The 115,343-nt window shown below is 72.4% G+C and carries 86 protein-coding genes, 1 tRNA gene, 2 rRNA genes and 2 pseudogenes (1 of these 91 running past the window's edge); 62 read left to right on the forward strand and 29 right to left on the reverse strand.

All coding sequences use genetic code 11. The features are described from left to right. The 3 genes from QMF80_RS13665 to QMF80_RS13675 all read left to right on the forward strand — a co-directional run. Positions 1–95, forward strand: a 23S ribosomal RNA gene (locus QMF80_RS13665); the annotation flags it as partial. Positions 96–170: 75 nt separating this feature from the next. Next, a 5S ribosomal RNA gene (gene rrf / locus QMF80_RS13670) occupies positions 171–287 on the forward strand. Positions 288–292: 5 nt separating this feature from the next. Continuing rightward, positions 293–368 (forward strand) — tRNA-Thr (locus QMF80_RS13675). Here the strand turns inward: QMF80_RS13675 and QMF80_RS38300 are convergent. Together QMF80_RS38300 and QMF80_RS13685 are read right to left on the reverse strand one after the other, a co-directional pair. After that, the gene (locus tag QMF80_RS38300) at positions 339–692 is read right to left on the reverse strand and encodes a mycothiol transferase (protein WP_502962837.1); all 354 of its coding nucleotides are present in this window, start codon (positions 690–692) and stop codon (positions 339–341) included. The genes QMF80_RS13675 and QMF80_RS38300 overlap by 30 nt on opposite strands. Positions 693–758: 66 nt before the next feature. Beyond that, complete coding sequence (locus QMF80_RS13685) at positions 759–3,317, reverse strand: SpoIIE family protein phosphatase (RefSeq protein ID WP_502962842.1); 2,559 nt, start codon at positions 3,315–3,317, stop codon at positions 759–761. Between the two features lie 188 nt (positions 3,318–3,505). Here QMF80_RS13685 and QMF80_RS13690 point away from each other — a divergent pair, with 188 nt between their 5' ends. The 9 genes from QMF80_RS13690 to QMF80_RS13730 all read left to right on the forward strand — a co-directional run bounded on the left by QMF80_RS13690 (position 3,506) and on the right by QMF80_RS13730 (position 17,962). Next, positions 3,506–9,070 (forward strand): HAMP domain-containing protein, encoded by a 5,565-nt coding sequence (locus QMF80_RS13690; RefSeq protein ID WP_283452925.1) that lies wholly within the window; start codon positions 3,506–3,508, stop codon positions 9,068–9,070. Between the two features lie 274 nt (positions 9,071–9,344). Further along, positions 9,345–10,025, forward strand: a complete 681-nt coding sequence (locus tag QMF80_RS13695) for a response regulator (protein WP_283452927.1) — start codon at positions 9,345–9,347, stop codon at positions 10,023–10,025. Between the two features lie 215 nt (positions 10,026–10,240). Further along, positions 10,241–13,057, forward strand: coding sequence for an FtsK/SpoIIIE family DNA translocase (locus QMF80_RS13700; protein ID WP_283452928.1), 2,817 nt, complete (start codon positions 10,241–10,243; stop codon positions 13,055–13,057). 239 nt (positions 13,058–13,296) lie between these two features. After that, positions 13,297–14,187 carry a helix-turn-helix domain-containing protein gene (locus QMF80_RS13705; RefSeq protein ID WP_283452929.1) on the forward strand — a complete coding sequence of 297 codons (891 nt, stop codon included), beginning with the start codon at positions 13,297–13,299 and terminating at the stop codon, positions 14,185–14,187. A 136-nt stretch (positions 14,188–14,323) separates the two neighbouring features. Next, positions 14,324–15,835 carry a 30S ribosomal protein S12 methylthiotransferase RimO gene (rimO, locus tag QMF80_RS13710; RefSeq protein ID WP_283452931.1) on the forward strand — a complete coding sequence of 504 codons (1,512 nt, stop codon included), beginning with the start codon at positions 14,324–14,326 and terminating at the stop codon, positions 15,833–15,835. After that, on the forward strand, positions 15,832–16,488 hold the full coding sequence (pgsA, locus tag QMF80_RS13715) for a CDP-diacylglycerol--glycerol-3-phosphate 3-phosphatidyltransferase (RefSeq protein WP_283452933.1): 657 nt from the start codon (positions 15,832–15,834) through the stop codon (positions 16,486–16,488). The genes rimO and pgsA overlap by 4 nt, the downstream gene beginning before the upstream one ends. Next, a complete protein-coding gene (locus QMF80_RS13720; protein ID WP_502962838.1) occupies positions 16,485–17,042 on the forward strand; it encodes a CinA family protein in 558 nt (185 codons plus the stop codon). The genes pgsA and QMF80_RS13720 overlap by 4 nt, the downstream gene beginning before the upstream one ends. 109 nt (positions 17,043–17,151) lie before the next feature. Next, positions 17,152–17,535, forward strand: coding sequence for a helix-turn-helix domain-containing protein (locus QMF80_RS13725; protein ID WP_283452935.1), 384 nt, complete (start codon positions 17,152–17,154; stop codon positions 17,533–17,535). A gap of 190 nt (positions 17,536–17,725) precedes the next feature. Continuing rightward, positions 17,726–17,962: a hypothetical protein gene (locus tag QMF80_RS13730; RefSeq protein WP_502962839.1), complete on the forward strand. Its 237-nt coding sequence runs from the start codon at positions 17,726–17,728 to the stop codon at positions 17,960–17,962. Here QMF80_RS13730 and QMF80_RS13735 read toward each other — a convergent pair. From QMF80_RS13735 to QMF80_RS13750, 4 genes are all read right to left on the reverse strand, one after another. Beyond that, complete coding sequence (locus QMF80_RS13735) at positions 17,910–18,770, reverse strand: SDR family NAD(P)-dependent oxidoreductase (RefSeq protein ID WP_283452937.1); 861 nt, start codon at positions 18,768–18,770, stop codon at positions 17,910–17,912. The two genes, QMF80_RS13730 and QMF80_RS13735, sit on opposite strands and share 53 nt — an antisense overlap. Then, entirely contained in the window at positions 18,771–19,562 is a 792-nt protein-coding gene (locus QMF80_RS13740; protein WP_283452939.1) for an Fpg/Nei family DNA glycosylase, read from the reverse strand. A gap of 99 nt (positions 19,563–19,661) precedes the next feature. Then, positions 19,662–20,342 (reverse strand): hypothetical protein, encoded by a 681-nt coding sequence (locus QMF80_RS13745; protein ID WP_283452941.1) that lies wholly within the window; start codon positions 20,340–20,342, stop codon positions 19,662–19,664. Between the two features lie 127 nt (positions 20,343–20,469). Next, positions 20,470–25,077 carry an ATP-dependent helicase gene (locus QMF80_RS13750; RefSeq protein ID WP_283452943.1) on the reverse strand — a complete coding sequence of 1,536 codons (4,608 nt, stop codon included), beginning with the start codon at positions 25,075–25,077 and terminating at the stop codon, positions 20,470–20,472. Positions 25,078–25,157: 80 nt separating this feature from the next. Between QMF80_RS13750 and QMF80_RS13755 the strand changes: the two genes are divergently transcribed. The 3 genes from QMF80_RS13755 (at position 25,158) to QMF80_RS13765 (ending at position 27,230) form a co-directional block, all read left to right on the forward strand. Further along, a complete protein-coding gene (locus tag QMF80_RS13755) occupies positions 25,158–26,024 on the forward strand; it encodes an AraC family transcriptional regulator (protein WP_283452945.1) in 867 nt (288 codons plus the stop codon). Positions 26,025–26,181: 157 nt separating this feature from the next. Further along, positions 26,182–26,925 (forward strand): AzlC family ABC transporter permease, encoded by a 744-nt coding sequence (locus QMF80_RS13760; RefSeq protein WP_502962840.1) that lies wholly within the window; start codon positions 26,182–26,184, stop codon positions 26,923–26,925. Further along, positions 26,922–27,230 carry an AzlD domain-containing protein gene (locus QMF80_RS13765; protein ID WP_283452946.1) on the forward strand — a complete coding sequence of 103 codons (309 nt, stop codon included), beginning with the start codon at positions 26,922–26,924 and terminating at the stop codon, positions 27,228–27,230. Before QMF80_RS13760 ends, QMF80_RS13765 begins: the two co-directional genes overlap by 4 nt. Positions 27,231–27,265: 35 nt before the next feature. Here QMF80_RS13765 and QMF80_RS13770 read toward each other — a convergent pair whose 3' ends face one another. Continuing rightward, positions 27,266–28,192 (reverse strand): hypothetical protein, encoded by a 927-nt coding sequence (locus QMF80_RS13770; protein WP_283453092.1) that lies wholly within the window; start codon positions 28,190–28,192, stop codon positions 27,266–27,268. Positions 28,193–28,277: 85 nt separating this feature from the next. Here QMF80_RS13770 and QMF80_RS13775 point away from each other — a divergent pair, with 85 nt between their 5' ends. Both QMF80_RS13775 and QMF80_RS13780 read left to right on the forward strand, forming a co-directional pair. Further along, a complete protein-coding gene (locus tag QMF80_RS13775; RefSeq protein ID WP_283452948.1) occupies positions 28,278–28,472 on the forward strand; it encodes a DUF3046 domain-containing protein in 195 nt (64 codons plus the stop codon). A 248-nt stretch (positions 28,473–28,720) separates the two neighbouring features. Then, a complete protein-coding gene (locus QMF80_RS13780) occupies positions 28,721–29,890 on the forward strand; it encodes an AI-2E family transporter (protein WP_283453093.1) in 1,170 nt (389 codons plus the stop codon). Here the strand turns inward: QMF80_RS13780 and QMF80_RS13785 are convergent. Further along, the gene (locus QMF80_RS13785; protein ID WP_283452950.1) at positions 29,823–30,629 is read right to left on the reverse strand and encodes a Clp protease N-terminal domain-containing protein; all 807 of its coding nucleotides are present in this window, start codon (positions 30,627–30,629) and stop codon (positions 29,823–29,825) included. The two genes, QMF80_RS13780 and QMF80_RS13785, sit on opposite strands and share 68 nt — an antisense overlap. Before the next feature lie 125 nt (positions 30,630–30,754). On the opposite strand from QMF80_RS13785, the gene QMF80_RS13790 reads away from it, so the two are divergent. The 5 genes and pseudogenes from QMF80_RS13790 to recX all read left to right on the forward strand — a co-directional run. Further along, positions 30,755–31,681, forward strand: coding sequence for a TIGR04222 domain-containing membrane protein (locus tag QMF80_RS13790; RefSeq protein ID WP_283452951.1), 927 nt, complete (start codon positions 30,755–30,757; stop codon positions 31,679–31,681). A gap of 72 nt (positions 31,682–31,753) precedes the next feature. Further along, on the forward strand, positions 31,754–33,199 hold the full coding sequence (locus QMF80_RS13795; RefSeq protein ID WP_283452952.1) for a glyceraldehyde-3-phosphate dehydrogenase: 1,446 nt from the start codon (positions 31,754–31,756) through the stop codon (positions 33,197–33,199). Between the two features lie 342 nt (positions 33,200–33,541). Continuing rightward, complete coding sequence (locus tag QMF80_RS13800) at positions 33,542–34,387, forward strand: S1 family peptidase (RefSeq protein WP_283452953.1); 846 nt, start codon at positions 33,542–33,544, stop codon at positions 34,385–34,387. 230 nt (positions 34,388–34,617) lie between these two features. After that, on the forward strand, positions 34,618–35,745 hold the full coding sequence (recA, locus tag QMF80_RS13805; protein WP_283452955.1) for a recombinase RecA: 1,128 nt from the start codon (positions 34,618–34,620) through the stop codon (positions 35,743–35,745). Then, positions 35,700–36,338, forward strand: a pseudogene (gene recX / locus QMF80_RS13810) (recombination regulator RecX); the annotation flags it as partial. The gene recA and the pseudogene recX, both read left to right, overlap by 46 nt. Before the next feature lie 127 nt (positions 36,339–36,465). On the opposite strand, the gene QMF80_RS13815 reads toward recX, so the two are convergent. The 8 genes from QMF80_RS13815 to QMF80_RS13845 form a co-directional block, all read right to left on the reverse strand. Next, positions 36,466–36,864 carry a rhodanese-like domain-containing protein gene (locus tag QMF80_RS13815; RefSeq protein WP_283452957.1) on the reverse strand — a complete coding sequence of 133 codons (399 nt, stop codon included), beginning with the start codon at positions 36,862–36,864 and terminating at the stop codon, positions 36,466–36,468. Beyond that, the gene (locus tag QMF80_RS13820) at positions 36,861–37,409 is read right to left on the reverse strand and encodes a cupin domain-containing protein (protein ID WP_283452959.1); all 549 of its coding nucleotides are present in this window, start codon (positions 37,407–37,409) and stop codon (positions 36,861–36,863) included. Before QMF80_RS13820 ends, QMF80_RS13815 begins: the two co-directional genes overlap by 4 nt. A 60-nt stretch (positions 37,410–37,469) precedes the next feature. After that, positions 37,470–37,556: a putative leader peptide gene (locus QMF80_RS38050; RefSeq protein WP_311318651.1), complete on the reverse strand. Its 87-nt coding sequence runs from the start codon at positions 37,554–37,556 to the stop codon at positions 37,470–37,472. Between the two features lie 40 nt (positions 37,557–37,596). Then, positions 37,597–39,195 carry an FAD-dependent monooxygenase gene (locus QMF80_RS13825; RefSeq protein WP_283452961.1) on the reverse strand — a complete coding sequence of 533 codons (1,599 nt, stop codon included), beginning with the start codon at positions 39,193–39,195 and terminating at the stop codon, positions 37,597–37,599. 164 nt (positions 39,196–39,359) lie between these two features. Then, positions 39,360–40,253 carry an amino acid ABC transporter permease gene (locus tag QMF80_RS13830; RefSeq protein ID WP_283452963.1) on the reverse strand — a complete coding sequence of 298 codons (894 nt, stop codon included), beginning with the start codon at positions 40,251–40,253 and terminating at the stop codon, positions 39,360–39,362. Then, positions 40,250–40,924, reverse strand: a complete 675-nt coding sequence (locus tag QMF80_RS13835) for an amino acid ABC transporter permease (protein ID WP_283452965.1) — start codon at positions 40,922–40,924, stop codon at positions 40,250–40,252. The genes QMF80_RS13830 and QMF80_RS13835 overlap by 4 nt, the downstream gene beginning before the upstream one ends. Positions 40,925–41,007: 83 nt before the next feature. Further along, positions 41,008–41,865 (reverse strand): glutamate ABC transporter substrate-binding protein, encoded by an 858-nt coding sequence (locus tag QMF80_RS13840; RefSeq protein WP_283452967.1) that lies wholly within the window; start codon positions 41,863–41,865, stop codon positions 41,008–41,010. Positions 41,866–41,948: 83 nt separating this feature from the next. Continuing rightward, a complete protein-coding gene (locus tag QMF80_RS13845) occupies positions 41,949–42,734 on the reverse strand; it encodes an amino acid ABC transporter ATP-binding protein (RefSeq protein ID WP_283452969.1) in 786 nt (261 codons plus the stop codon). A gap of 256 nt (positions 42,735–42,990) precedes the next feature. On the opposite strand from QMF80_RS13845, the gene QMF80_RS13850 reads away from it, so the two are divergent. Beyond that, entirely contained in the window at positions 42,991–43,707 is a 717-nt protein-coding gene (locus tag QMF80_RS13850; protein WP_283452971.1) for a response regulator transcription factor, read from the forward strand. 12 nt (positions 43,708–43,719) lie between these two features. Continuing rightward, on the forward strand, positions 43,720–45,132 hold the full coding sequence (locus tag QMF80_RS13855; protein ID WP_283452972.1) for a sensor histidine kinase: 1,413 nt from the start codon (positions 43,720–43,722) through the stop codon (positions 45,130–45,132). Positions 45,133–45,161: 29 nt separating this feature from the next. Here the strand turns inward: QMF80_RS13855 and QMF80_RS13860 are convergent, their stop codons facing one another. Next, positions 45,162–47,324, reverse strand: coding sequence for an endo-beta-N-acetylglucosaminidase (locus QMF80_RS13860; protein ID WP_283452974.1), 2,163 nt, complete (start codon positions 47,322–47,324; stop codon positions 45,162–45,164). A 26-nt stretch (positions 47,325–47,350) separates the two neighbouring features. After that, the gene (locus QMF80_RS13865) at positions 47,351–48,628 is read right to left on the reverse strand and encodes a glycoside hydrolase 5 family protein (protein ID WP_283452976.1); all 1,278 of its coding nucleotides are present in this window, start codon (positions 48,626–48,628) and stop codon (positions 47,351–47,353) included. A 274-nt stretch (positions 48,629–48,902) separates the two neighbouring features. Between QMF80_RS13865 and QMF80_RS13870 the strand changes: the two genes are divergently transcribed. From QMF80_RS13870 to QMF80_RS13880, 3 genes are all read left to right on the forward strand, one after another. Beyond that, a complete protein-coding gene (locus QMF80_RS13870; protein WP_283452978.1) occupies positions 48,903–53,348 on the forward strand; it encodes a glycoside hydrolase family 38 N-terminal domain-containing protein in 4,446 nt (1,481 codons plus the stop codon). A gap of 11 nt (positions 53,349–53,359) precedes the next feature. Then, positions 53,360–54,397 carry a LacI family DNA-binding transcriptional regulator gene (locus QMF80_RS13875; RefSeq protein WP_283452980.1) on the forward strand — a complete coding sequence of 346 codons (1,038 nt, stop codon included), beginning with the start codon at positions 53,360–53,362 and terminating at the stop codon, positions 54,395–54,397. A gap of 92 nt (positions 54,398–54,489) precedes the next feature. Then, complete coding sequence (locus QMF80_RS13880) at positions 54,490–55,431, forward strand: ROK family protein (RefSeq protein WP_283453097.1); 942 nt, start codon at positions 54,490–54,492, stop codon at positions 55,429–55,431. A gap of 42 nt (positions 55,432–55,473) precedes the next feature. On the opposite strand, the gene QMF80_RS13885 is transcribed toward QMF80_RS13880, so the two are convergent. Next, entirely contained in the window at positions 55,474–56,469 is a 996-nt protein-coding gene (locus QMF80_RS13885; RefSeq protein ID WP_283452982.1) for a TAXI family TRAP transporter solute-binding subunit, read from the reverse strand. 99 nt (positions 56,470–56,568) lie between these two features. On the opposite strand from QMF80_RS13885, the gene miaB reads away from it, so the two are divergent. Together miaB and QMF80_RS13895 are read left to right on the forward strand one after the other, a co-directional pair. Then, positions 56,569–58,062, forward strand: coding sequence for a tRNA (N6-isopentenyl adenosine(37)-C2)-methylthiotransferase MiaB (gene miaB, locus QMF80_RS13890; protein WP_283453099.1), 1,494 nt, complete (start codon positions 56,569–56,571; stop codon positions 58,060–58,062). 430 nt (positions 58,063–58,492) lie between these two features. Continuing rightward, complete coding sequence (locus QMF80_RS13895) at positions 58,493–59,245, forward strand: class III extradiol dioxygenase subunit B-like domain-containing protein (RefSeq protein ID WP_283452983.1); 753 nt, start codon at positions 58,493–58,495, stop codon at positions 59,243–59,245. Positions 59,246–59,349: 104 nt separating this feature from the next. Here the strand turns inward: QMF80_RS13895 and QMF80_RS13900 are convergent, their stop codons facing one another. Together QMF80_RS13900 and QMF80_RS13905 are read right to left on the reverse strand one after the other, a co-directional pair. Beyond that, positions 59,350–59,595: an antitoxin gene (locus QMF80_RS13900; RefSeq protein WP_283452985.1), complete on the reverse strand. Its 246-nt coding sequence runs from the start codon at positions 59,593–59,595 to the stop codon at positions 59,350–59,352. Between the two features lie 26 nt (positions 59,596–59,621). Then, a complete protein-coding gene (locus tag QMF80_RS13905; RefSeq protein ID WP_283452987.1) occupies positions 59,622–59,852 on the reverse strand; it encodes a hypothetical protein in 231 nt (76 codons plus the stop codon). A gap of 164 nt (positions 59,853–60,016) precedes the next feature. Between QMF80_RS13905 and miaA the strand changes: the two genes are divergently transcribed. From miaA to hflX, 6 genes are all read left to right on the forward strand, one after another. Beyond that, positions 60,017–60,955, forward strand: a complete 939-nt coding sequence (gene miaA, locus QMF80_RS13910; RefSeq protein ID WP_283452988.1) for a tRNA (adenosine(37)-N6)-dimethylallyltransferase MiaA — start codon at positions 60,017–60,019, stop codon at positions 60,953–60,955. A gap of 132 nt (positions 60,956–61,087) precedes the next feature. After that, the gene (locus QMF80_RS13915; protein ID WP_283453101.1) at positions 61,088–61,633 is read left to right on the forward strand and encodes a hypothetical protein; all 546 of its coding nucleotides are present in this window, start codon (positions 61,088–61,090) and stop codon (positions 61,631–61,633) included. A 34-nt stretch (positions 61,634–61,667) separates the two neighbouring features. After that, positions 61,668–62,546 (forward strand): diaminopimelate epimerase, encoded by an 879-nt coding sequence (gene dapF / locus QMF80_RS13920; protein ID WP_283452989.1) that lies wholly within the window; start codon positions 61,668–61,670, stop codon positions 62,544–62,546. 141 nt (positions 62,547–62,687) lie between these two features. Continuing rightward, positions 62,688–64,769 (forward strand): RelA/SpoT family protein, encoded by a 2,082-nt coding sequence (locus tag QMF80_RS13925; RefSeq protein ID WP_283452990.1) that lies wholly within the window; start codon positions 62,688–62,690, stop codon positions 64,767–64,769. A gap of 159 nt (positions 64,770–64,928) precedes the next feature. Continuing rightward, positions 64,929–66,371 (forward strand): M1 family metallopeptidase, encoded by a 1,443-nt coding sequence (locus QMF80_RS13930; RefSeq protein ID WP_283452992.1) that lies wholly within the window; start codon positions 64,929–64,931, stop codon positions 66,369–66,371. Positions 66,372–66,559: 188 nt separating this feature from the next. Continuing rightward, entirely contained in the window at positions 66,560–68,071 is a 1,512-nt protein-coding gene (hflX, locus tag QMF80_RS13935) for a GTPase HflX (RefSeq protein ID WP_283452993.1), read from the forward strand. Positions 68,072–68,133: 62 nt separating this feature from the next. On the opposite strand, the pseudogene QMF80_RS13940 reads toward hflX, so the two are convergent. Then, positions 68,134–69,605: pseudogene (locus QMF80_RS13940) on the reverse strand (transposase). A gap of 136 nt (positions 69,606–69,741) precedes the next feature. Next, positions 69,742–70,920 carry a trypsin-like serine peptidase gene (locus QMF80_RS13945; protein WP_283452995.1) on the reverse strand — a complete coding sequence of 393 codons (1,179 nt, stop codon included), beginning with the start codon at positions 70,918–70,920 and terminating at the stop codon, positions 69,742–69,744. Positions 70,921–71,342: 422 nt separating this feature from the next. Here QMF80_RS13945 and QMF80_RS13950 point away from each other — a divergent pair, with 422 nt between their 5' ends. The 5 genes from QMF80_RS13950 to QMF80_RS13970 are packed head-to-tail and all read left to right on the forward strand — an operon-like array spanning position 71,343 to position 79,356. Next, positions 71,343–72,776 carry a diaminobutyrate--2-oxoglutarate transaminase family protein gene (locus QMF80_RS13950; RefSeq protein WP_502962843.1) on the forward strand — a complete coding sequence of 478 codons (1,434 nt, stop codon included), beginning with the start codon at positions 71,343–71,345 and terminating at the stop codon, positions 72,774–72,776. Between the two features lie 24 nt (positions 72,777–72,800). Then, on the forward strand, positions 72,801–74,753 hold the full coding sequence (locus QMF80_RS13955; RefSeq protein ID WP_283452997.1) for an IucA/IucC family protein: 1,953 nt from the start codon (positions 72,801–72,803) through the stop codon (positions 74,751–74,753). 17 nt (positions 74,754–74,770) lie between these two features. Beyond that, positions 74,771–75,427, forward strand: coding sequence for a GNAT family N-acetyltransferase (locus QMF80_RS13960; protein ID WP_283452999.1), 657 nt, complete (start codon positions 74,771–74,773; stop codon positions 75,425–75,427). Positions 75,428–75,477: 50 nt separating this feature from the next. Then, the gene (locus tag QMF80_RS13965; RefSeq protein ID WP_283453001.1) at positions 75,478–77,334 is read left to right on the forward strand and encodes an IucA/IucC family protein; all 1,857 of its coding nucleotides are present in this window, start codon (positions 75,478–75,480) and stop codon (positions 77,332–77,334) included. Between the two features lie 51 nt (positions 77,335–77,385). Further along, positions 77,386–79,356, forward strand: coding sequence for an ATP-dependent DNA helicase (locus QMF80_RS13970; protein ID WP_283453002.1), 1,971 nt, complete (start codon positions 77,386–77,388; stop codon positions 79,354–79,356). Positions 79,357–79,480: 124 nt separating this feature from the next. On the opposite strand, the gene lexA is transcribed toward QMF80_RS13970, so the two are convergent. Beyond that, positions 79,481–80,272, reverse strand: a complete 792-nt coding sequence (gene lexA / locus QMF80_RS13975; protein ID WP_283453005.1) for a transcriptional repressor LexA — start codon at positions 80,270–80,272, stop codon at positions 79,481–79,483. Between the two features lie 485 nt (positions 80,273–80,757). Here lexA and nrdR point away from each other — a divergent pair, with 485 nt between their 5' ends. From nrdR to QMF80_RS14015, 8 genes are all read left to right on the forward strand, one after another. Further along, entirely contained in the window at positions 80,758–81,270 is a 513-nt protein-coding gene (gene nrdR, locus QMF80_RS13980; protein WP_283453103.1) for a transcriptional regulator NrdR, read from the forward strand. A gap of 118 nt (positions 81,271–81,388) precedes the next feature. Continuing rightward, a complete protein-coding gene (locus QMF80_RS13985) occupies positions 81,389–84,274 on the forward strand; it encodes a vitamin B12-dependent ribonucleotide reductase (protein WP_283453007.1) in 2,886 nt (961 codons plus the stop codon). Positions 84,275–84,451: 177 nt separating this feature from the next. Further along, positions 84,452–85,144: a DUF6215 domain-containing protein gene (locus QMF80_RS13990; protein WP_283453009.1), complete on the forward strand. Its 693-nt coding sequence runs from the start codon at positions 84,452–84,454 to the stop codon at positions 85,142–85,144. Positions 85,145–85,234: 90 nt separating this feature from the next. Further along, the gene (locus QMF80_RS13995; protein WP_283453011.1) at positions 85,235–86,065 is read left to right on the forward strand and encodes an arylamine N-acetyltransferase family protein; all 831 of its coding nucleotides are present in this window, start codon (positions 85,235–85,237) and stop codon (positions 86,063–86,065) included. Positions 86,066–86,098: 33 nt separating this feature from the next. Further along, positions 86,099–86,704: a YdbC family protein gene (locus QMF80_RS14000; protein WP_283453013.1), complete on the forward strand. Its 606-nt coding sequence runs from the start codon at positions 86,099–86,101 to the stop codon at positions 86,702–86,704. Between the two features lie 165 nt (positions 86,705–86,869). Then, positions 86,870–87,529, forward strand: coding sequence for a histidine phosphatase family protein (locus QMF80_RS14005; protein ID WP_283453015.1), 660 nt, complete (start codon positions 86,870–86,872; stop codon positions 87,527–87,529). Between the two features lie 11 nt (positions 87,530–87,540). Beyond that, positions 87,541–88,452, forward strand: coding sequence for an ADP-ribosylglycohydrolase family protein (locus QMF80_RS14010; RefSeq protein WP_283453016.1), 912 nt, complete (start codon positions 87,541–87,543; stop codon positions 88,450–88,452). A 188-nt stretch (positions 88,453–88,640) separates the two neighbouring features. Beyond that, positions 88,641–90,356, forward strand: a complete 1,716-nt coding sequence (locus tag QMF80_RS14015) for a DUF4153 domain-containing protein (RefSeq protein ID WP_283453017.1) — start codon at positions 88,641–88,643, stop codon at positions 90,354–90,356. Between the two features lie 102 nt (positions 90,357–90,458). Here the strand turns inward: QMF80_RS14015 and QMF80_RS14020 are convergent, their stop codons facing one another. Next, positions 90,459–92,012 (reverse strand): MFS transporter, encoded by a 1,554-nt coding sequence (locus QMF80_RS14020; RefSeq protein WP_283453018.1) that lies wholly within the window; start codon positions 92,010–92,012, stop codon positions 90,459–90,461. Between the two features lie 141 nt (positions 92,013–92,153). On the opposite strand from QMF80_RS14020, the gene QMF80_RS14025 reads away from it, so the two are divergent. Genes QMF80_RS14025 through QMF80_RS14035 form a run of 3 tightly spaced genes read left to right on the forward strand, consistent with a single transcriptional unit; the run spans position 92,154 to position 94,230 of the window. Next, the gene (locus QMF80_RS14025) at positions 92,154–92,756 is read left to right on the forward strand and encodes a TetR/AcrR family transcriptional regulator (RefSeq protein ID WP_283453019.1); all 603 of its coding nucleotides are present in this window, start codon (positions 92,154–92,156) and stop codon (positions 92,754–92,756) included. Between the two features lie 57 nt (positions 92,757–92,813). Further along, entirely contained in the window at positions 92,814–93,524 is a 711-nt protein-coding gene (gene rnhB / locus QMF80_RS14030; RefSeq protein WP_283453021.1) for a ribonuclease HII, read from the forward strand. A gap of 58 nt (positions 93,525–93,582) precedes the next feature. After that, the gene (locus QMF80_RS14035) at positions 93,583–94,230 is read left to right on the forward strand and encodes a hypothetical protein (protein WP_283453023.1); all 648 of its coding nucleotides are present in this window, start codon (positions 93,583–93,585) and stop codon (positions 94,228–94,230) included. Between the two features lie 106 nt (positions 94,231–94,336). Here QMF80_RS14035 and QMF80_RS14040 read toward each other — a convergent pair whose 3' ends face one another. After that, positions 94,337–94,966: a hypothetical protein gene (locus tag QMF80_RS14040; RefSeq protein WP_283453025.1), complete on the reverse strand. Its 630-nt coding sequence runs from the start codon at positions 94,964–94,966 to the stop codon at positions 94,337–94,339. A 715-nt stretch (positions 94,967–95,681) separates the two neighbouring features. Between QMF80_RS14040 and QMF80_RS14045 the strand changes: the two genes are divergently transcribed. From QMF80_RS14045 to QMF80_RS14080, 8 genes are all read left to right on the forward strand, one after another. Beyond that, entirely contained in the window at positions 95,682–97,841 is a 2,160-nt protein-coding gene (locus QMF80_RS14045) for a RecQ family ATP-dependent DNA helicase (protein WP_283453027.1), read from the forward strand. 122 nt (positions 97,842–97,963) lie between these two features. Then, the gene (locus QMF80_RS14050) at positions 97,964–99,301 is read left to right on the forward strand and encodes a DUF4192 domain-containing protein (protein WP_283453029.1); all 1,338 of its coding nucleotides are present in this window, start codon (positions 97,964–97,966) and stop codon (positions 99,299–99,301) included. A 239-nt stretch (positions 99,302–99,540) separates the two neighbouring features. Further along, positions 99,541–101,508, forward strand: coding sequence for a glycogen debranching N-terminal domain-containing protein (locus tag QMF80_RS14055; RefSeq protein WP_283453031.1), 1,968 nt, complete (start codon positions 99,541–99,543; stop codon positions 101,506–101,508). Positions 101,509–101,586: 78 nt separating this feature from the next. Further along, positions 101,587–102,354, forward strand: coding sequence for an NUDIX hydrolase (locus QMF80_RS14060; protein ID WP_283453032.1), 768 nt, complete (start codon positions 101,587–101,589; stop codon positions 102,352–102,354). 122 nt (positions 102,355–102,476) lie between these two features. Continuing rightward, a complete protein-coding gene (locus QMF80_RS14065) occupies positions 102,477–104,306 on the forward strand; it encodes an ATP-binding cassette domain-containing protein (protein ID WP_283453034.1) in 1,830 nt (609 codons plus the stop codon). Between the two features lie 212 nt (positions 104,307–104,518). After that, the gene (locus QMF80_RS14070) at positions 104,519–105,385 is read left to right on the forward strand and encodes a FadR/GntR family transcriptional regulator (RefSeq protein WP_283453105.1); all 867 of its coding nucleotides are present in this window, start codon (positions 104,519–104,521) and stop codon (positions 105,383–105,385) included. Between the two features lie 361 nt (positions 105,386–105,746). After that, a complete protein-coding gene (locus tag QMF80_RS14075; protein WP_283453036.1) occupies positions 105,747–107,405 on the forward strand; it encodes an RNA polymerase sigma factor in 1,659 nt (552 codons plus the stop codon). A gap of 97 nt (positions 107,406–107,502) precedes the next feature. After that, positions 107,503–108,342, forward strand: a complete 840-nt coding sequence (locus tag QMF80_RS14080; protein WP_283453038.1) for a S1 family peptidase — start codon at positions 107,503–107,505, stop codon at positions 108,340–108,342. Between the two features lie 114 nt (positions 108,343–108,456). On the opposite strand, the gene QMF80_RS14085 is transcribed toward QMF80_RS14080, so the two are convergent. Further along, positions 108,457–108,690: a DUF7455 domain-containing protein gene (locus QMF80_RS14085; protein ID WP_283453040.1), complete on the reverse strand. Its 234-nt coding sequence runs from the start codon at positions 108,688–108,690 to the stop codon at positions 108,457–108,459. A gap of 443 nt (positions 108,691–109,133) precedes the next feature. Between QMF80_RS14085 and QMF80_RS14090 the strand changes: the two genes are divergently transcribed. From QMF80_RS14090 to QMF80_RS14100, 3 genes are all read left to right on the forward strand, one after another. Continuing rightward, positions 109,134–111,254: a DNA gyrase/topoisomerase IV subunit B gene (locus QMF80_RS14090; RefSeq protein ID WP_283453042.1), complete on the forward strand. Its 2,121-nt coding sequence runs from the start codon at positions 109,134–109,136 to the stop codon at positions 111,252–111,254. A gap of 166 nt (positions 111,255–111,420) precedes the next feature. Beyond that, entirely contained in the window at positions 111,421–111,933 is a 513-nt protein-coding gene (locus QMF80_RS14095) for a DUF485 domain-containing protein (RefSeq protein WP_283453043.1), read from the forward strand. Continuing rightward, positions 111,930–113,522 (forward strand): monocarboxylic acid transporter, encoded by a 1,593-nt coding sequence (locus QMF80_RS14100; RefSeq protein ID WP_283453044.1) that lies wholly within the window; start codon positions 111,930–111,932, stop codon positions 113,520–113,522. Before QMF80_RS14095 ends, QMF80_RS14100 begins: the two co-directional genes overlap by 4 nt. Positions 113,523–113,544: 22 nt before the next feature. Here the strand turns inward: QMF80_RS14100 and QMF80_RS14105 are convergent, their stop codons facing one another. Next, on the reverse strand, positions 113,545–114,255 hold the full coding sequence (locus QMF80_RS14105; RefSeq protein WP_283453045.1) for a response regulator: 711 nt from the start codon (positions 114,253–114,255) through the stop codon (positions 113,545–113,547). Then, positions 114,252–115,343 carry the 3' portion of an ATP-binding protein gene (locus tag QMF80_RS14110; RefSeq protein WP_283453046.1) on the reverse strand. It continues 522 nt past the right edge of the window, so 1,092 of the gene's 1,614 nt are visible here — the last part of the coding sequence; the start codon falls outside the window, past its right edge — the gene reads right to left on this strand; the stop codon is at positions 114,252–114,254. Before QMF80_RS14110 ends, QMF80_RS14105 begins: the two co-directional genes overlap by 4 nt.

Genomic DNA, 115,343 nt, shown 5'->3' on the forward strand with positions numbered 1-115,343 from the left:
AAGGCTCCCAGTAGACGACTGGGTTGATAGGCCAGATGTGGAAGCCCGGCAACGGGTGGAGCTGACTGGTACTAATAGGCCGAGGGCTTGTCCTCAGTTGCTCGCGTCCACTGTGTTAGTTCTGAAGTAACGAACTGTGCCTATATCCGGTTTGGTTAACTTCATAGAGTTTCGGTGGTCATAGCGTTAGGGAAACGCCCGGTTACATTTCGAACCCGGAAGCTAAGCCTTTCAGCGCCGATGGTACTGCAGGGGGGACCCTGTGGGAGAGTAGGACGCCGCCGAACAACCCGCCCTTTTAGCTCAGTCGGTAGAGCGTCTCCATGGTAAGGAGAAGGTCAACGGTTCGATTCCGTTAAAGGGCTCCAAAGAAAAAGGCCCCCACCAATTGGTGGGGGCCTTTCTTGCGTTCCCCGGCAGGTTCGCCGGAGGAACGACCAGTAGTAGCCGACGCGGCCGTCGAGGAGTTCACGGCTCGTGTCCAGCTGATCGGCGTGCCGGGCCGTTTCCTCGATCATGTGGATCAGCATCCAGCGCAGCGAGGCAGCGCCGGACGTGAATGCCGTGCCGCGGCCGACGGACGGCCCGCGGCGCACCCGGCACAGGGGCTGCCCCAAGGGGCCAGGGTGTCGAGCGGGAGCGCGAGGGCGCGGGTGGAGCGGACCTCGGGAGACGGCAAGCGGTGTTCGCACGCGCCGGCCTCCGCGATACGGGCGGCTTCCGGGGCCCCGGGGGCTCCTGGGGCCCCGGAAGGACGGTCAGTCTCCCGGGCGCGGCTGGGGGACGCGGAAGGCGAGGATGGCCATGTCGTCCGAGGCGGGTTCGGCGGCGAAGCGTTCCACCGCGCGCAGGACGCGCGCGGCCACCGCGCCCGCGGTCAGGCCCGTACAGGTGGTCAGGACCTCGGCGAGGCCGTCGTCGCCGAGCATCCGGGTGCCCTCGCGGCGTTCGGTCACGCCGTCCGTGACGCAGAGCAGGACATCGCCCGGGTCCAGGGTCAGGGTCTGCTCGTAGAGGTCGAGGTCCTCGATCACGCCGAGCAGGGGCTGGGGTTCCGCGGCCGGGACGACCTCGCCGTCGGGGCGCAGGCGCAGCGGGAGCGGGTGGCCCGCGCAGACCACCTTCATCAGGGCGCTGCCGTCGGGCTGCGGGTGGAGCTCTCCGTAGAGGAGGGTGAGGAAGCGGCTGCGGGCGCCCTCGTCGAGGATGGCCGCGTTGAGGCGCTCCAGGACCGCCGGGCCGCCGAGGCCCTCACGGGCGAGCAGGCGCAGCGCGTGCCGGGCGAGGCCGGTGACCGCCGCGGCTTCTGGGCCCGTACCGCAGACGTCGCCGATGGCGAAGCCGTACACACCGGTGCGGATCGGGAAGACGTCGTAGAAGTCGCCGCCCACCTCGTTGCCCTCGCCCGCCGCGCGGTAGATGACCTCGACCTCGATGCCGGGGATGGCGGGGGAGCCGGGCGGGAGGAGGCTGCGCTGGAGCGAGCGGCTGATCGCGGTGCGCTCGGAGTAGAGGCGGGCGTTGTCGAGGGCGAGGGCGGCCCGGCGCGAGAGGTCCTCGGCGAGTTCGAGGATCTCCTGGCGGAAGTGGTCCTCGCTGGGCTTGCCGAGGGTGAGCAGGCCGATGACGCGGTTGCGGGCCATCAGGGGCAGGACGACGGTCTCGCCGCCGACGGCCTCGGCGGCCTCGGGCCAGGGGCGGGCGCCCGCCTCGCGGAGGGCTTCCGGCGGGAGGACCCGGGACAGCAGGACCTTGAGGTCGTCGATGCGTTCCTCGTCCTCGTGCAGGACGAAGGAGAGGAAGGGGTCCGAGGACTGGTCGGCGATCGTGTAGACGGCACACCAGGTGGCCAGGGTCGGCACCGTCATCTGTGCCATCAGCGCGAGGGTCTGATCGCGGTCGAGGGTGCCCGCGAGCAGGTCGGAGGCCTCGACGAGGAAGGAGAGGGAGCCGCGGCGCAGGCGTTCCAGCTCGCCGAGGCGGGCGGACTCGACGGCGAGGGCGATCCGGTCGGCCGCGAACTGCAGGCGCACGGCGTCCTCGTTGGAGTAGCGGCCCGGGCCCTCGGCGGCGATGCCGAGGGAGCCGGTGAGGCGGCCCTCGACCTTGAGGGGGACGGTGACCGCGGAGCGCATGCCGGTGGATTCCAGCAGCGGGACGGCCCCGGGGACGGCGGCGAGGTCGTCGTGGACCGCGGGCATCCGGGCGGAGCCGTACCGGTTGGTGCCCGCCTCGACGGGGACGCGGGCGAAGCGCTGGCGGGTGGAGGGCAGGCCGGTGGTGGCCCGTACCTCCAGTTCGGTCTCGTCGTCGGTGGCCAGCAGGAGGAAGGCGGAGTCGGCGTCGAGGAGGTCGCGGGCGCGTTCCACGGTGCGCTGGAGCAGGCCGTCGAGGTCGTCGGGGGCGGGGGAGCCGATGAAGATCTCGAAGGGGTCCACGGCGCGCTGCTCGGTCAGCTGGCTCCCGTCGACGGGAACCCTGACCGGGGTCTGCAGGAGGGCGCGCTCGTCGTCGTGGACGAGCAGGCAGACGATGGAGGGCTCGCCGTGGGCGTCGCGAACGCGCAGGTGGGAGGCGTAGACGGGGATGACCCGGCCGTCGGCGCCGCGGAGGCCGTAGCTGCCCTCCCAGCGGGACAGGCGCAGGGCCTCGGCGATGCCGGTGCCGGTGCCGGGGGTCTGGGGCCAGGCGGCGAGTTCGGCGAGGGGACGCCCCACGGTCTTCTCGCCGGGGTGGCCGAACATCTGCTCGGCGTCATCGTTCCAGGCGCTGATCCGGTCCGTGCCGTCGATCTGGACGACGGCGACCCGTACGCGGCTCTCGGCGAGGGGCAGCAGCTGGTCGGGGACCACGGGCCCGGCGGAGCGGGTACCGACCGGACGGTCCGGGAGGTCGAGGCGGAACCACACGTGTTTGTGGGTGGAGGTGTACTCCACGCCCCAGCGGGTGGCGAGGGCGGCGCAGAGCATCAGGCCGCGGCCGCTCTCGCGGTCCGGGTCGGCGTACGGCCGGTCTCCCGGGTACTGGAGCGGGAGGGCGCGTTCCGGATAGCGGTCGGCGACCTCCACGCGTACGCCGTCCTCGGCGCGCAGGCACAGGACCTCGGCCCGGGTTCCGGCGTGCACCACCGCGTTGGTGACCAGCTCGCTGGTGAGGACCACGGCGTCGTCGACGATGTCCGCGAAGCCCCAGCCGTGCAGGGTGTCGCGGACGAAAGCGCGGGCGGCGGCGACCGAGCGCCCGAGTGGATCGAAGTTGGCAGCCGCCCGTGCCGTGATCACAAGTCTCCTTCGCCGCGGTTGGACATCGGGTGCCAGGTTACTTACCTTCGCGGGCGGTGCGGTGCGGTCGTCCGGTATTCCCTCCACAGGGTGCGGACAGTGTGCGAAGGTGCCGAAGTGTTATGGCCTGGTTCGGCCGGGGTGAAACACTGGGCAGGCTTGGAGAACCGGGTCGCACGAAGTCAGAGGCCTGGTGGGCGGTCGACCCTTTCGGGAGGGACACGGTGGAGTCTGGCGTAGCAGCGCGCAGGACAGGTGCGCGTGCGAAGGGCGGACGGTCCCGGCGGGGCAGCACGACGGAAGTCGATACGGCCGCGCTGAACCGGCTGCTCACTGCTTTGGTGTCGATGCGGGACGGGAACTTCCGCAAGCGGCTGACGGTGTCCGGCGACGGTGTGATGGCGGAGATCGCCGCCGTCTACAACGAGGTTGCCGACCGCAACCTGCACCTGACCGGCGAGCTGTCCCGGGTCCGGCGGATGGTGGGGCGCGAGGGCAAGCTGAGCGAGCGGCTGGAGACGGGGGCCTGCGAGGGCTCCTGGGCGGCCGCGATCGACGCCTCGAACCAGCTGGTGGACGATCTGGCCCGGCCGGTGTCCGAGGTGGGCCGGGTGCTCTCCGCGGTCGCCGAGGGCGATCTGGACCAGCGGATGGACCTGCGGACGCAGGCCGCCGAAGGGGTCGGGCACCCGCTGCGCGGGGAGTTCCTCAAGATCGGCCGGACGGTCAACAACCTGGTCGACCAGCTGTCGGCGTTCACCGACGAGGTGACCCGGGTGGCGCTGGAGGTCGGTACCGAGGGCAAGCTCGGCGGCCAGGCCCAGGTGCGCGGAATGTCCGGTTCTTGGAAGGACCTGACCGATTCCGTCAACACCATGGCGTACCGGCTCACCGCGCAGGTACGTGACATTGCTCTCGTCACGACGGCGGTGGCCAAGGGCGATCTGTCGCGCAAGGTCACCGTGCACGTGGCCGGCGAGATGCTCCAGCTGAAGAACACCGTGAACACCATGGTGGACCAGCTGTCCTCCTTCTCCTCCGAGGTGACCCGGGTCGCCCGCGAGGTGGGTACGGAGGGCGAGCTGGGCGGCCAGGCGAAGGTGCCCGGGGTCGCGGGCGTGTGGAAGGACCTGACGGACTCCGTCAACACCATGGCGGGCAACCTGACCGCCCAGGTGCGCGGGATCGCCCAGGTGACGACGGCCGTGGCCAGCGGTGACCTGTCGCAGAAGGTGACGGTGAGCGCGCGGGGCGAGGTGGCCCAGCTCGCCGAAACGATCAACCAGATGACCGAGACCCTGCGGACCTTCGCGGACGAGGTCACCCGGGTGGCGAGCGAGGTCGGTGCGAAGGGTCTGCTCGGCGGCCAGGCGCAGGTGCCGGGCGCCGCGGGTACCTGGAAGGACCTCACCGATTCGGTGAACACGGTCTTCCGGAATCTCACCACGCAGGTCCGGGACATCGCGCAGGTGACGACCGCGGTGGCCAACGGCGACCTCTCGCAGAAGGTCACCGTCAATGTGGCCGGCGAGATGCTGGAGCTGAAGAACACCGTCAACACGATGGTCGACCAGCTCCAGTCCTTCGGCTCCGAGGTGACGCGGGTGGCCCGCGAGGTCGGTGTCGAGGGCGAGCTGGGCGGTCAGGCGCAGGTGCCGGGGGCCGCCGGTACGTGGAAGGACCTCACCGACTCGGTGAACACCGCCTTCCGCAACCTCACCGGTCAGGTCCGCAACATCGCGCAGGTGACGACGGCGGTGGCCAACGGCGACCTGTCGCAGAAGGTCACGGTCGACGTCTCCGGCGAGATGCTCCAGCTGAAGAACACCGTGAACACGATGGTGGACCAGCTGTCGTCCTTCGCCGACCAGGTCACGCGGATGGCGCGGGACGTGGGTACGGAGGGCAGGCTGGGCGGTCAGGCCCGGGTCGAGGGGGTGTCCGGTACCTGGAAGGAGCTGACCGACTCGGTCAACTTCATGGCCGGGAACCTGACCTCGCAGGTGCGCCAGATCGCCCAGGTGACGACGGCGGTGGCGCGCGGTGACCTGTCGCAGAAGATCGACGTGGACGCGCGGGGCGAGATCCTGGAGCTGAAGAACACCATCAACACGATGGTGGACCAGCTTTCGGCCTTCGCCGAGCAGGTGACCCGGGTGGCCCGGGACGTGGGGACGGAGGGCCGCCTCGGCGGTCAGGCCCAGGTGCCCGGCGTGGCCGGGGTGTGGCGCGATCTGACCGACTCGGTGAACGGCATGGCCGGGAACCTCACCTCGCAGGTCCGCAACATCGCGCAGGTCGCGACGGCGGTGGCGCGCGGTGACCTGTCGCAGAAGATCGACGTGGACGCGCGCGGCGAGATCCTGGAGCTGAAGAACACCCTCAACACCATGGTCGACCAGCTCTCGAACTTCGCGGAGCAGGTCACCCGGGTGGCCCGCGAGGTGGGCACCGAGGGCATCCTGGGCGGCCAGGCGGAGGTGAAGGGGGTCTCCGGCACCTGGAAGGACCTCACCCAGTCGGTCAACTTCATGGCGAACAACCTGACCTCGCAGGTCCGCAACATCGCCGAGGTGACCACGGCGGTCGCGATGGGCGACCTGTCGAAGAAGATCACGGTCGACGCCAAGGGCGAGATCCTGGAGCTGGTCACGACCGTCAACACGATGGTCGACCAGCTGTCCTCCTTCGCGGAGCAGGTGACCCGGGTGGCGCGCGAGGTGGGCTCCGAGGGCATCCTCGGCGGTCAGGCCCGGGTGCGCGGGGTGACCGGCATCTGGAAGGACCTGACGGACAACGTCAACCTGATGGCCAACAACCTGACGTCGCAGGTGCGCAACATCTCGCAGGTCTCGGCGGCGGTCGCCAACGGCGACCTGACGAAGAAGGTCACCGTCGAGGCGCGCGGCGAGGTCGCGCAGCTCGCCGACACCGTGAACACGATGGTCAAGACCCTGTCGTCCTTCGCCGACGAGGTCACGCGCGTGGCCCGCGAGGTGGGTACGGAGGGCCGTCTGGGCGGTCAGGCGCACGTGCCCGGGGTGTCCGGGACCTGGAAGGACCTCACCGACTCGGTGAACTTCATGGCCTCCAACCTCACCGGTCAGGTCCGCCAGATCGCCATGGTCACGACGGCCATCGCCAAGGGCGACATGACCAAGAAGATCGACATTGATGCCCGGGGCGAGATCCTGGAGCTGAAGACCACCATCAACACGATGGTCGACCAGCTGTCCTCCTTCGCCGACCAGGTCACCCGGGTCGCGCGCGAGGTGGGCACCGAGGGCATCCTCGGCGGTCAGGCCCGGGTCCGGGACGTCGACGGCACCTGGCGCGACCTGACCGAGTCCGTGAACGAGATGGCGGGGAACCTCACCCGGCAGGTGCGCGCCATCGCGGCCGTGGCCACCGCGGTGACCCGCGGCGATCTCAACCTCAAGATCGACGTGGACGCGGCGGGCGAGATCCAGGTCCTCCAGGACAACATCAACACGATGATCGCCAACCTGCGCGACACCACCCTGGCCAACAAGGAGCAGGACTGGCTCAAGGGCAACCTGGCCCGGATCTCGGCGCTCATGCAGGGCCGCCGGGAGCTGGACGACGTGGCCTCGCTGATCATGAGCGAGCTGACCCCGGTGGTCTCGGCGCAGCACGGGGCGTTCTTCCTGGCGCTGCCGTCCGGCGGCGCCACCGAGATCGGTACCGACGGGGGCCATGGCGGCGCGTACGAGCTGCGGATGCGCGGCAGTTACGCGTACGCGGGCGCTCAGATGCCGACCTCCTTCCGGCCGGGGGAGGGGCTGATCGGTACGGTCGCCGAGGAGAAGCGGACCATCCTCGTCGAGAACACCCCGCCCGGCTACCTCAAGATCTCCTCGGGGCTCGGCGAGGCGCCGCCCGCACACGTGATCGTGCTGCCGGTGCTCTTCGAGGGGACCCTGCTCGGCGTGATCGAGCTGGCCTCCTTCCAGCCCTTCACACAGATCCAGAAGGACTTCCTCAGCCAGATCGCCGAGATGATCGGTACGAGCGTCAACACGATCAGCGTCAACTCCAAGACGGAGATGCTGCTCAAGCAGTCGCAGGAGATGACCGAGCAGCTGCGCGAGCGCTCCGACGAGCTGGAGAACCGGCAGAAGGCCCTCCAGGCCGCCAACGCCGAACTGGAGGAGAAGGCCGAACTGCTGGCCCAGCAGAACCGGGACATCGAGGTGAAGAACACCGAGATCGAGGAGGCCCGGCAGGTCCTGGAGGAGCGCGCCGAGCAGCTCGCGGTCTCGATGCGCTACAAGTCCGAGTTCCTGGCGAACATGTCGCACGAGCTGCGCACCCCGCTCAACTCGCTGCTGATCCTGGCCAAGTTGCTCGCCGACAACGCGGACGAGAACCTCTCGCCCAAGCAGGTGGAGTTCGCCGAGACCATCCACGGGGCGGGTTCCGACCTGCTCCAGCTGATCAACGACATCCTGGACCTGTCGAAGGTCGAGGCGGGCAAGATGGACGTCTCGCCGACGCGGATCGCGCTGGTGCAGCTGGTCGACTACGTGGAGGCCACCTTCCGGCCGCTGACCGCGGAGAAGGGGCTGGACTTCTCGGTGCGGGTCTCGCCGGAACTCCCGGCCACCCTGCACACCGACGAGCAGCGGCTGTTGCAGGTGCTGCGCAACCTGCTGTCCAACGCGGTGAAGTTCACCGACGGGGGAGCGGTGGAGCTGGTGATCCGGCCCGCCGGGGCGGACGTACCGCAGGCGATCCGGGAGCAGTTGCTGGAGGCCGGGTCGCTGCGGGAGGCGGACGCGGACCTGATCGCCTTCTCCGTGACCGACACCGGGATCGGGATCGCGGCCAGCAAGATGCTGGTGATCTTCGAGGCGTTCAAGCAGGCGGACGGTACGACGAGCCGAAAGTACGGCGGCACCGGGCTCGGGCTGTCCATCAGCCGGGAGATCGCGCGGCTGCTGGGCGGTGAGATCCACGCGGCCAGTGAGCCGGGGCGCGGGTCCACCTTCACCCTGTACCTCCCGCTGCACCCGAGCGAACTGCCGCCGCAGGGGTACGCGCAGCCCGCGCCCGGGGGCCGCGGGGACCTGTACCGCAGGGCCGCCGAAGTGGCCTCCGCGCTGCCCGTGATGCCCGAGCTGCCCGCGGCTCCGGTAGCTCCCGCCGGGCCCGCGGTGCCCGTACAGCCCGTGGCGGCGCTGCCCGCCGGGCAGGGGGGTGCGGCGTCGGCCGGGTCCGCCGGGGGCCAGGGGCACAGTGGTGCGGCGCTGTTCCGGCGGCGCCGCAAGGCGATGGGCGAGCCGGGCACGCGGCCCGGGGCGCCGGGCGCGCAGAGCGGGGAGCAGCGGATCGAGGACGTGTGGGGCAGTTCGGAGGATGAACTTCCGGTTGTGCCCAGGACGTACGACTTCCATGGCGAGAAGGTGCTGATCGTCGATGACGACGTGCGCAACGTCTTCGCGCTGACCAGTGTGCTGGAGCAGCACGGACTGGTGGTGCTCTACGCCGAGAACGGGCGCGAGGGCATCGAGGTGCTGGAACAGCACGACGACGTCACGCTCGTCCTGATGGACATCATGATGCCGGAAATGGACGGGTACGCCACGACCTCGGCGATCCGGCGGATGCCGCAGTTCGCGGGGCTGCCGATCATCGCGCTGACGGCGAAGGCGATGAAGGGGGACCGGGAGAAGGCGATCGACTCCGGAGCTTCCGACTATGTCACCAAGCCCGTCGATCCCGACTTCCTGCTGTCGGTGATGGAGCAGTGGATGCGCGGCAAGTGATCGACTGGAGAGCGAAGAGATATCAATTGCTGACGCAGTGTGTCCGCACCGGTGTGGGAGAGCGGTATACGGGGAACCTTCTGCTCCCCCACACCGTTTCTGCTTCGTGCACAGTGACATCCTGGTGACAGGGTGTGGCGATCTCGGGACTGGGGCTACGATGACCGGCACAAGGACGGACGGCGCACGGAAGCCGCCCGCTGGGGCGGGACCCGGGCTGAGCGCTGGCGCCAGGATCCGGGGAGGCCCCATGCCGGGGCGAGGAGGACAGGGCATGGTGCAGAAGGCCAAGATCCTCCTGGTCGACGACCGGCCGGAGAATCTGCTGGCGCTGGAGGCCATCCTCTCCGCGCTCGATCAGACACTGGTCAGGGCGTCGTCGGGGGAGGAAGCGCTCAAGGCGCTGCTGACAGACGATTTCGCGGTCATCCTGCTGGATGTGCAGATGCCCGGGATGGACGGGTTCGAGACGGCCGCGCACATCAAGCGGCGGGAGCGGACCCGGGACATCCCGATCATCTTCCTCACCGCGATCAACCACGGTCCGCACCACACGTTCCGGGGCTATGCCGCCGGGGCGGTGGACTACATCTCCAAGCCCTTCGACCCGTGGGTGCTGCGGGCCAAGGTCTCGGTCTTCGTCGAGCTGTACACGAAGAACTGCCAGCTGCGGGAGCAGGCGTCGCTGCTGCGCCTCCAGCTGGAGGGCGGCGGCTCGGGCGACGTCGAGGGCAAGGAGACGGCGGGGCTGCTGGCCGAGCTGTCCGCCCGGCTCGCGGCCGTCGAGGAGCAGGCGGAAGCGCTCACCAAGCAGCTCGGTGAGGAAGCGGCCGATCCGGCCGTGGTCGCCACCGCCGCGCACCTGGAACGGAAGCTGACCGGACTGCGGCGGGCGCTGGACGCGCTGGAGCCCGGCACGGGCGGCGGGCCGTCGATCCTGCCCGCGCAGCTCTGAGGGAACGGGCTGAGCGGGCGGGCCGGGCGGACGGGTTGAGCGGACGGGTTGAGCGGACGAGCCCGTCGGCCCGGCCGTCCGGCCCGCCCCGGCCCGCTCGGTGAGTCCGCGTCAGGTCTGGCCGTACGTCAGATGACGCACGGGGACTCCGACACGAACGGGTGAAGGGGTGGGCACGCGTGTCCACCGGCGTGCGCACCGGTAACCTCGGGGCCATGGCCTCACGTACGTCCGGCAAGGGTTCCCAGAGCGCCGCGGGTGCCGCGAAAGCCCGCACCGGCCGTACGACGGCGCCGGCGAAGAAGGGTGCCGCGCCCTCGGGAAAGCCGCCCGCGAAGAGGGCCGCGGCCGCCAAGCGCGGCCCGGTCAGGAAAACCGCGCCCAAGCCCGCACCGTCCCCCACCGGGGGCGTGGTGCGGCTGGTGCGCGCGATGTGGCTCGGCCTCGCGCACGCCATCGGCGCCGTCTTCCGCGGCATGGGCCGCGGGGCGAAGAACCTCGACCCGGCCCACCGCAAGGACGGGGTGGGGCTGCTCCTGCTAGCCCTCGCGCTGATCGTCGCCGCCGGAACCTGGTCGAATCTGAGCGGTCCCGTCGGGGATCTGGTCACGATGCTGATCACCGGTGCCTTCGGACGCCTCGATCTGCTCGTCCCGGTCCTGCTCGGCGTCATGGCGGTCCGCTTCATCCGCCACCCCGAGCAGAGCGACGCCAACGGCCGGATCGGCGTCGGGCTGACCGCCCTGGTGATCGGGGTCCTCGGCCTGGTCCACATCGCCTGCGGCGCGCCCGGCCGGGACGAGGGCACCACCGCCATGCAGAACGCGGGCGGACTGATCGGGTGGGGCGCCTCCAAACCCCTCATCTTCACCATGGGCGCGCCGCTGGCCGTGCCCATGCTGGTGCTGCTCACCGTCTTCGGACTGCTCGTGGTCACCGCCACCCCCGTCAACGCGATCCCGCACCGGCTCCGCAGGCTGGGCATCCGGCTCGGCGTGATCGCGCCGAACGCCTACGACGAGGCCTACGCGCGCCAGGAGGGCGAGCGGCACGATCCCGAGCGGTGGAGGGCCTCCGGGCAGGGCCCCGCGGGACCTGCGGACCCGGCCGACCCGGAGGGCTCCGCCGAGGAGGAGGCGCTGGCCGCCCGGCGGCGCAGGCCCCGGCGCGCGCCGGGGCGCCCCGCCATGGACCGGGAGATGGACGCGGTGGACGTGGCCGCCGCGGCGGCGGCCGCCCTGGACGGGGCGGTGTACGGCGGAATGCCACCCTCCCCCCTGGTCGCCGACCTCACGCACGGGCTCACCCCGGGGCGCGAGGGAGCGGAGATCACCACACCGGTGCCGCTGCCGCCCGCCCGTGAGGAACGCGGCGAGCGCGGGCGGACGGGCGCCCCGGTGATCCCGCCCGTCCCCGCGACCCCGCCGACCGCGGCTCCGCCCGCCGCCGTCCCGGCCGCGGCGTCGGCCGCGCCCGTCGGCGTTCCCGACCTCACCAAGACCCCGCCGCAGACCCAGCAGCTGCCGCCGCGCGCCGAGCAGCTCCAGCTGCGCGGGGACATCACCTACTCGCTGCCCTCCCTCGACCTGCTGGAGCGCGGCGGCCCGGGCAAGACCCGCAGCGCCGCCAACGACGCGGTCGTCGCCTCGCTGAGCAACGTCTTCATGGAGTTCAAGGTCGACGCGAAGGTCACCGGCTTCACCCGGGGCCCGACGGTCACCCGCTACGAGGTGGAGCTGGGCCCCGCGGTGAAGGTCGAGCGGATCACCGCCCTGGCCAAGAACATCGCCTACGCCGTGGCCTCGCCGGACGTCCGGATCATCAGCCCGATCCCCGGCAAGTCGGCGGTCGGCATCGAGATCCCGAACACCGACCGCGAGATGGTGAACCTGGGCGACGTACTGCGCCTCGCGGACGCCGCCGAGGACGACCACCCGATGCTCGTCGCGCTCGGCAAGGACGTCGAGGGCGGCTACGTCATGGCCAACCTCGCGAAGATGCCGCACGTGCTGGTCGCCGGAGCCACCGGCTCCGGAAAGTCCTCCTGCATCAACTGCCTGATCACCTCGGTGATGGTGCGGGCCACCCCGGAGGACGTCCGGATGGTGCTGGTCGACCCCAAGCGCGTCGAGCTCACGGCGTACGAGGGCATCCCGCACCTGATCACGCCGATCATCACCAACCCCAAGCGGGCCGCCGAGGCCCTCCAGTGGGTCGTGCGCGAGATGGACCTGCGCTACGACGACCTGGCGGCCTTCGGGTACCGGCACATCGACGACTTCAACAAGGCCATCCGCGACGGCAAGATCAAACTGCCGCCGGGCAGCGAGCGGGAGCTGAGCCCCTACCCGTACCTGCTGGTGATCGTCGACGAGCTGGCCGACCTGATGATGGTCGCGCCGCGCGACGTCGAGGACTCGATCGTCCGCATCACCCAGCTGGCCCGCGCGGCGGGCATCCACCTGGTGCTCGCCACCCAGCGCCCCTCGGTGGACGTGGTCACCGGACTGATCAAGGCGAACGTGCCCTCGCGGCTGGCCTTCGCCACCTCCTCGCTCGCCGACAGCCGGGTCATCCTCGACCAGCCCGGCGCCGAGAAGCTCATCGGCAAGGGCGACGGGCTGTTCCTGCCGATGGGGGCGAACAAGCCCACCCGGCTCCAGGGCGCCTTCGTCACCGAAGAGGAGATCCAAGGGATCGTCCAGCACTGCAAGGACCAGATGGCTCCCGTCTTCCGGGAGGACGTCACCGTCGGGCAGAAGCAGAAGAAGGAGATCGACGAGGAGATCGGCGACGACCTCGACCTGCTGTGCCAGGCGGCGGAGCTGGTGGTCACCACCCAGTTCGGCTCCACCTCGATGCTCCAGCGCAAGCTGCGGGTCGGCTTCGCCAAGGCCGGACGGCTGATGGACCTGATGGAGTCGCGGGGCATCGTGGGGCCGAGCGAGGGCTCCAAGGCACGCGACGTGATGGTCAAGGCGGACGAGCTGGACGGGGTGCTCGCGGTGATCCGGGGGGAGACCGGATCGTGACCCGGTCGTAAAGAATCCGAGGGCAACCGTTTCCCCTGGCGGCTCGTCAAGTTGAGGGAAGGGGACGGCGCCGTGCGCGCCGCCCTCTCGGATCCCGTAGAGATCCGGTACGGATCCGCCGTGGGAGTCCCGGCGCCATACGGATGGCGTACGGAGGCTTCCCTCCGGTTGCTCCACCCTTTCGTCACCCCCCTAGACTGGACATCCAGCAGGTGGCTACACGCTCGAAAGGCGCCCTCGTGTCCATCGGCAACTCCAAATCCCCCGAAGATGACCGGCCTTCGACCGACACCGACGACGTGATCGTCGAGCGGCCCGCGGCCGGTCCGTCCATCGGGACGGCCCTCCAGCAGGCCCGGATCGCCGCCGGGCTCACCGTCGACGAGGTCAGTTCCACCACCCGCGTGCGCATCCCGATCGTGCACGCGATCGAGCAGGACGACTTCACGCGCTGCGGCGGCGACGTCTACGCCCGCGGCCACATCCGTACGCTCGCCCGCGCCGTGCACCTTGATCCGGAACCCCTGGTCGAGAGCTACGACGCGGCTCACGGCGGCCGTCCGGCCCCCACCCCCGCCGCCCCCATGTTCGAAGCGGAACGCATCCGCCCCGAGCGGCAGCGGCCCAACTGGACCGCGGCCATGGTCGCGGCGATCGTCGCCGTGATCGGCTTCGTGGGCTTCACCGCCCTCAAGGGCGGCGGCGACGACACCAAGCGGCCGGTGGCGGAAGGTTCCGCCTCCCCGCAGGCCGCACCCAAGCAGCCCGGCGTGAAACCGGCGGTCCCGCCCCAGAAGCTCCCCCAGGCACCCAAGCCGGAGCCCTCGGACAGCGCCCTCGCGGCCGCTCCCAAGGACATGGTCACGGTCGTCCTGACGGCCAGTACCGGCGAGAGCTGGATCTCCGCGAAGGACCACAGTGGTCGCCTGCTCTTCGACGGAACCCTCCTGCCCGGTGACTCCAAGACCTTCACCGACAAGCAGTCCATCGATCTCGTACTCGGCGACGCCGGGGCCGTCCAGCTCTTCGTGAACGGCAAGGAGATCAAGGGCGGGTTCCAGTCGGGGCAGGTGGAACGCCTCACCTACACCAAGGACGATCCGCGTCAGGGCACCGCCCAGGCGGGCTGACCGGCCGTTCCACCCGTTTTCACCTGCGGTTTCCACAGACCCCGGGGTGCGGCGCCGCGCCCCGGGGCACCCGCCGGCGGGACCCGGCCCCGGACGGGGGCGGGGGCCGGTGCCGGGACGAAGTAGTCTTGAGTCCATGCCCGAACGCCGTACCGTCGCCCTTGTCACTCTTGGCTGCGCCCGTAACGAGGTGGACTCGGAGGAGCTCGCAGGCCGCTTGGCGGCGGATGGCTGGGAGCTCGTCGAGGACGCCGCGGACGCGGACGTAGCCGTCGTCAACACCTGTGGCTTCGTCGAAGCCGCCAAGAAGGACTCCGTAGACGCCCTGCTGGAAGCCAATGATCTCAAGGATCACGGGCGGACCCAGGCCGTCGTAGCCGTCGGCTGTATGGCCGAGCGCTACGGCAAGGAACTCGCCGAAGCGCTCCCCGAAGCCGACGGAGTCCTCGGTTTCGACGACTACGCCGACATCTCCGACCGCCTCCAGACCATCCTCAACGGTGGCGTCCACGCCTCCCACACCCCGCGTGACCGGCGCAAGCTGCTGCCGATCAGCCCGGCCGCCCGCCAGGACGCGGAGGTCGCACTGCCGGGCCACGCCCAGGAGCCGGTGGCCGAGGAGGCCCCCGCGGACCTGCCGGACGGGCTCGCGCCCGCCTCCGGGCCGCGCGCGCCCCTGCGCCGCCGCCTCGGCAACAGCCCCGTCGCCTCCGTCAAGCTCGCCTCCGGCTGCGACCGCCGCTGCTCCTTCTGTGCCATCCCCTCCTTCCGCGGCTCCTTCATCTCGCGCCGCCCCAGCGACGTGCTGGGCGAGACGCGCTGGCTCGCGGAGCAGGGCGTCAAGGAGATCATGCTGGTCTCCGAGAACAACACCTCGTACGGCAAGGATCTCGGCGACATCCGCCTGCTGGAGACCCTGCTGCCCGAGCTGGCCGAGGTGGACGGCATCGAGCGCGTCCGCGTCAGCTACCTCCAGCCCGCCGAGATGCGGCCCGGCCTGATCGACGTACTCACCTCGACCCCCAAGGTCGTCCCGTACTTCGACCTGTCCTTCCAGCACTCCGCCCCGGACGTGCTGCGCGCCATGCGCCGCTTCGGTGACACCGACCGGTTCCTGGAACTGCTCGACACCATCCGTTCCAAGGCCCCCACGGCCGGCGTGCGGTCCAACTTCATCGTCGGCTTCCCCGGCGAGAAGGAATCGGACTTCGCCGAGCTGGAGCGTTTCCTCACCCACGCCCGCCTCGACGCCATCGGTGTCTTCGGCTACTCCGACGAGGACGGCACCGAGGCCGTCACCTACGAGAACAAGCTGGACGCCGACACCATCGCCGAGCGCCTCGCGCACATGCAGCGCCTCGCCGAGGAGCTGACCTCCCAGCGCGCCGAGGAGCGGATCGGGGAGACCCTGGAGGTACTCGTCGAGACCGTCGTCGGGATCGACGACGAGGCCGAGGACGCCGCGGGTGCCTACGGGCGCGCCGCGCACCAGGCGCCCGAGACCGACGGCCAGGTCGTCTTCACGGACGGCGCGGGCCTGGTCCCCGGGCGTATCGTCACGGCAAAGGTGGTCGGCACCCTCGGTGTGGACCTGGTGGCGGAGCCCCTGGGCACCGAGTTCGGAGATCTTGAGGAGGCGGCCGGATGACCGGAGTCCCGGCGCCCGCGGCGGGCGGGACCGGCAGTCGGCCCGCGCCCGGCGCGAAGCTGGGGGCCGCGGCCGTCAACCAGGCCAGCCTGTGGAACATCGCCAACATCCTGACGATGATCCGCCTCGTGCTCGTGCCGGGCTTCGTCCTGCTGCTGCTCGCCGACGGGGGCTACGACCCCGTCTGGCGGGCGCTGGCGTGGGGGGCCTTCGCCGTCGCCATGATCACGGACATCTTCGACGGACACCTCGCCCGGACCTACGACCTGGTCACGGACTTCGGCAAGATCGCCGACCCCATCGCCGACAAGGCGATCATGGGGTCGGCTCTGGTGTGTCTGTCCTGGCTCGGCGACCTGCCGTGGTGGGTGACCGGCGTGATCCTGGGCCGCGAGCTGGGGATCACGCTGCTGCGGTTCTGGGTCATCCGGTACGGGGTGATCCCGGCCAGTCGGGGCGGGAAGCTCAAGACCCTCGCCCAGGGCACGGCGGTGGGCATGTACGTGCTCGCGCTGACCGGACCGCTGGCGACCTTCCGGTTCTGGGTCATGGCGGTGGCCGTACTTCTTACAGTCGTCACCGGTTTGGATTACATTCGCCAGGCCGTCGTACTGCGCAGGCAGGGGATCGCGGCGGAGCGGGCCGCGCTGTGACGGACGGGGCGAGGGCGTCCGGGGGGTCCCCGGAGAGCCGTGAGGCGGCGGGGGTCGCCGCCCATGTCCTGGAGCTGCTCGCGGAGAGTGACCAGACGGTCGCCGTCGCGGAGTCCCTCACCGGCGGACTCGTCGCCGCCGAGCTGACATCCGTTCCCGGCGCCTCGCGGTCCTTCCGCGGCTCGGTCACGGCCTACGCGACGGACCTCAAGCACCGGGTGCTCGGTGTGGACGCCGAGCTGCTCGCGGCGCACGGCGCGGTGAACGCGCAGGTCGCGGAGGGTATGGCGGCGGGAGTACGCCGCGAGCTGGACGCCACGTGGGGCATCGCGACCACCGGCGTGGCCGGTCCGGAGCCCCAGGACGGGCAGCCGGTGGGGACGGTTTTCATCGCCGTCGCGGGTCCTGCGGGCAGGAAATCAGCCCGGCTGAGGTTGAACGGCTCCCGGGCGGAAATCCGTAGAGAGAGTGTACGGACAGTGCTCGAACTTCTCTCGAGCGAACTCGGCGAGAATCGGCGAAGGCAGGACAGGGAACGGAACGGGGGGATTTGATGTTTGCAGCCCTGAGTGAACACGACATCGCTCCCCGCACGGCCGCCGCGCAAGGCGGTACGGTGGGGCGTGAAGGTTACGGCTACACGGTCAGAGGAGGGAGCCACCGATGATTCTGCTCCGTCGCCTGCTGGGTGACGTGCTGCGTCGGCAGCGCCAGCGCCAGGGCCGTACTCTGCGCGAAGTCTCCTCGTCCGCCCGAGTTTCGCTCGGTTATCTCTCCGAGGTGGAGCGGGGGCAGAAGGAGGCATCCTCCGAGCTGCTCTCCGCGATCTGCGACGCGTTGGACGTACGGATGTCCGAGCTGATGCGCGAAGTGAGCGACGAACTGTCGCTCGCCGAGCTCGCGCGGTCGGCCTCGGCAAGCGAACCGGTCCCGGCACCGGTCCGCCCGATGCTCAATTCGGTCTCCGTGGCCTCGGTCACGGGTGGGCCGCCGGAGCGGGTGACCATCAAGTCGCCCGTGGAAGCGGTGGACGTCGTCGCCGCTTGATTTTCTGAACGTGAGCGTGGCCGGAGCCCCGGTAGGCCTGTGAATCGCCGACCGGGGCTCCCGGCTGTCGGGGGTCCGTCGGGCCCGGGGCGCGGCGTGCCCACCGCTTCCGGGCGGGCGGCTTCTGGGTGCGGGCTCGCGGGGGGTGCGCGAGGATGGGGCGAATCCATCCCGGCCCTGAGAGGCTGCCGTGCGGCGGTTACGGACACTGCGGATACCCCTGGCCCTGGTACTGGGCGCGCTGTGGTGGTGGGCGGTGCTCCGGCTCGCGCTGGCGCCCGCCGCCGCCGGGCCGGTCGAGGGGGCGGTGGCCGTGGGCGGCTGGGGGCTGGGCCTGCTGCCGGTGCACTGCGCCCGCCACGTGGGCGCCTCCGCTACCAGGGCATCGCGACTCCGCCGTTCGGCCGCAGGATCTGACCGGTCATGAACGAGGAGGCCGCCGAGGCGAGGAAGAGCACCGCCTGGGCGATGTCCTCGGGCTCGCCCACCCGGCGCAGCGGGGACATCCGGACCATCGCCGCCTCCGTCTGCTCCTGGGCCTCGGGGCTGTGCCTGCCGGTCATCGGGGTCCGGATCCAGCCCGGGGCGACCGCGTTGACCCTGATGCCGTACGGGCCCACCTCGGTGGCGAGGGTCTTGGTGAGCTGGACCACGGCGGCCTTGGCCGCGCTATAGCAGAGCAGGCCCGGCTGGGCCGCGTCCATGGCGCCCGAGGCCATGGTGATCAGCGAGCCGGGGCGGCCGGACGCGATCAGGGCGCGGGCCGCCTCCTGGCAGGTGTACAGGATCCCCTTGAAGTTGACGTTCATGACCCGGTCGAGGTCCTCGTCCAGGGTCTCCAGCACGCTGCTGGTGTGCATGATCCCGGCGACCGCCGCGGTGATGTCCGGCGGACCCGAGGCCTCGACCACGGCCCTGAGGGCGGCGCGGTCGGTGACGTCGAGGGGATGGACGGTGGCGGCGCCGCCCGCCTTGGCGATCAGGGCGGCCGTCTCGGCCAGCCCGCGCTCGTCGCGGTCCGCGCAGCGCACGGCCGCGCCCGCCTCGGCGAGGAGCAGGGCGCTGGCGCGGCCTATGCCGCTGGCGGCGCCGGTGACCAGGGCGGTGCGCCCGGTGAGGTCGTACGCCGCCAGGGTCGCGGGGGTGGGAACGGGCGCGGGGGAGGCCGTGGGCGCGGGAGTGGCGCTGGGTAGGGGCATGCCGGGACCGTACGACCGGATCTGACGGAGCGTCAACTATCGGGTGGGGCCCGATTGGCAGCGCGGGCACCAGTAGGTGGGGCGGCCGTCCTGCGGGGCCTCGCGGATCGGGGTGCCGCACCGCAGGCAGGGGCGGCGGACGCGCCCGTACACGAAGAGGTCCTGGCCGCGCCGGGGGCTGCCGGTGGTGTTGCGGTGCCGGTCCTTGTTGGCGTCCAGCAGTCGGTGGGCGGCGGCGGCCAGACGCGGGAACGTCCGCTCGGGGTCGGGCAGGTCGCCTACGGGGGTCCAGGGGGTCACCTGGGCCAGGAAGCACAGCTCGGCCTTGAAGATGTTGCCGATCCCGGCGAGGTTGCGCTGGTCGAGCAGGGCCTCGCCGAGCGGGCGGGCCGGGTCGGCGAGCAGATTGCGGGCCGCCCGCGCCGGATCCCAGTCGGGGCCCAGCAGGTCGGGGCCGAGGTGGCCCACCACGTGCTCCTCCTCCGCGGTGCGCAGCAGCTCCAGCACCGGCAGGCGGTATCCGACGGCGGTGAGGTCGGCGGTGGCGAGGACGGCCCGGATCTCGTAGTCGGGACCGCCCCGCCACCGCTCCCCGGGGGCGAAGACCCGCCAGGAGCCGTCCATCCGGAGGTGGCTGTGCAGGGTGAGGCCGCCCTCGATGCGGTGCAGGAGGTGCTTGCCGCGCGGGACGACCGCGAGGGTGGCGCGGCCGGTCAGGTCGGCGGTGGCCAGGCGCGGGACGCGCAGATCGCTGCGGACCAGCTCCCGGCCCGCCAGGGCGGCGTGCAGGCGGGTGGCCGCGCGCCAGATGCTGTCACCTTCGGGCATGGGGACATTGTGGCCCCCGGCCCGAAGGCGCGCCGCGCGCGGCGGCGGGCCACCGGCGGCGGGCCGCAGGGCGCGCCGCCGCCGCGCGCGGGTCCGGTGCTACTTCCAGGTGAGGCCCTTGCCCAGAGTGAAGGGGTCGCCCCAGTACTCGGCGGAGGTGACCTTGGTGTCGGCCGACGGGGCCAGCGCGATCACGCATCCCGTCTGGACCTTGCCGTTGGTGAACCCCTTGGGCAGGGAATCGCTGGGGCACTTCTCGAACGTACCGATGACCGTGAGCTCCTGGGCCTCGCTGCCGTCCCCGAGGTGGCCCTTGACGTGGCCGACCGAGGCGAAGGACAGGTCCGAGGTGCCGACGTTCTTGACCTGGTAGCGGACGTAGTACGGAACCATCCCCTTCACCTTGTCACCGAGCTTGAAGGGGGCGAGGTCGGCGGGCTCGCCCTTCTCGATGGCCGTGACGGCGAGGGAGATGGTGCCCTTGGTGGTGGTGCCGTAGGTGAACGGGAACTGCGCCTGCTCGCCCATCTTGAACTGCTGGCCGGCCTTCGCCGTGCCCGCGCCGCCGCCGGTGGCGGGGGTGCTCGCGGAGTCGGAGGCGTAGGGCGAGGCGCTGTCGCCGGGCTGCGTCGCGGACTCGGACGGCTGGGCGGTGGGCGAGGACGGCTTCGCCGGGGCGGCCTCTTCGTTGCCGCCCTTGCAGCCGCTCAGGGCCAGTACGGCGGCCACCGCGACTCCGGTGGCGGCCAGGGCGGTATTGCGCGTGCTGAACGTACTCACTGTGTTCCCCCATGACTGTACATCGTCAACGTTGCTGATCGGCGGACAGCCTAATCGGCCGGACGGGCGGGATCGCACCGGGTACGTCCCAAGATCGTCCCAGCCTCGTACCAGCCGTGCGGAACGGTCACGGGCGCAGGCGCAGCCCCCTCGGGGTGGCGTGGAAGCCCGCGGCTTCGAGCCCCGGGCCCAGCGGGGACGTCAGCGCCGCCGCCGCGTTGATCCGCTCCACCGTCAGCGGCGCCACGGTCCCCGACCGGCAGGCGGCGGCCAGTACCGCCACCGCCGCCGTCAGCCGGGGGTCGTCCACCGGGGGCCAGGCCAGCAGGGTCTTGCCGCCCCGCTCCAGATACAGGGTCAGCTCGCCGTCCACCAGCACCACCAGCGAGCCCGCCTTGCGGCCCGGCTTGTGGGTGGCCCCGGACGGGGGCTCCGGCCACGGCAGCGCGGCGCCGTACGCGGAGGCCGGATCGGCCGCCGCCAGCACCACCGCCGCCAGCGGGGGAGGGTTCCGCTCGGCCGCCCGCAGCCGGTCCACCGCCCCGTCCATCGCGAACTGGGCCGCGCCCAGGCCCTCCACCACATAGCCGCGCCGGGCCTGCCCGCTGTCCTCGAACGCCGACAGGATCCGGTAGACCGCGCTGAAACCGCCCTGCACCCCCTCGGCCTGGACCGCGCCCCGGGTGACCACCCCGTGCCGGTCCAGCAGGGTCCGGGCCAGCGCGTGCGCCCGGTGGGTGGGGTCCGCCGCCCGGGCGGGCAGCAGGGACCAGCGCCCCGAGACGGTGGGCGGCCCGGGCCGGGATACCTGCGCGCCGAGCGTGCCGTACCGCCCGCGGGGCACGGTCCGCCGGGCCCGGTGGGCGGTCGCGCCCGCCGTGCGGCCCGAACCGAGCAGGGCGCGCAGCGGGGCCAGGGTGTCGTTCGTGAGCCGCCCCGACCAGGCCAGGTCCCACAGGGCCTCCGACAGCTGTACGTCGCTCACCTCGGGCCGAGCGCTCCGCACGGACTCCGCGATCTGGCGGAAGAACAGTCCGTACCCACCGGAGAGCACGTCCAGGACGGCCTGGTGCAGGGGGGACAACTCCAGCGGGTGCGGCGGAGGAAGGAGCAGGGGGGCCGCGTCCGCGAGGTACAGCGAGACCCAGCCGTCCTTGCCGGGCAGCGCTCCGGCGCCCGCCCACACCACTTCGCCGGTGGTGGTCAGCTCGTCCAGCATCCCCGGGGAGAATCCGGCGACCCGCGACGGCAGGATCAGCCGCTCAAGGGCCGACGCCGGGACCGGGGCGCCCTGGAGCTGCTCCACCGCCCGGGCCAGACCGTCGATGCCCCGCAGCGCGCCGCCCAGGTGCTGCCACTGGGGCAGGAAGGTGGCCAGGGCGGTCGGCGGGACGGGTTCCAGCTCCTGGCGCAGCGCAGCCAGGGAGCGGCGGCGCAGTCTGCGCAGTACGGTCGCGTCGCACCACTCCTGGCCGATGCCCGCCGGATGGAACTCGCCCTGCACCACCCGGCCCGCCGCCGCGAGCTGCTGCAGCCCGCCCTCGGCGGTGGCGGCGCCCAGCCCGAAGCGGGTGGCGACGGCCGCCGTGGTGAACGGGCCGTGCGTACGGGCGTAGCGGCCCAGCAGATCGCCCAGCGGGTTCTTCACCGGCTCGGTGAACGCTTCGGGCACGCCGACCGGCAGCGCGGTGCCCAGCGCGTCCCGCAGCCGCCCCGCGTCCTCGATCGAGGCCCAGTGCTCCGCGCCGCCGATCCGCACCCCGATCACCCGGCGTGCCCGCTCCAGGGACCGCGCCCACCGCGGGTCGGCGCCCCGCTCGCCCAGCTCCGCCTCCGTGAGGGGGCCCAGCAGCCGCAGCAGGTCGGCCACCGACTCGGCGTCCCTGGCCCGCCGCTCCTCGGTCAGCCACTGGAGCTCCCGCTCCAGCTCGGCCAGTACCTCCGGGTCCAGCAGTTCGCGCAGCTCCGCCTGGCCCAGCAGCTCCGCCAGCAGCCGGGAGTCCAGGGACAGCGCGGCCGCCCGGCGCTCGGCCAGCGGCGAGTCCCCCTCGTAGAGGAACTGGGCGACGTAACCGAACAGCAGCGAGCGGGCGAAGGGCGAGGGCTCCGCGGTGGTGACCTCCACCAGCCGGACCCGGCGGGCTTCGATGTCGCCCATCAGCTCGGCCAGGCCCGGTACGTCGAAGACGTCCTGGAGGCATTCGCGCACGGCCTCCAGCACGATCGGGAACGAACCGAACTCGGAGGCGACCTGGAGCAGTTGGGAGGCACGCTGGCGCTGCTGCCACAGCGGGGTGCGCTTGCCCGGACTGCGGCGCGGCAGCAGCAGGGCGCGCGCCGCGCACTCGCGGAACCGGGACGCGAACAGCGCGGAGCCGCCGACCTGTTCGGTGACGATGCCCTGGACCTCGGCCCGGTCGAAGGCGACGTCGGCCGCGCCCAGCGGGGCCTTCTCGTCGTCGAACTCGAAGGCGGCGGCGACGGGCGCCGGGTCGTGGTCCAGCAGGTCGAGCGGCTCCCCGCCCAGCCCCAGCAGGTCGGCGTCCGGCAGCCGCAGCACGATCCCGTCGTCGGCGTGCATGACCTGCGCGTCCATGCCGTACCGCTCGGCGAGCCGGGCGCCGAGCGCGAGCGCCCACGGCGCGTGCACCTGGGCACCGAACGGGGAGTGGACCACCACCCGCCAGTCGCCCAGCTCGTCGCGGAACCGCTCGACCACGATGGTCCGGTCGTCCGGCACGTGCCCGCAGGCCTCGCGCTGCTCCGCCAGGTACGCCAGCACGTTCTCCGCGGCCCAGGCGTCCAGCCCGGCCGCCAGCAGCCGCAGCCGCCCGTCCTCCTCGGTCAGGGCGCCGACCTCGCGGACGAACGCGCCCACGGCGCGGCCCAGTTCCAGCGGGCGGCCCAGCTGGTCGCCCTTCCAGAACGGCAGCCGCCCCGGCACCCCGGGCGCCGGGGTGACCAGCACCCGGTCCCGGGTGATGTCCTCGATCCGCCAGGAGGTGGTGCCCAGGGTGAACACGTCACCCACCCGGGACTCGTAGACCATCTCCTCGTCCAGCTCGCCGACCCGGCCGCCGCCCTTCTTCGGGTCCGTGCCCACCAGGAAGACGCCGAACAGCCCGCGGTCCGGGATGGTCCCCCCGGAGGTCACCGCGAGGCGCTGGGCTCCCGGCCGGCCCGTGACCGTACCCGCCACGCGGTCCCATACCACGCGCGGGCGCAGCTCCGCGAACGCGTCCGACGGATAGCGCCCGGCCAGCATGTCCAGCACCGCCGTGAACGCCGACTCGGGCAGCGCCGCGAAGGGCGCCGCCCGCCGCGTCAGGGCCAGCAGGTCGTCCACCTGCCAGGTGTCCATCGAGGTCATCGCGACCAACTGCTGGGCCAGCACGTCCAGCGGATTGGCGGGGATCCGCAGGGACTCGATGGACCCGCTGCGCATCCGCTCGGTGACCACGGCCGCCTGCACCAGGTCGCCGCGGTACTTGGGGAACACCACTCCGGTGGAGACCGCGCCGACCTGGTGCCCGGCCCGGCCCACGCGCTGGAGCCCGGACGCCACCGACGGCGGGGACTCCACCTGGATCACCAGGTCCACCGTGCCCATGTCGATGCCCAGCTCCAGGCTGGAGGTGGCGACGACGGCGGGCAGTCTGCCGGCCTTGAGGTCCTCCTCGACCAGCGCCCGCTGCTCCTTGGACACCGAGCCGTGGTGGGCGCGGGCCATCAGCGGCGGGGCGCCCTGCGCGGCCCCCGACTGGGCCATGATCTCGGCGGGTGGAGCGCCCGAGGGCATGGCCTCGCCCGTGGCCCGTTCGTAGGCGATCTCGTTGAGCCGGTTGCACAGCCGCTCCGCGAGCCGCCGGGAGTTGGCGAACACGATGGTGGAGCGGTGGGCCTGCACCAGGTCCGCGATCCGCTCCTCCACATGCGGCCAGATCGACGGCTTGTCCCCGCCCTCCTTGCCCTCGGTCGCCGGTGAGCCGCCCAACTCGCCCATGTCCTGGACGGGGACGACCACCGACAGGTCGAACTCCTTGGTCGAGGGCGGCTGGACGATCTCCACCTTGCCGCGCGGCGCCAGATAGCGGGCCACCTCGTCCACCGGACGGACCGTCGCCGACAGCCCGATCCGGCGCGCCGGACGCGGCAGCAGCTCGTCGAGCCGCTCCAGCGACAGCGCCAGGTGCGCGCCGCGCTTGGTCGCGGCCACCGCGTGCACCTCGTCGAGGATCACCGTCTCCACCCCGGTCAGCGCCTCGCGGGCGGCCGAGGTCAGCATCAGGAACAGGGACTCGGGGGTGGTGATGAGGATGTCCGGCGGCCGGGTCGCCAGCGCCCGGCGCTCGGCGGGCGGGGTGTCGCCGGAGCGGATCCCGACCCGGATGTCGGGCTCGGGCAGCCCCAGCCGCAGCGATTCCTGCCGGATACCGGTCAGCGGGCTGCGCAGATTGCGCTCCACGTCGACCGCGAGGGCCTTGAGGGGCGATACGTACAGCACCCGGCAGCGCTTCCTCGGCTCGGCGGGCGGCGGTACGGCCGCCAGCCGGTCCAGGGCGGCCAGGAACGCGGCCAGGGTCTTGCCCGAGCCGGTGGGCGCCACCACCAGCACGTCCGCCCCCTCCCCGATCGCGCGCCACGCCCCTTCCTGGGCGGCGGTGGGCGCCCGGAAGGCCCCCGTGAACCAGGAGCGGGTGGCCGGGGAGAACGAATCGAGCGCGGAGCCTGCCATGCCCCCATCGTGCACCCCGCCACTGACACCGGCCCGGACCTGCGTAAACACGCCCGGCGCGCGGGGCGCAGAATGGGGGAATGGCGGCGGTGGAGGGTGCGGGACGCGGACGCGGGGTGCGCGGTGCGGGCGAGTGGGCCCGGCACTGGCGGTACGCCGAGCTGCCCGGCCTCGATCTGCTGCGCGCCCACTACGTGCGCCACACCTTCCCGCGCCACGCCCACGACGGCTACGTCATCGCGGCCGTCACCGGCGGCATCGAGGAGATAGGGCTGCCCGGCTCGGTGGTCCGGGCGGGACCCGGCAGCGTGGTCCTGATCAACCCCGAGGTCCCGCACAGCGCCCGCGCCGGGGTCCCCGAGGGCTGGGCGTACGCCACCCTCTACCCCTCGCGGGAGCTGATCGCGCAGGTGGCCGCCGAGACCGGGGCCCCGCGCGGCACCCCCGGCTTCACCGCGGACATGGTGATGGACCCGCGGGCCGCCCGGATGATCACCGAGGTGCACCGGGCGGCGGAGGAGGGCAATCCGCTGGCCGCCGACACCCTGCTGCGGGGCGTGGTGGCGCGGATGCTGCAGCGGCACGCGGGCCCGCTGCCCGCCCGTACCTTCGCCGCCGGGGGTGTCTGCGACGCCGAGCGGGCCAGGGACCTACTGGAACGGCGGATGACGGATCCGCCCTCGCTGGACCAGCTCGCGGCCTCGCTGGGGACCAGCCCGTTCGCGCTGCTCAGGGCCTTCCGGGAGCGGTACGGGATGCCGCCGCACACCTGGCTCACCGATGCCCGGGTGCGCCGGGCCCGGCTGCTCCTGGAGGCGGGGACCCCGCCCGCCGAGGCGGCGGTCGCCGTCGGCTTCACCGACCAGCCGCACCTCAACCGGCACTTCACCCGGATCGTCGGAGTGCCGCCGGGGGCGTACCGGCGGGGGCGGACCGGCGCTTCCTGAGCGCGGGCGGCGGCGGTGGGGCGGCGGCGGGTGTGCGAGGCGCGGGTCGCCGGTCGTGGGTCGCGGTTCGCGCCGTTCGCGCGGGCCGGGTGCAGGAACGTACAAGACCGGAGGGGCATCGCCCGTCTAGTTTCGCGGGGTGAGAGAGCAGCGGACAGTGGAAGCGGAACCGGACGGGACGACAGCGGCGGCGGACCGGGACGACGGCGGCGCCGGGGAACGGGCCGGGCGCCGGGCCGTGGTGCGCGACGCGCTCGGCGTCGGAGTGGCCGTCGGGCTGTCCGGCTTCGCCTTCGGGGTGACCGCCGCCGGAGCCGGGATCAGCACCGCCCAGGCCTGCGTGCTCAGCCTGCTGGTCTTCACCGGAGCCTCCCAGTTCGCGTTGGTCGGGGCGCTCGCGGCGGGCGGGAACCCGTTCACGGCCGCGGCCGGTGCCTTCTTCCTCGGCACCCGCAACGCCTTCTACGGGCTGCGGCTGTCGCAGCTGCTCGCCCTGCCCCGCGCCGTACGGCCGCTCGCCGCGCACTGGGTCATCGACGAGACCACCGCCGTCGCCCTCGCGCAGAAGGGGCGCGACCACGCCCGGCTCGGGTTCACCGTCACCGGGCTCACCCTGTACCTCCTGTGGAACCTCACGACCCTCCTCGGCGCGCTCGGCGCCGAGGCCATCGGGGACACCGCCGCCTGGGGGCTGGACGCGGCCGGACCCGCCGTCTTCCTGGCGCTGCTCGCCCCGATGCTGCGCACCACCACCGAGCGGGCCGTGGCCCTGCTCGCGCTGGTGCTCGGACTCGGCTTCCTGCCGGTGCTGCCCGCCGGGGTGCCGGTGCTGGTGGCCGCGCTCGCCGCGCCCGCCGTGCTCTTCCTCACCGGCCGCCGCGCGAAGGGACCCCGCTCGTGAACGTCTGGATCGCCATCGGCCTCACCGTGCTCGGGTGCTACGCCGTCAAACTCGCCGGGCTGCTCGTGCCCGCCGGAGCCCTGGAGCGCCCGCTGGTGCGGCGGCTGTCCGCGCTGCTGCCGGTCGCGCTGCTGGCCGCGCTCACCGCGCAGCAGACCTTCAGCACCGGCTCCGCGCTGGTGCTGGACGCGCGGGCCGCCGGACTGGTGGCCGCCGGGGTCGCGCTGCTGCTGCGGGCCCCGTTCCTGGTGGTCGTCGCGGCCGCCGTGGCCGTCACCGCCGGGGTACGGGCCCTGGGCGGCTGAGCGCCGGGCCCGTACCCCGGCGACCGTTGGGAGCCTCAGCGGGCGGCCGCGCCGAGGGGGCGGCCGTACGCCCGCAGGGTCAGCAGTGCCTCCAGGGTCGCGATCGGGCGGCGCTCCAGCGCGCTGCCCGGAGCCCAGGCGCGGCGGCGGACCGGCCAGCCGCCGTCCTCCTCCTGCTGCGCCGCCAGGAAGTCCAGCGAGCGCGCGGTCTCCTCGTCGGTGAACCAGCTCCGCGCCAGGGACTCGGGGCGGCGGGCGAAATCGTGCGGGAAGAGGTGCTCGCCGGGGGCGTAGCCCGGGCCGACCGGGAACTCGGCCCGGCGCGCCGGATCGAGCACGGCCAGCCCCTGCTCCCGGACCAGCCGCCCCAGCCGGTCGGCGGCGGCCGCGGCCCTGGGCCGGTCCGGGCTGCCGTCCAGGAACGTCACCGCGCCCTGGATCTCGTACGGATGCGACCTGCGCAGGGTCTCCACCCGCTCCCAGCAGAAGTCCGTGGCGCGGAACAGCCAGGCGTGCCAGATCCGGTTGCGGTGCAGCAGCCCCACCACCTGCCCGGTGACCTCCAGCTCGCCCGGCGGGTCGTCCTGCATCGGGTGGTAGGGCGCGGCGGGGTAGCCGCGCGGGCCGGGGAAGACCACCGGAAGGGCGCCGTCCGGGGTGGAGACCCCGGTGAGGTGGCGGCACAGCTGCTCGATGCGCCGGCCCGAGCAGCGGCCGAGGGCGTCCAGGACGCGCAGGGCGTGCGCGGTGTGCAGCGGCTGGCTGTGCGGGCCGCGCAGGTCCGGGTCGAGAGCGTGGCCGTAGCCGCCGTCGCCGTTGAGGTAGGAGCCGAGTGCGGTGTCCACCGGGTCGGCGTCCCCGCCGAGGAAGTGGAACGCGAACCGCCGCTGCTCCAGCACCCGCGCCGTGAGCCAGATGAACCGCTCGGCGCGGGCGAGCGGTGCTGCTCCGTCTGCTGCCATGGCCATGGGGGAACCGTAGGGCGGGCCGGGGCGCGGGGCGGCGGGATCGGCCCGGGTGCACTCTCCGGGGCGGGATAATGGACTCATGCGGTTGACGATTTTCTGGGAACGGATGGCGGAGCACTTCGGGCAGGGCTACGCGGAGTCCTTCGCGCGCGATCACGTGATGGCGGAGCTGGGCGGGCGCACGGTGCGCGAGGCGCTGGACGCGGGCTGGGAGACCAGGGACGTGTGGCGGGCGGTCTGCGCGGCGATGGACGTGCCGGCCACGCTGCGCTGAGCCGGGCCGTACCGGACCCGCGCCGCGTCCTGCCTCCCCGAGCCGGGTCGGGCCCCCTCCCGCCGACCCGGGGCGCGGCGTGTTCCGCTGGGCCGTGCGGGTGGCCGTCGTGTCGCTGCCGGTACGGGAGACTTGTCCGTGTGGCAGCCACTGACCAGATCGACGCCGACCCGACCGCCCACCCCTCGTTCCCCCCGTCCGCGGGGGAGCGCCCACCGCCCGGGGGTGGTGCGGGCGTGCGGGAGCGGATGCCGCGCTGGCTGCCGCGCGCGGTGGTCCTCGTACTCGCTCTCGTGGCCTGTTTCCAGCTCGGCAGCTGGGCCTTCCACCAGCTCATCGGGCTGCTCGTCAACATCCTGATCGCGTTCTTCCTCGCCCTCGCGATCGAACCCGCCGTGGCCGGTATGGCGGCCCGCGGGATGCGCCGCGGGCTGGCCACCTTCCTGATGTTCCTCGGGGTGTTCGCGGCGACCGCCGGGTTCGTCGCCCTGCTCGGCTCGATGCTCGCCGGGCAGATCGTCGACATGGTGGAGGGCTTCCCCCGCTACCTCGACTCGGTGATCGGGTCGATCAACAGCACCTTCCACACCGAGCTGTCCCGGCTGGAGATCCAGGACAGCGTGCTGCACTCCGACTGGCTGCAGAAGTACGTGCAGAACAGCGCGAGCGGGGTGCTGGACGTCTCGGCGACCGTGCTCGGCGGGCTCTTCCGGCTGCTGACGGTCGGGCTGTTCTCCTTCTACTTCGCCGCCGACGGGCCCCGGCTGCGGCGCGCGCTGTGCTCGGTGCTGCCGCCCGCCAAGCAGTCGGAGGTGCTGCGGGCGTGGGATATCGCGGTCGCCAAGACCGGCGGCTACCTGTACTCGCGCGGGCTGATGGCGCTGGTCTCGGGGGTCGCGCACTACATCGTCTTCGTGGTGCTGGACGTGCCGTACGCGCCCGTGCTCGCGGTGTGGGTGGGGCTGGTCTCCCAGTTCATCCCCACCATCGGCACCTATCTGGCGGGCGCGCTGCCGATGCTGATCGCCTTCACCATCAATCCCTGGTACGCGCTGTACGTCCTCGGGTTCGTCGTGGTCTACCAGCAGTTCGAGAACTACGTGCTCCAGCCGAAGCTCACCGCCAAGACCGTCGACATCCACCCGGCGGTGGCCTTCGGCTCGGTCATCGCGGGGACGGCCCTGCTCGGGGCGGTCGGGGCGCTCATCGCGATCCCGGCGGTCGCGACGCTGCAGGCCTTCCTGGGCGCGTACGTACGGCGGTACGCGGTGGTCGGCGACGAGGACGGCGAAGACGGCGAGGGCGGTGACGGCGCGAGCGGCGGTCCGGGCCGGGAGCCGGGCTCCGTCGTCAGGAGGCCGGGGCTGCGGGCTGCTGCTGCCTGGTCGCGGCGAGTACAGCGTCCACGGCCTCGGTGACGTTCGCCTCGGCGGCGGCTTTGCTGACGCCGAGGCCGGTGAGCACGCCCTCGCCGTCCTCGAGTTCGAGGAGGGCGAGCAGGATGTGCTCGGTGCCGACGTAGTTGTGGCCCAGCCGCAGGGCCTCCCGGAAGGTGAGTTCCAGGGCCTTCTTCGCGTGCGCGTCGAAGGGGATGAGACGGGCCGGGTCGGGGACCTCACCGTCGGCGGCGCGCGGCGGCAGCGCGGCGGTGGCGGCGGCCCGTACGGCGGCCGGGTCGATCCCCTGGGCGCCCAGGGCGAGAGCGGCGAGGCCCTCGGGCTCGGCGAGCAGACCGAGGACGAGGTGCTCGGGGCGGATCTCGGCGCCCCCGGCCGCCAGGGCTTCGCTCTGGGAGCTGACCACGACGTTGCGGGCGCGCGGGGTGAAGCGGGAGAAGCCCTGGCTGGGGTCGAGGTCATTGTCGCTCTTGGGGACGAAGCGCTTCTGGACGGCCTGGCGGGTGACGCCCATGCTCCGGCCGATGTCGGTCCAGGAGGCGCCCGAGCGGCGGGCCTGGTCGACGAAGTGGCCGATGAGGTGGTCGGCGACGTCTCCGAGGTGCTCGGCGACGACGACGGCTCCGCTGAGCTGTTCCAGGGCGTCGGGGTGGGTCTGCCTGATGCCCGCGATGAGGTCGTCGAGGCGGACCGGGTTGGTCATGCGGACGGGTTCGGTGGCGGCGGCGTCGCCCGCGGCGGGGTTCGTCGGGTTCATCATGAGTGCAACCGTAGGTTGACAGCCGGACGGGTGTCAACCCTGGGTTGTCAGTTGGGTGGAATGGTGGCCAGCGCGTGGACATGGCCGCACACTCGTCCCCAAGGAGCCTGATTCTGGGGGTAGTTGTGTGGATCTTTCTCTTCGTCGCGGCGGCCCTGCCGTTGCTGGGGGCGGCCGTGTGGCGGGTCCGGGCCTACCGGGCGCTGTCCCCGCCCGCCGATCACGGGTCGCTCACGGTGTACGAGGCGGCGTACCTGCGCGGTGGCCGGGCCGCCGTCGCCGACGTGGCGCTGGTCGCCCTCTACCTGGCCGGGCGGCTGGAGGTGCGCGGGGAGCGGAGGGTCGCCCCGGTGGGCGGGGCGCCCGTGCAGGACCCCGTCCAGGCGGCGGCGTACGCGAGCGCGGGGGGTGCCGCGGGCCTGGGTGAGCCCGCCCGTGAGGTCAGGCGGCGGGTCGCGGTCTGTGCGCCGGTGCGGCGGATCGAGCAGGTGCTGGCCGGGCGGGGCCTGGCGGTGGACCGGGGGCGGGCGGGGACGCTCGGGCGGGCGAACGGGGCCGTGGGAGTGCTCGCGGTGGTCGCGGCCCTGCTGGCGATCGCGGCTCTGGTCACCGACTCGCTCACGGGGGAGGGCGACGGGACCGGGCCGCTGGCCGCCTTCGGGGCGCTGGGGCTGGCGACCGGGGGCGTCTGGCTGCTCCCGCGGCGCTTCGGGCGCGCCCCCGCCGGTCACGCGACGCGGGCGGGGCTGCGGCGGCTGCGGGAGGTCAGGGGGGACCGGACCTGGGAGCCGCGGCTGGCGGCCGGGGTGCCGGTCGCGGGCGCGGAGGCGGGCGTACTGGCCGACGTCGCCCGGTACGGCCCCGAGCGGGCCCCGGCGGCGTTCGTCCCGCTGCTGACCCTGCCGTGGCCGCTCGTCCCGGTGGTCGCGTCCTCGTCGTCGGACTCCTCCGGCTCCGGCGGGGGCAAGGGGGAGGTCGGCTGCGGCGGAGGGTGCGGGAGTGGCTGCGGAGGCGGTTGTGGCGGGGGTTGCGGGGGGTGCGGGTGCGGATAGGGGGCACCGTTTGAACGATCAAAAAGGTGGGGGGATAGCATATGAGCGCCCCCTAGCTCGAAAGATAAACCTGTGACTGTCAATGACGACGCGTTCACCAACTGGAAGAACCGCGAGGAGATCGCGGAGTCGATGATTCCGATCATCGGGAAGCTGCACCGGGAGCGGGACGTCACCGTCCTGCTCCACAGCCGCTCCTTGGTCAACAAGTCGGTGGTCAGCATCCTCAAGCTGCACCGATTCGCCCGGCAGATAGCCGGTGAGGAACTCTCGGTCACCGAGACGCTTCCGTTCCTGCAGGCTCTCACCACCCTCGACCTCGGTCCGTCGCAGATCGACATCGGCATGCTCGCCGCGACCTACAAGGCCGACAGCCGCGGCCTCTCGGTGGCGGAGTTCACCGCCGGCGCCGTCGCCGGCGCCACGGGCGACGACAAGATCGAGCGCCGCGAGGCGAAGGACGTGGTCCTCTACGGCTTCGGCCGCATCGGCCGCCTCGTCGCCCGCCTGCTGATCGAGAAGGCCGGATCCGGCAACGGCCTGCGGCTGCGCGCCATCGTCGTCCGCCGGGGCGGTGACCAGGACATCGTCAAGCGCGCCTCGCTGCTGCGCCGCGACTCGATCCACGGTCAGTTCCAGGGCACGATCACCGTCGACGAGGCGAACAACAAGATCATCGCCAACGGCAACGAGATCAAGGTGATCTACGCCAACGACCCGTCGGAGATCGACTACACGGCGTACGGCATCAAGGACGCCATCCTCATCGACAACACGGGCAAGTGGCGTGACCGCGAGGGCCTGTCGAAGCACCTGCGCCCCGGCATCGACAAGGTCGTGCTCACGGCTCCGGGCAAGGGCGACGTCCCCAACATCGTCCACGGCGTCAACCACGACACGATCAAGCCGGACGAGCAGATCCTGTCCTGTGCCTCCTGCACCACCAACGCGATCGTCCCGCCGCTGAAGGCGATGGCGGACGAGTACGGCGTCCTGCGCGGCCACGTGGAGACCGTCCACTCGTTCACCAACGACCAGAACCTGCTGGACAATTACCACAGCGCCGACCGCCGGGGCCGTTCCGCGCCGCTCAACATGGTCATGACAGAGACCGGTGCCGCCTCGGCCGTCGCCAAGGCGCTGCCCGATCTCAAGGCGCCGATCAGCGGCAGCTCGATCCGCGTCCCCGTGCCGGACGTCTCGATCGCGATCCTCAGCCTGCGGCTCGGGCGCGAGACCACCCGCGAGGAGGTCCTCGAATACCTGCGGGGCGTCTCGCTGACCTCGCCGCTGAAGCGTCAGATCGACTTCACCACCGCCCCCGACGCGGTCTCCAGCGACTTCATCGGGTCGCGGCACGCCTCGATCGTCGACGCGGGCGCCACCAAGGTCGACGGCGACAACGCGATCCTCTACCTCTGGTACGACAACGAGTTCGGCTACTCGTGCCAGGTCATCCGGGTCGTCCAGCACGTCTCCGGCGTGGAGTACCCGACGTACCCGGCTCCGGCGGTCTGATCCGCCCCGTCCGGTCCCGCTGCCCGTCCGGCCCCTTGCCCGCACCACGGGCTCGGGATCGGGCGGGCCGCGGTTTTTCCGGAGCCTTCCCGGGGCGCCGGCGGCCCGAATCCGGCCGAGAGGTGACTTGCGCCCGGCCGTGATCCCGTACGCCCGCCCCTGATCGCGCCCGGCGGCCCCGCACCGCCAGCCGCCGCCCCGCACCGACCGCGCCGATCATGGCCGGATCGGGGGGTTCCGCAACGCACCCCGCCCTCTTGCCAGTTGAAGCGGGGGTCCCAACAATGCGCATGACAACCGGAGGATCTTCGGTTGCATCGTCATTCAGAGGGGAACCCCCACATGAAGAAGCCTCTCGCCGGCGCGCTGCTCTCCCTGCTCCTGATGGGAGCGGCAGCAGCCCCGGCCGTGGCCTCCGTCCCCCAGTCGAAGGCGGAGAAGGCCGCGCAGGCCGTCACGGTCAACTACGCGGGAACGGTCGCGCTCAGCAACTGTTCCGGCTCGGTCGTCCGGACGCCCAACTCCCTCGCGAGCGACCCCGCGCTCGTGCTCTCCAACGGCCACTGCCTGGAAACCGGCTTCCCGGCCGCCGGTGAGGTCATCAAGGACCAGCCGTCCAGCCGTTCGTTCTCGCTGCTCAACGGGTCCGGCTCGAAGGTCGCGACGCTGCGGGCCAGCAAGGTCTCGTACGCGACGATGACCGACACGGACATCTCGATCTACCAGCTGACCAAGACGTACGCGCAGATCCAGAGCCAGTACGGGATCAGCGCGCTCACCCTCAACGACACGCACCCGACGCAGGGCGCGTCGATCAAGGTCGTCTCGGGCTACTGGAAGCGGATCTACTCCTGCAGCGTCGACGGGTTCGTCTACCGCCTCAAGGAGGGCGACTGGACCTGGAAGGACTCGATCCGTTACACCTCGTCCTGCGACACCATCGGTGGCACCTCGGGCTCGCCGGTGATCGACACGGCCACCGGCCGGGTCGTCGCCGTCAACAACACGGGTAACGAGGACGGCCAGCGCTGCACGGAGAACAACCCGTGCGAGGTGGACCAGAACGGCAACGTCACGGTCCGCCAGGGCATCAACTACGCGGAGGAGACGTACATCATCGTCCCCTGCATAGGCGCGGGCAGCAAGATCGACCTGACCCGCCCCGGCTGCACCCTGCCGCGGCCGTAGTACTTGCGCCCGCCCGGCCCGTCCGGCCCTCTCGGGGCCGGGCGGGCCGGTTCCGTCTCGGGGTCTTCGCCGAGGTCCGGGGGCTCTGGCGTGGTGCGCTTGACATGGAAATCGAACATCCATTCTGATGGGTTATCCACAGGCGGCGCGGGGGTGGAGGCGCATTGTCAGTGGCAGGCGTTAGCGTCAATGGCGTGAAGCGATCGACTCAAGCAAATCGGGTGGAACCCATGGCAGGCACCGACCGCGAGAAGGCCCTCGACGCCGCTCTCGCACAGATTGAACGGCAATTCGGCAAGGGTGCGGTCATGCGCCTCGGCGACAAGCCGAACGAGCCCATCGAGGTCATCCCCACCGGATCGACCGCGCTGGACATCGCCCTGGGCGTCGGCGGGCTGCCGCGCGGCCGTGTCGTGGAGGTGTACGGGCCGGAGTCCTCCGGCAAGACGACCCTGACCCTGCACGCCGTGGCCAACGCGCAGAAGGCCGGCGGCACCGTCGCCTTCGTGGACGCCGAGCACGCCCTCGACCCCGAGTACGCCAAGGCCCTCGGCGTCGACACCGACAACCTCATCCTGTCCCAGCCGGACACCGGCGAACAGGCGCTGGAGATCGTGGACATGCTGGTCCGCTCCGGCGCCATCGACCTCATCGTGATCGACTCCGTCGCGGCGCTCGTGCCGCGCGCGGAGATCGAGGGCGAGATGGGTGACTCCCACGTGGGTCTGCAGGCCCGTCTGATGAGCCAGGCCCTCCGCAAGATCACCGGTGCGCTCAGCCAGTCCAAGACCACCGCGATCTTCATCAACCAGCTCCGCGAGAAGATCGGTGTGATGTTCGGCTCGCCGGAGACCACCACCGGTGGCCGCGCGCTGAAGTTCTACGCCTCGGTGCGTCTGGACATCCGCCGCATCGAGACCCTCAAGGACGGCACGGACGCGGTCGGCAACCGCACCCGCGTCAAGGTGGTCAAGAACAAGGTCGCGCCGCCCTTCAAGCAGGCCGAGTTCGACATCCTCTACGGCCACGGCATCAGCCGCGAGGGCGGTCTGATCGACATGGGCGTGGAGCACGGCTTCGTCCGCAAGGCCGGTGCCTGGTACACGTACGAGGGCGACCAGCTCGGTCAGGGCAAGGAGAACGCGCGCAAGTTCCTGTGCGACAACCCCGACCTCTCCGACGAGATCGAGAGGAAGATCAAGGAGAAGCTGGGCGTGGGCGTCCGCAAGGCCGCTGTCGTCGAGCCGGCCGCGGACGCGGCGGGCGGTGCGGCCGCGACGGCCGATGACGCCGCCAAGACCGTTCCCGCCCCGGCGGCGAAGGCCAAGACGGCCAAGGCCGCCGTAACCAAGAGCTGACCGTGTGGGAGCAGAAGGGGGCAGGCGGTCCGGACCGGCCGCGCGGGTCCGGCGGGGCCGGATCCGAGCGGGGGCTGCCGCCCCAGAGCCCCGAGGAGCAGGCGCGGGCGATCTGTCTGCGCCTGCTCACCGGGACCCCGCGCACCCGGCGCCAGCTCGCGGACGCCCTGGACAAGCGGGGCATCCCCGAGGAGGTGTCCGATCAGGTCCTCTCCCGCTTCGAGGAGGTGGGCCTGATCGACGACGCCGCCTTCGCCGGGGCCTGGGTCGAGTCACGGCACCACAGCCGCGGCCTCGCCCGCCGGGCGCTCGCCCGTGAGCTGCGGACCAAGGGGGTGCACGCGGCCCTGGTCGACGAGGCCCTCGGGCAGCTCGACTCCGAGCAGGAGGAGCGCACCGCCCGGGAGTTGGTGGACCGCAAGCTCCGCACGACCCGGGGCCTGGAGCGGGACAAGCGGATCCGGCGCCTCGCCGGGATGCTGGCCCGCAAGGGCTACGGGGAGGGCATGGCCCTGCGGGTGGTGCGGCGGGCCCTCGAGGAGGAGGGCGAGTACGACGCCGACGCCGACGGGCTGGAGTACCGGGCGTTCTGAGCGGAGCGAGCCCCGGGGCACTGACCCCGCGGCACCGCCCCGGCCTCGCCCCTGTCCGGCTTCACCCCGTCCCCCGGCCCCGGCTTTCGTAGCCCCGGCCCCCGGCCCTCGGCCCGCCGTGGCGAGGTCAGACGCTGGGCGCGGTGACCGGGAGGGCGGCGGACTTCCAGGCCTGGAACCCGCCGATCAGGTCCGTGGCCCGGCGCAGGCCCAGGGCCCGCAGGGAGGCCACCGCCAGGGAGGACGCGTAACCCTCGTTGCAGATCACCACGATCCGCAGGTCGTGGGAGGTCGCCTCCGGGGCGCGGTGGCTGCCCAGGGGGTCCAGTCGCCATTCCAGTTCGTTGCGCTCGATCACCAGCGCGCCCGGGATCAGCCCGTCCCGCTCGCGCAGCGCCTGGTAGCGGATGTCCACCAGCAGGGCTCCGTCCAGGGAGGCCGCGTGGGCCTCGGCCGCCCCGATCCGCTCGTAGGTGGCACGGACCCGCTCCAGCAGTTCGTCGATGCCGACGGGGGCGGCGCTCACTGCCAGTCCGCCGGACGCTCGACCTGCTCCAGCGTGAGGACCGGACCGCTGCGGCTGTAGCGGCGGATCAGCGGGAGCGGCGGGTAGTACGCGTGGACCGACACGGCGTGCTCGGTGGGGGACTCGTTCAGTACCTCGTGCACGTGGTGCTCGCCGAAGGCGCGCCCGGCGCCCGCGACCAGGGCCCGGCTGCGGTCCAGCCCGTTGGCCAGGTGCAGGGACTGCCAGCCCTCCGAGGGCAGCCGGACCGACAAGGAGTGCTCGGTGAGCCTGCCGCGCGCGGTGGCGAAGGCCCCGCGCGACTCGGCGTGGTCGTGCCAGCCGGTTCCGGTGCCCGGCGGCCAGCCGATCAGCCAGGCCTCACTGCCGCCCGGACCGTCGAGCCGGACCCAGGTGCGGCCCTCGGGGTCGAGGGGGAGGGAGGCGATCAGCTCGGGATCGGCGGCGCTGCGCAGCGCGAAATCGAGGAGTTCGGCGGCGCCCGGACCGGAAGGGCGCGGGGCGGCGGAGGGCGCGGGGGCAGCGCTGAGCAAGGAGGAAGACATCGGGGAACGACCGTCCTGGGAGTTCGCGAGAGCGCGCCGGGGCGCGCGGGAGGTAGCGAGTCAGCAGGAAGGGCGACAGACGCAGCCCGCATAGCGGAGGAGGTCCATGTGGACCCTCCGCCACAGGCGAACGTCGTTGCCGGTCATGTCCGCGAGTGAACCACGGGCGGCCTGGGGGGTCAATCGATCATTGGTGGGGTGTGGCGGACGCCTCGGGCAGCGCCAGCGGCGCCCGGCCGGTCGCGGCGGATTCCGGGGCGCCCGCCCGTACCGCGTCGGCGGCCTGGTACAGCTCCTCCGGCCGGACCCCCGCGAAGGTGGCGGCGAGGTGCCCGTCGGGGCGCAGCAGCAGCACGGTGTGCGCGGCGGCCCCCGGGTAGCCGTCGGCGACCAGCAGTTCGGCGCGCACCGGCAGGGCGTCGACCGCCGCCGCGAGCCGGGGCATCAGCCCGGCGCCCATCCAGTGGCGCCGCTCCCACACGCCGGTGCCGGGGGCGACCAGGAGGACCAGGAGCCTGCCCCGGCCGAGCAGGTCGCGCAGCGGGACGGTCGACCCGTCCGGCGCGGTCACCGGTACGTTCGCGGCCTGGCCGCCCGGTTCGGTGTCGGTCGGTACCTCGCGTACGGCCACCGGCGGGGCGTACGCCGGGGGCGCGCCCAACGGCCCGCGCCCCAAGTGGCCGTCCGTGAGCAGGGTTTCGTGACTGCGACCGGCCCCCGGCACGTACGTCCGCAGGCCGCCTGTGCCGCGCAGGACGGGCATCACCTGGTCGGCGGCGCGCAGCCGGGCGGCGACCGCGGTGCGGCGTTCGCCCTCGTACCCGTCGAGCAGGGCCTCGGACGCGCCGTGGTGCCAGGCGAGGGCGAGCCGCCAGGCCAGGTTCTCGGCGTCCCGCAGCCCTTCCTCGACCCCCTGGGTGCCCAGCGCGCCCAGCAGGTGGGCGGCGTCCCCGGCGAGGAAGGCGCGGCCGTCGCGCCAGCGCCGGGCGAGCCGGTGGTGCAGGGTGTGGACGCCGGTGTCGATCAGGTCGTACGGGGGCGTGCTCCCCTCGCACCAGCCCGCGAGGGTGTCGCGGATCAGCCCGATCAGCGCGTCGGGCGTGACCAGGTCCCCGCGCGGCGGCAGCAGCCAGTCCAGGCGCCACACCCCGTCGGGCAGCGGCCGCGCCGTGACCTCGGCGCTCTTCGGGGAGCGGCCGCGGTGCAGCAGGGCCTCGCCGGGCCAGGGGAGTTCGGTGCGCAGCGCGGCAACGGCGTACCGTTCCACGGCGGTGCGCCCGGGGAAGCGGATGCCCAGCAGCTTGCGCACGGTGGAGCGGGCGCCGTCGCAGCCGACCAGGTGGCTGCCGCGCCACCAGGTGGTCGCGACGCCTCCGGTGTGCGCGGTGACCCCGTGCGGGTCCTGTTCCAGGGCGTCGAGGTGGGTGTCGGTGACCAGTTGGACGAGGGGGTGCGCGGCGGCGGCGTCGCGCAGCCCGCGGGTCAGGGCGTGCTGCGGCAAGTGCAGCGGCGCGGTGGTGTCCTCGAAGGTGGTCCGCCGGGTGTCCCGGCCGCGCCGCGTCGTGCGCCAGGCGGCGAAGTGGGCGCCCTCGTCGCGCAGGGTCGTACAGCCGAGGCGGTGGACCATCGCGGCGGTATCGGCGTGCAGGACCACGGTGCGCGCGGGCCGGGGTTCCTCCTTGCCCGGACCTTCGTCGAGGACCACGGAGGGTACGCCCGCGCCGGCCAGGGCGAGGGCGAGAGCGAGTCCGACGGGCCCCGCGCCCACGACGATCACCGGGTCCACGGTGCGGCTCCCGATGTCCGGTATGTGATCACAGAACGTATGCAACCCACTGAATGCGCATGCGTCAAGTGACAGTGGTAGGTGTGACGCCTTGTGGTGCGACGGAAGACTTCCGCCGCACCACAGGGATCACGCCATCATACTGACCGGGTGTCAGGGGGATGTCAGACCGCGCCGCCGCCCGCGCCGCCGCCGACGCCCGCGTCCGCGACCTTGGTGAGGTCGACCGTCGCTCCGGTGCTCTTCTTCGACTTGCGCAGGCGTGCCTCCAGCTGGGAGGCGGCCGTGGTGAGCGCGAAGTTCATGGCGATGTAGAGCAGGGCGACCACGACGAGGGTCGCGATGGTGTTGCTGTAGTTGGCCGAGATCTGCCGGTTCATCGACAGCAGTTCGGGCAGGGCCAGCAGGGTGCCGCCGAGCGCGGTGTCCTTGAGGATCACCACGAGCTGGCTGACCAGGGCCGGGAGCATCGCCGTCACGGCCTGCGGAACCAGGACGTAGACCATGGTCTGGCCCTTGCGCATGCCGATCGCCTTGGCCGCGTCGGTCTGGCCGGAAGGCAGCGACAGCACACCGGCCCGGACGATCTCCGCGATGACCGCGGCGTTGTACAGGACCAGTCCGGTCACCACCGCGTAGAGCGGCCGCGCTTCGGAGCTGACGTCGCTGAACCGCACGTACAGGGCGGAGCCGAACAGCATCAGCATCAGCACCGGGATGGCGCGGAAGAACTCGACGACCGCGCCGACCGGGACCCGGACCCAGGCGTGGTCGGAGAGCCGCCCGATGCCGAGCAGCGCCCCCAGCGGCAGGGCGATGACCATGGCGATCACGCCGGCCTTGAGGGTCTCCAGCAGACCCGGAATCAGCCAGGTCGACCAGATGTCCCCCTCGGTGACGAAAGGGGTCCACTTGTCGGCGTCGAGCTGGTGCTTGTCCGCCATGGTGGCGAGAACCCACCACAGGGCGAGCCCGACCACCACGACGAAGACCGCGGAGTAGATCCAGTTGCGCGCCTTGGCCTTGGGGCCCGGCGCGTCGTACAGCACGGAGGTCATCGCTTCACCGCCACTCGCTTGGCCACCCAGCCCAGCAGCAGACCCGTGGGCAGGGTCAGCAGGCAGAAGCCGAGGGCGAAGATCCCGAAGACCGCGAAGAGCGCCTGCGCCTCGTTCTCGATCATTTCCTTCATCAGCAGGGCCGCTTCGGCCACGCCGATGGCCGCCGCCACCGTGGTGTTCTTGGTGAGGGCGATCAGCACGTTGGCGAGCGGTGCCACGACCGCCCGGAAGGCCTGGGGGAGCACGATCACGGTGAGCACCTGGTAGAAGCTCAGCCCCAGGGCGCGGGCCGCCTCGGCCTGGCCGACGGGCACGGTGTTGATGCCCGAGCGCAGCGCCTCGCAGACGAAGGTGCCGGTGTAGGCGGTCAGCGCGAGGACGGCCAGCCGGAAGCCGATGTCCTTGAAGGTGCCGCCGCCGAGCGTGATGCCGAGGGTCTGGTTCAGGCCCAGGGAGCAGCCGATGATGAGCACGGTCAGCGGGGTGTTGCGCACCACGTTGACGTAGGTGGTGCCGAAGCCCCGCATGAGGGGGACGGGACTGACCCGCATACCGGCCAGGACGGTGCCCCAGACCAGGGATCCGACCGCCGAGTAGAGGGTGAGCTGAACCGTCACCCAGAAGGCTCCGAGCAGGTCGTACTGACCGGAATCAAGAAAATCGAACACGATGCCCTGCGCTCTCCCCAGGATGGCCGGTGAGGTGCGGCGCCGCCCGCGGCAGGCGGGCGGCGACGCGCCTCACCGAGGAATCAGCTGCCTTCGGTGATCTGCGGGGCAGGCTCGTTCTTGTAGTTGGCGGGGCCGAAGTTCTTCTTCACGGCCGCCTCCCAGGCGCCGTCCGCTTCCATCTTCTTGATGGCGGCGTTGATCTTGGTCTGAAGGTCCTTGTCGCCCTTCTTCAGACCGATGCCGTAGTTCTCGTTGCTCAGGCTCAGCCCGACCAGCTTGAACTTGCCCTTGTTCTTGTCCTGCGCGGCGTAACCGGCGAGGATCGAGTTGTCCGTGGTCAGGGCGTCGACGGCCTTGTTCTCCAGGCCGGTCAGGCACTCGGAGTAACCCGGGAACTCCTGGAGGTCGGCCTTGGGGGCCAGCTTCGTCTTGACGTTCTGCGCCGAGGTGGAGCCGGTGACCGAGCACAGCTTCTTGCTGTTGAGGTCCTCGGGCTTCGTGATGGAGCTGTCGTCGGCGCGGACCAGCAGGTCCTGGTGCGCGAGGAAGTACGGGCCGGCGAAGTCGACCTTCTCCTTGCGCTTGTCGTTGATCGAGTAGCTCGCGACGATGAACTTGACGTCACCGTTGGAGATCAGGTTCTCTCGCTCGGCGCTGATGGCCTGCTTGAACTGGATCTGGTCCGGCGCGTAGCCCAGTTCCTTGGCCACGTAGGTGGCCACGTCGACGTCGAAACCGGCGTACTTGCCGTCGGGGGTCTTCAGACCCACGCCCGGCTGGTCGAACTTGATGCCGATGACGATCTTGTCCTTCTTGGCGGCGCCCGAGCTGCCCGCGTCGCTCCCGGTGTCGGCCTTCTTGTCGCTGCCGCAGGCGGTCGCGGTGAACGCCAGGGCGACGGCAACGGCCACGGCCGCGCCGGCCTTGAGAACCTTCATGTGAACTTCCCTCGGATGAGACGTTGTTGTTCGACGGGCGACGATGTTTGCCCCGTCGACCGGATCACTACCAGACGAAGTCGTCAGTGGTGCAGGATCTTCGACAGGAAGTCCTTGGCGCGGTCACTGCGGGGATTGCTGAAGAACTGGTCCGGCGCGGCCTCTTCGACGATCTTTCCGTCCGCCATGAAGACCACCCGGTTGGCCGCAGAACGGGCGAAGCCCATCTCGTGCGTGACGACGATCATCGTCATGCCCTCCCGGGCGAGCTGCTGCATGACTTCCAGCACCTCGTTGATCATCTCCGGGTCGAGCGCCGACGTCGGCTCGTCGAAGAGCATCACCTTGGGGTCCATGGCCAGGGCGCGAGCGATCGCCACGCGCTGCTGCTGGCCACCGGACAGCTGCGCCGGGTACTTGTCGGCCTGCGTGCCGACGCCCACCCGGTCCAGCAGGGCGCGCGCCTTCTCCTCGGCCGCGGGCCGGTCCGTCTTGCGGACCTTGAGCTGGCCCAGCATGACGTTCTCCAGCACCGTCTTGTGCGCGAAGAGGTTGAACGACTGGAACACCATGCCGACATCGGCGCGCAGCCGGGCCAGCTCCTTGCCCTCGGCGGGCAGCGGGAGGCCGTCGAGCGTGATGGTGCCCGAATCGATGGTCTCCAGCCGGTTGATCGTCCGGCACAGCGTGGACTTGCCCGACCCCGAGGGGCCGATCACCACGACGACCTCGCCGCGGGCAATGCTCAGATCGATGTCCTGAAGCACGTGCAGCGCGCCGAAGTGCTTGTTGACGTTGCTCAGTGCGACCAGGCTGTCCGCGGCGGGCACCGCGTCCTGCGTGCCTTCGGTCACTGATACTCCGCTCATCGGCCTTTGCTCCGTCCACCTCGGTTGGGAGGACAGTAGTGAGGTGATCAGCACACCGTCATCACATCTGAGGGAGAATTGAGGATAACGATCCGGCCTCGCCCCGCCACGCTGCGTGTACGGTCGCCTGGTGCTCGTACCGGCTGCGTAACGGACGGCATGCCGGACCGGAACCCCCTTGACGTGGGCCCCGGCATCGGCGTGGATGCATGGTGGCCATGTTTGCCCACATACCGGGATGAGGAAAGGGGGACGCATGAGACTGCTGCTCGTCGAGGACGACGACCACGTCGCCGCGGCCCTGTCCGCGATCCTCGCCCGACACGGCTTCAAAGTGACCCACGCCCGCAACGGCGAGGAGGCGCTCCAGGCCCTGCTGCCCGCGGGCGCCCTGCCCAGCGCCGTCCCCTACGGGGTGATCCTGCTCGACCTCGGCCTGCCCGACCAGGACGGCTACGAGGTCTGCGGCAAGATCCGCAAGCGGACCAGCACCCCCGTGATCATGGTGACCGCGCGGGCCGACGTGCGCTCCCGCATCCACGGCCTCAACATGGGCGCCGACGACTACGTCACCAAGCCCTACGACACCGGTGAGCTGCTCGCCCGGATCCACGCCGTGGCCCGGCGCACCGGAGTCTCCGACGACGGCGCCACGCCCCCGGGCGGCACCCCCGCCGTCGTCCGCTTCGGCCGCGTCAGCATCGAACTCCCCACCCGGCGGGTCTGCGTGGACGGGACGGACATCCCGCTCACCCGCAAGGAGTTCGACCTGCTCGCCCTCCTCGCGCAGCGCCCCGGCGTGGTCTTCCGGCGCGAACAGATCATCAGCGAGGTCTGGCGCACCAGCTGGGAAGGCACCGGACGCACCCTCGAAGTGCACGTCGCCTCGCTGCGCTCCAAGCTCGGGATGCCCGCGCTCATCGAAACCGTCCGCGGGGTGGGCTACCGGCTCGTCGCCCCGGCCGCCCCGTAGCGGGCCCCGGCCGTGCGCACCCGGCTGCTCCCCCTGCTCGTCGTCCTGATGGCGGGCACCCTGCTCGCCCTCGGGTTCCCGCTCGCGGTGAGCCTGGCCGCCGGACAGCAGCAGCGGGTGGTCGTCGACCGGATCGACGACAGCGCCCGCTTCGCCGCCCTCGCTCAGTTCGTCATCGACTCCGAGGGCTCGGGCGACAAGGGCGCCGACGAGCGCCGCGATACCCTCCAGCTCGAACTCGCCCGCTACCAGGAGCTGTACGGGATCCGCGTCGGCATCTTCTACCGCGACGACAACGCCATGGCCCGCGCTCCCGGCTGGTGGCAGCTCCCGGAGACCGGCGAGGGCAGGCGCGCCTTCGAGGAGGCCCTCGCGGGGCGGCGCAGCCACGACCCCGCCCAGGTCTGGCCCTGGCAGACCGGCGGCAAACTCCTCGTGGCCTCCCCGGTGGTCCTCGACGGTGACGTCGTCGCCGTCGTCGTCACCGAATCGCCCACCGACCAGATGCGCGCCGGCACCCTGCGCGGCTGGTTGCTCATCGCCGGGGGCCTGGCCGCCGCGATGCTGGTGGCCTTCGGAGCGGCCCTGCGGCTCACCAGCTGGGTGCTCAAGCCCGTACGGACCCTGGACGCGGCCGCCCACGGCATCGCCACCGGCCGGATGAACTCCCGGGTCGCGGCCAGTGGCGGCCCGCCGGAACTCCGGCGCCTGGCCCGTTCGTTCAACGAGATGGCCGACAACGTCGAAGAGGTACTGGAGCAGCAGCGGGCGTTCGTCGCGGACGCCTCCCACCAGCTGCGCAATCCGCTCGCCGCGCTGCTCCTGCGCATCGAACTCCTCGCCCTCGAACTCCCCGAGGGAAATGCGGAGATCGCCTCGGTGCGTACCGAGGGCAAGCGCCTGACCCAGGTCCTGGACGATCTGCTGGATCTGGCGCTGGCCGAGCACACCTCCGCCGAGATCAGCCTCACCGACATCGGTGAGCTGACCTCCGAGCGGGTCGCCTCCTGGCGCCCGCTCGCCGAGGAGAAGGGGGTCCGGCTCACCGAGAGCGGGCGCAGCGCCGTCACCGGCTGGGCCGATCCCATCGCGCTGTCCAGCGCCCTCGACGCCGTCATCGACAACGCCCTCAAGTTCACCCCGGAGGGTGAGGAGGTCCAGGTCTCCGTGACCGCCGAGGGGCGCTCGGTCGTCGTGGTCGTCGCCGACCGGGGACCGGGGCTCACCGAGGACGAACTGGCCCGCGTCGGCGACCGGTTCTGGCGCAGCGGCAGGCACCAGAACGTCAAGGGCTCCGGCCTGGGCCTGTCGATCTCCCGGGCCCTGCTGGCCGCGGGCGGCGGATCCCTCGCGTACGAGACGAACCCGCCGCACGGCCTGCGCGTGACGGTCACGGTGCCGCGCACCGGACCGCACGCCTCCTGAACCCGGTCTCCGGCTCTGGCCCCCGCCCGCTACCAGGTGTAGCTGACGCGGGCGGGCTCCGACGCCGTGTACAGCTCGCCCACCGCCCGGACCTCGACCGTGGTGCTCGCCTCCGTCCCGGACCGCTCCAGCCCGGGAACGTACAGGGCCGTACCGCAGGCGCCGCCGAGGAAGCGCCGCGTGCCGTCGGGCAGGACCCGGTACGCCTCGTAGTGCCGTACCGCGCCCGGCGCGCGCCGCCACGACAGCCGCAGCGACACCTTCGCCCCGTCCCGGGCCGCCGCGTCCACGGCCACCGGGCCCGGCGCGGACGGCGGCCGCTCCCCGTCGGCGACCGAGAGGGCGCCGAGCCGCCAGCGCACCGGCTCCCCGCCGGGGCCGGTCAGCCGGACCGCGAGGGCGTACGCCGTTTTGCCGGCCAGCGAGGCCAGCGCCACCCGGGAGGTCCGCCAGCCAGGTCCGGTGTCCCCGGCGGCGGCCTTGAACCAGGTGTACGGGACGGGCGCGCCCGCCTTCGCGGGCTCGCGCACCGCCACCCCGACCTCCACCTCCACCGGGCCGGACTCGGTGCGGTGCACCAGCTCCAGGACGGTCGCCCGGGTCAGCGGCAGCCGGGTCGCGTGCAGCCCGACGGCCGCCGGAGCGGTCAGCGCGCCCGCGACCAGCAGGCTGGAGCCGCCGCGCCAGGCGTCCGCGAAGTCCAGGGTCACGGCGGGCCGCACGCCGCCGCACTCCACGACCCAGCGCCGGCCCGGCAGCCGGTCCTGGAGGCCCAACTGGTTCCACGGGGCCGGGGAGGCGACCTCGCCGCCCTCGTACCAGCGCAGCCCGTGACCGGTGTTGAAGGTACTGGCGAAGGGCAGCGCGGTGACCGTGGACCGGTCCGCGACGACCGTGGCCGGAGCCCGCCACGCACTGCCAGCCGCCGGTCGGGCCGGATCCAGGGACTCCCCGGTCCAGAATCTGTCGTCGGCCGCGTGGAAGGCCCCGGGGGAGCGGTCGGTGAGGTGGTTGCGGGTCCACTCGGGCCGGTAGAAGCCGTAGCTGACGATGTGATCGCGCCCGCGCGGCACGATCGCGTCCCACCCGGGATCCGTGTTCCAGCCGCCCGACTCCACGTCCACGCCCGCCCACAGCTCGTAGCGCCCGCGCCCCAGCTTCGTGGCGAGGGTGCCCGAGGCGGCCAGCGACCGCGCGCTCCAGCGGAAGTCGATGAACATCGTGTCGGCGACCGTGCCCCGGCGGTCCTCGAAGAACTCCTGGTTCAGGCTGTTGAGGGCGCCCTGCCAGCCGACCCCGCCGGTCGTGTTCATCGCGTCGTACCAGGTGATCCGCAGCCCCTTCGGTTCCCCGGCCGCGCGCAGCGCGCGCAGGAACCCCCGCATCCGGGTGGCGAGCGCGCTGTCACCGCCGCCGGTCTCGGCGTTGACGAACCAGCCGTCGAACCCGTAGGCCGCCGCCACCTCCACCAGCTTCTCGGCGATCGGGTAGCGGCCGAGCGCGTCCTGCTGGACCAGATCGCGGGTCCACTGGAGGTCGCCGCCGTAGGCCACCGGAGGGAGGAACACGTTGCCCAGCACCCGCACCCCGTTGCGGTGCGCCGCGTCGACGACCGGCGCGTTGGGCGCGAGCACGATGCCCTCGCCGGAGGAGCCGCCCCAGAAGACCAGCTCGTCGAGGTACGCCCAGTGAGTGAGCGCGTAGTAGTCGGCGCTCGCGGAGCCCTGGGAGGGGTTCCCTGCCGTGGGCCCGAAGGAGACGAGCGAGGCGATCCGGGCCTGCCCGGCGCGGGCCGTCGTATTGGGCGCCACCGGGGTGAACCGCGCGGCGAGCGGCACGGTCGCGCGGTTGTGCGCGAGGTCGGGGTCGGTCTCGGCCCGCCACTGCTTCAGCGAGCGCCACACGATCCCGGCGCCGGGGGCGCCCGCCGGGAGGGAGTCCGGGAACCAGTACGAGGCGTACGGCGCCGGGTCGGCCGCGGTGGCCGCCCGGGCCGCGGGGGCCCCGGGCGCCGCTGTGGGGGAGGGGGCCGCCGCGGCGCGGCCGCCGCCGAGCAGCGCGCCCGCCCCGGCCCCGGCGCCCGCGGTCAGCAGCCCGCGCCGGGTGGGACGCGGGGCGCCGGCGCGAGCGTCCACGCCGTTGTCGGTCGCGGTCGCGGTCGCGGTCTCGGTCTCGGTCTCGGTCTCGGACATCAGGTCTCCGTATGTCGTGGGACGGGTCAGTGGACGTCGCCGACGCGGACCAGTTCGGTGATCCCGCGCGCGGCCAGATGGGCCGGGTCCCCGGCGTGGTCGGCCAGCACCACCGCCGGGCGTACGCCCTGGGCGGCCAGGGCGGCCCAGGCCTCGAAGAACGGGCCGCCGGGCGCGCACCGCGAGCGCCGGGGCGCGTCCTCGGCCCCGCCGACATCGGCAACCAGGGCGGTGGACCGTACCGGCGGGCGGTGGGCGCGGTCCTGCCATTCCTTGGCGATCCGGGCGACGGACTCGCCCGCCGGTTTGGCGGACCGGTCGTTGGCGATCAGGCCGAGGCCGTACTCCAGCTCCGGGAAGTCGGCCAGCTCACGGCCGACGTCGTGCGAGCACCACCAGGTCACGCCCCAGAGGTCCGCGCAGTCCAGGGCGTTGGCCAAGGTGGCCTCGGTGAAGGAGGCCGCGTGCTCGGGCGGGACCAGCGGGGCCGGCGCGCCGACCTCCTGGAGCCACACGGGGCGGTGCGGGTCCGTGGCCCAGGCCTTGGACATCTCGATCATGTAGGCGGCGTGGTGCTCGGTGGCCGCCCCGGTGCGGCCGTGGCGCTGGGCGGTGCCGTTGAACACCCAGGAGTGCACGGCGGTGGCCGCGCCGAGGCGCGCGGCCTGCGCCACGGTGAAGGGGTGCCCGTCCTGGTACCAGGCGGCGTCGTACTCGGCGTGGAGGTGGAACCTGCCCGGCGCCCCGCGCTCGCAGGCCGCCAGCATCCGCTCCAGCCAGCGGTCCGCCTGCTCCCGGGTGATCCGGTCCGGGTCGGGGTGCGGGCCGTCCGAGAACTGGTTGATCTCGTTGCCGACCGTCATCCCGAGGAAGTGCGGCCGGTCCGCGAGGGCGGCGGCGAGGGTGCGCAGGTACTCCTCCTGGCCCGCGACCACCTCGGGGTCGGTGAAGATGTTGCGCCGGTGCCAGGTCCGGGTCCACGCGGGCAGGAAGTCGAAGCTCGAGAGATGGCCCTGGAGGCCGTCCACGGCGACGTCGAGGCCGCGTTCGCCCGCCGCGTCGGCCAGCTCGACCAGCTGCTCGACCGCGCGCGGCCGGATCAGGGTCCGGTTCGGCTGGAAGAGCGGCCAGAGCGGGAAGACCCGGACGTGGTCCAGGCCGAGGGCGGCGATGGAGTCCAGGTCGGCTCTCACCTCGTCGAGGTCGAAGTCCAGCCAGTGGTGGAACCATCCGCGCGTCGGGGTGTAGTTCGCCCCGAACCGAAGGCCGCGCGGACGGGTGGCGGGGACGGCAGCGTGGTGCATGAGTGTCCTGGGGTCGGAGGAGGCGGGCGTCACGGGGACCGGGAATCGAGAATTCGCCGGGCCCCACGCTGCCGCCCCTTCCGGGGGAAAGTCAACAGGGCCTTAATCTCCGTACGTCCCGAACCGGAGGGATGAAAGTCCCGTCCCGAGCGGACTCCGGTACTTATGCGCTTCAGTCCTGTTGACAGACGGGCTCCGCGCACTCGAAGCTGAGCGCACTAATGCGCTTTAGTTTTGCCTGGTCAATGGCGCCACGCGAGGAAGTGTGCGGAAAATGGACAGCGGTATCTCGGTCGTGTCCGTCACCACCCCGGCCCTCTTCGCCGGCCCGCCGGACGACCCCCTCCAAGTGGTCCGGATCCGGATCCGCCGGACCCGGTCGGCCGGTCCGCTGTACGTCGCCGTGAGCGGCCCCGGCCTCCTCACCCCGCACCCGCGCATCCTGCGTGCCGACTCGCCCGAGCCCGGTGCCGCCGCCGAGCCCGGTGCCGACGACGACGCCGCCGCCGGTTCCGGCGACGCCGCGGACTCCGGCGCTTCCGTCGACCCCGTCGAGGTGGCCGTCCGTACGCCCGGGGCCGCGCCCGGCGACCGGCTGGCCGCCACCGTCACGGTCAGCACTCCCGGCGGGCACCCGCTGGCCGCGTACCCCTTCGAGCTGACCGTCGCCGAACCCGGCTGGACCGTCCGGCTCGTCCCGCACTTCCACTACGACCCCATGTGGTGGAACACCCAGGCCGCCTACACCGCCCTGTGGGACGCCCCCCGCCCGCCCGGCGCCCCCGAACCCGGCTGGGAGTACACGGGCGTACCCGCCTTCACCCTGATCCCGCTCCACCTCCAGCAGGCCCGCGAGGACCCCGCGTACGCCTTCGTGCTCTCCGAGGTCGACTACCTCAAGCCCTGGTGGGACAGCCACCCCGGGGAGCGGGCCGAACTCCTCGCGCTGATCGCCGCGGGCCGGGTCGAAATCGTCGGCGGCACCTACAACGAGCCCAGCACCAACCTCACCTCCGCCGAAGCCACCATCCGCAGCGCCGTCCACGGGCTGGCCCTGCACCGCGGGACCCTGGGGGCCGACCCCCGTACCGCCTGGCACCTCGACGTCTTCGGCCACGACCCGTCCTTCCCGGCCCTGATGGCGGGAGCGGGCCTGGACTCGGCCGTCCTCGCCCGCGGTCCCCACCACCAGTGGGGGCCGATGATGGACACCTGGGGCGAGGCGCTGCGCGCGCCGGACGCGATGCAACTGCCCGCCGAGTACGAGTGGATCGCGCCCAGCGGTGAAGGGCTGCTCCTGCACTACCTGCCCGCGCACTACTCGGCGGGCTGGTTCTCCGAGCGGGCCCCCGACGCCGAGAGCGCCGCCGAGCAGCTGCTGGCGCTGTACGAGCTGCTGCGCCGGGGCGCGGCGACACGCAACGTCCTCATTCCGATGGGCACCGACTTCTCCTGGCCGCACCGCTGGGGCCTGGAGGTCCAGCACACCTGGAACCGCCGCTACTGCTGGCCGCGCATGGAACACTCCGGCCCGCGCGCACACTTCGCCGCCGTGCGCGCCGAACTGGCCGCGCGAGGGGAGCGACCACTTCCCGTGACCCGGGAGATGGGACCCGTCTACACCGGCAAGGACGTCTCCTACGCCGATGTGAAACAGGCTCACCGGGCTGCCGAGAACCTCGTCGAGGAGGCCGAGACCTTCGCCGCGCTGGCCTGCGCCGAAGGCCTCACCGACTACCCGCGCCGGACCCTCGACAAGGCCTGGCGTCACATCCTCCACGCCGCCCATCACGACGCCGTCACCGGCACGTTCTCCGACCAGGTGTACCTGGACCTGCTGCCCGCCTGGCGCGAGGCGCAGGACCTGGCCGAAGGAGTACGGGCGGACGCGCTGCGGGCCCTGACGGCGGCGGCCGACACCCGCGTGCCCGACCAGGACCGCGTGCCCGACCGCGACCGGGGGGCTTCCCCGGCCGTTCCGGCGCCCGCCCGGCTCGCCGTCACCGTGCACAACCCGCTGTCCTGGGCCCGGACCGACCTCGTCCGCACCACCGTGGACCTGGCGGCGCTGGGCCTCGACGAACCGGGCGCGGCCCCGGGCGCCCGCGGCGGCGATCCGCGCCGGATCGTGCTGTACGACGCCGAGGGGCGCGGCTCCGCCGTGCACCTCGAAGCCGTCGCCGACACAACGGCCGAGGTGGTCTTCCTGGCCGAGGACGTGCCCCCGCTCGGCCACCGCACCTGGTGGCTGGCGGCCTCGCAGCTCGCCGTCTCCGGCGGCTGGGCCCGCGGCCCGGGGTTCGTCATCGAGAACGAGGCGTTCCGCGCCGAGGCCGACCCGGAGCGCGGCGGCGGCCTGGCCCGGCTCCGCGACCGGCGCACCGGCCGCGAACTCCTCACCCCCGGCGAGGTCGACGAGCTCGTCGTGCAGGACGAGTACGACCACCACCCCTACTTCGGAGAAGGCCCCTGGCACCTGCTTCCCAAGGGCCCCGGCACGGGTTCGGGCGCCGCGCCCGCCACCGAGTGCCACATCGAGCGCGGGCCGCTGGGCGCGCGGATCGTGGCCCGGGGCCGCACCGGACCCGTCCGCTGGACCCGGACCACCACCCTGTGGGACGGCCTCGACCGGATCGAACTCACCACCCGCGTGGACGAGTTCGACGGCTCCGACCAGCTGCTGCGGCTGCGCGTCCCCGCCGACGTGCCCGGCGCGCTCCCCGTCGCTGAGACCGCCGCCTCGGCCGTCGGACGCGGCTTCGCCTTCCCCGGGGCGGACGCCGGAGCCGACCACACCCGGGCGCCCTGGACCCTCGACAGCCCCTGCCTGAACTGGTTCGCCCTGTCCTCGACCCTGCGCGCCGTACTGACCGGGCCCGACGGGGCTCCGGCCGGGCAGCGCGCGCTGGGCGCGGCCGAGATCGTACTGCTGGACGCGGGCGCCCCCGACGGGCTGCGCGAGCTGGTCACCGCCCTCGGGCGGCGCGGGGTCACGGCCACTCCGACCCGGCCCGGGGGTCCGCGCTGGGGGGACCTGGCGTCCGACAGCAGCCTCCCCGACGTCCGGATCGCCCTCGGCGGGCCCGGCCGCAACGCCTTCACGGCGCGGGTCCTGGCCGCCTGCGACCCTCTGTACGCCGAAGCCGTGGCCCACCACCCGCTGGTGTGGATCCCGGCCCGGGCCGCGCTGCGCGAGGCGTGGCAGCCCGGCTGCGACCTGACGGGCCCGCGGGACCTGCCCGTCCTGGTGGTCACCGACGGCGCGGCCGGGCTCGCCGGGGCCCTCGAAGGAACCGGCCGGATCGAGGCCCGCCACCCGCTGCCCGCCGAAGGCGCCGCCGAGCACCACGCCTTCGAGGACCGCACGGTCGCCCTGCTCACCCGGGGCACGCCCGGCTTCGCCGTCGACACGTCCGGCCGCCTGCACGGCTCCCTCATGCGCTCCTGCACCGGCCGCCCCAGCGGAGCCTGGATGGACCCGCCCCGGCGCACCGCCCCCGACGGCAGCTCCTTCCAGCTCCAGCACTGGACCCACGTCTTCGAGCACGCGCTGATCGCGGCCGACGGGGACTGGCGCGCGGCCGATCTGGTGCGCAGGGGACGCGAGTTCAACAAGCCGCTCACCGCCGTCACCACCGCCCCCGGCCCGGGCCCCCGTCCCAGCGCCCGGTCCCTGCTCCGCGTGGAGCCCGCCGACCGGGTCCTCGTCGAGACCGTGAAGCGGGCCTCCGGCACGGACGGCCTGGCCGTGCGGCTGCGCGAGACCCACGGCCGCCCGGCCCGCGCCCGGCTCCTCCGGCCCGCCGGACCGGCCCCCGCAGCCGACCCCGAAGCGGGTCTAGCCCCCGTATCCGCTCAGGAAGCCGACCTGCTCGACCGGCCCCTCGGCCCCTTCGGCGGGCGGATCGGCGCCGCCGCGACCACCACCGCCTTGCTCGCGGCCCCGTCCGGGATGCCCGAGCGCACCGGGGAACGAGAGCCCCACCAGCCGGTGTTCAGCCGGTACTGGCTCCACAACACCGGCACCGCCCCGCTCGGTGACGCCCCGTACACCGTCACCGTCGACGGCCCCCCGCGCGCGGCCCGGGTCACCGTCGCCGCCCACGGCGCGGGCGGCGACGTCCGGCTGGAGGTCCACGCGCCCCACGGCTGGCGGACCTCCTGGGCGGTCCACGACACCGTGCTGGCCCGAGCGGGGCACGAACGGCTGCCGCTGACCGTGACCCCCGGCCCGGCGGCCGAGCCCGGGGAACACCTGGTCCGGGTCCTCGCCCGCACCCCCGCGGGGGACTTCGAGGACGCGCTCACGGTGACCGTGCCCGAACCGGGATCCGGGGGAGCGGTTCCGGCCGGGCTCTGGGTGGACGCGCCCGGCCCCGAGGTACGCGTCACGGCGGGCGGGCTGGGCGTCGTACGGGCCGTCATCGGCAGTACTGGAATCCGCTCGACGCTGACCGGACTGGCCCACCTGGTGTCCCCGCACGGCACCCGGCAGCTGATCGGGCCCGCCGTGCTGCCCCTGCGCGTGCCCGACGGGGCTCCGGCCGAGCTGGAGTTCGAGGTCCACCCGCCGCTCGGCACCGCCCCGGGGACGTACTGGGCCGTGGTCAAGGCGGTGTGCCAGGGCAGGATCGCGTACGGTCCGGCCATTGCCCTGCGCGTGGCCGGTTCACCCCGCGTCCCGCCCGTACCGCCCGCGCCGCACGTACCCGAAGGATGATGAGGCAGGCCATGGCCCGCAGACCCACCATCAAGGACATCGCCCGCCAGGCCGGGGTGTCCGAAAGCGCCGTGTCCTTCGCGCTCAACGACCGTCCCGGCGTCTCGCAGGACACCCGCGCCCGGATCCGGGGCGTCGCCGAGGAACTGGGCTGGCAGCCCAACATCGCCGCCCGCGCCCTGTCCGGCGAGCGCTCCGGCGCCGTCGGCCTGGTCCTCGCCCGCCCCGCCCACACCCTCGGCGTCGAATCCTTCTTCCTCCAGCTGGTCGCCGGAATACAGGAGGTCCTCGCCGTCCAGCGGACCGCCCTGCTCTTCCAGGTGGTTGAGGACCTCGACGCCGAATGCGCCCTCTACCGCCGCTGGTGGGCCGAACGGCGCGTGGACGGGGTGCTCGTCGTCGACCCCCGTACGGACGACCCGCGCCCCCGGCTCCTCGAAGGGCTCGGCCTGCCCGCCGTCACGGTCGGCGAGGCGGGCGGCCCGGACCCCGCCGTGCTCTCCTCGGTCCGCGCCGACGACACCGGCGCCATGGCCCAGATCCTCGACTACCTGCACGCCCTCGGCCACCGCAGGATCACCCACATCGCCGGGCTGCCCGGGCTCGAACACACCGCGCGCCGGATCGCCTCGCTGCGCGCCGAGGCCGACCGGCGCGGGCTGGGCGGGACCGAGGTCCTCTCGATCACCACCGACTACTCCGACGCGCAGGGCGCCGAGGCCACCCGGCGGGTACTGGGCGGCCCGCTCCCGCCGACCGCCCTGGTCTACGACAACGACGTGATGGCGGTCGCCGGTCTCGCCGTCGCCGCCGAGGCGGGCATCGCGGTGCCCGGCCGCCTCTCGGTGGTCGCCTGGGACGACTCGGCGCTGTGCAGGGTCACCCACCCCCGGCTCACCGCCCTAGTCCGGGACACCGCCGCCTTCGGCAGGCTCGCCGCCGACGAACTCCTCGCGGTCCTGGCGGGCGGCCCGCCCCGGGCGAGGGAAGGCGAACAGCCCAGGCTGGAGCCCCGCGAGAGTACGGCCCCGCCGACGCGCGCATACTGACGTACGAACCCCAGGAGCCTCCCGTGACCACTCCCACCTCAGCCTTTCCGGCCCCCCGGCTCGGCGCGGGACCGGCCGCCGCCGGACCCACCGTGGCCATCGACATCGGCGGTACGAAGATCGCCGGTGCGCTGGTGCACGCCGACGGGACCATGACCGCCACTACCCGGCGGCCGACCCCGCACGGGTCCGGGGCCGACGGTGAAGCGGTGATGGCGGCGGTCGCCGAGGTCGTCGCCGACCTCGCGGCCTCCCCGCAGTGGTCCTCGGCGGTGCGCTGCGGGATCGGCAGCGCGGGCCCGGTGGACACCTCGCGCGGCACGGTCAGCCCGGTGAACATCGGGGGCTGGCGGGAGTTCCCGGTCCTGGACCGGGTGACCCGGGAACTGGAGCGGCACGGGACGCGGCTGCCGACCGTCCTCGCGGGCGACGGGGTCGCGATGACCGCCGCCGAACACTGGCTGGGCGCGGCCCGCGGGCACGCGAACGCCCTGTGCATGGTGGTGTCCACCGGCGTCGGCGGCGGCCTGATCCTGAACAACCAGCTGCACCCCGGCCCCACCGGCAACGCCGGTCACATCGGCCACATCAGCGTCGCCTTCGACGGCGAACCCTGCGTCTGCGGCGGACGCGGCTGCGTGGAATCCCTCGCCTCCGGCACCGCCATCGCCCGCCGCGCCCTGGAACAGGGCTGGACCCCGGGCGCCGACGGCGACCGCACCGCGGCGGGCGTGGCCGCGGCCGCCGAAGCCGGGGACCCCGCCGCCCTGGCCGCCTTCGACCGCGCGGGCCGCGCCCTGGCCGCGGCCATCGCGGCCACCGCGACCCTGGTCGAGACGGACATCGCGGTCATCGGCGGCGGCGTCGCGGCGGCCGGAGACACCCTCTTCGGCCCGATCCGGGCCCACCTCGCCTCGTACGCCACCCTGTCCTTCGTCCGGGACCTCCAGGTGGTCCCGGCCGCCCTCGGCACCCACGCGGGCCTGATCGGCGCGGCCGCCTCGGCGGCCATGCTGCTCCCGGCCCGGGCGTGACGCGCGCGGCGGAGCGGACGAACAGGATCCGCACGAGAGGGGCTAGGGCTTGACCGAGCGGTAGTACCGGCGCGCGCCCTCGTGCAGGACCAGCGGCTCCGTGTAGATCGCGGTCCGCAGGTCCACCAGCTGCGCGGCGTGCACCTCGTGCCCGATCCGGTCCCGGCTGAGGATCACGGTCCGGGTGAACCGCTCCGTCAGCTCCACCCCGGTGCGGTCGGTGGTGACCAGCAGGTTCGGCACGGCCAGGGTCGCCACCGCCGAGGTGTTGCGGGCCCGCGCGTAGGCGTCCTGCGGCATGACCGCGGCCCGGTAGTAGTGCGTGGGACTGCCCCCGCTCTGCAGCTCCGGCACCAGGTCGCCGAGCGGCACCAGCCGGATCTCAAAGCGCTCCGACAGCTCCCGCACGGCATTGGTCGGCAGCCCGCCGGACCAGAAGAACGCGTCGATCCGCCCGGCCTCCAGCTCCGCGGGCATCGTGTCGATCCCGATGGGCACGGCCGTGATGTCCTTCTCCGGATCCAGCTTGGCCGCCGCCAGCATCCGCTCCGAGATCAGCCGGACCCCCGAACCGGGCTGGCCGACCGCGACCCGCTTGCCCCGCAGGTCCTTGGTCGACTGCACCTTCGACACCGCCGGGACCACCAACTGCACGTAGTCGTCGTACAGCCGGGCGACCCCGCGCAGGTGCTCCGCGCCCGGCTTCCCGTCCCGCTTGTACTTGGCCACCGCGTCCGCCGTCGCCACGGTGAAGTCCGCCTCGCCGTTCGCGACCCGCTGGAGGTTCTGCTGCGAGCCCTCGCTGGTCACCAGGCGTACGTCGACCCCCGGGACGTCGGTCGCGAGCGCCTGCTGGAGCAGCTCGCCGTACCGCTGGTAGACCCCGGTGCGCACGCCCGTACTGAAGACCATCGTGCCGCGCAGTTCCGGCGTGCCGAACGGGCGCAGCCACCACAGCAGCAGCCCGAGCACGGCCAGCGCGGCCACCAGACCCCGCAGGACGCGGCGCCTGCTGACCGGGTCGGGTGCGAGGGGCATGGCCGCGATCCTGCCAGCCGACCGGCGTCCTGTCACGGCGCGCCGAGCGCCTACCCTTGTCACATGAGCAGCGTGGAGCCGGGTGGAGCAGTGGACGTCATGGAGAACAAGGGCACGTACGAGGTCCGTACGTACGGATGCCAGATGAACGTGCACGACTCCGAGCGGCTCTCGGGCCTGTTGGAGGGCGCCGGGTACGTCCGCGCGCCCGAGGGCTCCGACGGCGACGCCGACGTCGTCGTGTTCAACACCTGCGCTGTCCGCGAGAACGCGGACAACAAGCTGTACGGCAACCTCGGCCGACTCGCGCCCATGAAGACCAAGCGCCCCGGCATGCAGATCGCCGTCGGCGGCTGCCTCGCGCAGAAGGACCGCGACACGATCGTCAAGCGGGCCCCCTGGGTGGACGTGGTCTTCGGCACGCACAACATCGGCAAGCTGCCGGTGCTGCTGGAGCGCGCCCGGATCCAGGAGGAGGCGCAGGTCGAGATCGCCGAGTCGCTGGAGGCGTTCCCGTCCACGCTGCCGACCCGCCGCGAGTCCGCGTACGCCGCCTGGGTGTCGATCTCCGTCGGCTGCAACAACACCTGCACCTTCTGCATCGTGCCCGCGCTGCGCGGCAAGGAGGAGGACCGCCGTCCGGGCGACATCCTCGCCGAGATCGAGGCCCTGGTCGCCGAGGGCGTCTCCGAGATCACCCTGCTCGGCCAGAACGTCAACGCGTACGGCTCCGGCATGGGCGACCGCGAGGCGTTCTCGAAGCTGCTGCGCGCCTGCGGGCAGATCGAGGGCCTGGAGCGGGTCCGCTTCACCTCGCCGCACCCGCGCGACTTCACGGACGACGTGATCGCCGCGATGGCCGAGACCCCGAACGTGATGCCGCAGCTGCACATGCCGATGCAGTCCGGTTCGGACTCCATCCTCAAGGCGATGCGCCGCTCGTACCGGCAGGACCGGTTCCTCGGGATCATCGAGAAGGTCCGCGCGGCCATTCCGCACGCGGCGATCTCCACCGACATCATCGTGGGCTTCCCCGGCGAGACCGAGGAGGACTTCCAGCAGACGATGCACGCCGTGCGCGAGGCGCGCTTCGCGAACGCCTTCACCTTCCAGTACTCCAAGCGGCCCGGTACCCCGGCGGCCGACATGGAGGGGCAGATTCCCAAGGAGGTCGTCCAGGAGCGGTACATGCGCCTGGTCGCCCTGCAGGAGGAGATCTCCTGGGACGAGAACAAGAAGCAGGTCGGCCGCACCCTGGAGGTCATGGTCGCGGAGGGCGAGGGCCGCAAGGACGGCGCCACGCACCGGCTGTCCGGGCGTGCCGCCGACAACCGCCTCGTGCACTTCACCCAGCCGGACGCGGAGGTCCGTCCGGGTGACGTGGTGACGGTGGACATCACCTACGCCGCCCCGCACCACCTGCTGGCCGAGGGCCCGACGCTGTCGGTACGCCGCACCCGCGCGGGCGACGCGTGGGAGAAGCGGAACGCCGCCCCGCCGCAGCCCGCGGGCGTCATGCTGGGAATCCCCACCCTGGGCCTCCCCACCCCCCTCCCCGTCATCACGTCCCCCTGCGCCACCCCCACGGCCTGACCCACGGACCAAACGCAGCCCCGTCCGGTCAAACCAACCCCGGTCGGACTACCCCAGCCCGGCGGGGCACACCTTGCCCGGCCGTGCGAACCTCTCCCCGCGGGCCACACCTTCCCTGCCGGGCACACCTTTCCCCGCGGGCCACACCTTGCCTGGCGGGCACACCCCGCCCAGCCCGGCCAACTCAGCCTCGCCGGCGTTTGAGGCGCCGCCGGAGGCACCCCGGGCACGCACCGGCCCCCAGGCCCGGCGGAGCCGGGGGCACACCTCCGGCTCAGCGGGGCGGTGGGCGCCCCAGGCCCGCACCGGCCCCGGGCCCGCACCGGCCCCGGGCCCGGCGGAGCCAGGGGCAAACCAGCCCCGCCGGGGCGTGCGGCGCCACGACCCCGCCCCGGACCACCGCCCCGGCCCGCCGACTAGGCTGCCGATCATGCTCGTAGCCGCAGCCGTCTGCCCCGCCCCGCCCCTCCTCGTCCCCCCGGTGGCCGCCGGAGCCGCCGGTGAACTCGCCGACGCCCGGACCGCCTGCTCGGACGCCCTCGCGGTGCTCGCCGCCTCGCGCCCCGACCGCCTGGTCGTGGTCGGGCCCGCCGACCCCGGCGCGGGGGGCCCGTACCCCCAGGGCTCCCGGGGCGGCTTCCACGGCTTCGGTGTGGTGAGCGACGTACACCTCGGCCGGCACCCGCACCCGGCCCAGCACGCGGCCCAGGACCCGGCCCAGGCCCGGCCGGACGCCGGCCGCCCCCTGCCGGTGTCCCTCGCCGTGGCCGCCTGGCTGCTCGCCCACACCGCCTGGTCCGGCGCCCCCGTGGACGGCCTCGGCGTGGAGGAGCCCCTGACCACCGCCGACTGCCTGGCGACCGGTCGCGAGCTGGCCGCCCGCGCCGAACGGGTCGCACTGCTCGTGATGGGTGACGGCAGCGCCTGCCGGACCCTGAAGGCCCCCGGTTACCTAGACGAGCGCGCCGAAGCCTTCGACGCCGCCGCCGCCCACGCGCTGGCCGCCGCCGACGTCGCCGCCCTGGCCGCGATCGACCCGCGCCTCGCGGCCGAGCTGAAGGCCGCGGGCCGGGCCCCCTGGCAGGTCCTGGCGGGCGCCGCCGAGGGCGCGGGCCTCGAAGGCCGCCTGCTGTACGAGGACGCCCCCTACGGCGTCGGCTACTTCGTCGCCGCCTGGTCCTAGCCGCCTCCGCGGCCGCGACCTGACACACCCGGTCCGGAAAAAGACGTACGGAAAAAGGGGCGCGGGGAGAACCCCGCGCCCCTTTCCGGGATCACGTCAGTGCGTCAGGCAGACGCCGGCGGTGTCGGCCCGCCGGGGCTGTCCTTGTGCGCCACCTTGCCCAGGGCGTCCTTCGCCTTGTCCGTGCCGGACGAGATCTGGCCGCTGTACTTGCCCTTGGTCTTGGAGTCCACGGCCTTGGCGACCTTGTCCAGTCCTTCACCGATCTTGCCCTCGTGCTGTTGCGCGAGGCCGCCGATCTTGTCCTTGGCCGGAGCGAGCTTGGCCTTCAAATTGTCCAGCAGGCCCATGGGACACCTTCCAGTGGCAGTGGCAATTACGTACGGGCGCCCTCACCGGCCTCGCTGTCCGCGGCTTCCTCCGCGCACTGCTGCTTGGGGATCTCCACGCCGCCTTCCGGCGCGGGGGTCTCCGTCGCGGCCGCGACCTCGTCGGTCACTTCGGACCCGGCCGTGGGGGCCGCCGCGGCGACCTCCTCGGCCGGCTCCACGACGGACTCCTCGGTGGCTTCCGCGGACTTCCGGCGAAACCGATCAAAAACGCCCATGTCTACTCCCATAACGTTACTCGTGAGGGTGAAGTTCCGCCTTGGCCGGACCGGCTTCCACCGGTCGCTCGCCGGGCCGGAACCTCGCCAGGGCAACGATCCGGCCCACGCCCCGTCACGTAACTCGATCGGGTACACGCCCGAGGGTTTGCGAGACTGGTGCGGTGAGAAGCGCAGCCCCCGCACCGCGGGTCATCGCCGTCGTCGGCCCCACGGCAGCCGGAAAATCAGATCTGGGCGTGGCCCTGGCCCGTCATTTCGACGGGGAAGTCGTCAACGCCGACTCCATGCAGCTCTACCGTGGGATGGACATCGGTACCGCCAAACTGACGACGGAGGAGCGCGGCGGCGTCATCCACCGGCTCCTCGACGTCTGGGACGTGACGGAAACCGCGAGCGTCGCCGAGTACCAGCGCCTCGCGCGGATCGAGATCGACCGGCTGCTCGCCGAGGGCCGTACGCCCGTCCTCGTCGGCGGCTCCGGGCTGTACGTCCGCGGCGCGCTGGACGCCATGGAGTTCCCCGGCACCGACCCGGCCGTCCGGGCCAGGCTGGAGGAAGAGGTCACCCTGCGCGGCCCCGGCGCCCTGCACGCGCGCCTCGCCGCCGCCGACCCGGCCGCCGGCCTCGCGATCCTGCCCAGCAACGGCCGCCGGATCGTCCGGGCGCTGGAGGTCATCGAGATCACCGGGCGCCCGTACACCGCGAACCTGCCCGGTCACGAGTCCGTCTACGACACCGTGCAGATCGGTGTGGACGTGGGCCGGCCCGAGCTGGACGAGCGGATCACCCTGCGCGTGGACCGCATGTGGGAGGACGGCCTCGTCGAGGAGGTACGGGCGCTGGAGGCCCAGGGGCTGCGGGGCGGCGTCACCGCCTCCCGCGCCCTCGGCTACCAGCAGGTGCTGGACGCGCTGGCCGGGAGCTGCACCGAGGCCGAGGCCAAGGCCGAAACGGTGCGCGCCACGAAGCGGTTCGCGCGCCGTCAGGACTCCTGGTTCCGGCGGGACCCCAGGGTCCACTGGCTCAGCGGGGCCGCCGCGGACCGTGCGGAACTCCCCGGGCTCGCGCAGTCGTTGGTCGAACGAGCGGTCACAGCCTGATCACGTGATGGCATCGGGACGCTCCGGGCGCCCGTTCGGGGCCCGGGGCCGTGCCATCATCAAACTCCGGCCGGTGTGGTCACCGGCCGCGATCGACGGCGTAGGAAGTCCGAGTGGGGAGGGCGCGTGGCGATGGAGGCCGGCCCTCGTGACACCGGGCGGGACAGCAACCGGCGGGAAGCGGATCCGGTGCTTCAGGACGGACTGGGCCTGCCCGCCGAACCCGCGCGACTGACCCCCGACGGCCCGGACGGGACCGACGGACTGGTCGGACTCGGCGTGCTGGGCGCGCTCGGCGCCCTGGACGGTCTGGACGGCGCGGACGCCGCCGCACAGGCCCCCGCGTTCGAGGTCGAGCTGCGCCCGCAGCGCCGCCTGCGGATCTGGCAGATCGCCCCCATCGTCATCCTGGCCGCGGCGGGCTCGCTGATGTTCGCCTTCCCGCTCGCCTTCGAGTTCGGTGACGGCGGCGCCGTGGTGGCCATGCTGGGGCTGCTGATCAGCTCCTGCGCGGGCGGCTGGGGCATGATGGCCGCCCGTCGCGTCGGCTACACCTGGCCGGGCCTGCCCGCACGCGGCTCCGGCCGCCGCCTGGACTGGCGCATCGCCGCCCTCTACGCGCTGGTCGCCCTGACCGTGGTGGCCCTGGCCGTACTGCGCGTGGCCCGGCTCCGCTGACCCCTTCCGCCGCCCGGGTTTGTACGATGTGAGGGTGACCACTACCGCGCCGCTCGCCTTCCTCAAGGGACACGGGACCGAGAACGACTTCGTGATCGTTCCCGACCCGGACAACGCCATCGACCTGCCCGCCGCCGCCGTCGCCGTGCTGTGCGACCGCCGGGCCGGGGTCGGCGGCGACGGGCTGCTGCACGTCGTGCGCTCCGCCGCCCACCCCGAGGCCCGCTCGATGGCCGACGAGGCCGAGTGGTTCATGGACTACCGCAACGGCGACGGTTCCATCGCCGAGATGTGCGGCAACGGCGTCCGCGTCTTCGCCCGCTACCTCCAGTACGCCGGTCACATCGAGGCCGGTGACGTCGCCGTCGCGACCCGTGGCGGTGTCAAGCGCGTCCACCTCGACAAGGCCGGCGACGTCACCGTCGCCATGGGCCGCGCCGCGCTCCCCGCGGGCGAGGTCAGCGTCACCGTCGGACCGAACACCTGGGCGGCGCGGAACGTGAACATGGGGAACCCGCACGCCGTCGCGTTCGTTGATTGCCTCGACGACGCCGGAAACCTGTTCGCCGCCCCGGACTTCGCCCCGGCGTCCGCCTACCCGACGGGTGTCAACGTCGAGTTCGTCGTCGACCGAGGCCCCCGGCACGTCGCCATGCGCGTCCACGAACGCGGCTCCGGCGAGACCCGCTCCTGCGGCACGGGCGCCTGCGCCGTCGCCGTGGCCACCGCCCGCCGCGACGGCGCCGACCCCTCCGTCACGGGCGAGCCCGTGACGTACACCGTCGACCTGCCCGGCGGAACCCTGGTCATCACCGAACACCCCGACGGCTCGGTCGACATGACCGGACCGGCCGTCATCGTGGCCGCGGGCGAGTTCGATCCGGCCTGGCTCACCGAAACGGCTTTCGGCTAAAGCTTCCCTCCAATGGGTGATCCGTTTCACGCTGGGCGAGAGCTGGACTGCGCCACGTGGTGGGGTCGGTAGCATCAGGCACCGGCCCTGAGGGCGCACCCCATGCCCACCACCGCCGGTCGAAGCCGCCGGAGGTGCCCCATGAGTGCAGAGGCCACGAACCCCGACGCACGACCCGAGTTCCGCAGACGCGGCCGGGCTCGGCTCGATCTGCGCAGGCTGGGCCGTGCGGCCCTGCTCGGGCCGACGTCCCGGGACCGGCTGCCCGATGCCATCGGGCACGTCGCAGAAGCCCACCGCGCCCACCATCCGGACGCGGACCTGTCCGTACTGCGCCGGGCCTACCTGCTCGCCGAGACCTCCCACCGCGGCCAGATGCGCAAGAGCGGCGAGCCCTACATCACCCACCCGCTCGCCGTGACGCTGATCCTGGCCGAACTCGGCGCCGAGACCACCACGTTGACGGCCTCGCTCCTCCACGACACCGTCGAGGACACCGAGGTGACCCTCGATCAGGTCCGCGCGGAGTTCGGTGACGAGGTCCGCTTCATCGTCGACGGCGTGACCAAGGTCGAGCGCATCGACTACGGCGCCGCCGCCGAGCCCGAGACCTTCCGCAAGATGCTCGTCGCCACCGGCAACGACGTCCGCGTCATGTCCATCAAACTCGCCGACCGACTGCACAACATGCGCACCCTCGGCGTGATGCGACCGGAGAAACAGGCCCGCATCGCCAAGGTCACCCGGGACGTCCTCATCCCGTTGGCCGAGCGGCTCGGCGTACAGGCCCTCAAGACCGAGCTGGAAGACCTCGTCTTCGCGATCCTGCACCCCGAGGAGTACGAGCGCACGCGCGGCCTCATCGCCGCCCACGCGGGCGAACGGGACCCGCTCCCCGCCATCGCCGACTCCGTCCGGGCCGTACTGCGCGAGTCCGGCATCCAGGCGGAAGTACAGATCCGCCCCCGGCACTTCGTCTCGGTCCACCGGATCTCCCTCACCCGGGGCGAACTGCGCGGCTCCGACTTCGGCAGGCTCCTCGTCCTGGTCGCCGAGAACGCCGACTGCTACGGGGTCCTCGGCGAACTGCACACCTGCTTCACCCCGGTGGTCTCCGAGTTCAAGGACTTCATCGCCGTACCCAAGTTCAACCTGTACCAGTCCCTGCACACCGCCATCGCCACCCCCGGGGGCGACGTCGCCGAGGTCATCGTGCGCACCCGCCAGATGCACCGGGTCGCCGAGGCCGGGGTGGTCGCCCTCGGCAACCCCTACACCTTCGGCGAGGCCGCCGCCGACGCCGACGGCGACGAGGAGCGCGTCGACCCCACCCGGCCCGGCTGGCTCTCCCGGCTGCTGGACTGGCAGCAGTCCACGCCCGACCCCGACGCGTTCTGGAGCTCGCTGCGCGACGAGCTGGCCCAGGACCGCGAGATCACCGTCTTCCGGGCCGACGGCGGGGGCGCGGACGGCACCATCAGCCTTCCGGCCGGGGCCAGCTGTATCGACGCGGCCTACGCCCAGTACGGCGAGGCCGCGCACGGCTGTATCGGCGCCCGGGTCAACGGGCGCCTCACCTCCCTGGCCACCCCGCTGGCCGATGCCGACACCGTGCAGCTCCTGCTCGCGCACGACTCCACCTCCGGGCCCGCCGCCGACTGGCTCGACCACGCCCGTACCCCGGCCGCCCGGATCGCCATCGGCCGCTGGCTCCAGTCCCACCCCGCCGCGGTCAAGGCCCCCACCGCGCCGCCCCGGGCGCCGCTGCCGATGGTGAGCCTGCGGCCCGGCGGGCGCAACGCCGTCGCGGACCTGCCGGACGCGACCGTACGGCTCGCCGGGTGCTGCACCCCGGTACCCCCCGACTCGGTCGCGGGGTTCGTCGTACGCGGCGGGGCCGTCACCGTGCACCGCATCGCCTGCCCGGCCGTGGAACAGATGCGGTCCCTGGGGCGGACCTCGGTCGCCGTGCACTGGCGGGCCACCGCGGACTGCCGGGTCACCCTGGTCGCCGAATCGTTCGGGCGGCCGCACCTGCTGGCCGATCTCACCGAAGCCATCGCCCACGAGGGCGTCGAGGTCATCTCGGCCACCGTCGAAGCGCCGATCGAGCAGCGGGTCCGGCACACCTACACCCTGCACCTGCGCGACGCCAGCGCGCTGCCGGGGCTGATGCGGGCCATGCGGGACGTACCGGGCGTCTACGACGTCGGGCGCGTGTAGCGGGGGCGCGGGGGAGGGGGACGGGGGGAACGGGAGGGGCACGGGGCGGGCGGGAAAGGCCGCCCGGACGGGTCCGGAACCACCCCTTCGAGTGGGGCCGCCCGCGCGTCCGACGCGCCGGAGCGGGCCCGGGCGGCGGGCGCTGGTAAGCGGTGGTGGATGCGCCTCACCTCCCCCCGCCTGCGGGCCGTCCTGCTCACCGCGGCCTCACTCACCCTCGTCGCCGCCGTCCTGCCGCCGCCCCGGCCCCTCGGCGTCGGCGACCGGCTCTTCCCCGATCTGGGCAACCCCGGTTACGACGTCCGCTCGTACGACCTGTCCTTCACCTACAAGGACAACAGCAGCCCGCTCGACGCGGTCACCGTCATCGACGCCCGCGCCACCACGGCCCTGGAGCGGGTCAACCTCGACTTCACCCGCGGCAAGGTCCTGTCCGCCGAGATCAACGACCGCCCGGCGCAGTTCGTGAGCGTGGGGGAGGACCTCGTACTGACCCCCGAGCGCCCCGTGGCGGCCGAGGAGACGCTGCGCATCACCGTCCACCACACCAGCGATCCGCGCGGCGGCGGGGACGGCGGCTGGGTGCCCACCTCCGACGGGCTGGTCATGGCCAACCAGGCCGACGCCGCCCACCGGGTCTTCCCCTGCAACGACCACCCCGTGGACAAGGCGTACTACACCTTCCGGATCACCGTGCCGGACGGGCTGACCGCGGTCGCCAACGGGCTGCCCGGCCTGGTGAAGCACCGCGCCGGGGGCCCGGCCACCTGGACCTACCACACGCTGCACCCCATGGCGACGGAGCTGGCCCAGGTCTCCGTGGGCCGGTCCGCGGTCGTCCACCGGCGCGGCCCGCGCGGGATGGACCTGCGGGACGTGGTGCCCGCCGCCGACCAGCAGCGGCTGGAGCCCTGGCTGAAGAAGACCCCGGCGCAGATGGAGTGGATGGAGGAGCGGGTCGGCCGCTATCCCTTCGAGACGTACGGAGTGCTCATCGCCCAGGCCCGCACCGGCTTCGAGCTGGAGACCCAGACGCTCTCGCTCTTCGAGCGGGGGATCTTCACCGAGCCGGGTTACCCCGAGTGGTACGTCGATTCGATCATGGTCCATGAGCTGGCCCACCAGTGGTTCGGCGACAGCGTCACCCCGCGGACCTGGTCCGACCTGTGGCTCAACGAGGGACACGCCACCTGGTACGAGGCCCTGTACGCCGACGGCCTCGGCAAGTACTCCCTGGACCGGCGGATGCGCGAGGCGTACCAGCGCTCCGACCAGTGGCGGGCCGCGGGCGGCCCCCCGGCCGCCCCCAAGCCCGCCGCGCCCGGGGAGAAGATCGGCCTCTTCCGGCCGGTGGTCTACGACGGCGCCGCGCTGGCCCTCTACGCCCTGCGCCAAGAGGTCGGCAAGGCCGCGTTCGAGGACATCGAGCGCCGCTGGGTGGCCCGCAACCACGACGAGGTGGTGGGTACGGAGGACTTCGTACGGCTGGCCTCGGACGTGGCCGGACGGGACCTGACCGCCTTCCTGCGGCCCTGGCTGTACGGGCAGCGGACCCCGGCGATGCCCGGACATCCGGAGTGGAGCACGCCGAAGAACGCGTGAGAAAAGGGTGTGACGGGCGGGGAACGGGCATGTCACCATCGACAGGTCGGCGACGCCCGCCGCCGGGCCCGGCTCCCGTAGGGAATCTCCGGCCGGTGTGACACGTTGTACGTAGTCGTAGTACACGGCCGTGTGCAGGAGTGCGCGGTGGTACCGGCAGACGCATCCGAAAACGACGTAAGGATCCAATGACCTCCTCTTCTTCCCCTTCCCAGGACGCGCAGGACTCGACCTCCTCCGAGGCGAGGGACGCGCAGAGCTTCACCGAGAGCCTTCGGGCCGATGCCCTGATGGAAGAGGACGTCGCCTGGAGCCACAAGGTCGACGGGGACCGCGACGGCGAGCAGCTGGAACGCTCCGAGCGAGCCGCCCTGCGGCGCGTCGTCGGCCTCTCCACCGAACTCGAGGACGTCACCGAGGTCGAGTACCGCCAGCTCCGCCTGGAGCGCGTGGTCCTCGTCGGCGTCTGGACCACCGGCACCGCGCAGGACGCGGACAACTCCCTCGCGGAGCTGGCCGCCCTCGCCGAGACCGCCGGCGCCCTCGTCCTCGACGGTGTCATCCAGCGCCGCGACAAGCCCGACCCGGCCACCTTCATCGGCTCCGGCAAGGCCCGCGAGCTGCGCGACATCGTCACCGAGACCGGGGCCGACACCGTCGTGTGCGACGGCGAGCTGAGTCCCGGCCAGCTGATCGCCCTCGAAGACGTGGTCAAGGTCAAGGTGGTCGACCGGACCGCCCTGATCCTCGACATCTTCGCCCAGCACGCCAAGTCCCGAGAGGGCAAGGCGCAGGTCGCGCTCGCGCAGATGCAGTACATGCTGCCGCGACTGCGCGGCTGGGGTGCCTCGCTGTCCCGGCAGATGGGTGGCGGCGGCGGTGGCGGCATGGCCACGCGCGGTCCCGGCGAGACCAAGATCGAGACGGACCGGCGCCGGATCCGCGAGAAGATGGCGAAGATGCGCCGGGAGATCGCGGACATGAAGACCGGCCGCGACATCAAGCGGCAGGAACGGCGCCGCAACAAGGTGCCGTCGGTCGCCATCGCCGGATACACCAACGCGGGCAAGTCCTCGCTGCTCAACCGCCTCACGGGCGCGGGCGTGCTGGTGGAGAACTCGCTGTTCGCCACCCTCGACCCGACCGTGCGCCGGGCCGAGACGCCGAGCGGCCGGGTCTACACCCTGGCCGACACCGTCGGCTTCGTCCGGCACCTGCCCCACCACCTCGTCGAGGCGTTCCGCTCCACGATGGAGGAGGTCGGCGACTCCGACCTCATCCTGCACATCGTGGACGGCTCGCACCCGGCGCCGGAGGAGCAGCTGGCGGCGGTGCGCGAGGTGATCCGCGAGGTCGGCGCGGTCAACGTGCCGGAGATCGTGGTCATCAACAAGGCGGACGCCGCGGACCCGCTGGTCCTGCAGCGGCTGCTGCGCATCGAGCGGCACTCCATCGCCGTCTCGGCCCGCACGGGCCAGGGCATCGAGGAACTGCTCACCCTCATCGACACCGAGCTGCCCAGGCCCGCGGTCGAGCTGGAGGCGCTCGTGCCGTACACGCGCGGCGGGCTGGTCGCCCGGGCGCACGCCGAGGGCGAGGTGATCTCCGAGGAGCACATCCCGGAGGGCACCCTGCTCAAGGCGCGGGTGCACGCCGAACTGGCCGCGGAGCTGGCGCCGTACATCCCCGCGAAGCACTGACCGACCGCTCTCGGCCCAGGCCGTGACGGACGAAGGGCCCCCCCGCACGCGGACGCTGTTGGTTAATTCGGGCCCGGTTGCCTCGCCCCGTTGAGCTTCGGCTCGGCGGGGCGAAGTGCTGCGAAGTGGCTGGTGCGGGTGCGGGCCCGGGGTGTGTCGGTGAGGTGGGTGTCGATGCGGGCGAGGTTGATGGCGGCGCCGGTGAGCTGGTGCTGGAGGCTGGTCTTCGCGAGGCCCCGGTAGCGGGATCTGCGCAGGCCGCAGCGCCCGACGCCTTGGGAGATGGTGCCCTCGACCCCGGCCCGGATCTTGTAGCGGGTCTTCCACGCGTCGGTCTGCTGCTCGGTGCGGGCCGCGTGGAGGGCCTCGTGTTCTTCCCGGTGGCGAAGGGTGATCTCACGCCGTTCGGCGTTGGGAGAGCTGACGCAGTCGCGCAGGTGGGGGCAGGCCCGGCAGTCAGCAGGGTTGAAGCGGACCCGGATGACGGGCAAGCCCTGGGATGTGTGGGGGTGGTGCCACTGCGTGCTGGTGACACCATCCGGGCAGGTCACCTGCTGTTGGTCGAAAACGGTGGCGACGGTGGTGGCCACGTTCGTGATCAGGTTCGGACCATCGGTTCCGCAGGTTTCGGTGAGGTGGACTTTGTATCCGTCCCACATGGTGTCGCGCTTGACGCTGCCGCGGGTCTCGACGTCATAGGGGGTGACCAGGCGCTTCGCGCCCGGCGGCCGGTCTTTTGGGTCCCGCCGCACCACCTCGCCCCCGACCAGGTGGAAGTGCTGCACCCAGACTTGCCGCAGGATCTCCACCTGTTCCACTTCCCGCAGTCCGGGGGGCGCGTCGGGCGTGGTCGCGGCCGCCAGCAGCCGCATGCCGTCCGTCCCGATCCGCCGCCCCACCTCGTCCCGCTTGGTTTGGGCCTTGGGGGAACGGGAGTCCTCAGCCCGACTCGCGTAGTGGCGGAACCAGTCCGGATCGGCCACCTCCCACAGCCAGCCGGGAGCGGCGACCGCGAGCGCGTTCAGCGCGGAGCGCAGTGTCTCCGCGACTATCTCCAGCCAGTTCAGCTCACGGGCCGCCGACTGCACATGCGTGGAGTCGGTGCGGGCTTTCCCGCCCGTGACCAGCAGGTTCTTCTCCCGGGCCGCGGCGAGGATGCCGTCCAGCAGTTGCCGTCCGGCATCCGCCTCGACCAGCCGGTCCCGGAACTCCGAGAGCACCGAGAAGTCGAAGCCCGGATTGTCGAGTTCCAGCCCGAGGGCGTACTTGAAGTCGATCCTGGCCCGCACAGCCTCCGCGGCCTGCCGGTCGGTCAGCCCTTCCACGAACTGCAACACCAGCACGAGTGCCAGCCGGCCCGGTGACCAGGCGGGCTTCCCCCGCACCGGAAACAGAGCCGCGAACTCCTCATCCGTGAACAGAAGACCCAGCTCATCCGGACCCGGATCGCCAGGCTCCCCTTACGGAAGGCAGCCCGAGCCACACGCACCGTCTCCGCCGGGATCTTGTCCAGCTCGCTCGCCCGCATCGACATCGACACCCTCCCCATACGACAACGTCGGCTCCCAAGACCACAACCAGGTCTTGGGAGCCGACGTCACGCTCGGGCCCGAATTAACCAACAGCGTCCACCGGCGGGGGGCCCTTCGTCCGTCACGCGGACCGTTCGCCTACTTGAACTTGCCGCTCACCGCGTCGTAGACGCCCTTGGCCTCCGAGCCCAGCCGCGGACCGGCCAGCCAGCCGGCCTTGACCGGGCCGATCGAGGTGTTCGACACCAGCGCGCGCTTGCCGTCCGAGCCCGTGGCCACCCAGCCGCCGCCCGAAGAACCGCCGGTCATGGTGCAGCCGATGCGGTACATCACCGGTGCTTCCGCGGCCAGCGAGAGGCGGCCCGGCTTGTCGGTGCACTGGTAGGCCTTCTGGCCGTCGAAGGGGCTGGCCGCCGGGAACCCGGTCGCCGTGATGCTCGCGACCTTCGCCGCGGACGGGGCGTTGAACTCCACCGGGAGCGCCGAACCGACCGTCTCCTCCAGCGACTTGCCGCCGCCCGCCTCCGGGGTCACGTGCAGCACCGCGAAGTCGTACGGGGCCCCCGCGCCGCCGCTCGGACCGCCCGTGGCGATCCACTGGTCCGAGGTCTGGGCCCAGTCGCTCCACCAGACGCCGTACGGAGCCACCTGCTCGCGGGCCGCGCCCTTGAGCTGCGCCGCGGACTTGCCCGCGTTGTTGTAGGAGGGCACGAAGGCGATGTTGCGGTACCAGCCGCCGCTCTTGCCCGCGTGGACACAATGGCCCGCGGTCCAGACCATGTCGGACTTGCCGGGGTGCGCCGGGTCCTTCACGACGGTCGCCGAGCAGACCATCGAGCCCTCGGGGCCGTCGAAGAAGACCTTCCCGGCCTCCGGGACGCTCTGGTGGAAGGGCGGCGCGGCCGCCTTCGCGGTGACCGGGACGGGCGTCGGGTCGGTGACGCCCTGGTCCTTGCCGAGATCCGGGTCGGTGACGGGGCGGTCCGGCGGGACGTCGGCGTCACGCATCCGGTCCGGGTCCCACAGGCCCTCGATGATCGGGTTGACGTAGTCGCCCGCCTCGCGGAGCCAGTCTTCCTTCTTCCAGTTCTTCCATGCGCCTCCCTTCCACTTGTCCAGGTCGAAGCCGTGCTGCTTGAGCTTGGCCTTCAGCTCGTCCGGGACCTTGATGGTGTCGGACCCGGACGGGAGGCTCACCGCCACGGTCGGCTTGGCGTCTCCGCCGGCCTCACCGTTGCCGGGTCCGCAGGCCGCGGCGGTCAGCGCGAGCGCGGCCGCACACAGTACGGCGGTGACCGGTCGGTTCGGTCGTCGCATGTCGTGAATCCCCCTGGGTGTTTCGTGGCGTGGAGTGCAGCACCCCACTATGCCGCTGCCCTGGGGGACGGCACCGGGCGGGGCGGTGGTTGCGGCCGGACACCCGTTCCGTACAAGGATCTTGGCGCCTGGCCGTGATCCCCCGGCGTCATCGTCGTTGGTACGTACGGGGGATGGGGCAGTGGCGTTCGCGTGCGAGACGCGATCCGGACGAGAGGTCCGCGAGAGCGCCGGGCCGGAGAACCCGACAGAGCGATCCGAGCGATCTCAGTGATGCAAGCGACTCAGTGAGCCGAGCGGTCGAAGCGATCCGGGGGATCGAAGCGATCCGGGCGATCCGGGCGATCCAAGTGGGAGGACCGACACTCGTGGCCTTGACCGAGCAGGCCGCGGCGGCGGCATGGACCGTGCCCCCGCCCACCGTGCCCCCGCCCACCGTGCCGTCGCAGTCCGCGCCGGGAGGTGAGCGCGAGGGCATCCTGCGCAGGCAGTCGCTGCGGGAGTCCGCCGCCCGTACCTACGCCCGCGCGCTGCCCATCGTCCCGGTCCGGGCCCGCGGGATGACCATCGAGGGCGCCGACGGCCGCCGCTACCTCGACTGTCTCTCCGGCGCCGGAACCCTGGCCCTGGGCCACAACCACCCCGTGGTGCTGGAGGCGATCCGCAAGGTCATCGACTCCGGCGCGCCCCTGCACGTCCTGGACCTGGCCACACCGGTCAAGGACGCCTTCACCACCGAACTGTTCACGAACCTGCCGCCCGCGCTGGCGGCCGACGCGCGCGTCCAGTTCTGCGGGCCGGCCGGTACGGACGCGGTCGAGGCGGCCCTCAAACTGGTCCGCACCGCCACCGGCCGCAGCGGGCTCCTCGCCTTCACCGGCGCCTACCACGGCATGACCGCCGGGGCCCTGGCCGCATCCGGTGGCGCCCGGGACAGCGGGGTGACCCGGCTGCCCTACCCCCGGGACTACGCCTGCCCCTTCGGGGTCGGCGGCCCCGAGGGCGCCCGGCTCGGGGCACGCTGGACCGAGAGCCTCCTCGACGACCCCAAGAGCGGGGTCCCCGTGCCCGCCGGGATGATCCTGGAACCGGTCCAGGGGGAGGGCGGGGTCATCCCGGCCCCGGACGCCTGGCTGCGCAGGATGCGCGAGATCACCACGGCCCGAGGCATCCCGCTGATCGCCGACGAGGTGCAGACCGGAGTCGGGCGCACCGGTGCCTTCTGGGGGGTGGACCACGCCGGGGTGGTGCCGGACGTGATGGTGCTGTCCAAGGCGATCGGCGGCAGCCTGCCCCTCGCCGTGATCGTGTACCGGGGCGAACTGGACGCCTGGGAGCCGGGCGCCCACGCCGGTACCTTCCGCGGCAATCAGCTCGCGATGGCCGCGGGCACGGCCACCCTCGCTCACGTCCGCCAGAACGGCCTCGCCGCCCGCGCGGCCGTCCTGGGAGACCGGATGCTCGCCTCCCTCCGCTCTCTGGCCGCCGGCCACCCCACCATCGGCGACGTCCGCGGCCGCGGCCTGATGCTGGGTGTCGAACTCATCGACCCCGAAGCCCCGGAGCCCCCGTCCCCCGGAGCGGCCGAGACCGCGGGCGGCCACGAGCCCGCGGCCAGGACCGGAGCAGGCTCCGCGTCCGGGGCCGGGGCCGGTGCGGGGGGTGGGGCCCCGCACCTCGCCGCCGCCGTGCGCCAGGAGTGCCTGGACCGCGGACTCATCGTCGAGCTGGGCGGCCGCCACTCCAGCGTCGTACGGCTGCTGCCCCCGTTGACCGTCACCGACGAGCAGGCCGCGGCCGTGCTGGACCGCCTCGCCGATGCCATCACCGCCGTCGAACGCACCCGGCACCTCTGACCCGATCCTCCTCAAGGAACCTCAGTGATCTCCACCCCCGATCCCACGCCGCACCAGCCTTCGGACCCGCCCGGCCACATCCCGCGCCCGGCTCCCGAGGCGGCCCCACCGCAGGCCGCGGTGGCACCCCCGGCCACCGTCCCCCGGCAGAAGGACGGCACCCCCAAGCCCGAGCCGGGTGCGGACTCCCCGGCCGGCCCCGGCCCGGGATCCGCCCGAGGGGCGGCGGGGATCCGCCTGGCCGGCCCCGACCTGCTGGACCACCCCGACCCGGCCATCGCGGCCGAGGCGGCGGCCGTCGAGAACCTGCTGCGGTGCTGGGTCCGGGAAAGTGGCCTCGGCCGCCCCCAAGGCCCCCTCGGAACCCTGCTGCGCATCCCCCTTCCGGCCTCCGGCGCGGCCCTTCTGGTAGCGGTCCGGCACTGGTCCCCGGCGGGCTGGCACCGCTTCGCCCCCGCCCGGCTCGAAGGCGCCCCGGCCGAAGCCCCCGCCCTGGACGCAGTGACCCTCGCCGGGCTCATCGCCCGTGAGGGCGGCGCGCGCGGCGGCGCCGACCTGGTGGGCCGGGTCGCCGACTCGGTGCGCCGCACCGCCGAGTTCATCGCCGACCGGCGCACCCGCCCGGAAGCCCCCGCGCCCATCTCCGGTGACCTCTTCCTCACCGCCGAACAGTCCCTGCTCCTCGGCCACCCCCTCCACCCCGCGCCGAAGAGCCGCGAGGGACTCTCCGAGGCGGACGTCCGCCGCTACTCACCCGAACTGCACGGCTCCTTCCCGCTGCACTGGACCGCCGTCGACCCCTCCGTCCTCGCCACCGACTCCGCCTGGACCGAACGGGGGCGCCCCGTCCCCGCCGAACGGCTCCTCGGCCGCCTCGCCCCCGGGCTCCGGCTGCCCGACGGCGCCACCCCCCTTCCCCTGCACCCCTGGCAGGCGCGTGACCTCTTCCAACGCCCCGCCGTCGCCGCCCTCCTCGACGCGGGACTCCTGCACGACCTCGGGCCGCACGGCGACCCCTGGTACCCCACCTCCTCCATCCGCACCGTCCACCGCCCCGGTGCCGCGGCGATGCTCAAGCTGTCGCTGGGCCTGCGCATCACCAACTCCCGCCGGGAGAACCTCCGCAAGGAACTCCACCGGGGCGTCGAGGTGCACCGGCTGCTGCGCTCCGGTCTGGTCGAGGAGTGGCAGGCGGCCCACCCCGGTTTCGACATCGTCCGCGACCCCGCCTGGGTCGCCGTCGACTCCCCGGACGGCACCCCCGTCCCCGGCCTCGACGCCCTGCTGCGCCACAACCCCTTCCGCCCGGGCGACGACGCCGTCTGTGTCGCCGCGCTCACCTCACCCCGTCCGCGCCCCGGCCGCGCCACGATGCGCTCGCGCCTGGCCGATCTGGTCGCCCGGCTCTCCCTCGCCACCGACCGTCCCACCTCCGCCGTCGCCGCCGAGTGGTTCCTGCGCTACCTCGACCACGTCGTCCTGCCCGTGCTCGCCCTCGACTCCCTCGCCGGCGTCGCCCTCGAAGCCCACCAGCAGAACACCCTGGTCCTCCTCGACCCGGCGGGCTGGCCCGTCGGCGGCCGCTACCGCGACAACCAGGGCTACTACTTCCGCGACTCCCACCGCGCGGAACTGGAGCACCGGCTCCCCGGCATCGGCGGCGTCAGCGACACCTTCGTCCCCGACGCCGTCACCGACGAACGCTTCGCCTACTACCTGGGCATCAACAACGTGTTCGGCCTCATCGGAGCCTTCGGGTCCCAGCGGCTCGCCGACGAACGCGTCCTGCTCGCCGCCTTCCGCCGCTTCCTCGGCAAGGCCGCGGACCACGGCCCGCTCCCCGCGCAGCTGCTCGATTCGCCCACCCTGCGCTGCAAGGCGAACCTGCTCACCCGCCTGGGCGGCCTCGACGAACTCGTCGGCCCCGTGGACACCCAGTCCGTCTACGTCACCATCGCCAACCCCCTTCACGACTGACGCGGAGAAGAGCCCCGATGCCCTCCACCGATACCGGTCCGGCCCCGGACGACACCCTCGAACTGCGCTTCCCCGCCGAGCTGCTGCCGCTGCTCGCCGAAGCCGACCTCCTGGACTCACCGGCCGCCTGGGGCGTCGCCGCCACGCCCGTCGGCGGCTTCCGCCTGGAACCCGTACGCCTCGAACGCGACCTGGAACTGCTCACCCGCTGGATGAACGACCCCGAAGTGGCCGCCTTCTGGGAACTCCAGGGCCCCCCGTCCGTGACCGCCGCACATCTGCGGGACCAACTCGACGGCGACGGCCGCAGCATCCCCTGCGTCGGAATCCTCGACGGCACCCCGATGAGCTACTGGGAGATCTACCGGGCCGACCTCGACCCGCTGGCGCGCCATTACCCGGCGCGCCCCCACGACACCGGTATCCACCTGCTCATCGGAGACGGCACGAACCGCGGCAGGGGACTCGGCACCGCTCTGCTGCGCGCCGTATCCGACCTGGTCCTCGACAACCGACCCCGCTGCGCGCGCGTCATCGCCGAACCGGACATCCGCAACACCCCCTCCGTAACAGCCTTCCTGAACTCCGGTTTCCGCTGCTCCACGGAAATCGACCTGCCCGAGAAACGCGCCGCCCTGATGATCCGTGAGAGGGCCCTGCGCAATCTCCTCTGACCATAAAAACTCTGCGCGACGCAGCTAAGTTCCCGATCCTGAGGAGTCCTGTGCCGAATTTTCCCGCTGCCCCCGACTCCGCCGACGCGGCCGTCCCGCCGTCGCCCCAGGACCCCCGCATCCCACCCGAGCTGACCCGGCCGACCTGGGACTTAGCCTGCCGCCGCCTGCTGGCCAAGATGCTCGGCGAGTTCGCCTACGAGGAGATCGTCCGGCCCCTCCCCGCCCCGGCCTCCCGGGGCGACGCCTGGACGCTCACCCTCGATGACGGCGGCCGCCTCGGCTTCCGGGCCCGCCGCCGCGCCTACGGCAGCTGGCAGGTCGACCCCGCCACCATGACCCTCACCGCGCCGCCCCCCTCGACCGAGCCCGCCACCGCCTTCGGGGACCCGTTCCGCTTCCTCGTCCGCGCCCGCACCCTGCTCGGCCTCGACGGCTCCACCCTCGGCCACCTCGTCCGCGAGCTGAGCGCCACCCTCGCCGCCGACGCGCGCATCGACCACACCGCGCTCACCGCCGACCTGCTCGCCGACCTCGACTACGCCGCACTCGAGGGCCACCAGACCGGCCACCCCTGGCTCGTCCTCAACAAGGGCCGCCTCGGTTTCTCCGCGGCCGACACGGCCTCCTGGGCCCCCGAGGCCCGGACCCGGCAGCGCCTGCCCTGGCTCGCCGCCCACACCTCGCTCGCCGAATACCGCGGCACGGGCGGCCTCGAAGAACCCGCACGGCTCTACTCCGCCGAGCTGGACCCCGTCACCCGCGCCGTCTTCGACCGGGCCCTGCGCGACCGCGGCCTCGACCCGCTCGGCTACCTCTACCTCCCGGTCCACCCCTGGCAGTGGGACGAGATCGTGCTCCCCCTCTTCGCCCCCGCCCTGGCCTCCGGCGCGCTGGTCCCGCTGCCCGCGGACCTCGACGTACGCCTCCCGCAGCAGTCGATCCGCACCTTCCTCAACCTCACCCGCCCCGACCGGCACACCGTCAAGCTGCCGCTCGCCGTCTTCAACACCATGGTCTGGCGCGGGCTGCCCACCGACCTCACCCGCGCCGCCCCCGCGGTCACCGCCTGGGTGCGCTCCCTGCGCGACGCCGACCCCTTCCTGCGCGACGAATGCCGCGTGATCCTGCTCGGCGAGGTCGCCTCCGTCACCGTGCGGCACCCGGTGTACGACGAGCTGCCCGAGGTCCCCTACCAGTACCGCGAGCTGCTCGGGGCGATCTGGCGCGAGCCCCTCACCCGCCACCTCGCACCCGGGGAGCGGGGCCGTACGCTCGCCTCGCTGCTCCACACCGACCCGCGCGGCCGCTCCTTCGCCGCCGAGCTGGTCGCCCGCTCCGGCCTCACCCCGGCCGTCTGGCTGCGGCACCTCTTCACCGCCCTGCTGCCGCCGCTGCTCCACTTCCTCTACCGCTACGGCACGGTGTTCTCCCCGCACGGCGAGAACACGATCGTGGTCTTCGACGAGAACGACGTCCCGGTCCGGCTCGCGGTCAAGGACTTCGTCGACGACGTCAACGTCAGCCGCGAGCCGCTGCCCGAGCACGCGGAGATGCCCGACGACGTCCGCGCGGTGCTGCTCACCGAGCCCGCCGACTTCTTGCCGCAGTTCATCCACTCGGGACTCTTCGTGGGCGTATTCCGCTACCTCTCGGCGATCTGCGAGGAACGGCTCGGCGTCCCCGAGGACGAGTTCTGGGCGCTCGTACGGGCCGAGATCCTCCGGTACCAGGCCCGCTTCCCCGAGCTGAAGGACCGCTACGAGCTGTTCGACCTGCTCAGCGAGCAGATCGCCCGGCTCTGCCTGAACCGCAACCGGCTCCACGAAAACGGCTACCGCGACCGCCCCGACCGCCCGCACGCCGTGGTTCACGGCGCCGTGCCCAACCCCCTGCACCGTTCGTGACCGCTCGCCGGTGCGGCACTGTCAGTGGAGCCCCGTAGGGTTGGCAGTGCTATGACGAAGCCCTCTCTCCCCGACCTGCTGCACGCCGCCGTCACCGCCGTCGGCGGTACGGAGCGGCCCGGCCAGGTGGCCATGGCCGAAGCCGTCGCCGAAGCCATCGACGACAACTCCCACCGGCTGATCCAGGCAGGTACGGGTACCGGAAAGTCCCTCGGTTACCTTGTGCCCGCCCTCGCACACGGCGAGCGCGTGGTCGTGGCCACCGCCACGCTCGCCCTCCAGCGCCAGCTGGTCGAGCGGGACCTGCCGCGCACGGTCGAGGCGCTGCATCCGCAGCTGCGCCGCCGACCGCAGTTCGCCATGCTCAAGGGCCGCTCCAACTACCTCTGCCTGCACCGCCTGCACGAGGGCGCGCCGCAGGACGAGGAGGAAGGCCTCTTCGACCAGTTCGAAGCGGCCACCGCCACGAGCAAGCTGGGCAAGGACCTGCTGCGCCTGCGCGACTGGTCCGACGAGACGGAGACCGGCGACCGGGACGACCTGACCCCCGGCGTCTCGGACAAGGCCTGGGCGCAGATCTCCGTGTCCTCCCGGGAGTGCCTGGGCGCGACGAAATGCGCGTACGGGGCTGAGTGCTTCGCCGAGGCGGCCCGCGAGCGGGCCAAGCTCGCCGACGTCGTGGTCACCAACCACGCCCTGCTGGCCATCGACGCGATCCAGGGCGCTCCGGTGCTCCCGCCGCACGAGGTGCTGATCGTCGACGAGGCCCACGAGCTGGTCTCCCGGGTCACCGGAGTCGCCACCGGCGAACTCACTCCGGGCCAGGTCAACCGCGCCGTGAAGCGGTCCGCGAAGCTGGTCAACGAGAAGATCGCGGATTCGCTCCAGACCGCGGCCGAGACCTTCGAGCGGGTCATGGAGCTGGCGCTGCCGGGCAGGCTGGAAGTCGTCCCCGATGACCTCGGCTACGCCCTGCTCGCCCTGCGGGACGCCTCACGCAATGTGATCTCGGCGATCGGCGGCACCCGCGACAAGTCCGTCCAGGACGAGGACGCCGTACGCAAGCAGGCCCTCGCCGCGGTGGAGGGCATCCACAGCGTGGCGGAGCGGATCACTCTCGGTTCCGAGTACGACGTGGTCTGGTACGAACGCCACGACCGCTTCGGCGCCACCCTCCGGGTCGCCCCGCTCTCGGTGTCCGGCCTGCTGCGCGAGAAGCTGTTCGAGGAACGTTCCGTGGTCCTCACGTCCGCCACCCTGAAGCTTGGCGGTGACTTCAACGGGGTCGCCGCGTCGATGGGGCTCTCGCCCGAAGGGGTCGAGGGGGAGGACGTACCGGTCTGGAAGGGCCTGGACGTCGGCTCGCCGTTCGACTACCCGAAGCAGGGCATCCTCTACGTCGCCAAGCACCTGGCCACCCCTGGGCGCGAGGGCACCCGCGGGGACATGGTCGACGAGCTGGCCGAGCTGATCGAGGCGGCCGGCGGCCGCACCCTCGGCCTGTTCTCATCCATGCGCGGGGCCAAGGCGGCCGCCGAGGAGCTGCGCGAGCGGCTCGAACACCCGATCCTGCTCCAGGGCGAGGAGACGCTCGGCGAATTGATCAAGGCGTTCGCCGCCGATCCGAAGACCTGTCTCTTCGGCACGCTCTCGCTCTGGCAGGGCGTGGACGTCCCGGGCCCCAGCTGTCAGCTGGTGATCATGGACCGTATTCCGTTCCCGCGCCCCGACGACCCGCTGATGAGTGCCCGGCAGAAGTCGGTGGAGGAGCGCGGCGGCAACGGCTTCATGGCGGTGGCCGCTACCCACGCGGCCCTGCTCATGGCCCAGGGCGCGGGCCGGCTCGTACGGGCCACCGGCGACCGCGGGGTGGTGGCGGTGCTGGACCCGCGGCTGGCCACGGCCCGCTACGGCAGCTTCGTGCGGGCCACGCTGCCGGACTTCTGGTACACCACGGACCGCAACCAGGTCCGGCGCTCCCTGGCCGCCATCGACGCGACCGCCAAGGCCGACGGCAAGTAGTCCCCAGCCGAGGCGGACGATCGGCCGGACGCGCGGCGCGGCGGGCAGCCGGACGGCGAGGCGGACAGCAAGCAGCCCCGGGACCGGCGCAGTAGGTCCCGGGGCCGAATGGTGGCGGCGGCTTTCAGAGCCGCCGCAGTACCGCGACGACCTTGCCGAGGATCGTCGCCTCGTCGCCGGGGATCGGCTGGTACGCCGCGTTGTGAGGGAGCAGCCAGACATGGCCGTCCTCGCGCTTGAACCGCTTGACCGTGGCCTCGCCGTCGAGCATCGCGGCCACGATGTCGCCGTTCTCCGCGACGGGCTGGCGGCGGACCGTGACCCAGTCGCCGTCACAGATGGCGGCCTCGATCATCGAGTCGCCGACGACCTTGAGGATGAACAGCTCCCCGTCACCGACGAGCTGCCGGGGGAGGGGGAAGACGTCCTCGACCGACTCCTCGGCGAGGATCGGGCCACCCGCCGCGATCCGGCCGACCAGGGGAACGTAGGAGGCGGCGGGCTTGCCGGTGGTGTCCGTGGGCTGCGAGCTGGGCTGGTCGGAGCCGCGCACCTCGTAGGCCCGGGGGCGGTGCGGGTCGCGGCGCAGGAAGCCCTTGCGCTCCAGGGCCATCAGCTGGTGGGCGACGGACGAGGTGCTGGACAGGCCGACCGCCTGGCCGATCTCCCGCATCGACGGCGGATAGCCGCGTCGCTGCACCGAGTCGCGAATGACTTCGATGACCCTCCGCTGCCGGTCCGTGAGCCCCGAGCTGTCGGCGCGGATGCCTGGCGGGCGCCCCGGCAGCGAGCGTGCGGGGCGGGTGGGCTCCGCCTCCTGGTTCAGGCTTGAGTCATTCATTGCATGCACCGGCTCGAGTCGGCTCTGGGAGCGGTTCTGGGCAGTGATGGTGGCACTGTCTGCGGTCGTGGTCACGTCTGCGGCCCCTCTCGAAATGTTCTCCCTAGTTGGACAACGGTAGTTGCTTTCGAAAGGTTGCGCCAAACACACGTTCGAGTGAAAAATCGCAGATCGCTCAGTGTGGCCATACGGGGAGGTGTATAGACGACCGGTTGACCGAACGTGGGTTCGATCCCGCTTGCCCTGCTTACGGTACCCTTGCCGGTCGGATAGCCGCTGCCGGGATGTGCGCCCAGTGTGGCACCGGAACGCTCCGTATCCGGCCATTGCGAGCCGCGACACGCGGAGTGGAGAAAATCCCCCGCAACCCAAGATCTAGTGGTTGTATGGGCGCGGCCGCCCAGAGGTTGTGGTCCCCGGTCTGCCGAGGTCCTCGACATCGCATATGCTTGTGGCTGCTTCCCGAGCCCCTGACAGAGCCCTGTATCTGTTGCTGGCAGCTGCTGCGTGGGCTTTTTCGGGAGGCGATTCAGTCGTGCCGAGAAGGAGGGTTGGGAGCTTTGCACTGCCCCTTCTGCAGGCACCCCGACAGCCGCGTCGTCGACAGTCGCACCACGGACGACGGGACGTCGATCCGCAGGCGCCGTCAGTGCCCGGACTGCTCTCGCCGTTTCACCACGGTCGAGACCGCGTCACTGATGGTGATCAAGCGCAGCGGCGTGACGGAGCCGTTCAGCCGCTCGAAGGTCATCTCCGGCGTCCGCAAGGCATGCCAGGGGCGACCGGTCACCGAGGACGCCCTCGCCAAACTCGGCCAGCGGGTCGAGGAGGCGCTGCGCGCCACCGGCAGTGCCGAGCTGACCACCCACGACGTGGGTCTGGCCATACTCGGCCCGTTGCAGGAGCTGGACCTGGTCGCGTACCTCCGGTTCGCGTCCGTGTACAAGGCGTTCGACACGCTTGAAGACTTCGAGACCGCCATCACGGAACTCCGTGACCGGCGGACTCACACCCAAGAGTGCGAGCCCGGTGGGACCTCCGGGGTTCCCGTGCCCGCCTCCGCCACCGACTGACCGGGCGGCCGCGGTGCGGCCGGGTTCAGTCAGGCCACGTACGTAGATGACAGTCAAAACCGTGCCACGGAATTTCACTGGCACATGAGGGCGTTTCGCCCGTATATGGGAGGCGGCAATGACAGAGACGGCGAGCGGCTCGGCACGAGGTTCCCGTACCAAGGGAACCAAGGGCGCAAAGAGCGGCCTTCGGATCGAGCGCATCCACACGACCCCCGGGGTGCACCCGTACGACGAGGTGGCCTGGGCACGTCGTGACGTCGTCATGACCAACTGGCGCGACGGCTCGATCAATTTCGAGCAGCGTGGCGTCGAGTTCCCCGACTTCTGGTCGGTGAACGCGGTCAACATCGTCACCAGCAAGTACTTCCGCGGGGCCGTCGGCACCCCGCAGCGCGAGACCGGTCTCAAGCAGCTCATCGACCGGATCGTGAAGACCTACACGAAGGCCGGCGAGGACTTCGACTACTTCTCCTCCCCGGCCGACGCCGAGATCTTCGAGCACGAGCTGACCTACGCGCTCCTGCACCAGATCTTCAGCTTCAACTCGCCGGTGTGGTTCAACGTCGGCACGCCCCAGCCGCAGCAGGTCTCCGCCTGCTTCATCCTGGCCGTCGACGACTCCATGGAGTCGATTCTCGACTGGTACAAGGAAGAGGGCATGATCTTCAAGGGCGGCTCCGGCGCCGGCCTGAACCTTTCCCGCATCCGCTCCTCCAAGGAGCTGCTGTCCTCCGGCGGCAACGCCTCCGGTCCGGTCTCCTTCATGCGCGGCGCCGACGCGTCCGCCGGAACGATCAAGTCGGGCGGCGCCACCCGCCGCGCGGCCAAGATGGTCGTCCTGGACGTGGACCACCCGGACGTCGAGGACTTCATCGCCACCAAGGTGAAGGAAGAGGAGAAGATCCGCGCCCTGCGCGACGCGGGCTTCGACATGGACCTGGGCGGCGACGACATCACGTCCGTCCAGTACCAGAACGCCAACAACTCCGTCCGCGTGAACGACGAGTTCATGACGGCCGTCGAGAACGGCACCGAGTTCGGCCTGCGGGCGCGCATGACCGGCGAGGTCATCGAGAAGGTCGACGCCAAGGCGCTCTTCCGCAAGCTGGCCGAGGCCGCGTGGGCCTGCGCCGACCCGGGCATCCAGTACGACGGTGTGATCAACAACTGGCACACCTGCCCCGAGTCCGGCCGCATCACCGCGTCCAACCCGTGCAGCGAGTACATGCACCTGGACAACACGTCCTGCAACCTCGCCTCGCTGAACCTGATGAAGTTCCTCAACGACGACGGCAAGGGCAACCAGTCCTTCGACGCGGAGCGCTTCGCCAAGGTCGTCGAGCTGGTCATCACCGCGATGGACATCTCCATCTGCTTCGCGGACTTCCCCACGCAGAAGATCGGCGAGAACACCCGCGCCTTCCGCCAGCTGGGCATCGGCTACGCCAACCTCGGCGCCCTGCTGATGGCCACCGGCCACGCGTACGACTCGAACGGCGGCCGCACCCTCGCCGCCTCGATCACCTCGCTGATGACCGGTACCGCGTACAGGCGTTCCGCCGAGCTGGCCGCGATCGTCGGCCCGTACGACGGTTACGCCCGCAACGCCGAGTCGCACAAGCGCGTCATGAAGCAGCACTCCGACGCCAACGCCGTCGCGCCGCGCACCGAGGACCTGGACAACACGATCTGGGCCGCGGCCACCGAGGCCTGGCAGGACGTCCTGCGGCTCGGCGAGAAGAACGGCTTCCGCAACGCGCAGGCGTCCGTCCTCGCGCCGACCGGCACCATCGGTCTCGCGATGTCCTGCGACACCACCGGTGTCGAGCCGGACCTGGCCCTGGTCAAGTTCAAGAAGCTCGTCGGCGGCGGCTCGATGCAGATCGTCAACGGCACCGTCCCGCAGGCCCTGCGCCGCCTGGGTTACCAGGAGGAGCAGATCGAGGCGATCGTCGCCCATATCGCCGAGCACGGCGTGGTCGTCGACGCCCCGGGTCTCAAGGCCGAGCACTACTCGGTCTTCGACTGCGCGATGGGCGAGCGTTCCATCTCCGCGATGGGCCACGTCCGCATGATGGCCGCGATCCAGCCCTGGATCTCCGGCGCGATCTCCAAGACGGTCAACATGCCGGAGACGGCGACCGTCGAAGAGATCGAGGAGATCTACTTCGAGGCGTGGAAGATGGGCGTCAAGGCGCTCGCGATCTACCGCGACAACTGCAAGGTCGGCCAGCCCCTCTCCGCCAAGAAGAAGGAAGAGGAGAAGAAGGAGGTCACCGCCAAGGCGGAGGACACCATCCGGACGGCCGTCGAGAGGGTCATCGAGTACCGCCCGGTCCGCAAGCGCCTCCCGAAGGGCCGTCCGGGGATCACCACCTCCTTCACGGTCGGTGGCGCCGAGGGATACATGACGGCGAACTCCTACCCGGACGACGGTCTCGGCGAGGTCTTCCTGAAGATGTCCAAGCAGGGTTCGACCCTCGCGGGCATGATGGACGCCTTCTCCATCGCCGTTTCGGTCGGTCTGCAGTACGGCGTCCCGCTGGAGACGTACGTCTCGAAGTTCACGAACATGCGCTTCGAGCCCGCCGGTATGACGGACGACCCGGACGTGCGGATGGCGCAGTCGATCGTCGACTACATCTTCCGCCGCGTGGCGCTCGACTTCCTGCCCTTCGAGACCCGTTCCGCCCTCGGCATCCACTCGGCCGAAGAGCGTCAGCGTCACCTCGACACCGGTTCGTACGAGCCGCTCGAGGAGGAGCTGGAAACGGAGCCTCTGGCTCTGGCGGCCGCGCTGACGGTCGTCCCGTCCGCCCCGCAGCCGGTCGCGGTGGAGGTGCCCGCTCCCAAGCAGGCGCACTCCAGCGCCGAACTGGTGGAGATGCAGCTCGGCGTGAGCGCCGACGCCCCGCTGTGCTTCTCCTGCGGTACGAAGATGCAGCGCGCCGGATCCTGCTACATCTGCGAGGGCTGTGGCTCGACCAGCGGTTGCAGCTGATCGCGGTCTCGTTTGAGGTGAAGTAGCTGTTCAGAGCGGTGGAGCCGGCCAGGCTCCACCGCTCTCGGCGTTGTGCGACCCGAGGCCTCCGCGAGGTTCATTTATTGCTTTCCCACAAAATGATCACCGGTTAGGCTCCCCCAGCGCGCATCGGGCGCGGACAACGGGGTGGGGTACATGAGCGGCGACGTGAACGGATCCAAGAAGGGCATGAGCGCGGGGGCGCAGACGGTGGCGGCGGTGGTCGCGGTCGGCGGGCTCCTGGCCACCTTGTGGGCGGTGGGGGAACGCTCCCAGGCGACGGCCGACGCGGGGAAGCCCGCCGTGTGCTCGCCGGTGCGCAGTGCCCCGCCGACGTCCGAGTTCGTCTCCGGGGCGCAGCTGTGCAAGGCGCTGAACCGGCCCGACCTGCCGACGCTGCTCGGTACGCCCACCGATCAGGCGCAGAACGCGTGGGGCAGTGACGGATCGGTGGAGCATGCCGACGGCAGCAAGACCGCCACCCCCGCGGCGAACGTCGTGACGAAGGCCTACACGGTGAAGCTGACGTCGTCCTACGACCGCTTCCCGGTCGCCCAGCTGACCGGCCTCCTGGGCAGCACGGCGCAGAAGCAGACCGTACTGGGGCACCCGGCGGTCCTCTACTCGGACCGGACCATCAAGCTCCAGTTCAGCCTCGGCGGCGGGAAGAGCAGCTCCGGCCCGGGTGTCGTCACCCGCAGCCTGCTGGTCGCCAAGGACGCGAAGGACGGCGGGGGCTCCTTCGAGATCGTCCTCTGGCGTCAGGACGGACTGGTGCCGGAGGATGCTGCGGTGCTCCGGGTCGCCGAGCAGGTGCTGCCGACGGTGCCGGGCTGGAGCGCCGCGTGAGAGCGGTGCGGGTCGGTGGGAAGGGGAGCCGCGCCGATCATTGTGCGGGGGCGCAGCGTACGGGTTCCCCGGGACGGAAGTGGGGGAGTCATGTGGAGCGGTGACGAACTGGACCTGGACGCGTATCTGACGCGGATCGGGTACACCGGGGAACTCGCGCCGGATCTCGACACGTTGTACGGGGTGCACCGGGCGCACACCGCCGCCATTCCCTTCGAGAGCATCGACGTCCTGCTCGGCCGCCCCGTCGAGCTGGACATCAAGAGCATCGAGGACAAGCTCGTACACGGCAGCCGGGGAGGCTACTGCTACGAGCAGAACTCGCTGCTCGCCGCCGCCCTGGAGCGGATCGGGTTCGAGGTGGCCGGGCGCGGCGCCCGCAACCGCACCCGGGGTGATGTGCTCCTGCCGGTCACCCATGCCGTCCTCGTGGTCACGGTGGACGGTGAACCCTGGCTCTGCGACGCGGGCTTCGGCCACCAGGGGCCGCGCGAACCCGTGCCGCTGGCCCGCCCGGGCGCGGAAGTGCGCCAGGGGGAGTGGACCTACGCCGTGCGCGCCGAGGCGGACGGCGTCCTCGTCCTGACCTTCTTCCGGGAGGGTTCCTGGCGGGACCTGTACGCCTTCGGACCGCAGCCCGCCCACCCCGTCGACTACGTCCTGATGAACCACTACAGCTCCACGCACCCCCGGTCCGCGTTCATCGGGCAGTTCGTCGCGCACCGCCCGGGAGTGCCCGGAGCCGCCCACCGGCTCTCGTTCGTCCGGGACGAGCTGACCCGGCTCCACCCCGACGGGCGGACCGAGCGGCGGCCGGTCCCGGCCGGCGAGCTGATCGCGCTGCTCGCCCGGGAGTTCGGGATCCGGCTGTCCGAGCGGGACGCCGGTGAACTGGTGCGGACGTACCGGGCCGAGTACTGACCGGGGCCGCGCCGGGCACCGTACGATGGCGCAGTGCTGGTCAAGTGGATTCGCTGCACGGTGACGGACCGACGCGGGTTCGAGCGGGGGCAGCGCAAATGGGCGGGGCTGCCCGGTGAACCGGGATTTCGGGGGCAGGGCGGCGGCTGGAGCCGGGGCCGGCAAGGCGTCGCGCACGTCTTCGCGTTCTGGGAGAGCCGGTCCTTCTACGACTCCTTCATGGCGCGTTCGCACGACCGGCTGGCCGCCGCCCAGCACGGCACGTTCACGAACCCGCGGGTCACCCTCTTCGATCACCGCTTCGATGTGAAGACCGGGTTCGAGCCGAGGTTCACCGACGCCGACGTGGTGCGGGTCGCGCACTGCCGGGTGCGGGAGGGCCGGGTCGACCACTTCGCGCTGATGCAGGAGAAGGTGTGGAATCCGGCCATGGCGGGCTCACCCGGAATGCTGCGCGGGCTCTTCGGCGAGGCCCCCGGCCGGGAGTTCCTGGTGCTGTCCATGTGGCACGCGGCGGCCGAACACGGCAAGTACCGCCAGGAACGCGTCGAGCGGCTCACCCTGCGCGCGCAGACCGAGGCCGACGTCGAGGCCCTGACCGGGGACGTCGTCGACCTGGAACCCTCCTGGACGGTCTGAGCGCGTGGCCGTGTAGTCGTGTGGTCGTGCGGCCTGTGACCGTGCGGTCGAGCGGCCTTGGCGTGTGACCGTGTGACCGTGTGATCTCAGGAATGTCGCCATGACCACACGCGTTGACGGCGCGCTCCGTTCGTCGGGCGGCGGTGGCCGGATTAGGGTCGTGGGATGGCACGACCGCGGCGCATCGTCCTCGTCCGGCACGGGGAATCTGAGGGCAATGCCGACGACTCGGTGTACGAGAGGGAGCCCGACCATGCCCTGCGGATGACCCGCACCGGGCACGAGCAGGCCGCCGAGACCGGCGTACGGCTGCGGGCCCTCTTCGGCGACGAGCCCGTCAGCGCGTACCTCTCGCCCTACCGGCGGACCCTGCAGACCTTCCGCGACCTGCGGCTCGACCCGGCCCGGGTGCGGCTGCGCGAGGAGCCGAGGCTGCGCGAGCAGGACTGGGGCAACTGGCAGGACCGTGACGACGTACGGCTCCAGAAGGCCTACCGGGACGCGTACGGCCACTTCTTCTACCGCTTCGCGCAGGGCGAGTCGGGGGCCGACGTCTACGACCGGGTCGGATCGTTCCTGGAGAGCCTCTACCGCAGTTTCGAGGCCCCGGACCATCCGCCGAACGTGTTGCTGGTGACGCACGGGCTGACCATGCGGCTGTTCTGCATGCGCTGGTTCCACTGGTCGGTGGCCGAATTCGAGTGCCTGTCCAACCCCCCGAACGGGGACTTCCGGGTGCTGCGGCTCGGGGACGACGGCCGCTACCGGATGGACCGCCCATTTGAACGCTGGACCACACCCGAGCCCTACGACCTGGACGGCTAGAGTTGCCCGCGATGACCCCTGAACCCGCTTTCGACCGGCGCTACGCACGCGCCTTGGCCAGCCTCCGAGGGCTGGCGCTGGGTGACGCGCTGGGCTCCCAGTTCTTCGTCCCCGTGAACTACCCGCTGCTCAAGCGGCGGGAGCTGCCGCCCGGACCCTGGCAGTGGACCGACGACACCGAGATGGCCTGCTCGGTCGCCGCAGTCCTCGCCGACCACGGGCGCGTCGACCAGGACGCGCTGGCCCGCTCCTTCGCGCACCACCACGACTTCGACCGCGGCTACGGTCCCGCCGTCAACCGCATGCTGCGCCTCGTGCGCGAGGGTCAGGACTGGCGTGAGCTGGCCTCCGCCCTGTTCAACGGCCAGGGCTCCTGGGGCAACGGCGCCGCGATGCGCATCGCCCCCCTCGGCGCCTGGTACGCCGACGACCCCGAGCAGGCCACCCACCAGGCGGAGATCTCCGCCTACACCACCCATCAGCACCGCGAGGCCGTCTGCGGGGCCATGGCGGTGGCCGCGGCGGCCGCCCTGGCAGCGGCTCCGGCCGGTCCGCCGACGCCCGCGCAACTCCTGGACGGGGTGATCGCACTGGTTCCGCGCAGTGCGGTCGGCGCCGGGCTGCGCCGCGCGCGGGACATGCTCGACTACGCCGACGCGACCACGGTCGCGGCGGTACTGGGCTGCGGACGGCGCACCAGCGCCCACGACACGGTTCCGTTCGCCCTGTGGTCGGCGGCCCGCTCGCTGACCGATTTCGAGCAGGCCTTCTGGACCACCGCGCAGGTCGGCGGGGACGTGGACACGACCTGCGCCATCGTCGGCGGGGTGCTCGGCGCGCGCGGCGACGAGGTACTGCCTGCCGCCTGGCTGGCCCAGACGGAGGCGCTGCCCGCATGGCTCCCGGAGGCCGCCGCCCGCTGACTGCCGCACGCCGCCGTTCGCTGCCTCGCGGCGCCAGGACCACAGGCGGCGTCGAGCCGCTCGGTTTGTCACGGTCCTGCCACAGGCAACCCTGCGATCGGTCGACGTCGCACGTCAGAGGCCTACTCTGACCCCTCTGCCGCCCCCGCCCAGTGATGGGGAGGGGCGGTTGCACGGGAGGGGAACCCATGACGGAGAACACCGCCGACCACGCTGAGGGGGCGGGCCGGACCGACGGGACCGTGTCCGGGTCCGGGTCAGCGGGCGCGACGCCGCCGACGACCGGGCCGGCGGCCGCCGCGCAACCGCCGCCGCAGTGGACGGTGGAGCAGGCCCGGCAGGCGCAGCACTGGCAGCGAACGCAGTACTGGCAGGCGCAGCAGGCCGAGCGGACGGCCCGGAAACAGGCCAGGAACCGCGGCTGGGCCGCCGCGTTGCGGCCCGCCGAGCTCGCGCCGATCCGCACCGGCACCCTCGTCGCCGCCCTGGCGGCCGGCCTCGCCGCCTCGCTGCTGCTCGGCGACGGAATCGGGCCGGGGCTGCTGATCGCCGCCGTGCCCGCCGTCGCCGCCGCGTACGTCGCCGCGCGCGCCGCGGGGCGCGGGCCGCGGCCCTGGACGCTGGTGTGGGCGGTCGGTTGCCTCGCGCTGCTCGTCATACCGGCCCTGCGGGAATCCGCGTGGCCCGTGACGCTCGCGGTCCTGGCCGCGATCGGGCTCGCCGCCCTCGCGCTCTTCGGCAGCAGGACCTGGCCCGGCGTGCTGCTCAGCCCGCTCGGCTTCTTCGAAGCGGTGCCCGCCGGACTGCGGTGGGCCTGGCGGGGACTGCTGGCCCACCGGAGCGGGAACCGCCGGAACTGGTGGCCCGTTATCAAGGCGGGGGCGGTGGGAATAGCCCTGCTGATGGTCTTCGGGACCCTGTTCGCGTCCGCCGACGCCGCCTTCGCCGAGGTGCTCGGTGAGCTGGTGCCCGAGGCGTCATCCGTCTCGGACGGCCCGGTTCGGGTACTGCTGTTCGTGCTGGGCGTGGCCGTGGCACTCGCGGCCGCGCGGGCCGCCGGAGCCCCGCTGCGCTGGGACCGGGTCGCGGTGGCCCCCGGGAAGCCCCGGTCCCGGGTTGAGTGGGCGATTCCGCTGGTGCTGCTCGACCTGCTCTTCGCCGGGTTCATCGCCGTACAGCTCGCCGTCCTGTTCGGCGGGTACGACAAGGTGATGGAGCGCACCGGCCTGACCCCGGCCGAGTACGCCCGGCAGGGGTTCTGGCAGCTGCTGTGGGCCACGGTGCTCACCCTCGCCGTGATCGGGTTCGCCCTGCGCTGGGCCCCGCGCTCCGGGCCGGGGGACAAGAGGCTCGTGCGCGGAGTCCTGGGTGCGCTGTGCCTGCTCACGCTGGTTGTGGTCGCCTCGGCGGTACGCCGTATGGATTTCTACGTGGACGCGTACGGGCTGACCCGGCTGCGGGTGTCGGTGGTCACGATGGAGCTCTGGCTCGGGCTGGTGATCGTACTGATCATCGCTGCGGGGGTCTTCGGCGCGAAGTGGCTCCCGAGAGCCGTGGCGGCGAGTGCGGCGGTCACGGTCCTGGCCTTCGGTCTGCTGTCGCCGGACGCGATGATCGCGGAGAAGAACGTGAGCCGTTTCACGGAGTCCGCGAAGATCGACCTCGCGTACCTCCAGTCGCTGTCCGCGGACGCGGTACCCGCCCTGGAACGGCTGCCCGAGCCGCAGCGTTCCTGCGCGCTGCGCGGTATCAACGACGACCTGGCGGACGCGGGCGAGGTCCCCTGGTACGCGATGAGCCTGGGCGACCGCCGGGCCCGGGAGATCCTGCGGGACCGCCCGGTGACCGGCTCGTTCGAGGAGTGCGCGCGCCTCGGGAGCTTCCCGTCCCGTTCCGGGGGCTGAGCGGCGGGCCGTTGACCTTCCGGGGGACCGTACGGGATGTCCGCACGGTCCCCCGGCTGCCCGTCGCGGGTGCCCGGTGCCCGATGCCCGGTGCCCCGCGGCTCAGGCCGCCGGACCGGCCGTCGCGGCCGTGCCGTTGAGGGCTTCCAGGTCGCTCGTGCGGACCCGGACCACCAATGTCGCGGTGAGTACCGCCAGGACCGCCATGCCCACGGCGGCGATGAAGGCGGTGGAAATGCCCTGGGCCAGAACGGCGTGTCCCCAGACCCCGGGAAGGCGCCCGGTCTCCTTGAACGCGGCCAGCTGACCGGGGTCGGCGTGGGCCAGGAAGTCCGGGACCTGCTCCTTCGCCTCGGTACGGCTGGCGGTGCCGAAGACAGTGACCAGAATGGACAGACCGAGCGAACCGCCCACCTGCTGGCTGGCGTTCAGCAGCCCGGACGCCGCGCCCGCCTCCTTGGGCGCCACCCCGGAAACCGCGGTGAGGGTGAGGGTGACGAAGTTGAGGCCCATGCCGAAACCGAAGAGCAGCATCGGGCCGAGTACGCCGGAGACGTACGAGGAGTCGGTACGGATGAAGGTCAGCCAGGTCAGCCCGGAGCCGACCAGCGTGGAGCCGATGACCATGAACGGCTTGGGTCCGAAGCGCGGCAGGAAGCGCTGGGAGAGTCCGGCGGCGGTGACGATCGCGACCGTCACCGGCAGGAAGGCGAATCCGGATCTGATCGGGGAGAAGCCCAGGACGTTCTGGACGAACTGGACGATGAAGAAGAACATGCCGAACATCGCCGCGGCGAGGCTGAGCATGATCACGTAGGTGCCCGCGCGGTTGCGGTCGGCGAACATCCGCAGCGGGGTGATCGGTTCGCGCGCCCGGGACTCGACGAGGGCGAACAGCGCGAGCAGGACCACGGCGGCGCCGAAGGAGCCGAGGGTCAGGCCGTCGCGCCAGCCGTCCTCCGAGGCCCGGATGAACCCGTAGACGAGCGAGGCCATGCCTCCGGTGGAGGTGAGCGCGCCCGCGAGGTCGAAGCGGCCGGGGTGGCGCTCGGACTCGTTGATGTACAGCGGGGCGAGGACGGCGATGAGCACGCCGATCGGCACGTTGACGAAGAGCACCCAGCGCCAGTTGAGCCACTCCGTCAGCATGCCGCCGGTCAGCAGGCCGATGGCGCCGCCACCGGCGGAGACGGCGGCGAACACCCCGAAGGCCCGGTTGCGCGCGGGGCCCTCGGCGAAGGTGGTGGTGATCAGGGCGAGCGCGGTGGGGGAGGCGATGGCGCCGCCGACCCCCTGCAGGGCGCGGGCGGCGAGCAGGTGCCACGGCTCCTGGGCGAATCCGCCGAGCAGCGAGGCCAGGGTGAAGAGCAGGATTCCGGCCATGAACACCCGGCGGCGGCCCAGGATGTCTCCGGCCCGGCCGCCGAGCAGCAGCAGGCCGCCGAAGGTCAGGGTGTAGGCGCTCAGCACCCAGGAGAGATCCGTGGTGGAGAAGTCCAGGGCGGTCTGGATGTGCGGGAGCGCGATGTTCACGATGGTGGCGTCGAGGACCACCATGAGCTGGCAGGCGGCGATGACGGCGAGCGCCACTCCGGGGCTTCCCTGGCGCCGGGCGGCGCCCGGTATCCGAGGCTTGGCGAGTTGCGGACTTGTCACTGAGGATCCCCCCAAAGTGAAATAGTGAACGCATTCGTTCACTGCGGGTCCACGGTAGGAGCCGCGATCTAGTGAACGCAAGCGTTCACTAGGGCTGAAAACGTGTGCGACCGGCGCGCGGGCCGGACGGAGGTGGCGACAGTGGTGGGTTCGCCCTGGTCAGCGGCGCCTCAGGGGCGCAGACGCGGGCCCGAACTGGATCTGGCGATTCTCGACGCCGCCCTGGAGCAGCTCAGTACGGTCGGCTGGCACGGGCTCACGATGGAGGGGGTGGCCGCGGGGGCGCGTACCGGCAAGGCCGCCGTCTACCGGCGCTGGCCCTCGAAGGCGGACCTGGTGGCCGATGTGCTGCGGGCCGGGCTTCCGGCGCTCGGGGAGATCCCGGACCGTGGGTCCATCCGCGAGGATCTCGCCGTGCTCTGTCGCGATATGCGGGACGCGATGGCGTCGAGGGCCGGAATCGCGCTTCGCTCGGTGCTTCACGAATGCGACAACGGCAGCGCCGACCGGTTCCACGACCTCATTCGCACGGGGCTCACGGAGCCATCGAACCGGCTCTTCCGGGACCTCGTACAGCGTGGAATCAGCCGGGGGGACGTACGGCCCGACGCCACCGGAGATTTCGTCGCCGATGTAATCCCGGCGATCATGATGTACCGGTCCAAGGTGTGCGGGAGCGAATGGGGAGACCCCGACATCAGGCAGATGATCGATCAGGTGCTGATGCCGCTGCTCAGGGCGTGAGCCGGGACCGGCCCGGGGTGTGCAGGCGGCTCCGGGCGGCGTAACCTTGCTGGCGCCATGCCGTACGAAGCACCCACACACGCCGTTGAACGCTCCCTCCGTGCCACCACCGGCGCCAAGGTCGTAGCGGGGGTCGACGAAGTCGGACGAGGAGCCTGGGCCGGACCCGTCACCGTGTGCGCGGCCGTGACCGGTCTGCGCCGCCCGCCCGACGGTCTGACCGACTCCAAGCTGATCAGCCCCAAGCGCCGGGACACGCTCGCCGTCGTCCTGGAGGGCTGGGTCACGGCGCACGCCCTCGGGCACGCGTCCCCCGAGGAGATCGACGAGCTGGGGATGACCGCCGCGCTGCGGCTCGCCGCGGTGCGCGCCCTGGAGGCCCTGCCCGTCCGGCCCGACGCGGTGATCCTCGACGGCAAGCACGACTACCTCGGGGCGCCCTGGCGGGTCCGTACGGTGATCAAGGGCGACCAGTCCTGCGTCGCCGTGGCCGCCGCCTCGGTGATCGCCAAGGTGTGGCGCGACCGGATGATGGCCGGACTCGGCGAACCGGGCGACGGGATCGCGGACTTCGCCTTCGGTGCCAACGCCGGATATCCCTCGCCCGTGCACCGGGCGGCGCTCGAGGAGCGGGGGCCCACCGCGTACCACCGGCTCTCGTGGTCCTACCTCGACGCGCTGCCGCGATGGCGCCACCTCAAGAAGGTGCGCCGCAGCGAGGAATCGCGCGACCTGGAAAACGGAGGCCAGCTCGGCTTCGATTTCTGATCGCACTCATGTGCCACCCGCCGGTACGTTCGTACCGGCGTTTGATAGATGCCAACTCATGCCTCTCACCACCGAGGAGTCTCAGATTCACGAGAGTGCCCAGGGTCCCCGCGTCACGCCGGCCGCGAGCCGCACCGTGCAGACCCCCCGACCCGTACCTGGTCCGCGTCCCGCCGCCGTGCCTCGGCCCGGGCGTCCCGGTCCGGTCCGGCCCGCTCCCCCCGCGCAGCGGGTGCCGCAGCAGGCCACCCCCGGAACCCCTTCCGTCACCCCGGCCGCCCCCGCGGCCCCCACCGCACCGTCGGTCTCCGCCGCGGTGCCGCAGATCCAGCTGATCCCGGCTTCGGCCGAGGGCGCGCTGGACGCGGCCGAAGAGGCCGTGGACCTGCTGCTCGACAACGGCCGTGCGCCGGGCGGCATCCTGCTGCTCACCAGCGGGGACGCACACCCGTGGACGGTGCACGAACTGTCCTTCGGCGAGAGCGCGTACTGGGCTCAGCAGGACGCCCGGGACGACGTCTTCTACGCGGACGCGGCGCAGGTCCAGCGCGCCGCGGTCCGTCCGGTCGTGGTCTTCGCGGCCAACGGCGGTCCGGCCGAGGCGATCGCCGCGGCCCTGCCAGTGGCGCTCACGCGCGCCGGTGCGCTGCTGATCGTGTGCGGCGACCCCGCACAGGTCAACTCCGTACTGGGCGTCGGCGTCTGACGTTCCGTATCCACCCGTGCCGGGTCCGTACGCCTGCCGGCGTGCGGGCGCGGCACGGGTGTGCGCGGCATGCGTCCACGCGGCTGATTCCCTGCCCGCGGCGACCTCAGCGGGCGGCGGTACGTCGCAGGGCCTCGGCCGCGCCGCCGCCGGTGCGCAGCGTCAGCGGTACCGGATCCGTCGAGGTGTCACCCAGCCGCAACGGCCGTGAGTCCGTACTGGGCCGTCGGCCGCCCCGGCCTTCGCCGAGCACCTGCCAGCCGCCCCCGGTCAGCGTGATGTACGCGCCGCACCGCAGCCCGTGCAGGGTGCAGGCGTCCCGCAGCCCCCACATCCAGGCGCCGTCCTCTTCGGTCCACCGCTCGTCGCCGTCTCGGCAGTAGAGCAGCACCGCCGTCCGGACCGGGGTCCGTCTGCGGAGGTCGTGCGGAAGCACCCGGCGCAGCCGCGCCAGGAGTGCGTTGCGGTACTCCCAGCCGTCGGCCGAGGTGGCCCGCTGGACGAAGGAGGCGCTGGCCACGAGCCGTTCCTCGGGGCCGAGGACGGCGATCACGGCGGTCGAGGGCACGGGGCTGTGCCGGGAGTGCAGCCCGGCGACGACCTCGCGCGGATTGCGGAGCAGGGGGATCCCGGCGGCGGTCCACTCGGCGGGTTCGAGCAGTCTGCCGTGCCGACTGGCACCACCGGCGACGGTCATCAGGGATGTGGACGCGGACGGGGTGAATCCGAAGGTCACGGTCCTCCCTTCGGGTACACGCCCGCTGACGGGCACGGCTGACATCGTGGGCGCGCCGCAACGCGGCCCTCAAGAGTGCCGACGAGCCGAGCGGGAACACTCCAATTCTCGCGCGGCCCGTGAGCATGCGGCAACGAGCAATCGGCGCCGCCGACCGTAATTGGCCGGTATGCCGTTCATATCCTTGCCCCGCCACGCCGACGATGACGCATCCGAATCCGGTGGGACCGCCGGTACCAGCGCAAACGCCCCCTATGGGGCCGCCCGAGGAGGCGGCCCAGCATCGCAGCGGGCGCCGGTGGGGCGGTCGAGACCTGGTGGAGGGCGCGCGTCCGGCGGGGCCGGGCGGCGGGTACCGCCAGGACGGCCCGCGTGACATCGTCCGGAATCGGTCGGTCGGGGGGCCGCGCGGCCCGGACCGTGCCGGGACGACTCTGCCCCGGCGCCCGAACTCGCCGCATCCGTCGCCGGATCCGTCATGGCGCCCCGGCTCACCCCACCGGGGTGGACCACGTCCCGGGTCCGCCGTCCTCAGTGCGCCGCGTGCCGCGCGCGCAGGCGCCCCCCGGCCTCGTACAGCGGGCAGGACCAGCAGCTCAACGCGGTGGCTTCCGGCGCTGACCGACACGACGGCGCGAACCGATCGGGAGCCGCTCGTCACGGTCGGTGAGCGGGCCGATTGTCCATTGTCCGAGCCATCGGGTTGCATGGGGGTATGGACAACCTGGAGCTCCGCACTGAAGCCGATGCCATCCTCGCTGAGCTCGTCGGCGCCCCAGGGAGCTCGGCGCGGCTGCGGGAGGACCAGTGGCAGGCGGTGGCGGCGCTCGTGGAGGAGCGGCGCCGGGCGCTGGTGGTGCAGCGCACCGGCTGGGGCAAGTCGGCGGTGTACTTCGTCGCCACCGCCCTGCTGCGCCGACGCGGTTCCGGACCCACCGTGATCATCTCCCCGCTCCTTGCACTGATGCGCAACCAGGTCGAGGCCGCGGCACGTGCCGGTATCCAGGCACGCACCATCAATTCGGCCAACCCGGAAGAGTGGGACGCCATCTACGGGGAAGTCGAGCGCGGCGAGACCGATGTCCTCCTGGTGAGTCCGGAACGCCTCAATTCCGTGGACTTCCGGGAACAGGTGCTGCCCAAGCTCGCGGCCACCACGGGCCTGCTCGTGGTGGACGAGGCGCACTGCATCTCCGACTGGGGCCACGACTTCCGCCCCGACTACCGGCGGCTGCGGGCGATGCTCGCCGAACTCGCCCCCGGTGTGCCTGTACTGGCCACCACCGCGACCGCCAACGCGCGGGTCACCGCGGACGTGGCCGAGCAACTGGGCACCGGCGCCGGGGAGGCCCTGGTGCTGCGCGGTCCGCTCGACCGGGAGAGCCTGCGCCTGGGTGTGGTCCGGCTGCCGGACGCCGCGCACCGTCTGGGCTGGCTCGCCGAGCACCTGGACGAGTTGCAGGGCTCCGGCATCATCTACACCCTCACGGTCGCCGCGGCCGAGGAGGCGACCGTCTTCCTGCGGCAGCGCGGCTTCAACGTGGCCTCCTACACGGGGCGCACGGAGAACGCCGACCGGCTGCAGGCCGAGGTCGACCTGCAGGAGAACCGGGTCAAGGCCCTGATCGCGACGTCCGCCCTGGGCATGGGCTTCGACAAGCCTGACCTGGGCTTCGTGATCCACCTCGGCTCGCCGTCCTCGCCGATCGCCTACTACCAGCAGGTCGGCCGCGCCGGTCGCGGGGTCGAGCACGCCGATGTCCTGCTGCTGCCGGGCAAGGAGGACGAGGCCATCTGGCGCTACTTCGCCGATACCGCCTTCCCGCCCGAGGCCCAGGTACGGCAGACCCTGTCGGCCCTCGCCGACGCGGGGCGTCCCTTGTCCGTGCCCGTCCTGGAGGCGGCGGTGGACCTGCGGCGCACGCGCCTGGAGACCATGCTCAAGGTCCTCGACGTGGACGGGGCCGTCAAGCGGGTCAAGGGCGGCTGGGCCTCCACCGGCCAGCCGTGGGCGTACGACGCCGAGCGCTACGCCTGGGTCGCCCGGCAGCGGGCCGCCGAGCAGCAGGCCATGCGCGACTACGTGAGCACGACCGGGTGCCGGATGGAGTTCCTGCGCCGACAGCTGGACGACGAGGGCGCGGTTCCGTGCGGCCGCTGCGACAACTGCGCGGGCGTCTGGGCCGATTCCTCCGTCTCGGCGGAGACACTGACCGGGGCGGCGAAGGAACTGGACCGCCCGGGCGTGGAGATCGAGCCGCGCCGCATGTGGCCGACGGGGATGTCCGCACTGGGCATCGACCTCAAGGGACGGATCCCGGCGAAGGAGCAGTGCTCCACGGGCCGCGCCCTGGGGCGGCTTTCGGACATCGGCTGGGGCAACCGGCTGCGCCCGCTGCTGGCCGACGACGCACCCGACGCCCCCGTCCCCGACGACGTCCTGCGGGCGGCGGTGGCGGTCCTCGCCGACTGGGCGCGCTCCCCGGGCGGCTGGGCGCCCGACGTCGCGGACGCCTCCGCCCGGCCGGTGGGAGTGGTCGCCGTGCCGTCCTCGACCCGGCCGCAGCTCGTCGGCTCCCTCGCCCAGGGCATCGCGAGCATCGGCCGGCTCCCCTTCCTGGGCGCCCTGACGTACACGGAGGCGAACGGGGCGCACCCGGCGCGCCGCAGCAACTCCGCTCAGCGCCTCAGGACGCTCTCCGGCACCTTCGCCGTTCCCGAGGACCTGGCCGCCGCCCTGGCGGGTTCCGCCGGCCCCGTCCTGCTCGTGGACGACTACACCGAGACCGGCTGGACCCTCGCGGTGGCCGCCCGCCTGCTCCGCCAGGCGGGCGGCGGCCAGGTCCTTCCGCTGGTCCTCGCCGCGTCCGGCTGATCCTTCCGCCCCCGGGGGCCGTGTTGTTCCATAGTGCCCGGTGGTACCGCACGCCCCCGGGCCTGTGGATAAAGTTATCCACAGGGGTTTCCGGATCGGGATGCTCACGGGACCGTCGTGGCATGACGAAGAACCAGGAATCCCACGAACCGACCGGTGCCCGGCCCCGCAAGGCGGTACCGGGCAAGCCCACCATCCACCACGCGGTGCCCGCCGCCGGGCCGGGCGGGTCCGCCGCGGCCACCGGGCGGCCGCCCGCCCCGCGGGACGCGCAGATCACCCTGCGCAGCCCGGCCGAACTGGCCGACGCCCTGCCCTACATGCTCGGCTTCCATCCCACCGACTCCCTCGTCATGGTCGCCGTCCACGGCGAGGGCGGCCGCTTCGGGGGTCGGCTGAGGGTCGGCATTCCGGCCGACCCGGGGGAGTGGGAGCACACCGCCCGGCAGGTCGCGGACTGCCTGGTGCGGGGCAGCGAGCGGCGCGGCGGCAAGCCCGACGGCATCGTCGTCTTCCTCTGCCAGGACCCGGGGGGCACGGACAGCGGGCAGCGGGTGATGACCCGGCTGCGCCCGCTCGCCCAGCGCGTCCGACTGGCGTGCGGAGCGCTGGACGTGCCGGTGCTGGAGGCCCTGTGCGTCTCCGGCGGGCGTTACTGGTCCTACTGCTGCCCCGATCCGCGGTGCTGCCCTGCCGAGGGCACCGCCATGACCGTGTCCGGTACTTCGGTGATGGCGGCCGCCGCGACCTATGCCGGACTCCAGGTACGGGGCTCGCTCCAGGAGATCGAGGCCCGGCTGGCCCCGCTGCGCGGACCGCTCGCGGCGGAACAGGAACGGGCCCTGGACGTGGCCGCCGCGGCCCTCGTGCCCAAGATCCTCGACGGCGCCACCCAGAAAGAGGTGGGCGCGGACACCCTGGACCTCGCTCGGACGCTGATGCGGCGGCTCACCCTCGCGCCTCCCGCCGAGGGCGGGCCCTGCGCCGAGGACTGGGACGACGCCCTCCTCGGCCACGACGAGGCGGCCACGCTCATCCTCGGCCTCCAGGACCGGGAGACCCGGGACGTCGCCGCCGAATGGATGGAGGACGAGGAGGCGGCCCCGGCGCTGCGGCTCTGGCGCGCCCTCTCCCGGCGCTGCGTCGGCGTGTACGGCGAGCACGCGGCGGCCCCGCTGACCCTGGCGGGCTGGGTCTCGTGGTCCACGGGCGACGAGCCGACCGCCCGGATCGCCCTGGGACTGGCCCTGCGGGCCGACGCCGACTACCGCTTCGCCCAACTGCTCCACCACGCCTGCAACGAGGGGATCGACCCGGAGGGGCTGCGGGAATGCCTGCGCGCGGAGCGGGTACGGCGCGAACCCGGCCACAAGCGGAAGGCCGCGCCAACCCGCCCGCCGGGGCGCAGGCCCCGTGCCACCCGCCGCGAGACGCGCCGCACCACGGGGAGCGGGCAGTGAACCGGAACCGGTCCACAGGCGGGCGCCAGACACGGGACGGGGCGGCGCGCGGGGGCGCGGCGCGCCGGTGGTGGGCTGCCGTGCGCGCGGTCCCGCGCCCTCGGGGACCCGCCCGGCGGGCGCAGCCACCGCCGCGGCCCGTGTCCCGGGCGGGGTCGGGGGCGTTCAGCTGTGGGGTGGCGGGGCCCTGGTCGCGCCGCCGCCCTGCGAAACCGACCGGAGCGCAGACAAGGCGACGCATGGTGACCCCCGTTCCCCCCGCCCGACGGCCCGAACTGCCGCCCGTGCACGGCGCCCTCATCTGCGTCGCCGCGCCCTGCCTCGTCATCTCGCCCGAGCACGGCCAGCTGACCGGACACGGGATCGAGGGGATCTACCGCTCCGGCCGCCGCCTGCTTTCCCGCTGCGTCCTGCGGATCGGCGGCCGCGATCCGGTCGCCGTCCAGGGCCGCAGCCTCGGCGCGGACCGGGCCGCCTTCACCGCCACCGTCCGGATCGGGGCGGAGCCGGGGCCCGACCCGGACATCGGTGTGGAGCGGGTCCGGCACGCCGACGGGACCGAGCGGATCACCCTGCGCAGCTTCACCGGCCGCCGGGTCCGGCTGCCCGTGGAGATCTCCCTGGGCACCGACCTGGCCGACCTGGCCGCGATCGCCGCAGGTCAGGGCGGTCCCGAACTGCCCGCCGCGGTGCACGCCGGCGGACTGCGCTGGAGCACCGGCGAGGCCCAGGCGGTCATCACGGCGGAGCCGACCCCCGACGACGCGCTCGCCGCGACCGGCCTGCTGCGCTGGCAGCTGGAACTCGCCCCCGGGGAATCGCGCACCATCGAGCTGCGCACCACCCGGGACCGGGGCGCGCGGGCCTCGGCCGGACAGGTCGCCAACCCCCTCGCCCGGGCCCGCGCCGAGTGCGACGACCCGAGGGTCGAACGGTGGCTGCGCACGGGCCTGGACGACCTGGGCGCGCTGCTCCTGCGGGACCCGGGTGACCCCTCGGACACCTTCGCGGCGGCCGGCGTTCCGTGGCGGTGCGGGCTCGCACCCGCCGAGTCGCTGTGGGCGGCCCGGATGGCGCTGCCGCTCGGCACCGGGCTCGCCGCCGCGACCCTGCGGGTCCTGGCCCGGACCCAGGGCACCGGGCGCGGGACCGGCACGGGCAAGATCCCCGGCCCCCTGCGCAGCGCCGGGCCGCAGCTGCCGCCGGGATGCACCGGGACGGAGGCGACCCTCGCGTTTCCCGCGGTGCTCGCCGAAGCGCGGCGGTGGGGGATGCCCGAGGGGGAGGTGGAGGCGCTGCTGCCGACCGCCGAGCGGTGCCTGGACTGGCTGCGCGGCGCCCTGTCCGAGGACGGGTTCCTGGCCGACCCCGACCCGGGACCGAGGCGCTGCGAGACCCAGGCCCACGCGCACCGGGCCGCGTTGCTCGGGGCGGACCTGCTGGCCGGGTGCGGGCGCCCGGGTGCCGGAGAGTGGCAGGAGTGGGCCGCCGTGCTCCGGGCCCGGTTCGCGGAGGCCTTCTGGCTCGACGGCCCAGACGGGGGGCGGCCCGCCGCCGCCCTGCATCCCGACGGGCGACCGCTGCCCCTGCTGACCGGGGCCGCCGCGCACCTGCTGGACACCGGACTGCTCGGCGGGGGGCGGCTCGCTCCCGGCCTGCTGGACCGGATCCGCACCGAGCAGCTGGCGCGGTTGCTGGGGGCGCCGCCCATGGACTCCGGCTGGGGGCTGCGCAGCATGGCGGTGCGCGAGCCGGGGCACAACCCCTTCGGTCACCACTCGGGCGCCGTGCGGGCGTACCAGAGCGCGGTCGCGGTGGCCGGGCTGGCGGGCTCCGGCTTCGAGAAGGAGGCCGCGGGTCTGCTGTGGGGACTGCTCGACGCGGCCGAGCACTTCGGGTACCGGCTCCCGGAGATGTACGCCGCCGAGCAGCGCACCGAGGGCAGTGCCCCGCTGCCGCACCCCGCGGCATGCCGACCGGCCGCGGTGGCGGCGGCCGCGGCGATCCACGTACTGAGTGCCCTGGCCGGGATCCGCCCCGACGCCCCGGCGGGCACCGTCGCCCTTGCCCCGCTGTCCGGCACTCCGTTGGGCGAGCTGCGTCTGTCCGGACTGCGGGTGGCGGGCGAACCGTTCGCGGTCCGGGTCAGCAGGCTGGGGCTGGGCATGGTGGAGGAGGCCGCCGATGCGCTGCAACTGGGTGTCTGACCGGACCGCTCCGCGAGGAACGGTCTCCCGGATCACCAAAGCGCTGTTTATCGTCAGGAAGACGACTATGATCGCGGCATGTCGCCCTACGACCCGTCGGCCTTCCCGCCCTTCGCCGTCACCGTCGACCTGGTCGTGCTCACCGTGCGGCGCCACGCGCTCTGCGCGCTGGTCGTACGCCGGGGTGAGCAGCCGTTCCAGGGACGCTGGGCACTGCCCGGAGGATTCGTCCGGGAAGACGAGGACCTCGCGGGCGCTGCCGCCCGGGAGCTCTCCGAGGAGACCGGGCTGTGCGCCCACGAGGCGGCCGTCGCCGATACGGGCGGCGGAGGCGCCGAGGGCGTCCACGGCGCGCACCTCGAACAGCTCGCCACCTACGGCGACCCCCGCCGGGACCCGCGCATGCGGGTGGTCAGCGTGGCGCACCTGGTGCTGGCGCCCGATCTGCCCGCGCCCCGGGCGGGCGGGGACGCCAACAGCGCGCGCTGGGCCCCGGTCGACGAGCTGCTCGCCGCCGCCGAGGAGGCGTCCGCGGGGCTGGCCTTCGACCACGCGCGGATCCTGGCGGACGGGGTGGAGCGGGCCCGTTCGAAGATCGAGTACTCCTCGCTGGCCACCGCCTTCTGCCCGCCCGAGTTCACCGTCGGCGAGCTGCGCCGGGTCTACGAGGCGGTCTGGGGCGTGGCCCTGGACCCTCGCAACTTCCACCGCAAGGTCACTGGCACCCCCGGGTTCCTGGTCCCCGCCGGTGGTACGACGACCCGTCAGGGCGGTCGGCCCGCACAGTTGTTCAGGGCGGGCGGGGCCACCCTGCTCAATCCGCCGATGCTGCGTCCGGAAGTCTGACGATCCGACACGGCGGCCGACACAGCAGCAGCCTGATTACCGGGTAAATCGGATATATCGCGTTATCTTTCTCGTGGTACTCACACTGCCGCACAGTGGTCCCACACCCCGCGAGAGAAGCGATGCTCCAGGCCATCGGACTCACCAGCGCACCCCGTCGGGCCCTCCCCCCGATGGTGGACGACCTCACCTTCGAGGCCCGCCCCGGACAGGTCACCGCCCTGCTGGGCGGTCCCGGAGCGGGAAAGACCACCGCCCTGCGACTCATGCTCGAACTCGAACCGGGCCGGGGAGTCACCTACTTCCGCGGCCGCCCCCTGCACCGGACCCCGCACCCGGGGCGAGAGGTCGGCGTCCTGCTCGGCGACGTGCCCGGTCACCCGGCGCGCACGGTCCGGGGCCAGCTGCGGATGCTCTGCGCCGCCGCCGGGGTCCCGGCCTCCCGGGCGGACACCATGCTCGAGGTCGTCGGCATCGCGGGCCTGCGCGACCAGCGCCTCGGCTCTCTCTCGCTCGGGATGGACCGCCGGGTCGCGCTCGCCGCGGCGCTGCTCGCCGATCCGTGCACCCTGCTCCTCGACGAGCCGTCCGCCGGGCTCTCCCCCCGGGAGCAGAACTGGCTCCACGGGCTGCTGCGCGGCCACGCCGCGCTCGGCGGGGCCGTGCTCTTCACCACCGACGACGCCAAGGAAGCCGCGCGCAGCGCCGACCGGGTGGTCAGCGTCGAGGCGGGGCGCCTCGTCGCCGACCAGGAAGCCGCCGAGTTCGCCCGGACCCGGCTGCGCCCGCGGGTCGCCGTACGGACCCCGCACGCCGCCCGGCTCGCCGACGTGCTGGGCCGCGAAGCCCGGGCGGCGCAAAGGGCGGTGGAGATCGTCGCGGAGAGCGGCAGCCGCCTCTCCGTCTACGGCAGCAACTGCGCCGAGGTCGGCGAGGCCGCCTTCCGCCACGGGGTGCTCGTCCACCGGCTCGCGGACGAGACCGGTGACAGTGGCGCTCCCGTGCCGCGGACCCGCGCCCCGCAGGCGCCGGCCGCCGGGAGCGACGGGGCTGACGCCTCCGTGCCTGACTCCGCGCCCGATACCGCGACCGCCGCGGCCCGGGTGCCCGCGCCCGCCGACCCTTCCGGTGGGCGGGGGCGCCACGCACGCACGCGGCCCCCGTCGCCCGTACGGCGGGTGGGCGGCCCCCTGCGCCCCCTGCGCTACGAACTGCGCCGGGTCTTCGGCACCGCGACCCCCCTCCTGACGGCCGCCCTGGTGGTCGCCGTCTCGGTGGTCACCGCCCTGCTGCTCGCCCGGCTCGGCGGGACCCCGCAGAACCGGATGCTCGCCGCCTGGCCCGGGCTGCTGCCGCTGCCGCCCGCGGCCCTCGGGGCGGGGCTGCTCGGAGCCCTGGCCTTCGGCGAGGAGTACCGCTACCCCGCGCTCGCCGCCGACCGGGGCACGGTGCCCCGCCGGATGGGGCTGCTCGCCGCCAAGCTCGGGGTCTGCGGAGCGCTCGCGCTGCTGCTCGGCGCCCTCGCCCTCACCGCCGACGCGGCCGCCCTCGCGCTCGTCTTCGACCAGGGCCCGCTGCGCACCCCGGAGCGCTGGGCCGCTCCCGCGGCGGCCTGGGCCGGGCTGCTCGTCGGCTGCGCCTGGGCCGGAGTGCTGGCCTCCGGCATCTTCCGGTCGGCGCTGGCCGGGCTGGGTGCGGTACTCGCCGTCCCGGTGCTCGTCGTACCGCTCGTGCGCAAGGCCCTCGACGGCCCGTCCGCCTACCCGGCGTCCGGACTGGCGGGCAGGCTGCGCGGGCTGTCCTTCACGCAATGGCCGCCGGAAGCGGACCGGCTGGTGCTGGGTGCCCTGCGGGTGATGACCCAACCCGTCGGCACCGCGTTGGTGTTGTCGCTGATGGTCCTGTTGTGCGCCTACGGGTTCACCGGACTGCGCGCCAGAGTCCGTTGGTGACCGGTGCGGGGCCGATCGGCGACCCAACACGTCCGTTGGAGTCCGGATCACTCGAACTGGACCGCAACTCCACGCAAAAGGCCCGGTTCTTTACGATAAGTCGTCAATTGCGTAGGTGGCACCGATCACCCTTTCGTGTGCTTTTCACCAAAGACCTCAAGGGTCACCGGAGCACGGCCGACAAAGGATTCGTGAGTACCCTTGCGCACACCATGATGACCGCCGCCCGCCACGCCGACACCGGCCTCGCCGGCCCGGGCGAACTCGACCGTTACCCCTACGCGGACGCCTCCGGCACCGACCGCGTCGGAGTACCCCATTGGGACGGAGGCGACGTCGAGTTGAGCCGGGTGGGCCGCCGCACGGCGGGCAGCCGCGGCCGCGGACTCCACGGCCAACTCGTCCAGCAGCTCGGCCAGATGATCGTTTCCGGTGACCTCGGAGCGGACCGCCCGCTGGTCCCCGAGGAGATCGGCCAGCGTTTCGAGGTCTCCCGCACGGTCGTCCGCGAATCCCTGCGGGTCCTGGAGGCCAAGGGCCTCGTCAGCGCCCGTCCCAACGTGGGCACCCGGGTCCGCCCGGTCAGCGACTGGAACCTGCTCGACCCCGACATCATCGAGTGGCGCGCCTACGGTCCCCAGCGCGACGAGCAGCGCCGCGAGCTGAACGAACTGCGCTGGACCATCGAACCGCTCGCCGCCCGGCTCGCCGCGGGCCACGGCCGCCCCGACATCCAGCAGCGGCTCGCGGACATGGTCGAGATCATGGGCCACGCTCTCGGCCAGGGCGACACGATCACCTTCGCCCGCGCCGACAACGAGTTCCACGCGCTGCTGATCCAGGTCGCGGCCAACCGGCTGCTGGAACACCTCGCCGGCATCGTCTCCTCCGCCCTGCATGTCTCCGGCACCCCGATCACCGCCTGCGACCGGCCCAGCGAGACCTGTGTCGCGCACCACGCGCGCGTGGTCGAGGCCCTCGCCGCGGGTGACGCGACGGGCGCCGAGACCGCCATGCGCCAGCTCCTGATGGTCCATCCGGAGGTCGAGCGCGTGGTCCCGGCTCCGCGCGAGCACTGACGGGTCAGCCGGGCGGACCGACGTGAGCATGGGGTGGACGAGTGTCGCCGGACCTGGTCGGGTCCGGCGACACTCGCGTCCGGGCCAACCGCGAAAACCGGGTGACCGTGCCCGTATGACCGGCATGGGAGACGGCGGGATGTGACTCGGGCCACGAAGATTGGGCGTAACGCTCTGCGAGGTCACGCGATGACCTAGAGAGGTGATGGCCGACGGAAGGAACACAGCAGCCGTTCCCGGTGCTGTGCAGCTCCCCGGCTCTTTCCCGCGCCGCCGGCCCATCCCCAGTCGGTGGTCGTCGGCTCCGGTTCAGGACCAGGCCGGGGTCGGAAGCCGTTTCCATCGTTCCGAGAGGTTGTTCGTGTCGGCCAGCACATCCCGTACGCTCCCGCCGGAGATCGCCGAGTCGGATTCCGTGATGGCGCTCATCGAGCGGGGCAAGGCCGAGGGGCAGATCGCCGGCGATGACGTGCGTCGGGCCTTCGAGGCTGACCAGATTCCGCCAACCCAGTGGAAGAATGTTCTGCGCAGCCTCAACCAGATCCTCGAGGAAGAGGGTGTGACGCTGATGGTCAGTGCCGCGGAGTCGCCGAAGCGCCCCCGTAAGAGCGTCGCGGCGAAGAGCCCCGCCAAGCGGACGGCGACCAAGACCGTCACGGCGAACACGGCGTCCGCCCCCGCGGCCCCGGTGACCGGGGCCGCGGACCCCGAGCAGGCGGACGCGCTCACGGACGAGACCGGAACGGGGACCGGGACCGGAACCCAGGCCGAGACCGGAACCCAGGCCGAGACCGGAACCCAGGCCGAGACCGGAACCGAGACCGGAACCGAGACCGGAACCGAGACCACCGCCCCGGCCAAGAAGGCGGTGGCGAAGAAGGCCGCCGCCAAGAAGACCGCGGCCAAGAAGACCACCGCGAAGAAGACCGCGGCGAAGAAGACGGCAGCCAAGAAGGACGGCGACGACGCGTCCGAGGACGAGACCGCCGAGGGTGCCTCGGGAGCCGCCAAGGGCGAAGACGGCGAAGAGGAGGAGGGCGGCGAGAGCAAGGGCTTCGTGCTCTCCGACGACGAGGACGACGCCCCCGCCCAGCAGGTCGCGGTCGCGGGAGCCACCGCCGACCCGGTGAAGGACTACCTCAAGCAGATCGGCAAGGTCCCCCTCCTCAACGCGGAGCAGGAGGTGGAGCTGGCCAAGCGGATCGAGGCGGGCCTCTTCGGCGAGGACAAGCTGGCGAACTCCGACAAGCTCGCCCCCAAGCTCAAGCGCGAGCTGGAGATCATCACCGAGGACGGCCGCCGGGCCAAGAACCACCTGCTGGAGGCCAACCTCCGCCTCGTGGTCTCCCTCGCCAAGCGCTACACCGGCCGCGGCATGCTCTTCCTGGACCTGATCCAGGAGGGCAACCTGGGCCTGATCCGCGCGGTGGAGAAGTTCGACTACACCAAGGGCTACAAGTTCTCCACGTACGCCACCTGGTGGATCCGCCAGGCGATCACCCGCGCCATGGCCGACCAGGCCCGCACCATCCGCATCCCGGTGCACATGGTCGAAGTGATCAACAAGCTGGCCCGCGTGCAGCGCCAGATGCTCCAGGACCTGGGCCGCGAGCCCACCCCGGAGGAGCTGGCCAAGGAACTCGACATGACCCCCGAGAAAGTCATCGAGGTCCAGAAGTACGGCCGCGAACCGATCTCCCTGCACACCCCGCTCGGCGAGGACGGCGACAGCGAGTTCGGCGACCTCATCGAGGACTCCGAAGCGGTCGTCCCGGCCGACGCGGTCTCCTTCACGCTCCTGCAGGAACAGCTCCACTCGGTGCTCGACACCCTGAGCGAGCGCGAGGCGGGCGTGGTCTCCATGCGCTTCGGCCTCACCGACGGCCAGCCAAAGACCCTCGACGAGATCGGCAAGGTCTACGGCGTCACGCGTGAGCGCATCCGCCAGATCGAGTCGAAGACCATGTCGAAGCTGCGCCACCCGTCGCGCTCGCAGGTGCTGCGGGACTACCTGGACTAGCGGGTACGGGGCTTGCCGGTGGCCGTGCGCGGGTGCGCGCGGCCACCGGTCATTCCACTCTGGGTGGAGTCGTGTACACACAGAGTCAGGAGGCCCTATGCGTCGCCCCTTTTCCCGTGCTCTGGCAGGTGTGCTGACCCTTGTGGCGGGAGCGGCCGTCGCGCCGCTGGCCCAGGCGCCCCGGGCCGCCGCGGACGGTGTGGTGATCGGCGGACAGCCGGTGAAGGTCGCCGACAGTCCGTGGGTGGTGGCCCTGGCCAGCCGTGACCGGTTCGGGCGTACCAGGGCCGGGCAGTTCTGCGGGGGTGTGATCGTCGGACCGACGAAGGTGCTGACGGCGGCGCACTGCCTGGGCACCAACGTGCTGGGCGGCCCGGTCGACCAGGTGCCGGACCTCGTGGTGATCACCGACCGGACCGAGCTGACGAGCGGCGGCGGCCGCGAGATCCCGGTGGGCCGGTCCTGGGTGAACCCCGCCTACGACCCGGTGAGCAATGCCGGGGACCTCGCCGTACTGGAACTGCGTGAACCCGTGCCCGCGCGGCAGGTCCTGCCGATGGCCGCCGGAGGGCATCCGGGCTACGTACCGGGCGCGGACGCGACCGTGTACGGCTGGGGCGACACGAGTGGTTTTGGTGACTACGCGTACGCCCTGCGCGCCGCCCGGGTGACGGTGCTGCCCGGCGAAACGTGCCGCAAGGCGTACCCCGGGGACTCCGACGGTCAGTACCAGGAGGCGTCGATGGTCTGTGCGGGGGCCCGAGAAGGGGGCAAGGACGCCTGTCAGGGGGACAGCGGGGGCCCGCTGGTGGTCCAGGGCAGGCTCATCGGCCTGGTGTCCTGGGGGCGCGGCTGCGGGCTCGCCGACAGCCCCGGTGTGTACACCAGGATCGCCCCGCTGATCGAGTTCGTCGGGGAGCCCGGCCGCAAGGCCTGAGCGCCGGGGCATCCGGACATGAGGACGGGCGGTCCCCCTGGGTCTCAGGGGTACCGCCCGTCGACCGGCCTTCGCCGGTCCTGGCTCGTCGGGATGCGAGGGTAGGCCTGTGTGTCAGCGGTCCTCGGGGTCGGCCACTGCGGCCGGAGCGTTCGTAAGACGCTCAGTCTCATCCTGTATTTCCGCGGCGATCTTCTTGAGTTCCGGCTCGAACTTACGCCCGTGGTGGGCGCAGAAGAGCAGTTCACCGCCGCTCAGCAGGACGACGCGCAGGTATGCCTGGGCGCCGCAACGGTCGCATCGATCAGCGGCCGTCAGCGGGGTCGCGGGTGTCAGAACAGTAGTCACGTCGCCTCTTCTCTAGCTCGACGAGCTGTCGTACCAGGGTCAACATCCAACCAGGCCGAAAACGTTCCCGCTCGCGGCTTTTCCTCGAAACTTCCTTCCGAAGCTGGCCGGCTGTTGCCGGTTGGCGGCGAAGGAGCCGTATTGCATTGCTTTACGGTTTCGCGTTGTCTGTCGTTGCTTCTAGCAGTTCGGCCCTCTCCGGCTGAGTGCCGGTTGTGCATGAGGACGTGCCCGAACACTAAATGGTTCATGCGTGGAAGGGAACGTGATGTTTGCTTCACTCCTGCGAGCGATCGAACATCCGTACGGGCCTGCACTAGGCTGAAGGATCACGAGGGTGGCGTTACATCGGCTCTACCAGGCCTCGGTACCCTCTGACCGGCACCCGAGCCACCCCTGCGCCCGACCGGGCCAGAAAAGAAATTCAGCGAGGAGCGAACTGCGTGACCGCCGACAAGTCCGTGCCTTCCAGCGCGCTGCTGACCGGAGCAGACCGGGACGGTTCCAACTACACCGCGCGGCACCTGCTCGTCCTCGAGGGCCTCGAGGCCGTCCGCAAGCGCCCCGGCATGTATATCGGGTCCACGGACAGCCGTGGCCTCATGCACTGCCTCTGGGAGATCATCGACAATTCCGTCGATGAGGCCCTCGGAGGCTACTGCGACCACATCGAGGTGATCCTCCACGAGGACACCTCCGTCGAGGTGCGCGACAACGGCCGGGGCATCCCGGTCGACGTCGAGCCCAAGACGGGGCTGTCCGGCGTCGAGGTCGTGATGACCAAGCTGCACGCGGGCGGAAAGTTCGGCGGCGGCTCCTACGCGGCCTCCGGCGGCCTGCACGGCGTCGGCGCCTCCGTGGTCAACGCCCTCTCCGCCCGGCTGGACGTCGAGGTGGACCGCAACGGCTCCACGCACGCGATCAGCTTCCGGCGCGGCGTCCCCGGCATGTTCACCGAGCAGGGCCCCGACAGCCCGTTCGACCCGGCCAACGGCCTGCGCAAGGGCAAGCGGGTCACCAAGGGCCGCACCGGCACCCGGGTGCGCTACTGGGCCGACCGCCAGATCTTCCTCAAGGACGCCCGGCTGACCCTGGACTCGCTCTACCAGCGTGCCCGGCAGACGGCCTTCCTCGTGCCCGGCCTGACCATCGTCGTCCGTGACGAGCGGGCCCTGGAGGGCTCGGGCAAGACGGAGGAGACCTTCCGCTTCGACGGGGGCATCAGCGAGTTCTGCGAGTACCTCGCCCAGGACAAGGCCGTCTGCGACATCAAGCGGCTGACCGGCTCGGGAACCTTCAAGGAGACCGTCCCGGTCCTGGACGAGCGCGGCCACATGACCCCCACCGAGGTCACCCGTGAGCTGGGTGTCGACATCGCGCTGCGCTGGGGCACGGGGTACGAGAGCAGCGTCAAGTCCTTCGTCAACATCATCGCCACCCCCAAGGGCGGCACCCACATCTCCGGTTTCGAGCGCTCGATCACCAAGACGGTGAACGAGGTGCTCCGCTCGGCCAAGCTGCTGCGCGTGGCCGAGGACGACGTGGTCAAGGACGACGCGATGGAGGGCATGACCGCCGTCGTGACCGTCCGGCTCGCCGAACCCCAGTTCGAGGGTCAGACGAAGGAGGTCCTCGGCACCTCGGCCGCCACCCGGATCGTCGCCGCCGTGGTCGCCAAGGAGCTGAAGGCGTTCCTGACCTCCACCAAGCGGGACGACAAGCAGCAGGCCCGCTCGGTGATGGAGAAGATCGTCGCGGCCGCGCGGACCCGCATCGCGGCCCGTCAGCACAAGGAGGCGCAGCGTCGCAAGACCGCGCTGGAGTCCTCCTCGCTGCCCGCGAAGCTGGCCGACTGCCGCAGTGACGACGTGGAGCGCAGCGAGCTGTTCATCGTCGAGGGGGACTCCGCCCTCGGCACCGCCAAGCTCGCCCGCAACTCCGAGTTCCAGGCGCTCCTGCCGATCCGCGGCAAGATCCTCAACGTCCAGAAGTCCTCGGTCTCGGACATGCTCAAGAACGCCGAGTGCGGCGCGATCATCCAGGTCATAGGAGCGGGCTCGGGCCGGACGTTCGACATCGACGCCGCCCGCTACGGCAAGATCGTCCTGCTCGTCGACGCCGATGTGGACGGCGCCCACATCCGCTGCCTGCTGCTGACCCTCTTCCAGCGCTACATGCGCCCGATGGTCGAGGCGGGCCGGGTCTTCGCGGCCGTACCGCCGCTGCACCGGATCGAGCTGGTCCAGCCCAAGAAGGGCCAGGACAAGTACGTCTACACCTACTCGGACAACGAGCTGCGCCAGACCCTCCTGGAGTACCAGCGCAAGAACATCCGCTACAAGGACGCCATCCAGCGTTACAAGGGTCTCGGCGAGATGGACGCCGACCAGCTCGCGGAGACCACCATGGACCCCCGCTTCCGCACCCTGCGCCGGATCAACATCGGCGACCTGGACTCGGCTGAGTCGGTGTTCGACCTGCTCATGGGCAACGAGGTGGCACCCCGCAAGGAGTTCATCACCAGCTCGGCGGCGACCCTGGACCGCTCGCGCATCGACGCCTGAACGACCGGGTTCCCGTTACGGGTTCCCGGCTCCGGTTCTTCTTCACTTTTGTCAGCCCGGCCATCACCTGATGGAGTGAAGAGAGCCCGGAGATTGGCGCAAGGCCCTTCCCTCCGACCATCCTTGGCGCTACGCGGCCACTGCGGCGGCGGACAAGGAGAGCCCGGTGGACAAGCAAGAAGGGCCCGATGCCGGAACGATTATCCGGTATGACGACCCCTGGTACGAGGCCCTCGCCGCGGGCTGGGGCGAGGGCGACGGGGAGGGCGAAGCGGCGGGGCCGCACGCCCCCGGTCCGCGCTCCGCCGCCTCCGACGGCGGGCGTCACGGTCCCGCCGCCGCCGACATCTACCTCGAGGTACAGCGCAGCGCCGCCTTCCAGGAGGTCCGCAGCCGATACCGGAGGTTCGTCGTCCCGGCCACCCTCGGCTTCTTCCTCTGGTACATCGCCTACATCGTCGCGGCGACCGCCGCGCCGGGTCTGATGGCCCGCCCCGTCATCGGGGCTGTCAATGTCGCCCTGCTCGCCGGGCTCGGCCAGTTCCTCAGCACCTTCGTGCTGACCTGGGCGTACGCGCGCCACGCGCGGCTGCGCCGGGACCGGGCCGCCCTCGATCTGCGCTGGACCGTCTTCGAGCAGGAGCGGGGCCAGGAGCGCGCCCGGGGGGCCGGCAGGTGAACACCGAACACCAGACGCTCGCCCTCATCCTGTGCAGCCTGTTCATCGCGGTCACCCTGGGCATCACCACTTGGGTGAGCCGCAACCGGCACGGGTCGGCGGAGGAGTTCTATGCCGGGGGGCGGTTGTTCTCCCCGCTGGAGAACGGCTTCGCCATCGCGGGTGACTACATGTCCGCGGCGTCCTTCCTCGGCATCTCCGGCCTGATCGCCCTCTTCGGCTACGACGGCATGCTCTACTCCGTCGGCTTCCTCGTGGCCTGGCTCGTGGTCCTGTTCCTGATCGCCGAACTAGTCCGCAACTGCGGCCGGTTCACCCTCGCCGACGTCGTCGCGGCGCGGATGACCGAGCGGCCCGTACGGATCGCCGCGGGCGTCTCCTCCGTCACCGTCTCGGTGCTGTACCTGGTCGCGCAGATGGTCGGCGCGGGCAGCCTGGTCGGGCTGCTGCTCGGCAATTCGAGCACCGGCGCCCGCACCGCGACCGTGGTCGGGGTCGGCGCGCTGATGGTGATCTACGTGTCCTTCGGCGGGATGCGCGCGACCACCTGGATCCAGATCGTCAAGGCCGTACTGCTGATGGGCGGCGCGATCGCGCTCACCGTGCTCGTACTGCTGCGCTTCCACGGGGACTTCAACCACCTGCTGACCAGCGCCGCCGAACGCAGTGGCCACGGCAAGGCCTTCCTGAGCCCCGGGCTCAAGTACGGCGGGGACTGGACCGCCCGCTTCGACTTCATCAGCCTCGGGCTCGCGCTGGTCCTCGGCACCGCCGGGCTGCCGCACATCCTGTCCCGCTTCTACACCGTCCCGACCGCGCGGGCGGCCCGCCGCTCGGTGGTCTGGGCGATCGCCCTCATCGGCGGCTTCTACCTGATGACCATCGTGCTGGGCTTCGGCGCGGCCGCGCTGCTGGGCCCGGACCAGGTGCGGGCCTCGAACGCCTCCGGGAACACGGCGGTGCCGCTGCTCGCGGCCCATCTGGGCGGGGGCGCCGACTCCACGGGAGGCGCGGTCCTGTTCGCCGTCGTCGCCGCGATCGCCTTCGCCACCATCCTCGCCGTGGTCGCCGGGATCACCCTGGCGTCCTCCGCCTCCGTCGCGCACGACCTGTACGCCTCCCTCAAGCGGCGCCACGCGCGCCAGCGCAGCGAGGTCACCGTGGCCAGGGCGGCGGCCGTGGGCATCGGGGCCGCCGCGATCGGGCTGGGGCTGCTCGCCCAGGACCTGAACGTGGCCTTCCTCGTGGGGCTGGCCTTCGCGGTCGCGGCCTCCGCGAACCTTCCCGTGCTGCTGTACTCGCTGTTCTGGCGGGAGTTCACCACCCGGGGCGCGGTGTGGTCCGTCTACGGCGGGCTGATTCCCGCGGTGCTGCTCGTCGTGCTCTCCCCGGTGGTGTCGGGCAGCCCCGACGCGATGTTCCCCCACGTGAACTTCCAGTACTTCCCGCTCCAGAACCCGGGGATCATCTCGATCCCGCTGGGCTTCCTGGCGGGGTGGCTGGGCACGGTCACCTCGGCCGAGGCCCCCGACGCGGCCCGGCACGCCGAGACGGAAGTACGGTCGCTGACCGGCGCGGGGGCGGTGTGACCCGCCCCTGCGCCGGGACTCCTCAAGGCGCGGTGGCCGGGAGCCAGGCGTAGCGGTGCTCCGGGCGGCCCGTCTCGCCGTAACGCAGGGAGAGCCGGACCCGCCCGCCGCGTTCGAGGAGCTTGAGGTAGCGCTGGGCGGTCTGGCGGCTGATGCCCGCACGGTCGGCGATCTGCTGGGTCGACAGCGGCCCGTCGGCGCTCCGCAGCACCTGGCGGACCAGGTCGGCGGTGGTGGGGGAGTGGCCCTTCGGTAGTTCGTTGGGGGTGGCCGCTCCGGCCAGGGCGCCGAAGATGCGGTCCACCTCGGCCTGTTCCGCCTCGCCGCCGCCGCCCAGGGCCCGGCGCAGCGCGGCGTACGCCTCCAGCTTGGCCCGCAGTCCGGCGAAGGTGAAGGGTTTCACCATGTACTGGAGGGCGCCGAGGCGCATCGCGGCCTGGACCGTGGCCAGGTCGCGGGCGGCCGTCACCATGATCACGTCGGTGTGACGGCCCAGTCGGCGCAGCAGCCCGACCAGATCGAGCCCGCTGCCCTCCGGCATGTAGTGGTCCAGCAGGATCAGGTCCACCGGCCGGTCCGCCGGGCGCCCCGTGATGAACTCCAGCGCCTCGGCGGCCGAGTGCGCCTGCCCGGCCACCTCGAAGCCGGGCACCTTCGCCACGTACGCGGCGTTGATCCGGGCCACGCGCGGGTCGTCGTCCACGACCAGGACCTGGAGCGCCGGCGCGCTCATCGCAGCGCCTCCGGCAGCTCGACCGAGAACTCGGCGCCGCCGTCCGCGGTTTCACCGGCCACGGCGCTGCCGCCCTGACGCTGGGCGAGACGGCGTACGAGCGCCAGCCCGAGCCCGCGCTCCCGGGGGCCGCTGGGCCGCTTCGTGGACCAGCCCTCGGTGAAGATCTCCTCGCGGCGCACGACGGGCACCCCGGGCCCGCTGTCGCGGACCCGGAGCACCGCGGTGCGCCCCTCGGCGCGCAGCTCCACCTCGACCAGGGGCGCGGCGGAACCGACCGCCGCGTCGAGGGCGTTGTCCACGAGGTTGCCCACGATGGTGACGAGGCCGCCGGGGTCGACCAGCCGGTCGGGCAGGAGGGTGGCGGGGGCGAGCCGGAGCGCGACGCCCCGCTCCGCGGCGACGGTGGCCTTGCCCACCAGCAGCGCGGCGAGGAGCGGGTCGTGGACCTTCTCGGTGACCTGCTCGGCGGTGCTGCGCCGACCGCCGACGACCTCGGTGAGGAACTCCGCGGCCTCCTCGTGCAGGCCCAGCTCCAGCAGGCCGAGCAGGGTGTGCAGGCGGTTGGCGTGCTCGTGGTCCTGGGCGCGCAGGGCATCGATCAGGCCACGGGTGGAGTCGAGCTCGCGGCCCAGGTGTTCCACCTCGGTGCGGTCGCGCAGGGTGGCGACGGCGCCGCCGTCCTCGGTGGGCATGCGGTTGGCCAGCAGGACGCGCGCACCTCGGACGGTGAGCAGGTCGCGTCCGGTGACCCGGCCGGTCAGGACGTCGGTCGTGCGGCCGGGGCCGAGCACTTCCTCCAGGGGGCGTCCGGCCGCGTCGGGGGCGCCCGGGGCGAGGCCCAGCAGCCGGGCGGCCTCGTCGTTGACGAGCCGGACCCGGCCCGCGCGGTCCAGGGCCACCACGCCTTCGCGGATGGAGTGCAGCATCGCCTCGCGTTCGGCCAGCAGCCCGGCGATATCGGAGAAGGCCAGGTCACGGGTCTGGCGCTGGATCCGGCGGGAGAGCAGGAAGGCGGCGAGCGCGCCCATGGCCAGGGCGCCGCCCGCGTAGGCGAGCAGGCCGGGGATGGCGCCGAGCAGCCGGTC

It is taken from the genome of Streptomyces sp. G-G2, assembly GCF_030063135.1.
Taxonomy (GTDB): Bacteria; Actinomycetota; Actinomycetes; order Streptomycetales; family Streptomycetaceae; genus Streptomyces.

Excerpts from the sequence above, each read along its gene's own strand:
- QMF80_RS13755 (WP_283452945.1), top strand. The coding sequence starts at position 25,158 with ATGGCGGCGGTGGAGGGTGCGGGACGCGGACGCGGGGTGCGCGGTGCG.
- QMF80_RS13945 (WP_283452995.1), bottom strand. The coding sequence starts at position 70,920 with ATGCGACGACCGAACCGACCGGTCACCGCCGTACTGTGTGCGGCCGCG.
- QMF80_RS13905 (WP_283452987.1), bottom strand. The coding sequence starts at position 59,852 with ATGGGCGTTTTTGATCGGTTTCGCCGGAAGTCCGCGGAAGCCACCGAG.
- QMF80_RS13885 (WP_283452982.1), bottom strand. The coding sequence starts at position 56,469 with ATGCCCCTCGCACCCGACCCGGTCAGCAGGCGCCGCGTCCTGCGGGGT.
- QMF80_RS13695 (WP_283452927.1), top strand. The coding sequence starts at position 9,345 with ATGGTGCAGAAGGCCAAGATCCTCCTGGTCGACGACCGGCCGGAGAAT.
- QMF80_RS13970 (WP_283453002.1), top strand. The coding sequence starts at position 77,386 with ATGACGAAGCCCTCTCTCCCCGACCTGCTGCACGCCGCCGTCACCGCC.
- recA (WP_283452955.1), top strand. The coding sequence starts at position 34,618 with ATGGCAGGCACCGACCGCGAGAAGGCCCTCGACGCCGCTCTCGCACAG.
- QMF80_RS14060 (WP_283453032.1), top strand. The coding sequence starts at position 101,587 with ATGTCGCCCTACGACCCGTCGGCCTTCCCGCCCTTCGCCGTCACCGTC.
- QMF80_RS13895 (WP_283452983.1), top strand. The coding sequence starts at position 58,493 with ATGCTCGTAGCCGCAGCCGTCTGCCCCGCCCCGCCCCTCCTCGTCCCC.
- QMF80_RS13775 (WP_283452948.1), top strand. The coding sequence starts at position 28,278 with ATGCGGTTGACGATTTTCTGGGAACGGATGGCGGAGCACTTCGGGCAG.
- QMF80_RS13990 (WP_283453009.1), top strand. The coding sequence starts at position 84,452 with ATGAGCGGCGACGTGAACGGATCCAAGAAGGGCATGAGCGCGGGGGCG.
- QMF80_RS14005 (WP_283453015.1), top strand. The coding sequence starts at position 86,870 with ATGGCACGACCGCGGCGCATCGTCCTCGTCCGGCACGGGGAATCTGAG.
- QMF80_RS14050 (WP_283453029.1), top strand. The coding sequence starts at position 97,964 with ATGACGAAGAACCAGGAATCCCACGAACCGACCGGTGCCCGGCCCCGC.
- QMF80_RS14070 (WP_283453105.1), top strand. The coding sequence starts at position 104,519 with ATGATGACCGCCGCCCGCCACGCCGACACCGGCCTCGCCGGCCCGGGC.
- QMF80_RS13875 (WP_283452980.1), top strand. The coding sequence starts at position 53,360 with ATGGCCCGCAGACCCACCATCAAGGACATCGCCCGCCAGGCCGGGGTG.
- QMF80_RS13865 (WP_283452976.1), bottom strand. The coding sequence starts at position 48,628 with ATGCACCACGCTGCCGTCCCCGCCACCCGTCCGCGCGGCCTTCGGTTC.
- QMF80_RS13860 (WP_283452974.1), bottom strand. The coding sequence starts at position 47,324 with ATGTCCGAGACCGAGACCGAGACCGAGACCGCGACCGCGACCGCGACC.
- rimO (WP_283452931.1), top strand. The coding sequence starts at position 14,324 with ATGCCCGAACGCCGTACCGTCGCCCTTGTCACTCTTGGCTGCGCCCGT.
- QMF80_RS14035 (WP_283453023.1), top strand. The coding sequence starts at position 93,583 with ATGCCTCTCACCACCGAGGAGTCTCAGATTCACGAGAGTGCCCAGGGT.
- QMF80_RS13700 (WP_283452928.1), top strand. The coding sequence starts at position 10,241 with ATGGCCTCACGTACGTCCGGCAAGGGTTCCCAGAGCGCCGCGGGTGCC.
- QMF80_RS13785 (WP_283452950.1), bottom strand. The coding sequence starts at position 30,629 with ATGATGAACCCGACGAACCCCGCCGCGGGCGACGCCGCCGCCACCGAA.
- QMF80_RS14065 (WP_283453034.1), top strand. The coding sequence starts at position 102,477 with ATGCTCCAGGCCATCGGACTCACCAGCGCACCCCGTCGGGCCCTCCCC.
- QMF80_RS13830 (WP_283452963.1), bottom strand. The coding sequence starts at position 40,253 with ATGACCTCCGTGCTGTACGACGCGCCGGGCCCCAAGGCCAAGGCGCGC.
- QMF80_RS38050 (WP_311318651.1), bottom strand. The coding sequence starts at position 37,556 with ATGACCGGCAACGACGTTCGCCTGTGGCGGAGGGTCCACATGGACCTC.
- hflX (WP_283452993.1), top strand. The coding sequence starts at position 66,560 with ATGACCTCCTCTTCTTCCCCTTCCCAGGACGCGCAGGACTCGACCTCC.
- QMF80_RS14045 (WP_283453027.1), top strand. The coding sequence starts at position 95,682 with ATGGACAACCTGGAGCTCCGCACTGAAGCCGATGCCATCCTCGCTGAG.
- QMF80_RS14105 (WP_283453045.1), bottom strand. The coding sequence starts at position 114,255 with ATGAGCGCGCCGGCGCTCCAGGTCCTGGTCGTGGACGACGACCCGCGC.
- QMF80_RS13840 (WP_283452967.1), bottom strand. The coding sequence starts at position 41,865 with ATGAAGGTTCTCAAGGCCGGCGCGGCCGTGGCCGTTGCCGTCGCCCTG.
- QMF80_RS13930 (WP_283452992.1), top strand. The coding sequence starts at position 64,929 with ATGCGCCTCACCTCCCCCCGCCTGCGGGCCGTCCTGCTCACCGCGGCC.
- QMF80_RS14055 (WP_283453031.1), top strand. The coding sequence starts at position 99,541 with ATGGTGACCCCCGTTCCCCCCGCCCGACGGCCCGAACTGCCGCCCGTG.
- QMF80_RS14015 (WP_283453017.1), top strand. The coding sequence starts at position 88,641 with ATGACGGAGAACACCGCCGACCACGCTGAGGGGGCGGGCCGGACCGAC.
- QMF80_RS13995 (WP_283453011.1), top strand. The coding sequence starts at position 85,235 with ATGTGGAGCGGTGACGAACTGGACCTGGACGCGTATCTGACGCGGATC.
- QMF80_RS13725 (WP_283452935.1), top strand. The coding sequence starts at position 17,152 with ATGATTCTGCTCCGTCGCCTGCTGGGTGACGTGCTGCGTCGGCAGCGC.
- QMF80_RS13780 (WP_283453093.1), top strand. The coding sequence starts at position 28,721 with ATGCCGCGCTGGCTGCCGCGCGCGGTGGTCCTCGTACTCGCTCTCGTG.
- QMF80_RS13740 (WP_283452939.1), bottom strand. The coding sequence starts at position 19,562 with ATGCCCGAAGGTGACAGCATCTGGCGCGCGGCCACCCGCCTGCACGCC.
- QMF80_RS13915 (WP_283453101.1), top strand. The coding sequence starts at position 61,088 with ATGGAGGCCGGCCCTCGTGACACCGGGCGGGACAGCAACCGGCGGGAA.
- QMF80_RS13925 (WP_283452990.1), top strand. The coding sequence starts at position 62,688 with ATGAGTGCAGAGGCCACGAACCCCGACGCACGACCCGAGTTCCGCAGA.
- QMF80_RS13820 (WP_283452959.1), bottom strand. The coding sequence starts at position 37,409 with ATGTCTTCCTCCTTGCTCAGCGCTGCCCCCGCGCCCTCCGCCGCCCCG.
- miaB (WP_283453099.1), top strand. The coding sequence starts at position 56,569 with ATGGAGAACAAGGGCACGTACGAGGTCCGTACGTACGGATGCCAGATG.
- pgsA (WP_283452933.1), top strand. The coding sequence starts at position 15,832 with ATGACCGGAGTCCCGGCGCCCGCGGCGGGCGGGACCGGCAGTCGGCCC.
- QMF80_RS13960 (WP_283452999.1), top strand. The coding sequence starts at position 74,771 with ATGCCCTCCACCGATACCGGTCCGGCCCCGGACGACACCCTCGAACTG.
- QMF80_RS14010 (WP_283453016.1), top strand. The coding sequence starts at position 87,541 with ATGACCCCTGAACCCGCTTTCGACCGGCGCTACGCACGCGCCTTGGCC.
- rnhB (WP_283453021.1), top strand. The coding sequence starts at position 92,814 with ATGCCGTACGAAGCACCCACACACGCCGTTGAACGCTCCCTCCGTGCC.
- QMF80_RS13770 (WP_283453092.1), bottom strand. The coding sequence starts at position 28,192 with ATGGCAGCAGACGGAGCAGCACCGCTCGCCCGCGCCGAGCGGTTCATC.
- QMF80_RS13800 (WP_283452953.1), top strand. The coding sequence starts at position 33,542 with ATGAAGAAGCCTCTCGCCGGCGCGCTGCTCTCCCTGCTCCTGATGGGA.
- QMF80_RS13750 (WP_283452943.1), bottom strand. The coding sequence starts at position 25,077 with ATGGCAGGCTCCGCGCTCGATTCGTTCTCCCCGGCCACCCGCTCCTGG.
- QMF80_RS13870 (WP_283452978.1), top strand. The coding sequence starts at position 48,903 with ATGGACAGCGGTATCTCGGTCGTGTCCGTCACCACCCCGGCCCTCTTC.
- QMF80_RS13985 (WP_283453007.1), top strand. The coding sequence starts at position 81,389 with ATGACAGAGACGGCGAGCGGCTCGGCACGAGGTTCCCGTACCAAGGGA.
- QMF80_RS13845 (WP_283452969.1), bottom strand. The coding sequence starts at position 42,734 with ATGAGCGGAGTATCAGTGACCGAAGGCACGCAGGACGCGGTGCCCGCC.
- QMF80_RS13850 (WP_283452971.1), top strand. The coding sequence starts at position 42,991 with ATGAGACTGCTGCTCGTCGAGGACGACGACCACGTCGCCGCGGCCCTG.
- QMF80_RS13900 (WP_283452985.1), bottom strand. The coding sequence starts at position 59,595 with ATGGGCCTGCTGGACAATTTGAAGGCCAAGCTCGCTCCGGCCAAGGAC.
- QMF80_RS14080 (WP_283453038.1), top strand. The coding sequence starts at position 107,503 with ATGCGTCGCCCCTTTTCCCGTGCTCTGGCAGGTGTGCTGACCCTTGTG.